Annotated in this window: 101 protein-coding genes, 4 tRNA genes, 3 rRNA genes and 2 pseudogenes (2 of these 110 only partly in view); 37 read left to right on the top strand and 73 right to left on the bottom strand. The window is 51.2% G+C overall.

Going from position 1 to position 115,343, the window contains the following annotated elements; genetic code table 11:
- Positions 1-378, top strand: the 3' portion of a protein-coding gene (locus NF683_RS16690) for an ABC-type transport auxiliary lipoprotein family protein (RefSeq protein WP_089038302.1). It extends 246 nt beyond the left edge of the window; the window shows 378 of its 624 coding nt (coding positions 247-624); its start codon lies beyond the left edge, outside the window; its stop codon occupies positions 376-378.
- Here the strand turns inward: NF683_RS16690 and NF683_RS16685 are convergent.
- From NF683_RS16685 to NF683_RS16640, 10 genes are all read right to left on the bottom strand, one after another.
- Positions 352-2,217: a serine/threonine protein kinase gene (locus tag NF683_RS16685; protein WP_253920470.1), complete on the bottom strand. Its 1,866-nt coding sequence runs from the start codon at positions 2,215-2,217 to the stop codon at positions 352-354. The two genes, NF683_RS16690 and NF683_RS16685, sit on opposite strands and share 27 nt — an antisense overlap.
- A gap of 63 nt (positions 2,218-2,280) precedes the next feature.
- The gene (locus NF683_RS16680; RefSeq protein WP_253920469.1) at positions 2,281-3,537 is read right to left on the bottom strand and encodes a 2-oxo acid dehydrogenase subunit E2; all 1,257 of its coding nucleotides are present in this window, start codon (positions 3,535-3,537) and stop codon (positions 2,281-2,283) included.
- Between the two features lie 17 nt (positions 3,538-3,554).
- Positions 3,555-4,532, bottom strand: a complete 978-nt coding sequence (locus NF683_RS16675) for an alpha-ketoacid dehydrogenase subunit beta (RefSeq protein WP_120386991.1) — start codon at positions 4,530-4,532, stop codon at positions 3,555-3,557.
- 1 nt (position 4,533) lies between these two features.
- Entirely contained in the window at positions 4,534-5,736 is a 1,203-nt protein-coding gene (locus NF683_RS16670) for a thiamine pyrophosphate-dependent dehydrogenase E1 component subunit alpha (RefSeq protein WP_089038306.1), read from the bottom strand.
- A 163-nt stretch (positions 5,737-5,899) separates the two neighbouring features.
- Positions 5,900-6,676: an ABC transporter permease gene (locus NF683_RS16665; RefSeq protein ID WP_232471479.1), complete on the bottom strand. Its 777-nt coding sequence runs from the start codon at positions 6,674-6,676 to the stop codon at positions 5,900-5,902.
- Positions 6,666-7,631, bottom strand: a complete 966-nt coding sequence (locus NF683_RS16660) for an ABC transporter ATP-binding protein (RefSeq protein ID WP_089038307.1) — start codon at positions 7,629-7,631, stop codon at positions 6,666-6,668. The genes NF683_RS16665 and NF683_RS16660 overlap by 11 nt, the downstream gene beginning before the upstream one ends.
- Positions 7,628-8,821: an ABC transporter permease gene (locus NF683_RS16655; protein ID WP_089038308.1), complete on the bottom strand. Its 1,194-nt coding sequence runs from the start codon at positions 8,819-8,821 to the stop codon at positions 7,628-7,630. The genes NF683_RS16660 and NF683_RS16655 overlap by 4 nt, the downstream gene beginning before the upstream one ends.
- A gap of 3 nt (positions 8,822-8,824) precedes the next feature.
- Entirely contained in the window at positions 8,825-9,733 is a 909-nt protein-coding gene (gene osmF / locus NF683_RS16650; protein WP_089038309.1) for a glycine betaine ABC transporter substrate-binding protein OsmF, read from the bottom strand.
- Between the two features lie 151 nt (positions 9,734-9,884).
- On the bottom strand, positions 9,885-11,276 hold the full coding sequence (gene cysS / locus NF683_RS16645; protein ID WP_253920468.1) for a cysteine--tRNA ligase: 1,392 nt from the start codon (positions 11,274-11,276) through the stop codon (positions 9,885-9,887).
- Between the two features lie 11 nt (positions 11,277-11,287).
- Complete coding sequence (locus NF683_RS16640) at positions 11,288-12,967, bottom strand: glutamine--tRNA ligase/YqeY domain fusion protein (RefSeq protein ID WP_089038311.1); 1,680 nt, start codon at positions 12,965-12,967, stop codon at positions 11,288-11,290.
- 156 nt (positions 12,968-13,123) lie between these two features.
- On the opposite strand from NF683_RS16640, the gene NF683_RS16635 reads away from it, so the two are divergent.
- Entirely contained in the window at positions 13,124-13,624 is a 501-nt protein-coding gene (locus NF683_RS16635) for a peptidylprolyl isomerase (RefSeq protein ID WP_038483952.1), read from the top strand.
- 13 nt (positions 13,625-13,637) lie between these two features.
- On the top strand, positions 13,638-14,408 hold the full coding sequence (locus tag NF683_RS16630; RefSeq protein ID WP_089038312.1) for a UDP-2,3-diacylglucosamine diphosphatase: 771 nt from the start codon (positions 13,638-13,640) through the stop codon (positions 14,406-14,408).
- 91 nt (positions 14,409-14,499) lie between these two features.
- On the opposite strand, the gene NF683_RS16625 is transcribed toward NF683_RS16630, so the two are convergent.
- The 8 genes from NF683_RS16625 to NF683_RS16590 form a co-directional block, all read right to left on the bottom strand.
- Positions 14,500-16,317 (bottom strand): SurA N-terminal domain-containing protein, encoded by a 1,818-nt coding sequence (locus NF683_RS16625; RefSeq protein ID WP_089038313.1) that lies wholly within the window; start codon positions 16,315-16,317, stop codon positions 14,500-14,502.
- Positions 16,318-16,428: 111 nt separating this feature from the next.
- Positions 16,429-16,701: an HU family DNA-binding protein gene (locus NF683_RS16620; protein ID WP_009724302.1), complete on the bottom strand. Its 273-nt coding sequence runs from the start codon at positions 16,699-16,701 to the stop codon at positions 16,429-16,431.
- Between the two features lie 194 nt (positions 16,702-16,895).
- Positions 16,896-19,325 (bottom strand): endopeptidase La, encoded by a 2,430-nt coding sequence (gene lon, locus NF683_RS16615; RefSeq protein ID WP_089038314.1) that lies wholly within the window; start codon positions 19,323-19,325, stop codon positions 16,896-16,898.
- 199 nt (positions 19,326-19,524) lie between these two features.
- Positions 19,525-20,805 (bottom strand): ATP-dependent Clp protease ATP-binding subunit ClpX, encoded by a 1,281-nt coding sequence (gene clpX, locus NF683_RS16610; protein ID WP_038483940.1) that lies wholly within the window; start codon positions 20,803-20,805, stop codon positions 19,525-19,527.
- 74 nt (positions 20,806-20,879) lie between these two features.
- Positions 20,880-21,497 (bottom strand): ATP-dependent Clp endopeptidase proteolytic subunit ClpP, encoded by a 618-nt coding sequence (gene clpP / locus NF683_RS16605; protein ID WP_089038315.1) that lies wholly within the window; start codon positions 21,495-21,497, stop codon positions 20,880-20,882.
- A 62-nt stretch (positions 21,498-21,559) separates the two neighbouring features.
- Positions 21,560-22,912 carry a trigger factor gene (tig, locus tag NF683_RS16600; protein ID WP_089038316.1) on the bottom strand — a complete coding sequence of 451 codons (1,353 nt, stop codon included), beginning with the start codon at positions 22,910-22,912 and terminating at the stop codon, positions 21,560-21,562.
- A 248-nt stretch (positions 22,913-23,160) separates the two neighbouring features.
- Entirely contained in the window at positions 23,161-23,529 is a 369-nt protein-coding gene (locus NF683_RS16595; protein WP_253920467.1) for a hypothetical protein, read from the bottom strand.
- A 2-nt stretch (positions 23,530-23,531) separates the two neighbouring features.
- A complete protein-coding gene (locus NF683_RS16590) occupies positions 23,532-23,993 on the bottom strand; it encodes a flavodoxin domain-containing protein (RefSeq protein ID WP_193059784.1) in 462 nt (153 codons plus the stop codon).
- A 142-nt stretch (positions 23,994-24,135) separates the two neighbouring features.
- Here NF683_RS16590 and NF683_RS16585 point away from each other — a divergent pair, with 142 nt between their 5' ends.
- Entirely contained in the window at positions 24,136-24,342 is a 207-nt protein-coding gene (locus NF683_RS16585) for a DUF2788 domain-containing protein (RefSeq protein WP_038483925.1), read from the top strand.
- A 129-nt stretch (positions 24,343-24,471) separates the two neighbouring features.
- Here the strand turns inward: NF683_RS16585 and NF683_RS16580 are convergent, their stop codons facing one another.
- The 12 genes and pseudogenes from NF683_RS16580 to NF683_RS16525 all read right to left on the bottom strand — a co-directional run bounded on the left by NF683_RS16580 (position 24,472) and on the right by NF683_RS16525 (position 36,022).
- Complete coding sequence (locus tag NF683_RS16580; protein WP_009724294.1) at positions 24,472-24,768, bottom strand: integration host factor subunit alpha; 297 nt, start codon at positions 24,766-24,768, stop codon at positions 24,472-24,474.
- 132 nt (positions 24,769-24,900) lie between these two features.
- Positions 24,901-27,282 carry a phenylalanine--tRNA ligase subunit beta gene (gene pheT, locus NF683_RS16575; RefSeq protein WP_253920466.1) on the bottom strand — a complete coding sequence of 794 codons (2,382 nt, stop codon included), beginning with the start codon at positions 27,280-27,282 and terminating at the stop codon, positions 24,901-24,903.
- Between the two features lie 26 nt (positions 27,283-27,308).
- A pseudogene (gene pheS / locus NF683_RS16570) lies at positions 27,309-28,327 on the bottom strand (phenylalanine--tRNA ligase subunit alpha).
- Positions 28,328-28,484: 157 nt separating this feature from the next.
- Positions 28,485-28,838 (bottom strand): 50S ribosomal protein L20, encoded by a 354-nt coding sequence (gene rplT, locus NF683_RS16565; RefSeq protein WP_009097607.1) that lies wholly within the window; start codon positions 28,836-28,838, stop codon positions 28,485-28,487.
- Between the two features lie 57 nt (positions 28,839-28,895).
- Positions 28,896-29,090: a 50S ribosomal protein L35 gene (gene rpmI / locus NF683_RS16560; RefSeq protein ID WP_009724291.1), complete on the bottom strand. Its 195-nt coding sequence runs from the start codon at positions 29,088-29,090 to the stop codon at positions 28,896-28,898.
- 81 nt (positions 29,091-29,171) lie between these two features.
- Positions 29,172-29,711, bottom strand: coding sequence for a translation initiation factor IF-3 (infC, locus tag NF683_RS16555; RefSeq protein ID WP_083003855.1), 540 nt, complete (start codon positions 29,709-29,711; stop codon positions 29,172-29,174).
- A 12-nt stretch (positions 29,712-29,723) separates the two neighbouring features.
- Positions 29,724-31,646 (bottom strand): threonine--tRNA ligase, encoded by a 1,923-nt coding sequence (thrS, locus tag NF683_RS16550; RefSeq protein ID WP_089038321.1) that lies wholly within the window; start codon positions 31,644-31,646, stop codon positions 29,724-29,726.
- A gap of 215 nt (positions 31,647-31,861) precedes the next feature.
- Positions 31,862-32,731 (bottom strand): OmpA family protein, encoded by an 870-nt coding sequence (locus tag NF683_RS16545; RefSeq protein WP_089038322.1) that lies wholly within the window; start codon positions 32,729-32,731, stop codon positions 31,862-31,864.
- 292 nt (positions 32,732-33,023) lie between these two features.
- Positions 33,024-33,491, bottom strand: coding sequence for a DUF2489 domain-containing protein (locus tag NF683_RS16540; RefSeq protein ID WP_089038323.1), 468 nt, complete (start codon positions 33,489-33,491; stop codon positions 33,024-33,026).
- A 156-nt stretch (positions 33,492-33,647) separates the two neighbouring features.
- The gene (locus tag NF683_RS16535) at positions 33,648-34,739 is read right to left on the bottom strand and encodes a COX15/CtaA family protein (RefSeq protein ID WP_089038324.1); all 1,092 of its coding nucleotides are present in this window, start codon (positions 34,737-34,739) and stop codon (positions 33,648-33,650) included.
- A gap of 55 nt (positions 34,740-34,794) precedes the next feature.
- On the bottom strand, positions 34,795-35,301 hold the full coding sequence (locus NF683_RS16530) for a hypothetical protein (RefSeq protein WP_253920465.1): 507 nt from the start codon (positions 35,299-35,301) through the stop codon (positions 34,795-34,797).
- Positions 35,302-35,311: 10 nt separating this feature from the next.
- Positions 35,312-36,022 carry an SURF1 family protein gene (locus NF683_RS16525; RefSeq protein WP_089038326.1) on the bottom strand — a complete coding sequence of 237 codons (711 nt, stop codon included), beginning with the start codon at positions 36,020-36,022 and terminating at the stop codon, positions 35,312-35,314.
- On the opposite strand from NF683_RS16525, the gene NF683_RS16520 reads away from it, so the two are divergent.
- Positions 36,021-36,212 (top strand): DUF2909 domain-containing protein, encoded by a 192-nt coding sequence (locus NF683_RS16520; protein WP_038483896.1) that lies wholly within the window; start codon positions 36,021-36,023, stop codon positions 36,210-36,212. The genes NF683_RS16525 and NF683_RS16520 overlap by 2 nt on opposite strands.
- A gap of 4 nt (positions 36,213-36,216) precedes the next feature.
- On the opposite strand, the gene NF683_RS16515 is transcribed toward NF683_RS16520, so the two are convergent.
- The 5 genes from NF683_RS16515 to NF683_RS16495 all read right to left on the bottom strand — a co-directional run bounded on the left by NF683_RS16515 (position 36,217) and on the right by NF683_RS16495 (position 40,791).
- Positions 36,217-37,074: a cytochrome c oxidase subunit 3 gene (locus tag NF683_RS16515; protein WP_089038327.1), complete on the bottom strand. Its 858-nt coding sequence runs from the start codon at positions 37,072-37,074 to the stop codon at positions 36,217-36,219.
- Complete coding sequence (locus tag NF683_RS16510) at positions 37,071-37,661, bottom strand: cytochrome c oxidase assembly protein (protein WP_089038328.1); 591 nt, start codon at positions 37,659-37,661, stop codon at positions 37,071-37,073. The genes NF683_RS16515 and NF683_RS16510 overlap by 4 nt, the downstream gene beginning before the upstream one ends.
- A gap of 35 nt (positions 37,662-37,696) precedes the next feature.
- Positions 37,697-39,340 (bottom strand): cytochrome c oxidase subunit I, encoded by a 1,644-nt coding sequence (gene ctaD, locus NF683_RS16505; protein ID WP_193059778.1) that lies wholly within the window; start codon positions 39,338-39,340, stop codon positions 37,697-37,699.
- Between the two features lie 36 nt (positions 39,341-39,376).
- The gene (gene coxB, locus NF683_RS16500; protein WP_089038330.1) at positions 39,377-40,492 is read right to left on the bottom strand and encodes a cytochrome c oxidase subunit II; all 1,116 of its coding nucleotides are present in this window, start codon (positions 40,490-40,492) and stop codon (positions 39,377-39,379) included.
- 125 nt (positions 40,493-40,617) lie between these two features.
- Positions 40,618-40,791, bottom strand: coding sequence for a DUF2970 domain-containing protein (locus NF683_RS16495; protein WP_089038331.1), 174 nt, complete (start codon positions 40,789-40,791; stop codon positions 40,618-40,620).
- Between the two features lie 132 nt (positions 40,792-40,923).
- On the opposite strand from NF683_RS16495, the gene NF683_RS16490 reads away from it, so the two are divergent.
- Both NF683_RS16490 and NF683_RS16485 read left to right on the top strand, forming a co-directional pair.
- Positions 40,924-41,283, top strand: a complete 360-nt coding sequence (locus NF683_RS16490; protein WP_089038332.1) for a hypothetical protein — start codon at positions 40,924-40,926, stop codon at positions 41,281-41,283.
- Positions 41,284-41,384: 101 nt separating this feature from the next.
- A complete protein-coding gene (locus tag NF683_RS16485; protein WP_089038333.1) occupies positions 41,385-41,600 on the top strand; it encodes a hypothetical protein in 216 nt (71 codons plus the stop codon).
- A 41-nt stretch (positions 41,601-41,641) separates the two neighbouring features.
- Here the strand turns inward: NF683_RS16485 and hrpB are convergent, their stop codons facing one another.
- Together hrpB and NF683_RS16475 are read right to left on the bottom strand one after the other, a co-directional pair.
- The gene (hrpB, locus tag NF683_RS16480; protein WP_253920464.1) at positions 41,642-44,077 is read right to left on the bottom strand and encodes an ATP-dependent helicase HrpB; all 2,436 of its coding nucleotides are present in this window, start codon (positions 44,075-44,077) and stop codon (positions 41,642-41,644) included.
- 20 nt (positions 44,078-44,097) lie between these two features.
- Positions 44,098-44,757, bottom strand: coding sequence for a TetR family transcriptional regulator C-terminal domain-containing protein (locus NF683_RS16475; protein WP_089038335.1), 660 nt, complete (start codon positions 44,755-44,757; stop codon positions 44,098-44,100).
- A 202-nt stretch (positions 44,758-44,959) separates the two neighbouring features.
- On the opposite strand from NF683_RS16475, the gene xdhA reads away from it, so the two are divergent.
- Genes xdhA through guaD form a run of 4 tightly spaced genes read left to right on the top strand, consistent with a single transcriptional unit; the run spans position 44,960 to position 51,008 of the window.
- Positions 44,960-46,417, top strand: a complete 1,458-nt coding sequence (gene xdhA / locus NF683_RS16470) for a xanthine dehydrogenase small subunit (protein ID WP_089038336.1) — start codon at positions 44,960-44,962, stop codon at positions 46,415-46,417.
- Entirely contained in the window at positions 46,401-48,824 is a 2,424-nt protein-coding gene (gene xdhB, locus NF683_RS16465) for a xanthine dehydrogenase molybdopterin binding subunit (protein WP_089038337.1), read from the top strand. Before xdhA ends, xdhB begins: the two co-directional genes overlap by 17 nt.
- On the top strand, positions 48,821-49,693 hold the full coding sequence (gene xdhC, locus NF683_RS16460) for a xanthine dehydrogenase accessory protein XdhC (RefSeq protein WP_253920463.1): 873 nt from the start codon (positions 48,821-48,823) through the stop codon (positions 49,691-49,693). The genes xdhB and xdhC overlap by 4 nt, the downstream gene beginning before the upstream one ends.
- A 1-nt stretch (position 49,694) precedes the next feature.
- On the top strand, positions 49,695-51,008 hold the full coding sequence (gene guaD, locus NF683_RS16455; protein ID WP_253920462.1) for a guanine deaminase: 1,314 nt from the start codon (positions 49,695-49,697) through the stop codon (positions 51,006-51,008).
- Positions 51,009-51,338: 330 nt separating this feature from the next.
- Here guaD and rrf read toward each other — a convergent pair.
- The 10 genes and pseudogenes from rrf to NF683_RS16405 form a co-directional block, all read right to left on the bottom strand.
- Positions 51,339-51,454: ribosomal RNA gene (gene rrf, locus NF683_RS16450) — 5S ribosomal RNA — on the bottom strand.
- A 118-nt stretch (positions 51,455-51,572) separates the two neighbouring features.
- Positions 51,573-54,466, bottom strand: a 23S ribosomal RNA gene (locus NF683_RS16445).
- 228 nt (positions 54,467-54,694) lie between these two features.
- Positions 54,695-54,770 (bottom strand) — tRNA-Ala (locus tag NF683_RS16440).
- A 111-nt stretch (positions 54,771-54,881) separates the two neighbouring features.
- A tRNA-Ile gene (locus NF683_RS16435) sits at positions 54,882-54,958 on the bottom strand.
- 87 nt (positions 54,959-55,045) lie between these two features.
- Positions 55,046-56,580: ribosomal RNA gene (locus NF683_RS16430) — 16S ribosomal RNA — on the bottom strand.
- Together the 16S, 23S and 5S rRNA genes with 2 tRNA genes alongside form the textbook arrangement of a ribosomal RNA operon.
- 454 nt (positions 56,581-57,034) lie before the next feature.
- Positions 57,035-58,027, bottom strand: coding sequence for an adenosine deaminase (locus tag NF683_RS16425; RefSeq protein ID WP_253920461.1), 993 nt, complete (start codon positions 58,025-58,027; stop codon positions 57,035-57,037).
- 15 nt (positions 58,028-58,042) lie between these two features.
- The gene (gene cydC / locus NF683_RS16420) at positions 58,043-59,770 is read right to left on the bottom strand and encodes a thiol reductant ABC exporter subunit CydC (protein WP_253920460.1); all 1,728 of its coding nucleotides are present in this window, start codon (positions 59,768-59,770) and stop codon (positions 58,043-58,045) included.
- Positions 59,767-61,446: a thiol reductant ABC exporter subunit CydD gene (gene cydD, locus NF683_RS16415; protein WP_089038220.1), complete on the bottom strand. Its 1,680-nt coding sequence runs from the start codon at positions 61,444-61,446 to the stop codon at positions 59,767-59,769. Before cydD ends, cydC begins: the two co-directional genes overlap by 4 nt.
- A gap of 49 nt (positions 61,447-61,495) precedes the next feature.
- Positions 61,496-61,699 (bottom strand): annotated as a pseudogene (locus NF683_RS16410) (cytochrome ubiquinol oxidase subunit I); the annotation flags it as partial.
- 205 nt (positions 61,700-61,904) lie between these two features.
- Positions 61,905-62,879: a calcium/sodium antiporter gene (locus tag NF683_RS16405; protein ID WP_089038219.1), complete on the bottom strand. Its 975-nt coding sequence runs from the start codon at positions 62,877-62,879 to the stop codon at positions 61,905-61,907.
- A 221-nt stretch (positions 62,880-63,100) separates the two neighbouring features.
- Between NF683_RS16405 and NF683_RS16400 the strand changes: the two genes are divergently transcribed.
- From NF683_RS16400 to NF683_RS16365, 8 genes are all read left to right on the top strand, one after another.
- On the top strand, positions 63,101-64,426 hold the full coding sequence (locus NF683_RS16400; RefSeq protein WP_253920459.1) for a paraquat-inducible protein A: 1,326 nt from the start codon (positions 63,101-63,103) through the stop codon (positions 64,424-64,426).
- The gene (gene pqiB, locus NF683_RS16395; protein ID WP_089038218.1) at positions 64,419-66,101 is read left to right on the top strand and encodes an intermembrane transport protein PqiB; all 1,683 of its coding nucleotides are present in this window, start codon (positions 64,419-64,421) and stop codon (positions 66,099-66,101) included. Before NF683_RS16400 ends, pqiB begins: the two co-directional genes overlap by 8 nt.
- A gap of 13 nt (positions 66,102-66,114) precedes the next feature.
- Positions 66,115-66,708: a PqiC family protein gene (locus NF683_RS16390; RefSeq protein WP_253920458.1), complete on the top strand. Its 594-nt coding sequence runs from the start codon at positions 66,115-66,117 to the stop codon at positions 66,706-66,708.
- Between the two features lie 272 nt (positions 66,709-66,980).
- Complete coding sequence (locus tag NF683_RS16385; protein WP_253920457.1) at positions 66,981-68,237, top strand: DEAD/DEAH box helicase; 1,257 nt, start codon at positions 66,981-66,983, stop codon at positions 68,235-68,237.
- 77 nt (positions 68,238-68,314) lie between these two features.
- Complete coding sequence (locus NF683_RS16380; RefSeq protein ID WP_038483828.1) at positions 68,315-68,818, top strand: hypothetical protein; 504 nt, start codon at positions 68,315-68,317, stop codon at positions 68,816-68,818.
- Positions 68,819-68,826: 8 nt separating this feature from the next.
- A complete protein-coding gene (locus NF683_RS16375; protein ID WP_193060604.1) occupies positions 68,827-70,026 on the top strand; it encodes an MFS transporter in 1,200 nt (399 codons plus the stop codon).
- Positions 70,027-70,193: 167 nt separating this feature from the next.
- Positions 70,194-71,264, top strand: coding sequence for an asparaginase (locus NF683_RS16370; RefSeq protein WP_253920456.1), 1,071 nt, complete (start codon positions 70,194-70,196; stop codon positions 71,262-71,264).
- Between the two features lie 88 nt (positions 71,265-71,352).
- Entirely contained in the window at positions 71,353-71,592 is a 240-nt protein-coding gene (locus NF683_RS16365; RefSeq protein ID WP_193060606.1) for a DUF2789 domain-containing protein, read from the top strand.
- Positions 71,593-71,645: 53 nt separating this feature from the next.
- Here NF683_RS16365 and NF683_RS16360 read toward each other — a convergent pair whose 3' ends face one another.
- Positions 71,646-72,062, bottom strand: a complete 417-nt coding sequence (locus tag NF683_RS16360; protein WP_125747528.1) for an SRPBCC family protein — start codon at positions 72,060-72,062, stop codon at positions 71,646-71,648.
- Positions 72,063-72,265: 203 nt separating this feature from the next.
- Between NF683_RS16360 and queC the strand changes: the two genes are divergently transcribed.
- From queC to NF683_RS16340, 4 genes are read left to right on the top strand one after another with little or no spacing between them, the layout of a single operon-like run.
- Entirely contained in the window at positions 72,266-72,976 is a 711-nt protein-coding gene (gene queC, locus NF683_RS16355) for a 7-cyano-7-deazaguanine synthase QueC (RefSeq protein ID WP_253920455.1), read from the top strand.
- Positions 72,976-73,620, top strand: coding sequence for a 7-carboxy-7-deazaguanine synthase (gene queE, locus NF683_RS16350; RefSeq protein WP_253920454.1), 645 nt, complete (start codon positions 72,976-72,978; stop codon positions 73,618-73,620). Before queC ends, queE begins: the two co-directional genes overlap by 1 nt.
- Positions 73,620-74,459, top strand: coding sequence for a 6-pyruvoyl trahydropterin synthase family protein (locus NF683_RS16345; RefSeq protein ID WP_253920453.1), 840 nt, complete (start codon positions 73,620-73,622; stop codon positions 74,457-74,459). The genes queE and NF683_RS16345 overlap by 1 nt, the downstream gene beginning before the upstream one ends.
- Positions 74,456-74,737, top strand: a complete 282-nt coding sequence (locus NF683_RS16340) for a YkgJ family cysteine cluster protein (protein ID WP_253920452.1) — start codon at positions 74,456-74,458, stop codon at positions 74,735-74,737. Before NF683_RS16345 ends, NF683_RS16340 begins: the two co-directional genes overlap by 4 nt.
- An 8-nt stretch (positions 74,738-74,745) precedes the next feature.
- Here the strand turns inward: NF683_RS16340 and NF683_RS16335 are convergent, their stop codons facing one another.
- Together NF683_RS16335 and miaE are read right to left on the bottom strand one after the other, a co-directional pair.
- The gene (locus NF683_RS16335) at positions 74,746-78,651 is read right to left on the bottom strand and encodes an AAA family ATPase (RefSeq protein WP_253920451.1); all 3,906 of its coding nucleotides are present in this window, start codon (positions 78,649-78,651) and stop codon (positions 74,746-74,748) included.
- Between the two features lie 30 nt (positions 78,652-78,681).
- Positions 78,682-79,338 (bottom strand): tRNA-(ms[2]io[6]A)-hydroxylase, encoded by a 657-nt coding sequence (gene miaE / locus NF683_RS16330; RefSeq protein ID WP_038483807.1) that lies wholly within the window; start codon positions 79,336-79,338, stop codon positions 78,682-78,684.
- 521 nt (positions 79,339-79,859) lie between these two features.
- On the opposite strand from miaE, the gene acnB reads away from it, so the two are divergent.
- The 3 genes from acnB to NF683_RS16315 all read left to right on the top strand — a co-directional run bounded on the left by acnB (position 79,860) and on the right by NF683_RS16315 (position 85,106).
- The gene (gene acnB / locus NF683_RS16325; protein ID WP_253920450.1) at positions 79,860-82,463 is read left to right on the top strand and encodes a bifunctional aconitate hydratase 2/2-methylisocitrate dehydratase; all 2,604 of its coding nucleotides are present in this window, start codon (positions 79,860-79,862) and stop codon (positions 82,461-82,463) included.
- A gap of 194 nt (positions 82,464-82,657) precedes the next feature.
- Positions 82,658-83,152 carry a ribonuclease E activity regulator RraA gene (gene rraA / locus NF683_RS16320; RefSeq protein ID WP_253920449.1) on the top strand — a complete coding sequence of 165 codons (495 nt, stop codon included), beginning with the start codon at positions 82,658-82,660 and terminating at the stop codon, positions 83,150-83,152.
- 67 nt (positions 83,153-83,219) lie between these two features.
- Positions 83,220-85,106 (top strand): glycerophosphodiester phosphodiesterase family protein, encoded by a 1,887-nt coding sequence (locus NF683_RS16315; protein ID WP_089038206.1) that lies wholly within the window; start codon positions 83,220-83,222, stop codon positions 85,104-85,106.
- Positions 85,107-85,216: 110 nt separating this feature from the next.
- Here NF683_RS16315 and ppsA read toward each other — a convergent pair whose 3' ends face one another.
- A complete protein-coding gene (gene ppsA, locus NF683_RS16310) occupies positions 85,217-87,601 on the bottom strand; it encodes a phosphoenolpyruvate synthase (protein ID WP_253920448.1) in 2,385 nt (794 codons plus the stop codon).
- A gap of 281 nt (positions 87,602-87,882) precedes the next feature.
- Here ppsA and ppsR point away from each other — a divergent pair, with 281 nt between their 5' ends.
- Entirely contained in the window at positions 87,883-88,716 is an 834-nt protein-coding gene (ppsR, locus tag NF683_RS16305) for a posphoenolpyruvate synthetase regulatory kinase/phosphorylase PpsR (protein WP_193060614.1), read from the top strand.
- Positions 88,717-88,725: 9 nt separating this feature from the next.
- Here the strand turns inward: ppsR and NF683_RS16300 are convergent, their stop codons facing one another.
- From NF683_RS16300 to NF683_RS16285, 4 genes are all read right to left on the bottom strand, one after another.
- Positions 88,726-89,304, bottom strand: coding sequence for a hypoxanthine-guanine phosphoribosyltransferase (locus NF683_RS16300; RefSeq protein WP_089038203.1), 579 nt, complete (start codon positions 89,302-89,304; stop codon positions 88,726-88,728).
- A 69-nt stretch (positions 89,305-89,373) separates the two neighbouring features.
- Positions 89,374-90,384 (bottom strand): beta-N-acetylhexosaminidase, encoded by a 1,011-nt coding sequence (gene nagZ / locus NF683_RS16295; RefSeq protein WP_089038202.1) that lies wholly within the window; start codon positions 90,382-90,384, stop codon positions 89,374-89,376.
- A gap of 81 nt (positions 90,385-90,465) precedes the next feature.
- On the bottom strand, positions 90,466-90,987 hold the full coding sequence (locus tag NF683_RS16290; RefSeq protein WP_089038201.1) for a L,D-transpeptidase: 522 nt from the start codon (positions 90,985-90,987) through the stop codon (positions 90,466-90,468).
- Positions 90,965-91,642, bottom strand: coding sequence for a TetR/AcrR family transcriptional regulator (locus NF683_RS16285; RefSeq protein ID WP_038483793.1), 678 nt, complete (start codon positions 91,640-91,642; stop codon positions 90,965-90,967). Before NF683_RS16285 ends, NF683_RS16290 begins: the two co-directional genes overlap by 23 nt.
- Positions 91,643-91,969: 327 nt before the next feature.
- On the opposite strand from NF683_RS16285, the gene lexA reads away from it, so the two are divergent.
- Positions 91,970-92,647, top strand: coding sequence for a transcriptional repressor LexA (gene lexA, locus NF683_RS16280; RefSeq protein WP_089038200.1), 678 nt, complete (start codon positions 91,970-91,972; stop codon positions 92,645-92,647).
- A 60-nt stretch (positions 92,648-92,707) separates the two neighbouring features.
- On the opposite strand, the gene NF683_RS16275 is transcribed toward lexA, so the two are convergent.
- Positions 92,708-93,379, bottom strand: a complete 672-nt coding sequence (locus NF683_RS16275) for an energy-coupling factor ABC transporter permease (protein WP_253920447.1) — start codon at positions 93,377-93,379, stop codon at positions 92,708-92,710.
- 85 nt (positions 93,380-93,464) lie between these two features.
- On the bottom strand, positions 93,465-94,319 hold the full coding sequence (purU, locus tag NF683_RS16270) for a formyltetrahydrofolate deformylase (RefSeq protein WP_089038198.1): 855 nt from the start codon (positions 94,317-94,319) through the stop codon (positions 93,465-93,467).
- 276 nt (positions 94,320-94,595) lie between these two features.
- Here purU and NF683_RS16265 point away from each other — a divergent pair, with 276 nt between their 5' ends.
- Positions 94,596-96,194, top strand: a complete 1,599-nt coding sequence (locus NF683_RS16265; RefSeq protein WP_253920446.1) for a ribonuclease J — start codon at positions 94,596-94,598, stop codon at positions 96,192-96,194.
- 36 nt (positions 96,195-96,230) lie between these two features.
- Here the strand turns inward: NF683_RS16265 and moaE are convergent, their stop codons facing one another.
- From moaE to NF683_RS16215, 10 genes are all read right to left on the bottom strand, one after another.
- Positions 96,231-96,707: a molybdopterin synthase catalytic subunit MoaE gene (gene moaE / locus NF683_RS16260; protein WP_253920445.1), complete on the bottom strand. Its 477-nt coding sequence runs from the start codon at positions 96,705-96,707 to the stop codon at positions 96,231-96,233.
- Between the two features lie 4 nt (positions 96,708-96,711).
- Positions 96,712-97,506 carry a cyclic pyranopterin monophosphate synthase MoaC gene (gene moaC, locus NF683_RS16255; RefSeq protein WP_089038195.1) on the bottom strand — a complete coding sequence of 265 codons (795 nt, stop codon included), beginning with the start codon at positions 97,504-97,506 and terminating at the stop codon, positions 96,712-96,714.
- 60 nt (positions 97,507-97,566) lie between these two features.
- Positions 97,567-98,118 (bottom strand): molybdopterin-guanine dinucleotide biosynthesis protein B, encoded by a 552-nt coding sequence (gene mobB / locus NF683_RS16250; protein WP_253920444.1) that lies wholly within the window; start codon positions 98,116-98,118, stop codon positions 97,567-97,569.
- A gap of 41 nt (positions 98,119-98,159) precedes the next feature.
- On the bottom strand, positions 98,160-99,389 hold the full coding sequence (locus tag NF683_RS16245; RefSeq protein ID WP_193060620.1) for a uracil-xanthine permease family protein: 1,230 nt from the start codon (positions 99,387-99,389) through the stop codon (positions 98,160-98,162).
- Positions 99,390-99,477: 88 nt separating this feature from the next.
- Complete coding sequence (gene upp / locus NF683_RS16240; RefSeq protein WP_038483772.1) at positions 99,478-100,107, bottom strand: uracil phosphoribosyltransferase; 630 nt, start codon at positions 100,105-100,107, stop codon at positions 99,478-99,480.
- Positions 100,108-100,204: 97 nt separating this feature from the next.
- Complete coding sequence (ung, locus tag NF683_RS16235) at positions 100,205-100,888, bottom strand: uracil-DNA glycosylase (protein WP_193067694.1); 684 nt, start codon at positions 100,886-100,888, stop codon at positions 100,205-100,207.
- Position 100,889: 1 nt separating this feature from the next.
- On the bottom strand, positions 100,890-101,369 hold the full coding sequence (gpt, locus tag NF683_RS16230; RefSeq protein WP_009723428.1) for a xanthine phosphoribosyltransferase: 480 nt from the start codon (positions 101,367-101,369) through the stop codon (positions 100,890-100,892).
- An 8-nt stretch (positions 101,370-101,377) separates the two neighbouring features.
- Complete coding sequence (locus NF683_RS16225; protein WP_089038192.1) at positions 101,378-101,923, bottom strand: adenine phosphoribosyltransferase; 546 nt, start codon at positions 101,921-101,923, stop codon at positions 101,378-101,380.
- A gap of 34 nt (positions 101,924-101,957) precedes the next feature.
- Positions 101,958-103,256, bottom strand: a complete 1,299-nt coding sequence (locus NF683_RS16220; RefSeq protein ID WP_089038191.1) for an NCS2 family permease — start codon at positions 103,254-103,256, stop codon at positions 101,958-101,960.
- Positions 103,257-103,455: 199 nt separating this feature from the next.
- The gene (locus NF683_RS16215) at positions 103,456-104,082 is read right to left on the bottom strand and encodes a riboflavin synthase subunit alpha (protein WP_089038190.1); all 627 of its coding nucleotides are present in this window, start codon (positions 104,080-104,082) and stop codon (positions 103,456-103,458) included.
- 460 nt (positions 104,083-104,542) lie between these two features.
- On the opposite strand from NF683_RS16215, the gene NF683_RS16210 reads away from it, so the two are divergent.
- The 4 genes from NF683_RS16210 to NF683_RS16195 all read left to right on the top strand — a co-directional run bounded on the left by NF683_RS16210 (position 104,543) and on the right by NF683_RS16195 (position 107,679).
- Complete coding sequence (locus NF683_RS16210; RefSeq protein WP_089038189.1) at positions 104,543-105,586, top strand: methionine ABC transporter ATP-binding protein; 1,044 nt, start codon at positions 104,543-104,545, stop codon at positions 105,584-105,586.
- Positions 105,567-106,220 carry a methionine ABC transporter permease gene (locus NF683_RS16205; protein ID WP_089038188.1) on the top strand — a complete coding sequence of 218 codons (654 nt, stop codon included), beginning with the start codon at positions 105,567-105,569 and terminating at the stop codon, positions 106,218-106,220. The genes NF683_RS16210 and NF683_RS16205 overlap by 20 nt, the downstream gene beginning before the upstream one ends.
- Before the next feature lie 114 nt (positions 106,221-106,334).
- Complete coding sequence (locus NF683_RS16200) at positions 106,335-107,126, top strand: MetQ/NlpA family ABC transporter substrate-binding protein (protein ID WP_089038187.1); 792 nt, start codon at positions 106,335-106,337, stop codon at positions 107,124-107,126.
- A gap of 79 nt (positions 107,127-107,205) precedes the next feature.
- Positions 107,206-107,679: a GAF domain-containing protein gene (locus tag NF683_RS16195; RefSeq protein ID WP_089038186.1), complete on the top strand. Its 474-nt coding sequence runs from the start codon at positions 107,206-107,208 to the stop codon at positions 107,677-107,679.
- 59 nt (positions 107,680-107,738) lie between these two features.
- On the opposite strand, the gene NF683_RS16190 is transcribed toward NF683_RS16195, so the two are convergent.
- Together NF683_RS16190 and NF683_RS16185 are read right to left on the bottom strand one after the other, a co-directional pair.
- A tRNA-Val gene (locus NF683_RS16190) sits at positions 107,739-107,815 on the bottom strand.
- Positions 107,816-107,846: 31 nt separating this feature from the next.
- Positions 107,847-107,923, bottom strand: a tRNA-Val gene (locus tag NF683_RS16185).
- 182 nt (positions 107,924-108,105) lie between these two features.
- On the opposite strand from NF683_RS16185, the gene NF683_RS16180 reads away from it, so the two are divergent.
- Positions 108,106-109,176 carry an endonuclease/exonuclease/phosphatase family protein gene (locus tag NF683_RS16180; protein ID WP_253920443.1) on the top strand — a complete coding sequence of 357 codons (1,071 nt, stop codon included), beginning with the start codon at positions 108,106-108,108 and terminating at the stop codon, positions 109,174-109,176.
- A 30-nt stretch (positions 109,177-109,206) separates the two neighbouring features.
- Here the strand turns inward: NF683_RS16180 and NF683_RS16175 are convergent, their stop codons facing one another.
- Positions 109,207-110,583: a class II fumarate hydratase gene (locus tag NF683_RS16175; protein ID WP_193060568.1), complete on the bottom strand. Its 1,377-nt coding sequence runs from the start codon at positions 110,581-110,583 to the stop codon at positions 109,207-109,209.
- A 350-nt stretch (positions 110,584-110,933) separates the two neighbouring features.
- On the opposite strand from NF683_RS16175, the gene NF683_RS16170 reads away from it, so the two are divergent.
- Positions 110,934-111,308, top strand: a complete 375-nt coding sequence (locus NF683_RS16170) for a phasin family protein (protein WP_089038183.1) — start codon at positions 110,934-110,936, stop codon at positions 111,306-111,308.
- A gap of 75 nt (positions 111,309-111,383) precedes the next feature.
- On the opposite strand, the gene hda is transcribed toward NF683_RS16170, so the two are convergent.
- Positions 111,384-112,088 (bottom strand): DnaA regulatory inactivator Hda, encoded by a 705-nt coding sequence (gene hda, locus NF683_RS16165; RefSeq protein WP_038483749.1) that lies wholly within the window; start codon positions 112,086-112,088, stop codon positions 111,384-111,386.
- The gene (locus tag NF683_RS16160) at positions 112,085-113,197 is read right to left on the bottom strand and encodes an AI-2E family transporter (RefSeq protein ID WP_089038182.1); all 1,113 of its coding nucleotides are present in this window, start codon (positions 113,195-113,197) and stop codon (positions 112,085-112,087) included. Before NF683_RS16160 ends, hda begins: the two co-directional genes overlap by 4 nt.
- Positions 113,198-113,397: 200 nt before the next feature.
- Here NF683_RS16160 and purM point away from each other — a divergent pair, with 200 nt between their 5' ends.
- Together purM and purN are read left to right on the top strand one after the other, a co-directional pair.
- Positions 113,398-114,465, top strand: a complete 1,068-nt coding sequence (purM, locus tag NF683_RS16155) for a phosphoribosylformylglycinamidine cyclo-ligase (protein WP_193084839.1) — start codon at positions 113,398-113,400, stop codon at positions 114,463-114,465.
- On the top strand, positions 114,462-115,220 hold the full coding sequence (gene purN, locus NF683_RS16150; RefSeq protein ID WP_089038180.1) for a phosphoribosylglycinamide formyltransferase: 759 nt from the start codon (positions 114,462-114,464) through the stop codon (positions 115,218-115,220). Before purM ends, purN begins: the two co-directional genes overlap by 4 nt.
- 75 nt (positions 115,221-115,295) lie before the next feature.
- Here the strand turns inward: purN and dcd are convergent, their stop codons facing one another.
- Positions 115,296-115,343 carry the final stretch of a dCTP deaminase gene (gene dcd / locus NF683_RS16145; RefSeq protein ID WP_038483741.1) on the bottom strand. The gene runs 519 nt beyond the window's last position, so 48 of the gene's 567 nt are visible here — the last part of the coding sequence; its start codon lies off the right edge, out of view — the gene reads right to left on this strand; its stop codon occupies positions 115,296-115,298.

Raw genomic sequence — 115,343 nt, 5'->3', positions numbered from 1 at the left:
GAGGGGGTACGCTGGCATGAAGACGCCCCAGAAATGCTTCAAGCGCGCTTAATTTCTGACCTGCAGCAGCGCCAACTATTCACTGGCGTAAGTAGCGACCGATTGCCTCACGATATACTGCTACTGAGCGAACTGCGCCATTTCCAAAGTGAGTACGACACTTCCCCACCCAGTATTCACCTTCAATTAGATGTCCAGCTTGTGAATACACAACACCGAAAACCACTAGCTACGACTAGTTTTGTTATCCGCACCCGCGCAGATAGTCCAGAGATTCCGGACGTCATCAATGCGTTTGGCGCGGCCAGCGATGCGCTAGCTGAGCAGCTTTCAACATGGATCGCGGTGCAATCAAGCAGTCTGAGGACCGCCGATTGACGGCGTCTTTCTTAAAAAATCACGCGGGTCTTTAGGATAAAAATGTTCAGGCTGGCACTCTAAATGGGTAAAAAATCGCGTGTCTTTATAAGGCATTTTCATAAAGCCGGACACGCCTAACCCCTCGATCTGGCTTACAGACGCCAACATCTGCGCCAGCAAAGCCCGAAACTCGGCCTCCCGGCTAGGGTCCAGTAGCCGATAATAGCTATGGATTTTAAGATGCTTTGGTAGTGACTCAAAGATAATCATGCCGGTGTGATGAATCTCATTCAGCCGTTGCAGTATGTGCATAATGGTGTCAGGCAGGACCAGTAGCTCTTCTGGATCAGGGCCGTCTTCAAAGTAGCTATGCTGGCGAGTGAGGTCTTCCATTTCTGGAACCGCGCTCAGCTCGTAGTCAATCGTGGTGTCAGGATCACAATGAAAAGGCTCTTCCGCACTCGCGCGCTCTAAATGCAGCGTTTGGCGAGCATTAAACAAGCAGCTTTTAAACACCCCTTGGCGATGGATGGCTCGCGCCAAGTGCACCATATTGTTGACGGCTTGAATAAACGCTGGCTTTAATGCGGGATCATGCAGGTTAAGTGAGGAGTCTATATAGACGCCCTCTCGCTCCCAGCGTACTGCTAAACCACCGACAACCGGGTATTTTCCTAAGCGACTCACCGAGGCCAAAAACGCCTTTTCGGTTTCCCCCATGCCCTGCATAAATTGCTTGTAATAGCGGTCTAACTGCACATCATTAACATCATTAAGTGTCTCTTCCGCGTTCGCTTCGCGCAGAAACGCCTTCCGGGAGCTGTAAACGACCGTATCAATCTCTTGGTGCGCCGCACGGCCCCAGACAGGCACTAGCGGTGTTTGTGTTGGCGTGGGCAAATCTAACATCACCACTTTGGCCATGCGGGACATCGCCTGTAAATAGTGATCCCCTGCTTTATGGCGTATGTGTGGGTCGGGATCCAGCATACCGTCTAAGGTGCGGGCAAACTCCAAGGGTAGCCCCAGCGAGCTAGCGGGAATGGCACGATGACCAAAGCGGCAAGATTGCGCAGAAGCTAATGCATATAGCGTGCCTGCGGCCCCTTGCTCATCGAAACGAGGCGATGATAGCGCTCCATTTAGCTGCTCTTCACCAATAAAGTAGACATCGCCCAGCCGGGCGTTGGTTTGCTGCAGATTGTCGGACATCAATTCCATCACGTTTGCCCCGACAAATTGGAGCTTTTCGTCTAACTGGGCAAATACGGACGATCCCCAGTCAATCAACGCAATGGACTCGGTATCTGGATCAAATACCAAATTTGACGGTTTGATGTCGCCATGCACAACGGGACGTGCATTAGGCCCCGTTTCGCGGCGCAGTGCAGAAAGAATATCGGCCAACTGGCTGGCAATATGGACCACTAACCGTGGAGAGAGACGGCCTTCTTTCAGTGACACCTGTTCCAGGTTCCAACCAGGCGCACGCTCCATCACCAGAATGGACTGGCCTCGGGAGCGTTGGTAAGCCACCAGCTTTGGTATGCGGGGATGGGAAACCTGATCAAGCATAAACGCCTCTTCTTCAAGGCGTTCTTGTAAATGGGTCGGTAGCGTAATACGTGAGAATTTAAACACATAGTGGGCAGGCACATCTTGGTGTTGCGCGCTGCCCGAAAATACAAAGCCATAGGCACCTTTACCCACCAACTCGATCCCCGTGTAGCCCAACTGGGCGAGCTGTGCCTGACACAGTGCTACCCAGTCTTTCAGCTTACGGGCATCATGGTGGCTAAGTAGATATACCGACTGCTCTTCCGGTATATAAAACTGCTGGAGCGGTGCCTGAGACATTTCTCATTCCTTGCCAACCAACTTCGGGCTATTTAACCTCTTGCCATGCAATGCCTAGCAACCTTAGCCCAAGTGCAGCAGCATGGTTTCAGGCGCTTCCAAGTAGCCTTTCCAGGCATTGCAGAACCTGGCGATAGTACCGCCATCAATAAAGCGATGATCACCTGCCCAGGTGATGGTCATAATGGCTCGCCGCTGAACTTCTCCTTGCTCGTCGAAGCGCGGTAACCATTGGGTTTTACCAATCGCTACTATCGCCGCTTCCGGCGCATTGATAATCGGCGCTGCATAGGTTCCGCCCAACGCACCAATGTTAGAAATACTAATGGTGCCACCTTTGAGATCAGCCTGATCGACACGCCCTTCGCGGGCCGCAACGGTTAAACGCCCCACTTCGCGAGCAATGTCTAGCAGCGTTAAACGCTCAACACCTTTCACATTGGGCACCAGCAGACCGGCTTTGCTATCCACCGCCATGCCGATATTGCACTGTTCGTAGTAGTGCAGTTCGTTGGCTTCCGCGTTTAGTTGGGCATTGATGATCGGCGCCTCAGTAACCGCCAGTGCCATAGCTTTCATGAAAAAGGGCATAAGTGTTAACCGCTCACCAAGCGCCTCCACCCGAGGCTTTAGACGCTCGCGCAGCGCCAGCAGATCAGTCACATCGATCTCTTCGCCATAGTGAAAATGCGGGATGGAGCTGGCGGCCTCAACCATTCTTTTCGCCATCACCGCGCGCACACCGCGAAGCGGTTCGACGCGAGGCAACTGTGTTCCTTGGGTGACTTGCGATGGTGCTTGGCTAGGGGCAGCAGAAGGTTGATTCAGGTGCGCCAGCACGTCTTCTTTTAATACCCGGCCATCTTTACCACTGCCAGCAATGGCAGTTAACTCAAGTTGATGTTCACGAACGAGACGTCGCACGGCTGGGCTAGCAGGTATTTTGCCGCTGCTCGTACTAAGGCTGCAGGTACTGGATGCCACAGCGGCTTGCTCAACTGCCTTGGCTGAGCCACTGTCAGCGTCAGCGACAGGTGATTGAGGCTCGTTAGCCTGTTCCGTCGCGCCGGCTTCTTGCGCGTCACTTTCTGCTTGGTAGGCATAAAGCGGTGCGTGTACTTTGGCAATTTTTCCTTGGGCAACATAAAGTTTGGTGACCACGCCTGCTTCGGGAGCGGTAATTTCCACGAGCGCTTTATCGGTCATCACCTCGACAATCGGCTGATCTTCCTCAATCCGATCACCCTCCGCAACGCGCCACTCCACCACTTCACATTCAACAATGCCTTCGCCGATATCCGGCAGCATGAAATCGCTCATTATTTTTCTCCCTGGCGCTAAAAGTTAACGCTTTCGCGAATCGCTTCAAAAATTTTCAGATGGTCGGGCAAGTACTCTTTTTCCAGCACTAGCGGGAAAGGTGTATCTAGCCCCGTTACCCGAGTAATCGGCGATTCAAGATAGAGAAAACAGCGCTCTTGGATCGTCGCGGCGATTTCACCCGCAAAGCCACCGGTTAACGGCGCTTCATGGCTGACGATCAAACGTCCTGTTTTTAGAACAGACTCAACGACAGTATCCGCATCCCATGGCAACAACGTGCGCAGATCAATCACTTCACAGGCAATGCCCTGCTCTTCAGCAAGTTCAACGGCTTTGCCGATGACTTCCATTTGCGCGCCCCAGCCCACCAGCGTTATATCAGTCCCCTCTTTAATGACCTCCGCTTCACCAATAGGAAGCTGATAATCTTCTTGGGGCACCTCACCCACCGAGGCACGATAGAGACGCTTGGGTTCTAAAAAAAGCACTGGATCTGGATCGCGAATGGAAGCGAGCAGTAGCCCTTTCGCTTGGTAGGGATTGCGCGGCACAACGACTTTTAAACCGGGCGTATGCGTAAAGTAAGCCTCTGGTGATTGCGAATGATAGAGCCCCCCCGCGATACCACCGCCATAGGGCGTGCGGATGGTTAATCCCCCCACATTGAATAAATCCCCCGAACGGTAGCGAAATTTCGCAGACTCATTAACGATTTGGTCAAAAGCGGGAAAGATGTAGTCGGCAAACTGTATTTCAGCAACGGGCACTGAGCCTTGAGCAGCCAGCCCATTAGCAAAACCTATGATGCCTTGTTCTACCAACGGCGTGTTAAAGCAGCGTGATTTACCATACTTTTCCTGTAAATGGCTGGTAGCACGGAATACGCCGCCAAAAACGCCAACATCTTCACCAAAACAGATAACTTTGTCATCTTCAGCCATGGCGATATCAAGCGCATTGTTGATCGCCTGGAGCATGTTCATTGTGGGCATGTTATGCCTCCCCCTGGGAATCTGTGGACGTATTCACCTCAAGGTCTAGCGACCGCGCTCCACGCGGGTAGGCCTCTGGATAGCGGCGAATATGGCGCTTAAGCTGATCAAATTGACGCTGTAACTCAGGGGTTATGTCGGCATAGACATCAGTAATCAGCGACTCCAGCGGTGGGGGTGAACGCTTTTCTGCCCGTTTCAAGGTATCCAGCACTTCGCGGCGCAACGTTTCCTGCTGACTAGTTTCCTCCTCCTCGCTCCACCAGCCTTTTTTCAGCAGCCATTTCTGCATGCGCAGTATGGGGTCTTTTAACCGCCATGCTTCTTCTTCACTTTTGGCACGATAGCCGGATGGGTCATCCGAAGAGGAGTGAGCAGCAAGACGGTAAGACATGGCTTCAATCAGCACCGGCTTGTTTTGTTCAACGGCAATCTGACGCGCTTGGCGTGTCGCTTCATAAACCGCCAGTGCATCGTTCCCGTCAACACGTATCACATGCATATGATAGCCAAACGCCCTCGGGGCAATGCCATCCGCTGCAAACTGCTCGCTTGATGGCGTCGAAATGGCATAGCCATTGTTGCGGCAGAAAAAAATCACCGGTACTTGATGGACTGATGCCATATTCAGCGCGGCGTGGAAATCACCTTCTGATGCAGCACCCTCACCGAAAAACGTTAAGGTACAATGCCCATCACCCGCTAATTTCTGACCGTATGCGTAGCCTGTCGCCTGAGGGATTTGCGTTGCAAGCGGAGAAGAGATGGTCATGTAGTGCAGCTTGCGTGATCCATAATGAATCGGCATTTGGCGGCCTTTACCGTAGTCGAGCTCGTTGCCAAATAGCTGATTCATAAACTCGTCAATGGAGAACCCGCGGTACATTAATGCGCCTTGCTCGCGGTATTGCGCCATGATCATATCGGCATCGTCTAGCGCAGCAGCGGCGCCAACAACGGCGGCTTCTTCACCCGTACTTTGCATATAGAAACTGAGCCGCCCCTGGCGTTGGGCAGCCATCATGCGCTCATCTAGGATACGGGTGGCCAGCATGGCTTGATAGAGCCGTCTGGCATGATCACGCGGTAGGTCTGGCTCTTTAGCACCTTCGTAAAGCTCGCCCTCTGGGTCGAGCAGGCTGAAGGTAGCCATTGAGAATTCGTCGCCGGTCATAAAGAGCGGCTGATGTACGTAGTTTGTCATGCTTATTATCCTTGTATTACCCCTTTTGAGGGCAGTGTTGTTGGTGTTGACCGTTTTTGCCAGTGGATTTATCTAGCATAGGTCAAGCTTGTCGAGGTTAGTGTCACCTCGATCAACGCAACACAAGGACAGTAACGCAGTCTGCTACTTTTAGGGATACAACTTAAGACGCAGATAGACGAGTGCGCAGCTGTTGTTGCAACGCATCAAATAGACTATCGACGGTCAACGCGAGTAACGCGATCAACAGCGCACCTTGTAAAACATACGCCATATTGCCATTCACGATACCTGCTATGATCGGGTCGCCTAAGTTACTGGCGCCTACCGTTGCCCCTATAGCCGCTGTGGCAATATTAATGGTTACCGATGTTCGGATACCGGCCAGAATTACTGGTGTGGCTAATGGAAGCTCAACGCGAGTTAATACCTGCCAAGGGGTCATCCCCATGGCAAACGCCGCCTGTTTAAGACTCGCATCTACATCCTGCAGCCCGGCAAGCGTGTTTCGCACAATCGGTAATAAGCCATAGAGCATTAGCGCCACGATAATCGGCAATGTTCCAAAACCCAATACAGGAACTGCCAGGGCAAGCACCGCCACAGGAGGAAAAGTCTGGCCCAGTGAAGCCAACTGCCCGACCAGAGGTAAGAAGTCTCGCCCCCATTGGCGAGTGACTGCGATGCCGGCCAATACGCCTAGACATATCGTAATGACAGCTGCGATTCCAACAACAAACACGTGCCTTGCCAGCAGAGAAGCAAAATCAGCGCGGGAATAAATCACCTGACGGGCGTCGGGCTCCAGCCAACGAAATACAGGCTCTAACGCCGAGATACCCAATACCCCTATCAGCAGCAAGAGTGCCCAACCAATAGGCCATAGCCAGCGCGGGCCTGCTGCTATCGATGATTCACCACGGTTACGATCACGCGTCACGGTGACTCACCTTGTCTAACTGGGCCTCTTTGACCACTTTGCGCAGCGATAACTCACCAATCGGCATATCATGCTGGTCGACAACCGTCAGCCTATCGCAGTGGTCACGCAGCATCATTGAAAGCGCTTGGCGCAGTGAAAAATCACCCGGAATACGCGACTGGGCAGGCAGTGTCTGCCCAAGCGATGACATGTGGTCTTTAACGCGTGTTAAGGCAGCCTGCTTTAAACCACGCTCCAACCCTCCCAATAGCGACTCAACAAACGGATCGGCGGGGGTTTGAAGCAGCGCTAGCGGTGACCCCTGCTGCACAATACGCCCTTCGCGCATAACGACTAAATGATCTGCCAGTTTGAGCGCTTCATCCATATCGTGAGTCACGAACACCACGGTTTTATGCAGCCGCGCCTGAAGCTTTGCCAGCTCGTCCTGAAGCTTTTCTCGAGTAATCGGGTCTAGCGCTCCAAAAGGCTCATCCATCAGCAAAATATCAGGATCTGCCGCCAATGCGCGCGCAACGCCTACCCGCTGCGCCTGGCCGCCAGAGAGCTGGTGAGGATACTTATGGGCAAACTCTTCCGTGGGAAGGCCTAATAGACGCATTAACTCTTCGACGCGTGCTTTAACATCAGCGGCAGGCCATTTTAGCAAACGCGGTACCAGCCCAATGTTGTGCGCTACCGTCCAATGGGGAAACAGGCCAGTACTCTGGATCGCATAGCCGATACGGCGGCGAAGCTTAACCGGGTCATAGTGGCCTATTGCCTGTCCGTCGATGATAATGTCGCCGCTACTATGCTCAATCAAACGATTTATCATACGTAGCGTCGTTGATTTTCCGCAGCCTGACGACCCTACCAGCGCACAGAACTTTCCTTTCGCGACGTGTAAGGATATGTCGTCTACCGCTGTGTCTTCGCCAAAGTGCTTCGACACATGGGAAAGCTCTATCATTTATGTCCTCCGGGGCGAAGCGCGTCGGCTAACGCCCCCAAACTAGCATCTACAATAAGTGCCAAGACTAAAATAGGCAGCGCGCCAAGCAACACCATGTCCATAGCCGCTTGGCCCAACCCCTGAAAAATGAACGTGCCAAGCCCACCCGCCCCAATCAACGCAGCAACGGCCGTTAATCCAATCGCTTGAACAGCGGTGATTCGCACGCCTTCTAATAGTATTGGCAGCGCCAAAGGAAATCTTACCTGCCAGAAGCGCTGATACGGACGCATACCCATCGCCTTAGCAGCATCTAAGGTTTCAGGGTCGACTTCATCAAGCGCAATATAAGTATTGCGCACCATGGGTAACAGGCTATAGGCAATGAGCGCCATCAATGCGGGGGTGGCGCCGATACCGCTAACCCCCAACTGGGCTAAAACAGGTACGTTAGCAGCTAGCCAAGCAAGCGGAGCCAGCAGTAGACCAAACAGAGCCAAGCTCGGAATCGTTTGCAGGAAGTTCAGCCATGCAAACGCTATTCGTTGTAGACGTTGGTAACGTCGCATTAGCATAGCGAGCACTAAACCAACTACGATACTAACGCTCACCGCTATGCCGACCAGTACCACATGTTGCAGCATGGCACGATAAAATTGCTGGTCGCGCGCTTGAAACTCCTGAACAAGGGCTAAATTTTCAAGCCATAAGGCGGCACAAAGCAGCCACGCTCCCCCCACGCTGCTGAGCAATAGGGTGGTCCATAAGCGCGACAACCCCAAACGTAAACGCACTTCCACTAGGCACAATAAAAGTAAAAAAAGCACGACCCAATAGGCAGCACCAATACCTAAACGCGCTTGCGGCAGAGTGGGATCAATCAGCCAGTGGCCTGCTACCATAAGCCCGAATGGCATCAATAAGAGTGTCAGGGTAATGATACAGAGCTGAGCATAGCTATGAAGACGGCTTGGCTTAATAGCCAAGCCGCCCATAGCGATAAATAGCAAGGAAACAAGCAGCGCACCGGGCCACCCAATCGCATGTACTAAGCCATAAGATGTACCCGCTACAATTCTATTAGGCGCGACGCTAACAAGACCCAGTAGCCAAGAGGCTCCTAACATAGCGGCACTTAAACATATCAGTACTGAGTTTAAATGCCCATATTGACTGGGTGGCGATGGCAAAGCGTCTATCTGCGACATTCATTAGTCATCCAGGCTATCAAGATAGTCGCTTGCGACTTGATCAGGCGAGAAACCATTCACCGCGACATCTGCGTTGAGCGTTTGCAACGTCACAAGGTCAAGGGTTGCAAATACGTCGTTGAGTAGCGTCTCAATTTCAGGGTAGGCATCCAGCACTTCGGCACGCACCACTGGCGACGGCTGATATACCGGCTGAACCCCCTTAATATCTTCTAAAACAACCAGCCCAAGCGCACTTAAGCCACCATCGGTGCCATAGGTCATGGCACCATTAACACCGCTTGTTTGTTGGGCAGCGGCTCGCATAGTAGCCGCCGTATTACCACCGGACAGCACAAGCAGTTGATCATCGCTCAGTTCGAACCCATAGGCATCCTGGAATGCCGGCAATGCCTGAGCGGACTCTACAAATTCTGCACTCGCTGCGAATTTAAACTCGCCGCCTTGGTTAACATAGTCGGCAAGATCATCAAGGGTCGTTAAGCCGTTGGCCGTCGCCACGTCTTCACGAATACTCATGGCCCAGGTGTTATTAGCGCTAGCAGGCTTCAGCCATATCAGCCCCTGCGCCGCATCGCGCTCTTTAACAGTCTGGTAAGCATCCTCTGCACTATTCCAGACAGGGCTGTCAGTCATATCAAAGAAAAAAGCGCCATTACCGGTATATTCGGGATAAAGGTCGATTTCTCCCGCTTCAAGCGCACTACGCACAACGCTGGTGCCACCTAGCTGTAGGCGATCTTCTGTAGTCACACCGCCCCGTTCTAGCGTTTGAATAATCAGCTCACCCAGCACGGACCCTTCTGTGTCGATTTTGGAGGACACGACAACAGGGTCGCTGGCGTAAGCAGTCGAAAAAGTAATGGCTGACAAGCAAGCGGCGATGGTCGGTTTTAGAGTAAAGCGCATAGTGGTCATCCTATTATTTAGCGTCTTGGAGGTATTATCTCAGTATAAGAGCCAACGACATTGACGTCAGACGCCATATCAACGGCGCCTGACATCTACAACGTTTCTATTCAATGCCCCCCACTGTCATCACGCTCAACATCGGTAACACTTAAGGCGCTTCAATCACCCAGGTTGTTCCCTCACGGGAATCCTTCAGGATAATACCCAAACTCGCTAGTTCATCTCGAATAGCATCTGCCTGAGCAAAATCTTTATTGGCTTTTGCGTCTTTACGCTGTGCTATTTTAGCCTCAATCTCAGTCTCACTCAGCGCTACCTGCTGCTGATTACCTTTCAAAAAGGTCTGAGGATCTTGCTGCAAAAGCCCTAGCACACCCGCTAGACGTGTTAATTCCGATGCTAAACGCTGCGCTTTTTCTGGCGACTCGCTCTTAGCGCGATTGAGATCCCGCGCCAGATCAAATAATACCGCTAACGCCTCAGGCGAATTAAAGTCGTCATCCATCGCCGTGGTGAAACGCTCAACATAGCCTGCCTCATCACCGTCACCGCTAGATGACACTTCCACACCTTCTAATGCTGTGTAAAAGCGCGTCAGCGATTTGCGGGCCTCATGGAGAGAATCTACCGAGTAGTTAATGGGGCTACGGTAGTGGCTAGCCACTAGCAAGAAACGCACGACTTCCGGATCATGCCCTGCCAACACATCACGGATGGTAAAAAAGTTACCCAGCGATTTTGACATCTTTTCCTGGTTAACCCGCACAGCCCCGGCATGCATCCAGGTGTTGACGTAGGTTTTACCAGTCGCTGCCTCTGATTGGGCAATTTCGTTTTCATGATGAGGAAACGTAAGGTCAGGACCACCACCATGAATATCGAAGGTATCGCCTAAGCAGCATGTCGACATTGCTGAGCACTCAATGTGCCATCCAGGACGGCCATTGCCCCAAGGAGAGTGCCAGTGTGCTTCGCCCGGTTTAGCGGCTTTCCAAAGCACAAAATCAAGCGGGTCTTCTTTATGAACATCAACCTCGACCCGGGCACCGGAACGCATGTCATCAAGTTGACGATTATTTAGCTTGCCGTAATCAGCGAACTTGCGTACCCGATAATACACATCACCATTGGCAGCAGCATAAGCAAAGTCTTTCTTAATCAGCGTCTCAATCATGGCAACAATGTCATCGATATGACCTGTCGCCCGAGGCTCATGGCTTGGGGGCAATACCCCAAGACGTGCTTCGTCTTCGTGCATTGCCTGAATCATGCGCTCAGTGAGTACGCTAATCGATTCGTTATTCTCTTCGGCACGCTTGAGAATTTTATCGTCAATGTCGGTGATGTTACGGACATAAGTAACATCATAACCGCGATAACGCAGATAGCGGGTTATCACATCGAAGGCCACCATGACCCGCGCGTGGCCAAGGTGGCAGTAGTCATACACCGTCATACCGCAGACATACATGCTGACTTTACCCGCCACTAGCGGGGTAAACGGTTCTTTACGGCGTGTCAGCGTATTATAAATGTGCATATGACGATTCCTTAGCCCTTCTGTTTGATTTTCGCCCAGCTATCTTTCAACCCAACGGTACGATTAAACACCAGCTGCCCTGGCTTGGAAGCATGACGGTCAGCGCAGAAATAGCCCACCCGCTCAAACTGGAAGCGATCTTCTGGAGCAGCATCCGCCAAACTGGGCTCGCCAATGGCGTGGCATACCGCCAAGGAGTCGGGGTTCAGGTGTTCGAGGAAGTCGACATCTTTGTCACGATCCGGCTGTTCAACCGTGAACAAATTGTCATACAAGCGCACTTCCATCGGTACACCATGGGCGGCACTCACCCAGTGAATCACGCCTTTCACCTTGCGGCCTTCAGGGTTTTTACCCAGCGTATCGAAATCCACCGAACAGTGCAGTTCCGTCACGTCACCGGCTTCGTTCTTAACAACGTCATCACAACGAATCACGTAGCTGTTACGCAGGCGGACTTCTTTGCCGGGCGCTAAACGGAAAAACTTTTTGGGCGCGTCTTCCATGAAGTCGTCTTGGTCAATATACAGCTCGCGACTAAACGGCACCTTACGCACCGCCATATCTTCTCGCGCAGGGTGCCCAGGCACGTCATACACTTCTTCATGGTCTTCAGGAACGTTGGTCAGTACCACCTTAAGGGGTTTCAATACGCACATTGCCCGCGGCGCATTGTCCTCAAGATCAGAGCGAATCGCATGCGTTAGCATGGCAATATCCACCAAACCGCCATCGGCGCGCGTAACACCAATCATCTCACAGAACTTGCGAATGGACGCTGGCGTATAGCCGCGACGACGCATACCTGAAATAGTTGGCATACGCGGGTCGTCCCAGCCATCAACAATCTGCTCGTCAACCAGCAGTTTCAGCTTGCGCTTCGAAGTGAGGGTGTAATCCAAATTAAGTCGAGCAAACTCGATTTGGCGCGGCTTGGCGGGAACCGGCAAGTTATTCAAAAACCACTCGTAAAGCGGGCGATGGTCTTCAAACTCTAGCGTACAGATTGAATGGGTAATGCCTTCGATGGCGTCAGACTGGCCATGGGTAAAATCGTACGACGGGTAGATTTTCCACTTGTCACCTGTTTGATGGTGGCTGGCATGGCGAATACGGTAAAGGATCGGGTCGCGAAGATTGATATTGGGCGACGCCATATCAATTTTTGCACGCAGTACTTTTTCGCCTTCGCCAAACTCGCCGTTACGCATGCGTTCCAGCAAATCTAGGTTTTCGTCAACGCTGCGCTCGCGGTAAGGACTTGGCTTACCCGGTGCCGTGAGTGTGCCACGGTATTCGCGAATTTCATCTGGAGAAAGATCATCAACGTAAGCTTTGCCCTCGCGAATAAGATGTTGTGCCCACGCATAAAGCTGGTCGAAATAATCAGAAGCAAAGCGAACTGGGCCTGCCCAGTTAAAGCCTAACCAGCTGACGTCCTCTTTGATAGCGTCGATATACGCCTGTTCTTCCTTCGCGGGGTTGGTGTCGTCAAAGCGCAGATGACACTCACCACCTAGCTGCTCTGCCAACCCGAAGTTTAAACAGATCGACTTTGCATGACCGATATGTAAAAAGCCATTAGGTTCGGGAGGAAAGCGCGTCACGATTTTGGTGACCTGGCCGCCCTCTATTTCGTCGCGTACTTGGTTGCGAATGAAGTTCGGCGCTGGGGTGGTCTCGTTGGTCATGGTGGTGTTGATAACCTCATGGTGGATGGCGGGCTAGGCAACCAATGCCTAAGCTATTAGGGTTTGCGCTTCGCGGTGCCAAGCAAAACCGCTATTATAACGTGACGCCGATGCACAGCGCCAAGGCGAACGCCTTTATTGAACAGGAATTTATCTATGATCGTATTACAGACCAACCACGGTGACATCACTATTGCGCTTAATCATGAAAAAGCGCCAAAAACTGCCGCTAATTTTGAGCAATATGTCCGCGATGGTTTTTATGATGGCACTTTGTTCCACCGTGTTATCGATGGCTTTATGGTTCAGGGCGGTGGCTTCGATCAAGATTTTAACCAAAAGCCAACGCGTGATCCGATCGAGAACGAAGCCGACAATGGTTTACAAAACACGGTCGGCACCCTGGCAATGGCACGCACCCAAGATCCTCACTCTGCCACAGCGCAGTTCTTTATCAACGTTGGTAACAATAGCTTCTTGAATCATAGTGGTAAAAGTCTTCAAGGCTGGGGCTACGCCGTGTTTGGCGAGGTTGTCGACGGCATGGACGTGGTAGACGCCATCCGCGGCGTCAGCACCACACGTCGTGGCATGCATGCTGACGTGCCCGCAGACGATGTCATCATTGAGCGCGCCTATGTAAAAGAAGCCGACTAATTACGGGAGTTCTATGCGCACTCTGCTGATAGCTGATATGCATCTAAGCAGTGATACCCCTGAGATTAATCAGGGGTTTTATCGTTACTTAGAGCACACCGCTACTGGGGCTGATGCCCTGTATATTCTAGGCGACCTGTTTGACGCCTGGATCGGAGATGATCTCCTTGACACACCACATCCTCTTAGCGACATTGCCTGGGAAGTGATCAGACGGTTACGCAAATTAAGCAGCAACGGAACTGCGATTTATTTCCTGCACGGCAATCGCGACTTTCTGATTGGCGAGCGCTTTATCAGTGAGTGCCAAGCCTCTCTGCTACCCGAAAGCCAAACGGTGGAACTCCAAGGAGTGCCTGTCGTTATTCTACATGGCGATAGTCTTTGCACTAAAGATGATGCTTACATGGCGTTCCGCCAACAGTCGAGAGATCCTCAGTGGCAAACGCAAATCCTATCCTTACCCCTTGATCAGCGGCTGGAGCTTGCCAAGAGTCTGCGTATGCAGTCGGGCGATGCCAACGCGAGTAAAACGGAAGCGATCATGGACGTGACACACGAAGAAGTGGTGGCGCTGATGGCGCACTCTGGTGTCACCACCATGATTCATGGCCACACCCATCGGCCAAAGGTACATGACCTGACGGTTGAGGAGGTACCTGCAAAACGTTTTGTTCTTGGTGATTGGGATGTTCACCATGGCTGGGACATCGTCATTGAACGCACGACAGAGCATGACGCCATGCCTATTCTGCGCCAATTTACCTTAGCCAACCCACCCTAATACTTAACGTTGCACATCAGCAAAAAAGCCATCAAAAAAGCCGGCCAAATCAATTTTGGCCGGCTTTTTTGGGTTGATAAAAACGCGTTAATTAACGCTCGATCTTCGCGTCACTACGCAGGTCGTCTACCAAGCCCTGAATGATAGACTGGGCGCGAAGTTGCTCAGCCATTTGCACTACAAAAGAAGTAAGCTGCTCATCAACTTCACCTACCGATACGCTATCCAGCGCAATGATGGCAACACCTTCCGGCAGCGATACAGAACGGTAAACGCTATCGCCCTCCTGCGGACGCGGCATACGAAATACCTGTTGCACTACCGCCTGCGGAAGCCCACTGTCAGACTGGCGCGAAATATTGCTAGCCTCAAGCCAATCAATGTCGCTGGCCTCGCCCGCTTCCACCGCCTCGATCATACGAGCCGCCTCTTGCTCAAGCGCTTCTTGGCGTTGTTGAGCAACAACAGCGTTAGCAACTTCGTCACGCACATCGTCTAGCGTGAGTTGGGTCGCTTCGCGATGCTCCGCAACACGCAGCACAAGGCGACGATCATCATCAAGCTCGATCACTTCGCTGTTATAGCCTTCTTCTAGCACATCAGCACTAAAGGCCTCATCTAGCACCCCAGGCTCTGAAAGTACGCCCTCACCTTCACCGCGTGCTAACCAGTCAGTCTGGTTTAGCGTTAGCCCGAGGTCATCCGCTACGCTTTGCAGATCATCGGCAGCAAAACTCTCATCAATTAAGCGCTGAACTTGCTGATTGAACTCATCATTGACTTCACGCAGAGCAACATCTTGCTGAAGTGCCTCACGCTGCTCTTCAAAAGCGGGTGCGACCAGCTCTGTTACCTGAAGGATATGAAATGCACCATCCATTTCTACCAGTTGAGATGTTTCACCTTCATCTAGAGCAAAAGCTGCTTCATCAAAGGCATCACCAAAGAAACCACGACTAATAACCCCCAAGTCGCCGCCTTCCTCAGCACTCGCCGTATCATCTGAATAACGCAGAGCTGTATCGGCGAAAGTTTCACCGCTGCTCAAGGCTTCTAGAGCCTCATTAGCGTGTGCTTGCGCTTCTTGGCGACTGCGCTCTTCGCCAAACGTCACCATAATATGCGAGACCCGCCGATCAGCATTGCGGTTCTGCTCACGCCACGCATCGCGCAAGCTCTGCTCGTTAACCTCAACGTTTTCCGCCATGGCTTGACGGTCAACTAGCACATACTCAACGCGCACCTGCTCAGGACGCTTGAAACGTGCCTGGTTTGCATCGAAATATTCCTGCATTTGCGCTTCAGTAACATCCGCCTCTACACTTACATCATCGGCATCTAATAAAACATAGCGAAAACTGCGCTGCTGGCGCTGCAGCTCAGCTAAGCGCTCCTGCTCGTTTTCCAAGCTAAAGTCGCTAAACGCAAGGCCTTGCTGCAAGTGCTGACGCTTAATATCAGCACGCAGCTCTTCACGAAACGCCACTGGCGTGTATCCTGCACCAGCAAGACGGTTGCGGAATATTTCAGCCGAGAACCGACCATCTTGATCATGAAACTCTGGCAAACCAACAATCATTTGATCTAGTTGGGCATCAGAAACAAACACACCACCGTCTTCCGCATACCCCGTTAGCAGTTGCTGAGTTATTAGCTGGTCAAGAACGTCATTACGCAGCGCTCGCTCTTGCTCTGGTGGCACCTGTCCAGAGCGAAGCGCACGTTGCACCTCAAGCTCAACCTGCTGACGCATGATAGGTTCGCCGTTAACGCTCGCCACTTCATTAGGGTCATCGCCAAAGACACTAAACAGCGACTCCACGCCAAACAGCGCCATGGCAGCCACCATGACACCGATAATTATTTTGGCACCCCAGCTTCTGGAGCCATCTCGAATACTTTGCAGCATGCTAGCCTCAGATCATCACAGCTATCTATCGCCCTAACTATCGGGCCAGAAAAAAACATGGGCGCATCGCGAATGCGATGCGCCCATTAGCTTACAGCAAACGCGAGCCAATTAGTTGACGGCGTCTTTCAGCGCTTTACCGGCTTTGAAGCTGGGGACTTTTGCAGCGCTAATTTCAATCGGCTGGCCGGTCTGCGGGTTACGACCAGTACGAGCAGCACGCTCTTTAATTGCGAAAGTACCAAAACCTACCAGTGAAACACTTTCGCCTTTTTTGAGGCTATCGGTGACAGACTCCACCATGGCATCCAATGCGCGGGTTGCCGCTGCTTTAGGAATATCAGCAGACGCGGCAATAGCTTCAATCAGCTCGGACTTATTCACACTTCACCCCTTAACTGTTTCAAAAAAATGGCTCTGAACGGCACTGCCACCGTTAGTTGCAACTTCAAAGCGTAGCTGTGTTTTATAGCAATGCCTTGAAACTCCTGTCAAGCGACAGTGCCGAGAAATGCCCGCAACTCAAGGTCTTGGGCAAAACTATTAAGTAATGTTAAAACTCAATGGAGTATTAACGCTTAATGGGTACTCGTTACGACGGTTGAATTAAAAGCCGGATCAGAACCTTTCAACGAGACGCTCTCGTCGATTGGATCGTTATGTAGCGCTACGGCCAGTACTTCATCTATCCACTGTACGGGGCGGATATCAAGTGCCCCTTTGATATTTTCTGGCACTTCCTTGAGGTCTCGACGATTTTCCTCAGGAATTAAGACCGTCTTTATACCACCGCGACGGGCTGCCAGCAATTTCTCCTTTAACCCCCCAATGGGCATCACTTCGCCACGTAGGTTCACTTCGCCTGTCATGGCCACATCACAACGCACAGGGCGTTGAGTATAGGCAGAGACAATCGCGGTTACCATGGCGATGCCTGCACTTGGGCCATCTTTAGGCGTAGCGCCTTCCGGAACGTGAATGTGTAAGTCTTCATTCTCAAACCGTTGCGGATCAATACCATACTCTTTTGCACGCGCCTTAACGACCGTTTGTGCCGCACTCACCGACTCTTTCATAACATCGCCCAGCGAGCCGGTTTTGTTAATACGCCCTTTGCCGGGTGTCACAACCGATTCGATATTCAGTAATTCGCCGCCAACCGATGTCCACGCTAGCCCCGTCACACGACCCACTTGGTCTTCCTGCTCAGCCAACCCGTAGCTATAACGGCGCACGCCTGCATAGGCTTCAATATCTTCAGCTGCCAGGACTTGTTGAGCCTGCAGATGGCTACCCTGCTTACCACTCGTTGCCTGCTCGGCTTCTAAACGCTCGCGCAACACCTTACGGCACACTTTGGCGATCTGACGCTCCAGCTCTCGCACCCCAGCTTCACGGGTGTAATAACGCACTAGTTCTAGCAGAGCATCATCATTGAGCGCCAGCTCTTCTGTTTTGAGGCCATTCGCTTCTTGCTGCTTCGGCAACAAATAGCGCCTAGCGATCGCTAGCTTTTCATCTTCGGTGTAACCCGGCAAACGAATGATTTCCATACGATCCAACAGCGGACCAGGAATATTCATTGAGTTAGCAGTACAGATAAATAGTGTTTCTGACAGATCGTAGTCCAACTCAAGGTAGTGATCACTAAAGCTATTGTTTTGCTCAGGATCAAGCACCTCTAGCAGCGCTGATGCAGGGTCACCACGGTGATCCATACCGAGTTTATCGACTTCATCCAATAAAAACAGTGGGTTCTTAACGCCAGCACGGCTCATCCGCTGCATCAACTTACCCGGCAACGAGCCAATGTAGGTGCGGCGATGACCGCGAATTTCAGACTCATCACGTACGCCACCTAACGCCAGGCGAACATATTTACGATTCGTGGCCCGTGCGATAGATTGACCAAGAGAGGTTTTACCCACACCTGGGGGTCCCACCAAGCATAATACAGGCCCTTTCATCTTGCGCACGCGCTTTTGTACTGCAAGATATTCAAGGATGCGTGCCTTGACTTCTTCCAAGCCGTAATGATCCTGATCCAGCACTTCCTGAGCTTTCACTAAGTCGTGCTTGACGCGGGTACGCTTCTTCCAGGGGACGGCTATTAGCCAGTCCAGGTAAGAGCGAACCACCGTAGCTTCGGCCGAGTTAGCAGCCATCATTTTTAGCTTACTAAGCTCTTGAGTCGCTTTTTCAGCCGCTTCTTTAGGCATTCCAGATGAAGCGATGGCTTGCTCGTATTTTTCGGCCTCGTTCGGCACATTATCCAGCTCACCCATCTCTTTCTGGATGGCCTTCATCTGCTCATTGAGGTAATACTCGCGCTGGGTCTTTTCCATCTGCTCTTTCACACGTGAGCGGATGCGCTTTTCAACCTGCAGCAAATCAATTTCGGACTCAATCAGCGCCATTAAGTGCTCAATGCGATCACGCACGCGATCCATTTCGAGCAACTCTTGCTTGTCGCCTATTTTTAATGACAAGTGTGCACAGATGGTGTCGACCAAGCGGCTTGGGTCCTCAATTCCAGAAAGCGAATTGAGCACCTCGTTAGGCACTTTTTTGGACAGTTTGACGTATTGCTCAAATTGGTTGAGCAGCACACGTACCAGTGCTTCTTGTTCACGACTGGTTAGCGGCTCGCTCTCGCGAGGCACCAAGTAAGCTTGGGTGTAGCCCGTTTCGTGCTCTTCAATATCAATAACATCAGCGCGAAAATTACCTTCAATCAGCACTTTTACAGTGCCATCAGGCAATTTTAGCAGCTGCATGATATCGGCCACGGTGCCCATGGCATAAAGATCAGCGTTATCGGGCTCATCCTGGGAGGCCTCACGCTGAGCCACCAGCAGCACACGTTTGTCGGCCTCCATCGCCGCTTCCAACGCTTGGATGGACTTCTCACGACCAACAAAAAGTGGAATAACCATTTGCGGGTACACAACCACATCCCGCAAAGGCAACAGGGGTAGACATTGTGTCTGATCGGCGTTCTGCTGCATCGCAGACGTTCCTCAAAATCGGATGAGTACTTGAAAGGGTACTTAGCCAAGTACCTCACAGTATGAAAAGCATGGCGCTAGGGCGCTGAGCAGCTAGGCAAACATTTCATGAATAACTTATGAATAACAAGGGGTCGCCTAGGCGACCCCTTGGTTTGGCGCAAGCGGTAAAAGCTAGGCCGTGGCGTGCACGTCGGGACTAGCCGTCGGTGCCATCAACACGAGCGTCTTCTTGCTGCGAATAGATCAGTAGTGGCTCACTTTCACCTGCAATCACTGAACTATCAATCACCACTTTGCTAACACCTTCAAGCGAAGGAATCTCGTACATGGTGTCTAGCAGCACAGACTCAAGGATAGATCTCAAACCTCGCGCGCCAGTCTTACGCTCCATTGCCTTGGTAGCAACAGCACGCAGCGCTTCGTCTCTAAACTCGAGCGTCACATCTTCCATTTCAAAGAGCTTGGCGTACTGCTTAACCAGCGAGTTTTTAGGCTCGGTTAAGATCTGTACCAACGCATCTTCGTTTAGCTCCGTGAGCGTCGCAATCACGGGCAGACGTCCAACAAACTCAGGAATTAAACCAAATTTCACTAAATCATCTGGTTCTACGTCGGCCAGTAACTCACCTACACCACGTGAAGACTCTTTGCTCTTCACGCTAGCATTGAAACCAATGCCGCCTTTCTCAGCACGGTCACGGATAACTTTATCAAGACCCGCAAAAGCGCCACCCACAATAAACAGCATGTTGGCCGTATTGACCTGAACAAACTCTTGCTGGGGATGTTTACGACCACCCTGCGGCGGCACGGATGCTGTTGTGCCTTCAATCAACTTGAGCAGTGCCTGCTGGACACCCTCGCCCGACACATCACGTGTGATGGAAGGGTTATCAGACTTGCGCGAAATCTTATCGATTTCATCGATATAAACAATGCCTCGCTCAGCCTTTTCGACGTCGTAATCACACTTCTGCAGAAGCTTTTGGATGATGTTTTCAACATCCTCACCCACATAACCCGCTTCTGTCAGTGTAGTGGCATCGGCAATGGTAAAAGGTACATTCAATAACCGCGCCATGGTTTCCGCCAACAGTGTTTTACCACTACCGGTAGGACCAATGAGCAGAATATTTGATTTACCTAGTTCTACATCGCCTTCGCGCACTTCCGTCTTAAGACGCTTGTAGTGGTTATAAACCGCTACAGATAGCACCATTTTGGCGCGATCTTGTCCGATGACATAGTCGTCTAACGTATGACGTATTTCGCGAGGCGTAGGTAAACGCTCTTCATCGCTCTCGGCATCGGCTTCGAGAACTTCTTCGCGAATGATGTCATTACATAAGTCGACACACTCATCGCAGATATATACGGACGGGCCTGCAATTAGCTTACGTACTTCGTTTTGATTCTTACCACAAAACGAGCAGTATAAAAGCTTGCCACCTTCGTCCTTGCCTTTGCCGTCGGCCATTCGCGTACCTCTATCACTGCGGCGGCTTACGCCGCCGGAAAAGCTCGTTAGAAAAGCAGAATCCTACCACGCTATCAGGATGTAGGCCGCTTATCCAGCACTGCGTCAATCAAGCCATATTCTTGGGCTTTAGTGGCGCTCATAAAGTTGTCACGGTCAGTATCCCGAGCAACAGTATCAAGTTCTTGACCAGTATGATGGGCTAAAATCTGGTTCAGTTTTTCACGAATACCTAAAATCTCACGGGTGTGGATCTCGATATCAGACGCTTGGCCTTGATAGCCACCCAGCGGCTGGTGAATCATCACACGGGAATTAGGCAAACAATAACGCTTACCTGCTGCGCCTGCTGTCAGCAACAGTGCACCCATGCTAGCCGCTTGACCAATACATACGGTCGACACATCAGGCTTAATAAACTGCATGGTGTCGTAGATAGACATACCTGCCGTAACAGACCCACCAGGCGAATTGATGTAAAGGTGAATATCTTTATCAGGGTTCTCTGACTCAAGAAACAGCAGCTGCGCCACCACTAAGTTCGCCATGTAATCTTCAACTGGTCCGACCAGGAAAATAACACGCTCTTTTAGCAGGCGTGAGTAGATGTCATAGGCTCTTTCCCCTTTGGCGCTCTGCTCAACCACCATGGGCACTAAACCGCCGGCGTTTTGAATATCAAACTCACTCATTCGTGATTCCTTGCGTCCGGTAAGGGAAAGCGCACCCACATAGGGTGCGCCACGCGATGAAGTTAAGCGCTAGCTTGTTCGCTTTCTTCAACACCTTCATCTTGCTCGGCCTGTTGCTGAGCCGCTGCCAATGCCTGCTGGTAAGACATTTCAACGTCTTTAACGTTCGTCTGCTCCAGCAGCTTATCAACAGCCTTCTCTTCCAGGATGGCAGACTTCACTTGGGTTTTGAGCTGCTCATTACCCATGTAGTACTCAACCACTTCGGAAGGATCCTGATACTGCTCTGCCAGCTCTTCAACCTTAGCCTTAATTGCATCATCATCAGCGTCTAACTCATTCGCCTTGATAACCTCGGCCAGCAGCAATCCTACCTGGACGCGGCCTTTCGCTTGCGCTTCGAAGAGTTCATTCGGCAGCTGGCTGACATCAAAGTCCTCGCCCAGACCGAACTGCTGTGCTGCCTGACGCTTCATGCCATCAGTTTCTTGCTGAACAAGCGCACTTGGCACAGGAATATCGTTCGCTTTTTTCAGCGCATCCAACACCTGCTGCTTAACACGGTTATCCACCGCTTGGGCCGCTTCGCGAGTCATGTTCTTTTTGATTTCAGCGCGGAATTTCTCTTCATCGCCATCGTCAACACCAAAGCGCGCAATAAACTCAGCGTCTACGGCCGGCAGCGTTTGGCTACTGACTTTATGAACGGTGACTTTAAAGGTGGCTTCCTGGCCTGCAAGATGCTCTGCTTGGTAATCTTCAGGGAAGGTAACAGTGATGGTTTTCTCATCACCCGCCTTCGCGCCGATCAACTGCTCTTCAAAGCCTGGGATGAAGCTGTTAGAGCCAATAACTAAAGCATGGCCCTCAGCACTTCCACCTTCAAACGGCTCATCACCCAGGAAGCCCTGGAAGTCGATGGTAACTTGATCGCCATCAGCAGCAGCGGCGTCTACTTCTTCCCACGCAGCATTTTGCTTACGCAGCGTATCGATCATTTCGTCGACATCAGCATCGCTAACCGTCACTACCGGACGCTCAACTTCAGTGCCTTCGATAGACGCAAGCTCAACCTGCGGGTAGATTTCCATAACTGCCACAAACTCTAGGTCTTTGCCAGTTTGGTTTACTTTTGGCTCAATCTGGGGAAAACCAGCAGGATTAAGGCCTTCTTCCGTGATGGCACGCACATAGCGCTCACGCATCACTTCACCTACCACCTCATTGCGCACGCTGTCGCCATAGCGCTGACGAACTACAGCCATCGGCACTCGGCCTTGGCGAAAACCATTCAGGCGAACGTTTTTCGCGGTGTCTACTAAGCGAGCGCTGACGGCCTCGTCGATTTCGGCGGCCGGCACCTGAATAGTGATACGGCGTTCGATCTGGGAGGTCGTCTCGACGGAAACTTGCATGAATTGTCCTCTAGCGGCTGGGCGTTATGTTGATTGCGTAAAATAAGTACAAGGGGGCAATTTTAAGAACCCTAGCGCATCGTGGCAAGCGCCATGCTCGCAAGATGGGGGCATAACCCGCAAATACAAGGGTAATCACTAGCAAAACGACCATTTTAGGTCGTTTTTTGACCACAATGCAGTCAAAATTATTTTTAAACGTTAGATGAAGCCTTGTAGCCTGGCGATCACAGCTAAAGTAGTGGCCTTTAATCGCGTTTTGCCCACCACAAAGAAACAGCATGAAATAGCAAACCACAGGTTGCTGCGTGGGAAATAAACACTTGCCAGCTAATCCAGTCAGTGAACAGACCATGCCATGCCCCCATTACCAGGGCACCCATTAGCAGCATAAACAGCAAGCGCTGACATAATTTCGGCAGCGCTTTTCGTGCGTCAACCGACAGCATTTTCCACTGAACAACGGCAGCACCCACCACAATGGCTAGCGCAATAAGTAACAATGCTTGGCGTGTTTCATGCCCTTCTACCATGTAACGAGGTATCGCGGCCAACATCACAATACAAAGTCCGAGGGCAACGCTGATACGCTCTGGAGAAAAAGGGACTCGCTGCATGGCTAAGCAACCTTCAGTTGCTGAGACTCAATCCACTCTTCTACCCACGGAATAGCGGCGTCATCTGCCATAAAGGTTTCCATAGCATCCACTTCCAGCCGCTCACCTAAACGCGTCGCACCATGATCCTCTAATAACGCATCGAGCGCTCTTCCCGCTCCACAGAACGTATCTCCGTATGAGCTATCGCCCAACGCAATCAACCCATAGCGCAACGAGGTAAGCGAGGGACTTTTTTCCTGCAGCCCGCGTACAAAAGAAACAAAATTCCCTGGGTAATCTCCACTACCCGTGGTTGATACACAAAACAGCGTAAGATCTTGGCTATTGGTCAAATCGTCAATCGTCGGCTGCTCAGAAATATCAACCTTGTAGCCAGCCTGCTCAAATAACGGCTTTACTTGCTCTGCGACATCTAGCGCGCCACCGTACATTGTACCGACTAGAATCGTTAGCGTTGGCATGGCCTACTCCTCTGCAATAGTGTCGCACTGTGCTTTGTTCAGTCGACAAATACCCGATGAATTTGGTCAAATATTAACACGACTCGCAAAAACGACACACGCCTTCTCATGGGGCACTATCAATCATTTAGTAGGAAATCTTATGCAGCAGCTCTTTGAAGCATGGATAACACCGATCATGGTCGGTGGCTTAATCGTGTTTATGTGCTTTATTATTTGGGACTTAGCTAAGAAATCCAACGCAGGGAAGTTCGGCACGATCATGCTTTTTGTCGTTCTGGGTGCTGGCATGCTGGGTTATGTCATTAAGGTAGTGATCACTTGGCTCATTGAAGGACGTGGACTTTAGTCCGAAAATTAAAAAGGAGCACCCGAAGGTACTCCTTTTCATTTGCTACCATTCTGGGCATCAGCTCAGCACAACTGCTCGACACACTCAGCCACCGATCAGTGCGTTTAAACTTCCGCCACCCGCAAGTTAGCTACTTGTATAACGCTCTACCTGCTGCTTTAGTTTTTGACCGGGACGAAAAGTAACAACGCGCCGTGCAGAAATGGGAATCTCTTCACCTGTCTTGGGGTTACGCCCCGGTCTTTCGCGCTTATCACGCAAATCGAAATTGCCGAAACCCGATAGCTTAACCTGCTCGTTTTCGCGCAAGCAGGCACGGATCTCTTCAAAAAAAGCCTCAACCATGGCTTTTGCTTCTCGCTTCGACAGCGCGAGCTCAGTGTGTAAATGTTCTGCTAGCTCTGCTTTGGTCAACGCACCCATAAGGCCCCCTCCATGTAGCAAACGCATTGCCAAGAACGTGATAAGCGTCGTGTCATGGCATTATTTAAGTATTCACGTAACTATCCACCAAACCTAGTCGCAAATCCTATCCACAAATCCTATCCACAAATCCTATCCACGTAGCTCAGCATCTAATTCTGTTCGCACTTGCGATACGATAGAATCTACCAACAGGTTGATTTCATCGTCATTTAGCGTGCGTGATCCGTGCTGCCACGTCAAGCCCAATGCAATACTCTTACAACCATCAGCTACGCCCTTACCAGCATAGACATCAAATAGCTTAATGTCTTTTAAGTAATCGCCAGCTTGTGCTTTTGCACAATCAAGTAGCGCTTGAACCGGTATCTCCGCCTTAACAGTGAAAGCCAAGTCACGGCGAACTTCCGGATAACGTGACAGCGGCTCAAAGGCCGGGATGAGACCTTCGCTCAGCGCATCTAAGCGAACCTCAAACATGACGGCATCAACTTTCAGCCCTAGCTTGGCTCGCACCTGAGGATGTAAGGTACCAATCCAACCGGCTGGCTGACCATTATGCAGCAGCCTTGCAGTTTGCCCAGGATGTAGCGAAGGATGCTCACCCGGCTCAAAACGCCAAGCATCCAGCGCGCCACCAAGCGCCAGTAAGCTTTCTAAATCGCCTTTTAGATCGTAAAAATCGACTTGGGCTTTAGCCCCGCACCAACCTTCAGCTTCACGACCTCCGCATACCAGCGCTCCCATCATCGGGACTTGCGAAAGGTTGCCCAAATGGCCATTAAATACCAAGCCGGTTTCAAACAGTCTGACACGGGTTTGCTGGCGGTTCAGGTTATGCTCAAGCGCACGCACTAAGCCAGGGAACAGACTGGCCCGCATCACCGACAGATCTGACGAAATCGGATTCGCCAACACTGGTGAAATAGCGTCCGGCAACATCACCGCCTGGAGATCAGGCGCAACAAAGCTGTAAGTTATCGCTTCCTGAAAGCCGCGAGCTACCATTTGGTTACGCAGTTGGGCTTGGGTTAGCACCGCCTCGTTAGCCGGACGTAGTGCCAAACGCGCCGCAGGGCGCCGAACAGGCAGGTTGTTGTAACCATGGACCCTAGCAATCTCTTCAATGAGATCTTCTTCGATCGACACGTCAAAACGCCAGCTTGGCGCTGTGACTGACCAGCCATCTGCCTGCTTATCAACTGCAAGCCCTAAACGCTGCAGAATGTCAGTTACATCTTCAACGGGCAGCCGCTTCGAAAGCGCGCTCTCTAAACGCGCCTCGCGCAATACAATGCTACGGGGTACTGGCAGGTGTTCGCCACTGGACGACTCAGTAACAGGGCCAGCCTGACCACCACATATCTCCATTAGAAGCTGAGTGGCACGCTCAATCGCCACACTGGCAAGCGCCGGATCAACGCCACGTTCAAATCGATGTGATGCATCCGTATGGAGACCGTAAGAACGCGCCTGCCCTGCGATAGCCAGCGGCGTAAAATAGGCAGCTTCCAAGAAAATCGTATCGGTCTTCTCACTTACCCCTGAGTTCTCGCCCCCCATAACGCCTGCCATTGCTAGAGGACCTTCATCATCAGCAATAACCAGCGTTTCAGGTCTTAGCGCTACTTCCTGACCGTCCAATAAGGTCAGGCGCTCTTCATTACGCGCCAAGCGAACGGTAATACCGCCGTGAAGGTTGTCGCGATCAAACGCATGCAACGGCTGGCCTAGCTCCAGCATCACGTAGTTAGTCACATCAACGGCAGGGTCAATGGAACGAACACCGCTACGCCGGAGACGCTCTACCATCCACAGCGGGGTTTCGACGCTAATATCGACACCTTTAATAATGCGGCCCAGGTAGCGTGGGCACTGCTCCGGCGCTTCAATACGCGCTGAAAAAGTATCGTCAATACTGGCTTCAATGGCCGCAATCTCAGGCCCACTCACCGGAAGACGATTGAGCACACCCACTTCTCGAGCCAGCCCCTTGATACTTAGGCAGTCACCACGATTCGGCGTGAGATCAACTTCAATGGTCATGTCATCGAGCTGCATATACTCTCGAAAACTTAGACCTACCGGCGCAGAGGCGGGCAGCACAAAAATCCCAGGAGACGTCTCTTCCTCAAGGCCTAGCTCTGAGGCCGAGCAAATCATTCCGCGTGACTCAACACCACGCAATTTGGCTTTTTTGATCTTAAAGTCGCCCGGCAGAATGCCACCCACCTGAGCAAACGGAATTTTTTGACCAACATCGACATTGGCAGCGCCACAAACAACCTGCACAGGCTCACCGGTACCATCATTAACAGTACATACGTTGAGCTTATCAGCATCTGGGTGCTTCTCTTTAGTCAGCACCTCTGCAACCACTACGCCACTAAACGCGGACGCAACGGCCTCGATAGCATCGACCTCAAGGCCTGCCATGGTAATTTGATCAGCAATTGCCTGCGTATCAAGCTGCGGAGCCACCCAGTCACGCAGCCACTGTTCTGAAAATTTCATATTGATTCCCGTCGTTGGCAGCGGTCTTAGGTAAATTGGCGAAGAAAACGCAGATCGTTCTCAAAGAACAAACGTAGATCATTGACACCGTAGCGCAGCATCGCAAGCCGCTCGGCGCCCATACCAAACGCAAACCCTGTGTAGCGCTCAGTATCAATGCCTGAATGCCTGAACACCTCGGGATGCACCATTCCACAGCCCATAACCTCCAACCAGCCGCTATGCGAGCAGACACGACAACCATCACCGCTACACATCACGCACTGAATATCGACCTCTGCGGAGGGCTCAGTGAATGGAAAGTAAGAGGGGCGGAAGCGCACTGAAAGATCATCGCGTTCAAAAACGCCTGGAGAAAATCTTCAATAGTTCCCTTAAGATCTGCAAAGCTCACACCTTCGTCAACCAACAGACCTTCCACTTGGTGGAACATTGGGGTATGGGTGAGATCTGAATCACTACGGTAGACACGACCAGGGCAAACAATGCGGATCGGCGGCTCACTACTTTTCATGGTACGTACTTGAACTGGCGATGTGTGAGTACGTAACAAGCGTGTAGCATCGAAATAGAAGGTATCCGCCATACCACGCGCAGGGTGATGAGCGGGTATATTTAGCGCTTCGAAATTATGGTAGTCATCTTCAATTTCTGGCCCCACCGCCACATCGTAGCCAATCCTGGTAAACAAGCCTTCAATACGCTCAAGCGTGCGAGTGACGGGATGCAGGCCGCCATTCTCTTGATCGCGGCCAGGCAGTGTCACGTCAATTTTTTCAGCTGCCAAGCGAGCATTAAGCGCTTCGCTTTCAAGCTGCTGACGCTTTGTATCAATTTCAGCTGCCAGGGTCTGTTTCGCCTGATTAATTTGCTCACCGGCGGCAGGACGCTCTTCTGCTGATAGCTTTCCTAAGCCTTTCAACAAGGCCGTCACTTCGCCTTTTTTACCCAAGTAACGTACGCGCAACTCATCTAGAGCAGGGACACTTTGCGCCGCATGAATAGCATCGCGAGCCTCTGACACCAGAGTAGGAAGATGGTCCATCCGATTCACTCCGAATTAAGCGATTTCCATCTCTAAAGATGGCTGGCATGTTGAAGGTGACAAAAAAACAGGGGAAGAGCGGCTGCTCTTCCCCTGCATGGGTCACACTGAAATGACCTCTGACACGTCACACTGATCTAACTCAGTGTAATGTGACTTATTGGGCAGCCTTGGCTTTTTCCACGATAGCCGCAAATGCAGCTTTCTCGTGTACTGCCAGGTCGGCCAATACTTTGCGGTCAATTTCAATACCGGCTTTCTTCAGACCGCCAACAAAGCGGCTGTAAGACATGCCATTGATGCGCGCACCAGCGTTAATACGCTGAATCCACAAAGCGCGGAATTGACGCTTGCGGTTGCGGCGGTCACGGTAAGCATACTGACCGGCTTTGATAACAGCCTGCTTGGCTACGCGGAAAACACGCGAACGGGCTCCGTAGTAACCTTTAGCCTGCTTCAATACTTTTTTATGGCGACGACGGGCAACTACGCCACGCTTAACACGAGTCATAACACACTCCTGACTTTATGACTGAGGCTAAATGCACTCAGATAAGAAAATTCGACCTTACAGATTCGGCAGCATGCGCTGAATCAGCGCTTTGTCAGAAGCATGGATCTGCTTCATACCACGCAGCTGACGCTTACGCTTGGTCGACTTCTTGGTCAAGATGTGGCTACGGAAAGACTGCTTGTGCTTGAAGCCATTAGCGGTCTTTTTAAAGCGCTTAGCAGCGCCGCTGTTGCTTTTGATTTTCGGCATGAGAAAACTCCGCTCGATATTTTTTAGAAAACCCAGGGCCGATCAGCGCTTTCACGCTGACCCGTTAGCTTCGCCGTTGGATCACTTCTTCTTCGGGGCAATAATCATGATCATCTGGCGTCCTTCCATTTTCGGGAAAGACTCTACCGCTCCGATCTCTTCCAGGTCTGCCGCGATCCGTTCCATTAGCTTACGACCAATGTCCTGGTGCGCCATTTCACGACCACGGAAGCGCAATGTGACTTTGCCCTTATCACCACCTTCAAGAAAGCGCGTCAGGTTTTTAAGCTTGACCTGATAATCGCCTTCGTCGGTGCCAGGACGGAATTTGACTTCCTTGACCTGAATTTGCTTCTGCTTTTTCTTTTGAGCCGCTTTCTGCTTCTTCGTCTCAAAAACAAATTTGCCATAATCCATAATCTTACAAACGATTGGATCGGCATTCGAAATTTGCACGAGGTCTAAACCGGCAGCTTCTGCACGCTCAAGCGCTTCGGTGGTGGGCACAACACCCAACTGTTCACCTTCAGCATCGATCAAACGTACTTCTTCTTCGGTAATTCTCTCGTTCATTGGTGGGCGCTTGTCTTGTGGACGCCCGCGCTGATTGCTTCGCTTGATTGCTCCGTCTCCTTAGGCAATTGACGATGTCGCCAGGGCTGCTCGCTCTGCACTGCAACGTTCGATGAATTCATCGACTGTCATTGTGCCGAGGTTTTCGCCGCTGCGAGTTCGCACGGCCACTGAGTCAGCTTCGACTTCCTTATCTCCCACCACAAGGAGATAGGGAACTTTCTGTAACGTATGCTCACGGATTTTAAAGCCGATCTTCTCGTTCCTCAAGTCCGCTTTAACTCGTAAGCCATTTTTTTGCAGCCGTTGCTCCAACTCAAGCGCATAATCACGCTGCGCATCAGTAATGGTCATCAACACAGCTTGCTGAGGTGCCAACCATAGCGGCATCGCACCAGCATAGTGCTCGATTAGGATTCCCAAGAACCGTTCAAAAGAACCTAAGATAGCACGATGAAGCATCACTGGGGTCTTTCGTGTCCCATCTTCATCAACGTATTGCGCGCCTAAGCGCCCTGGCAAATTGAAATCTAACTGTAGAGTACCACATTGCCAAACACGATTCAGGCAATCACGCAGAGCGAATTCAATTTTCGGGCCATAAAAAGCCCCCTCTCCTGGCTGAAGCTCCCAATCAAGCCCCGTCGCATTGAGTGCAGCTTCAAGCCCCTGCTCTGCCCGATCCCACATCTCTGCTTCGCCAAGAAAGTCCTCAGGTCGAGTTGACAGCTTGAGTTCAACATCCTCGAAACCAAGCGTTTTATAAACTTGCAGGGTAAGCGCAATGAATGCTTCTGCTTCTGCCTGAATTTGACCTTCGGTACAAAAAATATGCGCATCATCTTGAGTAAAGCCACGAACGCGCATCAGACCATGCAATGAGCCCGATGGCTCATTCCGGTGGCAGCTACCAAATTCTGCTAGACGTAACGGTAAATCGCGGTAGCTTTTCAATCCCTGATTAAATACCTGTACATGACAGGGACAGTTCATAGGCTTAACAGCATACTCACGCTTTTCTGACTCAGTGGTAAACATGAGCTCACTGTAGTGACCCCAGTGGCCCGATTTCTTCCACAACGAAAGATCCACTACTTGCGGCGTTTTAATCTCTTGATAACCATGCGCTCGCTGAATTTTGCGCATGTAATCTTCTAGCGCCTGGTACATCGTCCAGCCATTGGGGTGCCAAAAAACCATGCCTGGCGCTTCTTCTTGCAAATGGAAAAGATCCATCTTGCGTGCCAATTTGCGATGATCTCGCTTTTCGGCCTCTTCTAGGCGCTTCAAATAAGCTTTGAGCTGCTTCTTATCGCCCCATGCTGTACCGTAAATACGTGTCAGCATCGGGTTTGAGGCATCTCCACGCCAATAGGCGCCAGCTAGCTTGGTTAGCTTGAAAGCTTTCAGGTGGCGCGTATTCGGCACGTGCGGCCCGCGACACATGTCCGTGTACTCTTCATGATGATACAAACGTATTGTTGCACCCTCAGGTATATCACGGACAATTTCCTGCTTGAACGTTTCGCCACGCTCAATAAACGTTTTCATCGCCTTGTCGCGATCAACGTACTCACGCACCACGTCGTAATCACGCTCAATAAGTGATTGCATGCGTTTTTCGATGGCTTCCAAGTCGTCAGGCGTGACCGACTTGCCGAAATCAATGTCGTAATAAAAACCATCGTCAATGACTGGCCCAATGGCCATTTTGGCATCAGGGTACAGTTGCTTAACCGCATGTCCAATCAAGTGAGCACAGGAATGGCGGATAATCTCAAGCCCTTCGGGATCACGGGCGGTAATTATCGCCACTTCAGCATCTTGCTCGATCAAGTCAGCAGCATCGACCAATACACCATCAATCTTGCCAGCCACACAGGCCTTGGCCAAACCAGGGCCAATGGATTCTGCGAGCTGCATGATAGAAAGTGGTGCTTCGAACGTTCTTTGGCTGCCATCCGGCAATGTTACTATGGGCATTAAGATATTCCTTGAGCGCAGTGGTGATCCATACCAAGGATCACATTTCGCTATCAATGATCGAGAGTATTAGGTGCTTTTTGAGGGTTGCCCAGCCTACCAGAATTTAGCAGGCCGTAAAATAAAACGGGAGGCATAAGCCTCCCGTTTCGTGCTTAAAGGGCATTAATCACTGGCACAATGGCCTAACCCTTTAATGTAAAGCGATGCGTGGCTTAGTTCCACTCATCCATTTCTACACGACGGTTTTGTGCGCGACCCGCATCGGTATCATTGCTAGCAACCGGGCGCTCTTCGCCGTAGCCAACAGCACGCATACGGTTAGCACCTACGCCACGTTGGGCAAGGTAAGCAGCAACGGATTCCGCACGACGCTGCGACAGATTTTTATTGTACTGAGCAGCACCGCGAGAGTCAGTGTGACCTTCAATGCTCACACGCACATCAGGATTATTGACCAGGCGCTCTGCAACACCGTCCAGAACACCTCGTGCTTGGGCAGTTAGCTGTGCAGAATCAAACTCAAAGTTTACGTCCTGCAACACAACGCTGTCAGGGCAACCTAGTGAGTTAACTGCAACACCTGCAGGAGTATTGGGGCACTGATCGCGATAATCCGGCACGCCGTCGTTATCAGAATCGAGCGGGCAGCCATTTGCGTTAACAGCTACACCAGCAGGCGTTCCCGGGCACTGATCACGGTAATCTGGTACACCATCACCATCGGAGTCCAGCGGGCAGCCTTCAGCATCCACTGCAACGCCTGCGGGCACTTCACCATAGCTTGGGCACTGCGGTGCTACTGGCTCAGGCGTACGGTCTGCACATAGCAGGCCACCGATAGCTGCACCAGCAGTTGCGCCAATAGCGGTATTTTCATCTTCGTCAGAATTGCCGCTCGTTGCGTAAGCAATACTGCCGCCGATAACACTGCCTGCCAATCCGCAAACGAAGGGATGTTGATACCAATCGCGATCGCTACTTGCGCTGGTTTGGCCAGATGATTGTGATGCTGAGCTGGCACAGCCTGATAAACCCACTACCAGTGCAGAACCGATTAGCAAGCCAGTCGTTGATTTTTTCATGCAAGACTCCTTCTTGATCCAATGCTGACATGGTCAAAAGACCAAATCTATCCCAATGCTTCTAATTCGCGAGAGCATCCATTTTTCGCTGCTCAGTACCATGGCAATATTGTGCTTTCACCATATGCCTGAACGTTTGCCTATGATTAACGTTTAATCACCAGAAGGCAACAATGCCGAGATATCAACTTCTTGCCAATACCGACATTTTCAGCATAGCAAAATTGACGCCATAAGCGTCAAAAAAACATAGGTTATCGTACTTATAGCCCCCTATGCTCGTTAAACAGGGTTAATGAAGTCCCATAGATCCTTTGGACCTCCAGTCAATTACCTTTTTTGCTGCCTCAAGTACGGCTGGACGCATATCGTCCTCAACAGCAATACGCTCTTTATCTTCTTGCATTCGCTCTCGTGGCGTCAATTGCTTACGTGCGGAGTGAGTTTTTAAATGCCGAGTACGATTGTACACCTCTGCAAACGCTTGAAAGTCTGGACGCTCTGTTAGGCTAGAATCAATAATCTCAAGCAACACTTTGCATCGCCAAGCCCCTTCTGTAATGTCGACTTGCTCTTGCACCAGCGCGCTAACGACAAAATCAAGATTTTCCAGGCTGTTTTGATGGGCACGACGCTCTTCGTCCAGCCGAAACGCTTCTCGACGCTTAACCTCTTGGCGAAGTTTATAGGCATAAAAACCAAGGGCTGCAACGACAATAATTGCAACGATGAATAACAACAACGCTCCTGTGGAACTCATAACGCTCCTTTCACAACGGAGAGGTAGAAAGCTTGACGATAATTGTACACCCTATTTCCCCAACGATACCACTTTCACAATTTTTTCATCTTTGTTACAGCACAACAACAAATAGCCTCTATTGTTTTTGACGCAGCAAAACCTCTAGTTACCACCTTACGTCAAGAGAACCCGAGATGACTTTAGATCATTCACCTCATTAAGATACTGATTATAAGGATATTTCCAACACCAAACAGCCCACCCCATACACAAGGTCAAGGCAACCGCTCCAGCGGTATGTAACAGAGCCAGCCATAGTGGAAGCCACAACAACACATTAGCAATGCCAAGCGCGACTTGGGCAAAATAAGCAATTACCACCAAGGTGAGCGCTCGCCCGACAGACGCAGCCGTACGATATCGCCACCATAGCGCCAACAAGACAATACCGAGTGCAAGCGCTCCAATACGATGCATAACGTGAATTGCAGTACGTGCATCGGCATGTAGCTGGCCATGTAAATAATTAGGGCCGACCGTTTGTGTTAGGTGGAAGCCTTCACTTATATCCATTTCTGGCCACCACTGCGTATTGCAGGTCGGGAATCCTTGGCAGGCAATACCTGCATAATTGCTGGATACCCAGCCACCTAAAGCAAGCTGCACAACTAATATCAACACGCCGATTACCCAGAGCGCATTAGCACTCTTAAATGGAGAGGTATAACGTGTGGAAAAAGAAGCATGGTCGATAGAGGTAGGTACAGGCCTTGTCAAGCTGAGCCGAATTCGCAGATGCACCCAAAAAAACAGCATCAGCACACTTAGCCCACCCAACAAATGCAAAGTAACCACTTGTGGCCAAAGCTTTAGCGTCACTGTAAAAGCGCCAAACGCACCTTGAAGCAGAATAACAACGAGCAAGGCAATACTTACTTTCCATGGAAACCCTGGACGCTTGCGCAATGAAAAACCTAGCGCCACTACGCTTAGAACGATAAGCCCTAAAAAACTTGCTACATACCGATGAGCCATCTCTACCCATGCTTTAAAAGGCACAAGAGGTACATCAGGATGTTGTAGAGCAGCATGCTCGGCATCCGGGACTAACAGCCGCCCATAACAGCCTGGCCAGTCTGGGCACCCCAAACCAGCGTCAACTAAGCGCGTCCATGCGCCAACTAGAATCACTAACGCTGTAAGCACAGTGCCGACCAAGGTTAAACGTTTCAGCCATTGTAAGCGCCGCTCAGTAGAATATGGCACGTTGCTTCCTTACGACCTGCGAGGTCGAGCATGCAGAGTAACGGTATATTGTTCGCTATAGCGGATTAACCTTAAACAAATGACGTATATCATCGAGAATATCAGCTGCTGGCACTGCATTATTAAATGACAACGCTGGCCTGCCGAAAGGATCCATTATCCAGACGCTATTTTCTTCTCGCCATGCAGGTTCTGCCAGCCAACGACTAACCTTTTCACCTGGAAGCTCTTGTGCACTCCCGCCTATTCGTAGTCGCTCTAACCGAGGGGCTTCTCGACCCAACGCTCGATGCAAACGCCACAATTCATCCATGCGCTCATCACAGAGAGAAGTACAGTCAAACACGAGCGTCCATGCATCATTTTTTTCGGGTTGAGCGCTCAGAGGCCAATCATCTAGCACTGGTACGCTGACATGCACTTGACCATGGGCAGTATCTTCACTAGGTATGCCTATTTGCCATGTCAACATCATCCACGCAGTAACAATAGGCGCCGCGAATGCTGCAAATATCAGCAACAACTTAACTCGCGGATAACGAACTGGCTGGCGTTGCTCCATGCTTTTCCCCTCAGCAACCTGTAAGGCTATCTTTTGTAAGACTATCTTTGCGCAGGCGACGTCCCCCCAACACCATGACCACTGTCGCAGCAAGTGCCAACCCCCACCATTGGAAAGCATAGCCAAGATGGCGACTAGGAGGCATCACGCTAGCTTCCCACCAGGGCGTAAACACCCCCTCACCCTGGTCAGCATGTAGCCAGCCGGTGTAAGTGAAGGCCGGCAATGTTGATTCCCACGGGGTTAAACTGATCTGCTGCAGCCTTACCCCTTCCTTGTTTTTGCCATATAGCGGTCCACCGGATCGCGCAACCTGCCACTCACCTGAAACGGATACGCTGCCCTCTGGAGTATCCGCTTGCGGCGCCGCCCTACTTGGCCCTGTCTCAATAAATCCCCGCTGAATAAGCCACAACTGATCAAAACTGTCTCGGAAAGGGGTTAACACAGCCACGCCCAGACGCCCATCTACAATGCGGTTATCCAGATAAAGCGTGTGATTAGCGAGGTACTCTCCTTGCAAATGCAGCTCAGATCCATCTTCTGGCATAGCAGTAGGCGATTTGACCAAAGGCGCTGCCTGACGAGCGGCTAACAAAACTCGCTTGTCAGCGGCACGCTCCCACTGCCATAGTCCTAGGAAGATACCTAGCGAAACTAATACGCCCCAAAACACACACCAGACGTATAGACGTTGCGACCCAAAAGAGGTTTTCGTCATGTGGTTAAAGCTGCTCATTGGCCTAGTTTTTATTGGAATAGTCGCTAGTTTAGCGGCTGGCGCAGGTTTTTTATTAAAGGATGACAGCAGCTCGCGACGGCTACTAGCATCCCTTAAATGGCGCATTGGGTTAACATGTCTACTCATGGCCTTATTAGTGTTTGGCTTCTGGTCGGGAGATTTAGGCTAATTGATTAGAAAACGTATACAAAAATAAATAACCCAACCCATACAACATCTACAAAGTGCCAATACCAACAAGATGCTTCAAAACCAAAATGATGATCTTGGGCAAAGTGCCCTTTATGTATACGTATCAGCATACTGGTTAAAATTAACGTACCTATAATGACATGAACGCCGTGAAAGCCCGTTAGAATAAAGAAAGTAGCGCCGAAGATTCCTGCCTCAAGCGTAATACCATAATGGTTATACGCTTCATAATATTCGACGCCCTGAATCATAATAAAACAGCAGCCCAGCAATACAGTACCTGCCAGCCAGTTTCTGCACGTCTTACGCTCGCCTAATTTCAAAGCTTCATGTGCAACCGTCAAAGTAATGCTCGACGTTACCAAAATTAGTGTATTGACGAGCGGCAATTGCCATGGACTTAAGACACTATCCGGGCCAGCCACCGACGAATCAGGAGGGTTTAACAACGGCCACTGAGCGACAAAATCAGGCCAAAGTAACGCAGAAACACCTTTTGCTCCTTCACCACCTAACCAGGGTATAGCAAACGTTCTAACGTAAAATAAGGCGCCAAAAAATGCGGCAAAAAACATCACTTCCGAAAAAATAAACCAGCCCATCCCCCATCGAAACGAGCGATCCATTTGGGCATCGTACAATCCGCTCATTGACTCGTGAATAACATCTCTGAACCAAAAGCCCATGACGGTAATTACACAAGCCATACCGATTAGCATGAACGGGGTACCCGTGTCGTACACAAGCTTAATTCCTGTACCCACCATCATAGCCCCGAGCGCCAGCGAGCCTAGAATAGGCCATCGACTCTTTGCAGGAACATAGTAGCCGCCACTCATATCGAATCCCCTATCGTTTTGTTGTCATTCTTCGAGATGTCTTTTACTAAGTGATGAACCGGGTACAAGGTATACACCAGCGTTATCGTATTAATATCCTCAGGAAGGTCACGCGCTAGCTGGAATATCAGAGGAATCGTCAAGCGCTCATCCCCTTGAAGCTGCTGCTCTTGGAAACAGAAACAGCTTATTTTTCTTAAATGCGTCGTAGCACTTGAAGGAGAGACGCTAGGTACAGCTCGCCCCCAACTTTCGACATGACTGTTGTTGGTAAACGTAAAATCAACTTCAGCTGTTTGGCCTGGGTGGACACGCATTTGGCGGTTTTCGACGCTCATTCGCCATGGTAACCCCGCGCCACCTCGGGTAATGAACTGCACGGTGATATAGCGGGACTGATCAACTTCTTCATGAATAATGGCTTTAGCCGTTGTATCCACTTTGCCATTAAGGCCCGTCACACTACAAAACACGTCATAAAGAGGGACCAGTGCGAATGCAAAGGCAAACATCCCAATTAACGCCGCTACTGTACGAATGACTGTCCGTTTAACCCCAACTGATTGCACCGTATCATTGACTGCCATATATCCCCCTAGACCATTCACTGATGGACAGCTAATTAGTCATGATGATGGGTACGGTTAAATACTGGCGGTGTTTCAAAGGTGTGCAACGGTGCCGGACTGGGGACGCTCCACTCTAGGTCTTCTGCGCCTTCCCAAGCTTTTGCAGGTGCTTTTTTACCTCCTCTTACACACATCACCACAACCAATACAAACATCAGCTGTGACGCACCAAAAAAGAAGGCACCAATGCTGGAGAGTAAGTTGAAATCCGCAAATTGTAATGCATAGTCGGGAATACGCCTTGGCATGCCCGCCAAGCCTGCGAAATGCATAGGGAAAAACGTTAGATTAACGCCAACAATAGAGCACCAGAAATGGCATTGAGCAAGTCGCTCGTTAGGATAATAACCTGTCCATTTGGGTAGCCAATAATAGACGCCAGCCATAATGGCAAAAATAGCACCGGGTACTAGCACATAATGAAAATGCGCCACGACAAAGTAGGTATCGTGGTATTGAAAATCCGCAGGTGCGATTGCCAACATTAGTCCTGAGAAACCGCCTATGGTGAACAGAACCACGAAAGCCAAGGCAAACAGCATGGGCGGTTCAAAACTGATCGAGCCACGAAACAGCGTGGTCACCCAATTAAATACTTTCACGCCTGTCGGCACGGCGATCAGCATGGTCGAGTACATGAAAAACAGCTCCGCTGTTAGCGGAAGGCCGACGATAAACATATGGTGTGCCCACACTAAAAATGACAGCAGCGCGATAGCTGCCGTGGCATACACCATAGACGCGTATCCAAACAAAGGCTTACGCGCGAAAGTAGGTATAATGGCTGAGACAATACCGAAAGCCGGCAAAATCATGATGTAAACTTCAGGATGGCCAAAGAACCAAAATAAGTGCTGGAAAAGCACTGGATCACCGCCACCCGCGGCGTCAAAGAAACTGGTACCGAAGTTAATATCCATCAGCATCATGGTAATAACGCCCGCTAGCACAGGCATTACCGCAATCAATAGAAAAGCCGTAATTAACCATGTCCATACGAACAGCGGCATATCCATCATGCGCATTCCAGGTGCGCGCATATTCAGAATGGTCGCAATAATATTTATAGCCCCAAGAATCGAGCTAATGCCTGCAATGTGCAGGGCTAAAATAAAGAATGTTGTGGAGGCAGGTGCGTAAGTCGTCGATAATGGCGCATAAAATGTCCAGCCAAAATTGGGCCCACCGCCCGGCATGAATAGCGTAGAAAGTAGCAATGTAAACGCCACCGGAAGCAGCCAGAAACTAAAGTTATTAAGCCTGGGCAGCGCCATATCCGGCGCACCAATCTGAAGCGGAATCATCCAATTGGCTAGCCCAGTAAACGCTGGCATTACCGCAGCAAACACCATGATTAATCCATGCATGGTGGTCATTTGGTTGAAAAATTCTGGCTCTATAAGCTGCAAACCAGGTTGAAATAGCTCAGCTCTCACGACTAGGGCAAATATGCCTCCAACAAAAAACATGGTGAGAGAAAAAATCAGGTACAGAGAACCAATTTCTTTATGGTTGGTTGTCAGAACCCATCGCAGTATCCCTTTGGGCTGAGCCGCATGGTCGTGATGAGAATGACCGCCAGCCGCTGCAGTAGAGCTATGTTGCAGCGAGTGTTGAGGAGGTAGTTTGGGCGCCATGAGCATCTCCGCCTGATTTATTGTTAGTACCTTAAATTATTGTGCAATACGTTCGGCCACCGTAGCTGGCTGCACCACATCACCTGTCTCATTGCCCCAAGCATTGCGGGTATAAGTAACAACAGCGGCTATTTCGACAGGATTTAACGTACTGCGGAATGCCGGCATAGCAGCGCCAGAAACACCGTTAATAACCCGATTCAGGTGCCAATCTAAATCACTAATCAGTTGATTATTGTTGGCTAGTGCAGGAAATGCGGGTGGCGCCCCCTGACCTTCGCTTTGGTGACAGGCAGAACAGATAGTCTGATAAACGGTCTCTCCCCGCGCCATCAAATCCTCCATCTCCCACTCCCGGTCAACCCCCATAGCCTCTTGCTCTGCGGCTTCTTTACGTTCTGCCAACCATGCCTCGAACTCTTCTTCTTCCATCGCATGCACAACCACTGGCATAAACCCGTGGTTAACGCCGCAAAGCTCAGCACATTGGCCACGATAGATGCCCGGTTCATTAATTTTCACCCAATTCTCATTGATGAACCCAGGAATCGTATCCTGCTTAACGGCTAGTTCAGGCACCCACCAAGAGTGAATAACGTCATCCGACGTCATTAAAAAACGCACTTTACGATTGATCGGCAGTACCAATGGCTCATCTACGTCTAACAAATAGTGTTCATCTCTCGCTTTTTCTCCACGAATTTGTTCAGTTGGTGTACTCATATTGGAGGTAAACGCAACATCTTCACCAAGGTACTCGTAGCGCCAGCGCCATTGTTGGCCAGTAATCATCACATCTAGATCAGCTTCTGAAGCGTCGTACATACTCTTCAACGTCGCCGTTGCGGGCACGGCCATTCCAACCAAAATCAGAATAGGAATAGCGGTCCAAAGAATTTCTACGGAGGTGTGCTCATGAAAATTCGCCGCTTTTTCCCCTTTTGAGTGTCTGTATTTAAATAGTGAGTAAAACATCACCCCAAACACAATCACCCCAATGACCACGCATACCCAAAAAATCGCCATATGCAGACCAAAAATATCTTGGCTGATATCGGTGACCCCAACAGGCATATTCCAGCTATTAGCATGAGCTTGAGTGATACTGAAGGCACTGGTAATGGTTAGCAGCCATTGCCACGATAGATGCATAGGAACCTCCGTTATTATTGTTGTTCTCGCCAACCTTTTTATTAGGTCAGGATTAACTGATTAACGTCAGTATAGAAAACATGTGGCATTCGTCACGAACAACTATCGTGAGGTGTATCAACGCTTCATCGCGACGCAATCACTGCAATCCCGACCAAGATCAGAACAAATACGAGCGTGATTACAATTCCCGTCACAATAAAGGCCGCGGGGTTACCGCTAGAAAAATCCTGTTGCCGCTTGAGGTCATTTTGTACGCCTAGCAGTGCTGACAGTACTGATTTAACGACTGACCACATTGCGCCTCTCCTCGTTATCACGTATTGCGTCGCCTGAATGAACAACTCTTCTGCAGAGCTTTAGCTATAGTTGAAGATAGGAGAACCTGTGAAGAATGCCTCACAAATTGAAAAACTCGATAGGAACCTACTATGGACCATACAAACAAAAAGCAGCCCTCATCTATCAACGACACGAACCAAGATATCGCAGCTTGGTGGCAGCATTACTGCCTATTGAGCACCATGCCAATGGTGCGTTGTCAGATTGCGTGGCTTGAGAGCGTGACAGAAGCCATGCAGTTGGAAGCTGAGCTTTTCCAAGCTATCGCTAAAAGTAGCGAAAAACTGACGCTATGCCTGACTGATGGCAAAGAAAACTGCAGCGCTAAGGAACTCACTGAACATTACCAAGAAATGGTCAAAACGCTTACCGATGCTAATCTTGAGCGTTTTGCTAAGGTATCTCAGCTTTCCCATGAGTTTCGACGTAGCCTTTGGGAAGAAATCTAACAAATCTAACAATTTGGGATTAAGCTTGCGACTTACTGTCGTGCCATTCACACTACGCACGCTTTGCTAAGAGCAGCTTTTGACTGGTGATGGAGCCTAATATGCCCAAATGTCGTGGATTTATTTCGTTGTTCTCGTTAATAACCGTGGTCTTAGTATCGTTGACTGGCTGCACAACTTACACTTGGCCGGATGGCTCGCAAGAGACTGTGCTTGGCGTGCCCCCAGAAGAAGAAAACCGGCGTTATGAAGAGCAGCGTGCCGACGGAGTACGCTATCGCGTGCCAGGTAAAATACCTGAAGAGCAAACGCAATGACCTTCTTCGATCTGGCTTCTCTTTAAACGGTGTTATTAACGTTACCTTCGTTTTGTAGATGCCGTTGCTTGAGCGGTAATTGGATCTTCTGGCCAGGGGTGTTTAGGGTAGCGGCCACGCATCTCTTTACGCACCTCTGGGTAGCCATTCAACCAAAAACTGCGTAAATCCTGAGTAACTTGAAGCGGCCTTTTTGCCGGTGAAAGCAGATGAATGACAACCGGCACATGACCGTCCGCAACGGCGGGAGTATCCTGCCAGCCAAACGCTTCCTGTAACTTCAAAGCAAGCACTGGCGGCCTTCCTGTTAGGCAGGGCTCATAATCAATGGCTGCTCGATTACCGCTAGGAGCCGTTATTGTCGATGGTGTTAAACGCTCAAAATGGGTTTGCTCATCCCAACTGAGCGTTGCCATTAAGTAGGTATGGAATGGCATTTTTTCTAGCTGACTGAAGCGTGTTATACCCGTCATGTAAGGTGCCAGCCATACATCCAAACTGTCTAATAGCGCGCTTTCTGACCAGTCAGGCCATACGTTAGAATAAATACTCGCCACTAGCGCCATTCGTCCCTGTAATTGCTTAACCTTGCCATTAAAAAGCGCCGCAGGGCGTTGCTTTAATGCGCGCAGCAACGCCTGTTGGACAGCCTCTCCAGATAACTCCGCTAAGGGCCGACTTGCCAACATAAGTTCACCATGGCGCTGAACAGCTTCACCAAGAAGCTTTCCTTGGGCATCTGACCAAGTAACACGCTCCTCCCACTGTTGAGTTGCCGGATAAAGGTCAATAAGCGCTGCTTGCGTAATCGGTTCTGCCAGGTAAATTGCCGCCTCACTACTGGCACTCTCTACGCTAACGGCGACGATAAATGCTTCATTCGCTAGGGGGTGACTAACGGAGAGCGTGGCGGTTTTGCCATTGGCCAGCTTGAACCGACCTGGACTGATGAATTGACCAACGCGATCCGGGTAAGCCATTGCCAGCAGATAGCTAAGCGGCTCAAGCGGTAGCTTATGTGGCATCTGAAGGCTAGCCATGTCCATAAGGCGCTTGGTTTCTCGTTGCCATTGGGGAAATCGCCTGGGTTGGCTGAGCCGCTGAGCCAGCGCATCTCTTAGCGAGCCGCTGACACGCTCTCTACCCTCTAGCAGAGCTGCTAAAGCACAGGCGAGCGGTAATGCATTCAATGACTTTGCTTTTGACAGCATGACCGCTAAACGAGGTTCAAGCGGCCAACGCGCACTTTGCTTACCTAATGGTGTTAATAAACCCGCTGCATCAAGAACACCAAGCTGACGAAGCAAAGCCTGGCTACTTTGCCATGCACCGTTAGGCGGTGGTGTCATCCAAATTAACTCTTCAGGCGAACGCGCTCCCCATACGGCAACCTCAAGCGCAAGTTTTGATAAATCAGCTTGGGCAATCTCAGGTTCACCGTAAGCAACCAGTGGCTGCTCTTGAGACCACAAGCGATAACATACACCCGGCTGTTGCCGCCCTGCACGACCACGACGTTGATCAGCGCTGGCACGATTGACACGCCGAGTAGTTAGTCGAGTGAGCCCAGTTCGCGGCTGAAACAACGGCACACGCTCCAAGCCAGCGTCAATGACCACATTAACACCATCAACTGTCACGCTGGATTCCGCAATGGCCGTCGATACAATCACCCGCTGGCGAGTTTCGTGTAACTTCAATGCCGCTTGCTGCGCCTCGATAGGCATGCCGCCATGTAATGCGCGCACCTCAATATCAAAGGTGCTATTTTCCAGCATTTGCACTAGCCGAGTTATCTCTGCCACCCCAGGTAAAATAACCAGCACGTCGCGGCTATCGGCATTCGCCAAGGCTTCGGTTACCACTCGGTAAGCGGCTGTGTCTAACGCTTCATCGCTGTTAAAAGGGCGATAATACGTTTCAATTGGGAATTCACGCCCCGTACTTTCAATCACGGATGTATCGCTGCCCAATACGCTTTTTAACGCAGCAACATCTAACGTCGCAGACATCACCATCAGTCGTAAGTCATCGCGAATGCTTTGCTGAATATCCAGCGATAGCGCCAGCCCAAGATCTGCTTCTATGCTGCGCTCATGAAACTCATCGAAGATGATACCGGCGACGCCTTCGAGCAACGGATCATCTTGCAACATACGCGTCAGGACGCCCTGGGTGACCACCTCCAAGCGTGTGTGCGGCCCCACTTTGCTGTCCCCTCGCATACGATAGCCAACTGTCTTACCGACAGGCTCATCAAGCTGCGCGGCCATAAAGCTTGCCGCCAAACGAGCTGCTACCCGCCGAGGCTCTAACAACACTATCTTCTGGCCCTGCGCCCATTGGCTGTTAAGCAAGGTCAGCGGAACGCGGGTTGTCTTACCCGCCCCTGGCTGGGCGATTAAGATTAGGCGGTTATGTTCAGAGAGAGCCGCCTGAATCTGCTTGAGGTGCTGTTCAATGGGAAGCGTAGACATCGCCAATATGGGCATAGCAGCTAAACTGATGAGTCGTTTGATAAATGCGACGCTGAAATACCGCATCCTTTCAAAATAACATGCTCAAGAAAACGGCAAATAGACTCGAAATCCGTTTCGCTGAGCACTTCAGTCCCTAATATCCCCGTTACCTGCGCACTGTATTCCGTGTAATGCTGGGTAGCCGACCAAATCAAGAATATAAGCCAGCGTGGATCGACATCATCCATTTTCCCTAGCTGAGACCACTGGTGAATAATTTCTGCACGGGAAGCTACCCACTCTTTCAACTCACCAGAGAGGTAATTACTCAAAAAAGGCGCACCCGCCAAAATCTCGGCGGCAAATAGCTTTGAACCTTCGGGGTAACGCTGGCCCAGCATCATCTTAGTGCGAATAAAATCGCTTAATACCTTAGCTGGATCACTTTCAGGTGTTATGTCTTCAAGTACCGCATTCCAACGGTTCATCATTCGATTAAGCAGTCGTACATAAAGCAGCTGCTTACTGCCCATGTAATAGAGAATATTCGCCTTAGGAAGACCTGCTATATCGGCGATGGCCTGAAGGCTGGCACCACGATAACCATGTTGAGAAAACACCTGCTCCGCAGCGCTCAGTATGGTCTGTTCAATGCGATCTCTGCTGGCATTTTCATGGTTAGCGGTATCCGCTGTCATTGATTAAGCTCCTTTAATAAGCGCTTTTGATAAGCACCAATGGTCAGCCCATGGGACTTATTACATATAGTTGGTTTATCGACGCCGGCCGTGTAAGTGCACAGACAGCCGCATTAGCAACAAATTCTTGCAAGGTGCGCTCTTTTGTCTCAAGCTAAACAATATTGACCGATCGGTCAGAACAATCATAACGGAGTTTGGCATGGCTACGATTGAGTTCCTGCTCAACGGCACCCCCAAGCAGTGTCATGTACCCCCTGACACCAGCATTCTAACGCTGTTGCGTGATCATTTGGGCATCACTGGCACAAAAGAGGGCTGCGCATCGGGTGATTGTGGCGCTTGTACAGTCGCAATCAACAATCCAAGCGACACGCAAAGCCGCTTTTTAAGCGTCAACGCGTGTATTACCCCGGCTCATCAACTTCACGGTCAGCACGTTATTACCGTTGAAGGGCTTGCGACTGAAGGCAACTTGCACCCAGCTCAACGCGCAATGATCGAGTGCCATGGCAGCCAGTGCGGATTTTGCACACCAGGAATTGTCATGTCCTTGTTCACCTTGCATGCCAACCAACAGCAGCGCCCCTCACCTCTTACACCAGAAACACTGGAAGCCACATTAGGTGGAAATTTATGCCGCTGCACGGGATACCGACCGATTCGTGACGCCGCATTGAGTATGCAAGATTACTCTTGGGAAGCACCGCAGTGGTTCGATGCGTCTCAGCCAGCCAGTTACCCGCTTCATGTGCCGGAGTCAACCGCAAAGAGTGAGCCACTGTTCGTACAGCCAACCACCTTGGCTGAGTTGGCCGACGCAAGATATCGCTATCCTGATGCACGCCTTGTGGCTGGCGCAACAGATCTATGGCTGGAAAGCACTCAGCGCCTTACCGCACTGAACCAGCTTATTGATACCACTCGCGTGGCTGAATTGCGCCAAATTGAAGAGGCGACATTCCAAGCTCAACCAGGTTGGTGGGTAGGCGCCGGGGTTACGTACTCGCAACTTGAGCCCTTATTAAGCAGTCACTTTCCTGCGTTTGCACACCTCCTTCACAGGCTCGGCTCCCAACAAGTTCGTAACCGGGGAACGCTCGGTGGAAACATCGCCAACGCTTCGCCAATAGGAGATACGCCACCTGTACTACTGGCGCTCAATGCGTGGGTAGAACTTACCAGCCATGTCGGTACTCGCCAGCTGTTGCTAAGTGATTTTTTTATCGACTATAAAAAAACAGCGCTGGCTGCTGATGAAGTCATCAGTCGAATTTTTATTCCTCAACTGGCCGAATCAGCCACACTAAGGGTCTGGAAGCTTTCTAAACGACGCGAGGATGATATAACGGCGGTATTAGGTGCGTTTTGCTACCGTGTTAATCAGGGTGTGATGGAGGATGTTCGCATTGCCTTTGGCGGTATGGCTGCAACTCCCAAGCGAGCGAGTCAAACAGAAGCTGCGTTAGAGGGCCAGCCCGTTTCCAAAGCTAGCTTTCAAGCAGCCCAGCAAGCCCTTGCTGAAGAGTTTCAGCCAATGAGCGATGTACGGGGTAGCCAATACTACCGAGAACAAGCCGCTCTCAACCTATTAGAACGCCTCTACTTATCGCTTTCGTCACCCAACCAGGAGGTGATGCTCCATGCGTACGCTCACTAAACTTGATGGCGACAGCAGCCGAGCTCGTCGAGAGTTACATGACCACATCCAAGGGTCAGGCCCACTTGCCCGCCATACTGTCGATAGCCACGGTCAGCGCCAAGCAGGCACCGCTAGCTTCCATGAAAGCGCTGAAAAACACGTTACCGGCAAGGCCGCCTACATTGATGACCTCAAAGCACCGGCAGATGCCCTGCATGTAGCTCTGGGGCTATCTCCTGTCGCACACGGCACATTGACCGCGCTTGATCTCGAAGCAGTTAAACAAGCGCCTGGCGTTGTCGATGTCATCACTTTTCACGACGTGCCCGGCCATACGGATATCGGCCCTGTCTTTCCAGGCGACCCCATTTTTGTTGATCAAGAAATTAGCTACGCAGGCCAGTGTATTTTCGCCGTTGCGGCTACCTCGCTTCAGGCTGCTCGCCGAGCGGTAACGCTGGCCCAGTTAAGTATTGATGAACAACCAGCGAGCCTCGACCCTGTTGCTGCAGCCGAACGCAATGATGTGGTTCGCCCTACACATGTTCAAGAGCGAGGCGATTGGCAAGCGGAACTGCGCCAAGCCGAGCAAACGGTTGAGGGCGAGCTTTTCATCGGCGGACAGGAACATTTTTACCTGGAGGGACAAGCGTGCTTGGTTCTGCCTACCGAAGATGAAGGGGTCATTGTCCATACCTCTAACCAGCACCCTAGTGAGACCCAAAAACTTGTCGCTGAAGTACTGGGCATTCCCTTTCATGCAGTTACCGTTGAAGTACGCCGCATGGGCGGCGGTTTTGGAGGCAAAGAAACTCAAGCATCTCCTTGGGCTTGTATGGCAGCCATTATTGCCCGCAGAACCGGAAAAGCTACACGTATACGTCTACCACGAAGTGATGATATGCGCGCGACCGGTAAGCGACACCCCTTTCATAATCGCTACCGACTAGCCATTAATCGGCAAGGCATCATCCAGGGGGGAGACATAACAGTTATTGGTGACTGCGGATACTCGCCTGACCTTTCGGACGCCATTGTTGACCGTGCAATGTTCCATGCCGACAACGCTTACTCATTAGGCAATGCTCGCGTCACCGGTCATCGAGCTAAGACCCATACCGCTTCTAACACGGCTTTTCGGGGTTTTGGCGGCCCTCAGGGCATGATGATTATCGAAGCTGCAATGGATGATATCGCGCGCAAGGTCGGTGAAGACCCTCTCACCATACGCAAACGAAACCTCTATCGCGACGGGCGAGACGTCACCCACTACGGACAGCCAGTGGACCAAAAGCAGTTACTTCATACGCTGATTGATACATTGGAAAGCAGTAGTGATTACTGGGCGCGCCGTGCGGCTATTAAGGCATTTAATAGCAACAGCCCCATTATTAAAAAAGGGCTCGCGCTGACGCCAGTAAAGTTTGGCATCTCATTTACCGCCCAGCACCTCAATCAGGCCGGTGCGCTGCTGCATGTTTATACCGATGGCAGCATTATGATCAATCATGGCGGCACTGAAATGGGCCAAGGACTGCACACCAAGATTTGCCAAGTAGTGGCTCGCGAGCTTGGCTTGGATTTAGATAGCGTGCGGATTAGTGCAACTCGCACGGATAAAGTACCCAATACATCCCCGACGGCGGCTTCAAGCGGCGCCGACCTCAATGGCATGGCCGCGCGAGATGCCGCCAGTAAATTGCGCGAAAGGTTGTTCGACTTTGCCGCGATGCATTTTGAAGGCGGCTTAGACCGAGAAGGCATGCGCCTGGAAGATGGCATGCTGATTGCTGGGATTAATGAAAGCGAGCGTCGCATCCCCTGGGGAGAGCTTGTTCAAACGGCCTACCTCAATCGCATCTCGCTGTCAGAAAAAGGCTTTTATGCGACACCATTGATTCATTACAACCGTGCAACGGGCCAAGGCCGCCCTTTTTATTATTACGCGTTTGGAGCAGCCGTTGCCGAAGTGAGTGTTGACACATTGAGCGGCGAATATTTAGTTAACCGTGTTGACGTGCTGCATGACGTTGGCAATTCGCTAAACCCTGCCATTGATATTGGCCAAGTAGAAGGTGGCTTTATCCAGGGAATGGGCTGGCTAACCAGTGAAGAACTTAAGTGGAGCGATAAAGGTATGCTGGTTAGCGACGGGCCTGCGACCTACAAAATACCCACGTTTGGTGATCTTCCCGCTATTTTTAACGTTGAACTATTGGAAGGCCACCCAAATTCCATGGCAAGCCTATATCGTTCTAAAGCCGTTGGTGAGCCACCGTTTATGCTTGGTATCTGTGTTTGGTCTGCACTACGTGATGCGCTTTCAAGCTTAACCGATTACCAACAGTCTCCCCATCTCGACACTCCCGCAACCCCTGAGCGAGTGATGTTGGCTGCAAACGCAATTAGAGAAAAAGCGCTATGACACAGCCCCCGGCAGAAACTTGGCACGCTGCACTCGATCGATTGCAGCGTAGCGGCGTTCCCCACGTGTTGGCCACTCAGGTAACCAGCGCGGGCTCAACCCCGCGTGAGCCCGGCGCGCGCATGGTGATTACCCAAGAGGCGATCTATGACACGCTAGGTGGAGGCACTTTCGAGTGGCAAACTATCCACGCTGCTCGAGACTTTTTACAGCAAGGCCGCGCGGGCTTTCACTTAGAGGCATTCTCGCTAGGTGGGCGCAGCGGCCAGTGCTGTGGCGGTTATGTCAATGTGCTGCTGGAAATGTTTCCTGGTGCCGCTACCAATATCGCTTTATTTGGTGCCGGCCATGTCGGACGAGAGATCGTAAAGCTTAGCGAACCGCTCCCCTGGCAAGTACACTGGTTTGATAGCCGAGCAGATGTATTTAACGAACGCGATCAGCAGCAATCCCGACTCAGTTGCCATACGCTGAGCAGTGCACAAGAGGGAACTTCAGCCCTGCCGCCCTACTGTCATGCATTGGTATTAACCCACAACCATGATGAAGATTACGCCCTTATCACCGCTTTACTACAGCGCAATGACATCGCCTCGATAGGATTAATCGGCTCTGATAGCAAATGGGCAAGCTTCCGAGGACGACTGCAGCGCGAAGGCTACACCGCTGAAGAAATAGAGCGTGTACGCAGTCCCATTGGCTGTATTCATAACACTAAACTTAGCAACAAAACCCCCTATGCGATTGCTTTGACGGTGGTAACCGAACTGCTTTGGCTAACGGACAAGCCAGCCTCACTAGACATGCGCGGCCTTGAGCCGAACGCAATACGTGCACTTGTTGACGATACGAAAACGACTCAGAGTTAATATGAATTCCTCAATCGATACGCTCATCCGCGCTGAAATTGTCAGCTTTGCACGCGACCCAGGTAATGATGACCTACCTCAGCCAGGTAGCCTAGAGCATTATGGCGACGGGCTACTGTGGCTAAAAGGCAGTCATATTCAGGCTGTCGGCCACTATGGTGATCTCGCTGATCAACTGCCAAGTGACGCCCATGTTATTGATTATCGCGGCAAGTTGATTATGCCCGGCTTTATCGATACTCACGTTCACTATGTTCAGCTAGACATCATGGCTTCCTACGGCCGACAGCTACTTGATTGGCTAAATGACTATACGTTTCCTGAAGAGTGCCGTTTTGCCAATCATGCGCATGCAGAAGCGCTATCGAACGCTTTTCTAGATGAAATGCTTCGCGCGGGAACGACAACAGCCCAAGTATTTGGCTCAAGCCATCCTGGCTCAGTGGATGCGTTCTTCACCGCCTGCCAAAAACGTCAGCTACGCATGCTGGTCGGTAAAGTATTAATGGATCGCAACGCGCCTGACGCCCTAATGGATGGCGTGTCTGGAATTGCAGACAGTGAGCGACTTATTCAAGACTGGCATGGCAATGGCCGACTAGGTTATAGCGTCACGCCACGCTTTGCGCCCACCTCTACCAAAATGCAAATGGATGCTGCCGGCGCCCTCTTGCGTAACGACTCTAGCCTTTGGCTGCAAACTCATTTGGCTGAAAACAGTGGGGAATTAGATTGGGTAGCTGAATTATTTCCTGGTAGCCGCGACTACTTAGCCGTTTACGAAGAAGCGGGGTTAGTGGGCCCTCGCAGTACCTTCGCGCACGGCATTCATCTGGATAACGATATGCGTCAACGCTTGGCGGATCGAGGCGCCAATATTGCCTTTTGTCCAAGCTCCAATCTTTTCCTAGGCAGCGGATTATTTGACCGAGAAGCAGCTAAACAGACCGGCATGGCATTTACCTATGCTAGCGATATCGGCGCAGGCACCGATTTATCAGGGTTTGGAACGCTTAAGGCAGCCTACCAAGTGGGCCAATTAGGGGGACAGCCTCTCACCGCATGGCAAGGTTTTTACGGTTTAACCCATGGCAATGCAAAAGCGCTTTCCCTAGATACCCATATCGGCCAACTTGCCCCTTCCTACGAGGCTGATTTTGTAGTCATTGATCCTCATGCGACATCACTGTTGAAGCGCCGTATCCAACACAGCAAAACACTCGGCGAGCGTTTATTTGCGCTGATGATGCTCGCTGATGATCGCGCTATCTATGAAACTTGGGCCGCTGGCGAATGCCAGCACCAACGGGATTAATTTTCAAAGTTAAAATCCCCCAAACGGATACCTTGAGGGGTTTCCAGATAGTCCACAACTATAAGCCCCGAACACTCTGTGCTCGGGGCTTCTCTTAATAAGTAACTGACGATGACGCCACCCAGCCCTCCGAGCCGCCCTCGTCATTCCCGCAGGCCCTTAGCGGGAATCCATGTTGGGCTGGGGGTTTCGAGCTGCTGCAGGTCAAGGTGGATTCCCGATAACCTCACTCGGGAATGACGGTGCGGTGACTTGGGAGCGTCCCTAATTGATTTTCTTCCGCGCAAACAAAGAACCCAGCCGATGGGCTGGGTTCTTTGTTGAATAAGTGCCTGACGATGACCTACTCTCGCATGGGGAGACCCCACACTACCATCGGCGCTAAGCGGTTTCACTTCTGAGTTCGGCATGGGATCAGGTGGTTCACGCGTGCTATGGTCGTCAGGCGTAACTTGTAATGCATATCATGCTGACGTGTTTTGTGGCGTCTCTCGTTTCCTGTCGCTGACAGGAAGCGCGTATCCGGTTTTCATTATCACTACGACCAGACCCCTTGGGTGTTATAGGGTCAAGCCTCACGGGCCATTAGTACACGTTAGCTCAACGCCTTGCAGCGCTTCCACACCGTGCCTATCAACCAGCTGGTCTCGCTGGGCCCTTCAGGAGGCTCTAGGCCTCAGGGATGTCTCATCTTGAAGGGGGCTTCCCGCTTAGATGCTTTCAGCGGTTATCCCGTCCGCACATAGCTACCCGGCAATGCCACTGGCGTGACAACCGGAACACCAGAGGTGCGTCCACTCCGGTCCTCTCGTACTAGGAGCAGCCCTTCTCAAACATCCAACGCCCACGGCAGATAGGGACCGAACTGTCTCACGACGTTCTAAACCCAGCTCGCGTACCACTTTAAATGGCGAACAGCCATACCCTTGGGACCGACTTCAGCCCCAGGATGTGATGAGCCGACATCGAGGTGCCAAACACCGCCGTCGATGTGAACTCTTGGGCGGTATCAGCCTGTTATCCCCGGAGTACCTTTTATCCGTTGAGCGATGGCCCTTCCATACAGAACCACCGGATCACTAGAACCTGCTTTCGCACCTGCTCGACGTGTCTGTCTCGCAGTCAAGCACCCTTATGCTCTTGCACTCACTGCACGATGTCCGACCGTGCTGAGGGTACCTTCGTGCTCCTCCGTTACTCTTTGGGAGGAGACCGCCCCAGTCAAACTACCCACCACACACTGTCCTCGATCCGGATAACGGACCTGAGTGAGAACGCCAATGATGCCAGGCTGGTATTTCAAGGTTGGCTCCCCTCGAACTGGCGTCCGAGATTCAAAGCCTCCCAGCTATCCTACACAGGCAACATCAGCGTCCAGTGTGAAGCTATAGTAAAGGTTCACGGGGTCTTTCCGTCTAGCCGCGGGTACACCGCATCTTCACGGCGATTTCAATTTCACTGAGTCTCGGGTGGAGACAGCGTGGCCATCATTACGCCATTCGTGCAGGTCGGAACTTACCCGACAAGGAATTTCGCTACCTTAGGACCGTTATAGTTACGGCCGCCGTTTACCGGGGCTTCAATCAAGAGCTTCGGACGAATCCTAACACCATCATTTAACCTTCCGGCACCGGGCAGGCGTCACACCCTATACGTCCGCTTGCGCGTTAGCAGAGTGCTGTGTTTTTACTAAACAGTTGCAGCCACCTGGTATCTTCGACCGGTTCGGGCTTAGAGAGCAAGTCTCGTCACCCTACGCCGGCGTGCCTTCTCCCGAAGTTACGGCACCATTTTGCCTAGTTCCTTCACCCGAGTTCTCTCAAGCGCCTTGGGATTCTCACCCTGACCACCTGTGTCGGTTTGGGGTACGGTCGCACATGATCTGAAGCTTAGAGGCTTTTCCTGGAAGCGTGGCATCAATGACTTCCTGACCGTAGTCAGTTCGTTTCGTGTCTCGGCCTTAAAGGGTCCCGGATTTACCTAAGACCCAAGCCTACTCACTTTCACCAGGACAACCAACGCCTGGCTCACCTAGCCTTCTCCGTCCCCCCATCGCAATCATGTCCGGTACAGGAATATTGACCTGTTTCCCATCGACTACGCCTTTCGGCCTCGCCTTAGGGGCCGACTCACTCTGCTCCGATTAGCGTCGAACAGAAACCCTTGGTCTTCCGGCGAGGGAGTTTTTCACTCCCTTTATCGTTACTCATGTCAGCATTCGCACTCGTGATACCTCCAGCGAACTTCTCAATTCACCTTCATCGGCTTACACGACGCTCCTCTACCGCTCACACCTAAGTGTGAACCCGTAGCTTCGGTACCTGGTTTAGCCCCGTTACATCTTCCGCGCAGGCCGACTCGACTAGTGAGCTATTACGCTTTCTTTAAAGGATGGCTGCTTCTAAGCCAACCTCCTAGCTGTCTGAGCCTTCCCACATCGTTTCCCACTTAACCAGGATTTCGGGACCTTAGCTGACGGTCTGGGTTGTTTCCCTTTTCACGACGGACGTTAGCACCCGCCGTGTGTCTCCCACGCTTGCACTCACCGGTATTCGGAGTTTGCCTCGGGTTGGTAAGTCGGGATGACCCCCTAGCCGAAACAGTGCTCTACCCCCGGCGGTGATACGTGAGGCGCTACCTAAATAGCTTTCGAGGAGAACCAGCTATCTCCGAGCTTGATTAGCCTTTCACTCCGATCCACAAGTCATCCAAATCTTTTTCAACAGATCCTGGTTCGGGCCTCCAGTTGATGTTACTCAACCTTCACCCTGCTCATGGATAGATCGCTCGGTTTCGGGTCTATATCCAGCGACTGTGTCGCCCAGTTAAGACTCGGTTTCCCTACGGCTCCCCTAAACGGTTAACCTCGCCACTGAATATAAGTCGCTGACCCATTATACAAAAGGTACGCAGTCACAGAACAAGTCTGCTCCTACTGCTTGTACGCACACGGTTTCAGGATCTATTTCACTCCCCTCTCCGGGGTTCTTTTCGCCTTTCCCTCACGGTACTGGTTCACTATCGGTCAGCCAGGAGTATTTAGCCTTGGAGGATGGTCCCCCCGTCTTCAGTCAAGGTTTCTCGTGCCCCGACCTACTCGATTTCACATGATCAGATTTTCGACTACGGGGCTATCACCCACTATGGCCGCGCTTCCCAGCGCATTCGCCTAATCAGTCACATGCTTAAGGGCTGGTCCCCGTTCGCTCGCCGCTACTAGGGGAATCTCGGTTGATTTCTTTTCCTCAGGGTACTTAGATGTTTCAGTTCCCCTGGTTCGCCTCTTACGCCTATATATTCAGCGCAAGATACTCATCTTATGATGAGTGGGTTTCCCCATTCAGAAATGCCCGGGTCACAGGTTGTTTGCCACCTCGCCGAGCCTTATCGCAGGCTTCCACGTCTTTCATCGCCTCTGGCTGCCTAGGCATCCACCGTGTGCGCTTCATTGCTTGACCCTATAACCCGAAGGAGTCTGGTATCTCGCAATGATAACGATTGCCGGATACGCTTGAGACGTATCACAAAACAATTACGTATAAACGTTTTAAAAACGTTTATGTCAGCATGATATACATTGTTAAAGAGCGACTGTTCGATGAACAGTGATAAGGCAACGCAGTCTCAGCGTTTGACTTATCAATGGTCACAAAACATCAACAAACGGTTGGTAAAATACAACATAATGGTGGAGCCAAGCGGGATCGAACCGCTGACCTCCTGCGTGCAAGGCAGGCGCTCTCCCAGCTGAGCTATGGCCCCATTTTTTTTGCCGACCTAACCTCTTGCCATTAATTTCTGTGAGACAAGGCAAAATGCAACGACGTATAGCCTGCTATACGAGGAGCATTTTAACGCAGTATCACAGGAATTTGGTGGGTCTGGGCAGACTTGAACTGCCGACCTCACCCTTATCAGGGGTGCGCTCTAACCAACTGAGCTACAGACCCAAGAGGGGATCGTGCTTAAACCGTTTGCTCTATTATCTGATCAGGTAATTCATTGTGAGCGCTTACCGCGAGGGATGATGCATCGTTTAAGGAGGTGATCCAGCCGCAGGTTCCCCTACGGCTACCTTGTTACGACTTCACCCCAGTCATGAACCACACCGTGGTGATCGCTTTCCCGAAGGTTAAGCTAACCACTTCTGGTGCAGTCCACTCCCATGGTGTGACGGGCGGTGTGTACAAGGCCCGGGAACGTATTCACCGTGACATTCTGATTCACGATTACTAGCGATTCCGACTTCACGGAGTCGAGTTGCAGACTCCGATCCGGACTGAGACCGGCTTTTCGGGATTAGCTGACTCTCGCGAGCTCGCAACCCTTTGTACCGGCCATTGTAGCACGTGTGTAGCCCTACTCGTAAGGGCCATGATGACTTGACGTCGTCCCCACCTTCCTCCGGTTTGTCACCGGCAGTCTCCTTAGAGTTCCCGACATTACTCGCTGGCAAATAAGGACAAGGGTTGCGCTCGTTACGGGACTTAACCCAACATTTCACAACACGAGCTGACGACAGCCATGCAGCACCTGTCTCTGCGTTCCCGAAGGCACCAAGTGATCTCTCACAAGTTCGCAGGATGTCAAGAGTAGGTAAGGTTCTTCGCGTTGCATCGAATTAAACCACATGCTCCACCGCTTGTGCGGGCCCCCGTCAATTCATTTGAGTTTTAACCTTGCGGCCGTACTCCCCAGGCGGTCGACTTATCGCGTTAACTTCGCCACAAAGTGCGCTAGGCACCCAACGGCTGGTCGACATCGTTTACGGCGTGGACTACCAGGGTATCTAATCCTGTTTGCTACCCACGCTTTCGCACCTCAGTGTCAGTGTCAGTCCAGAAGGCCGCCTTCGCCACTGGTATTCCTCCCGATCTCTACGCATTTCACCGCTACACCGGGAATTCTACCTTCCTCTCCTGCACTCTAGCTTGACAGTTCCGGATGCCGTTCCCAGGTTGAGCCCGGGGCTTTCACAACCGGCTTATCAAGCCACCTACGCGCGCTTTACGCCCAGTAATTCCGATTAACGCTTGCACCCTCCGTATTACCGCGGCTGCTGGCACGGAGTTAGCCGGTGCTTCTTCTGCGAGTGATGTCTTTCCTAATGGGTATTAACCACTAGGCGTTCTTCCTCGCTGAAAGTGCTTTACAACCCGAGGGCCTTCTTCACACACGCGGCATGGCTGGATCAGGCTTTCGCCCATTGTCCAATATTCCCCACTGCTGCCTCCCGTAGGAGTTCGGGCCGTGTCTCAGTCCCGATGTGGCTGATCATCCTCTCAGACCAGCTACGGATCGTTGCCTTGGTGAGCCATTACCTCACCAACTAGCTAATCCGACATAGGCTCATCCAATAGCGAGAGCCGAAGCCCCCTTTCTCCCGTAGGACGTATGCGGTATTAGCCTGGGTTTCCCCAGGTTATCCCCCACTATCGGGCAGATTCCTATGCATTACTCACCCGTCCGCCGCTCGTCAGCGGGTAGCAAGCTACCCCTGTTACCGCTCGACTTGCATGTGTTAGGCCTGCCGCCAGCGTTCAATCTGAGCCATGATCAAACTCTTCAGTTTAAAATCATTGTGATGCTTACTCGTCACCCGAAAACGTAATGTTTACGAACAACAAAAGCGCATCAAACTTGGCTCAAGGTTCAAACGAATTCATTCAACTATTGTTTAAAAACTTACGTTTAAAAACTGTCGTTCTCATGACCGCTTGCCTTGATATTTGGTGATTTATCACCCTCATCGGCAAGCGCCCACATGAATTACCTGATCAAATTGTTAAAGAGCTACCGAAGGGCGTTGCCGTTCGATGTGGGGCGTATTCTACCCATTTCTATTTATTCGTCAACACTTTTTTATCTTGTTTGATAGCCACCTAGAAAGAAGATAGGCGACTACTTAAGAAGATAGTTTGTCTAGTAGGGACGTCATTACGGGTAGCAACCAACCCTATGCTGGCCGACGGTGAAATGGGAAGCGATTTACATAAGCCACCATCAACACGAGGTCGGCGGTTCTTTCATACCAACTCAAGACGTTGCAAAAGCTCTTGGCGACGTGGCTCATCAACAAAAGCTTCTTCAATTGCATTACGGTTCAGCATGCGGAACACCTCCGCATCCCAGCCAAATGCTTCAGCACAGGCAACATGATTTGTCAGCAACCCACCGCCAAAATAAGCCGGGTCGTCTGAGCTAATTGTCACCTTGAGGTTTTCTTTCAACAACTGGGGAAGAGGGTGATCTCGAAGATCATCAACCACTTTCAAACTGACATTAGACAGCGGGCAAACCGTTAGTACGATTTGACGCTCTCTGAGTCGCTTAACCACCGTGTCACTTTCGAGGCAGCGAACCCCATGGTCAATTCGCTGAACATCGAGAAGATCCAGTGCTTCAGCAATATATTCAGCAGGACCTTCTTCTCCTGCGTGGGCAACACGCACCAAACCAAGCTGTTTTGCTCGCGCAAAGAGCGCCTGGAATTTTGCCGGAGGGTTACCACGCTCTGCGCTATCTAAACCAATCGCATCCAGAAACTTCCAGTACGGAGCAGCATTTTCAAGCACGCTGAGCGCTTCTTCAGCCGGACGATCGCGCAAAAAGGCCATAATCATGCCAACAGACAGATCAAGCGTAGCCTCTGCCTCTTCTTTCGCACGAAGTAATCCCGCCATCACAACGTCAAGAGGAATGCCACGCTGGAGATGGGCCTGAGGGTCAAAATGCATATCAATGTGCACGACCCCTTCCCCACGAGCACGCTTGAAATAATCCATCGCCAAGTCATAAAAATCCTGCTCTGTGCGCAGCACGTTCATGCCTTGATAATAAAGATTTAGGAACCCCTGTAGGTCATCGAACTCGTAAGCCGCTTTTGCCTCTTTAACCGTAGCGTAAGGAAGCTCAATACCATTTCGCTTGGCAAGTTCAAACATTAACTCAGGCTCTAGCGAGCCTTCGATATGCAAATGAAGCTCTACCTTAGGGAGCTGAAGAAGAAATTCATGCATACGAAACTCCTGTCATTAGGATAAATTATTTCCAACATTATCAAGAGTATCCGTATTTAACTTCCCCCCAGCAAGTCGCCAGTGGTAGTTAACACCAGGCAGCAACGACGGGCATTCTACTTGGTGAATAAAATAGATCGCTGTTCGTCCAGTGAGCCAATGGTCAAGAGATTTAGCAATATGCATAGCGGTGAAGGCATCCACACCGGCAAAGGGTTCGTCTAAAAGCACGACTGCTGGATCCCGCAAAAAAACACGAGCCAATGCCACTCTTCGCGCTTGCCCACCTGAGAGCTGCTGCCCCATTTCGCCGACTTGGGTCATAAGCTGATTGGGTTGCTGCTTTACCCAATCCTTTAGGGCAACTTGAGAGAGAGCTTCCCACAGTTGATCATCGCTTGCCTCAGGGTTCGCGATACGCAGATTCGCCGCTAACGATCCATCAAAAAGATCAACCTGCTGCGTAAGCAAAGCAAAGTGCTTGGCACGGCTTTCCATAGTAACGTTAGAAGGCGCACAGCTGGCAACGTAAACCTGCCCCTCTGAAGGCGAAACTCTACCCATAATAAGGTTAGCCAACGTTGACTTACCCGCCCCTGAAATACCCGTCACTACTGCTCGCTCTCCGGCAGGCAAGGTAAATGTAGTATCAGACAGCACCGAATAGGCTGTATCGGGATAACGAAAAAAAACATTGTTGAACGCCACTGGATGCCCGCGAGAAGCATCAGGCAAGGCCAACGACGGCGCCTCAGTCATTATGCTGCTCAGTGCATTTAATCGCCGAGCAGCGCCATAGCTAGCACCGACTTTTAGAAAGGCGTTAGGCAACGTAGTGAATACTTCATTTATACCCAGCACAGCGATAACCGCCATAACAATGATAGGCCCCGCCACGTGGCCGGCCTCTACAATGAAGCTGCCCAGCCATAATACGCCCACCAACAATACGCCGGTCACCGCTAATACTAGCGCGTTGCCAATGGCCGACTTATAAGCAAGCTGACGCTGATTACTTAGCGCTTGGTCTTCGTGCTGATTAATCCGCGTACGGTACCAAGGATTAGTTTGGTAACTCATTAGCTCAGCCGACGCTTGTACTTGATCAAGCACTAGACGGCGTAACTCTTCTTGGTCGCTAACTTGCTGGTGGCTATTACCAAACCCCAACCACGCATAGCCAAGCGTCACTACAAGCCATAGCACGCTCAACACAGCGGCTATCAAACCACCCAACACTGGCACCCAAATAGCGATAAAGCCAGATACCACCAGGATGCTTAACAGCCCAACTAACGGAGGGATAAGCAAGCGCAGATACAGGTTGTCAAGCGTATCAATATCCGACGTTAAGCGACTTAGCCATTCACTCGCGCGGCGGCGCTTAAGCGTTGCCTCATCCAACCTGGTTAAATCGCCAAATACGCGGTAGCGCAAATCAGCTAATAATGTCAGTACGGTATTGTGGTTATAAAGACGCTCCGCGTAACGTGCCACCGTTCGCAGCAGTGCAAAAAAACGAATACCGCCACCGGGAACATAAATATCCAAAGTAACGGGCAATCCAGCTGCCAACGCGATGCCAGCCAACGCACACGCGGCAATAAACCAACCCGAAAGCCCTAACAGTGCAAGACCTGCCAGGAGCGTCACCAACGCTAATAATGCCCCCATAAAGAAACGCTGACGACGACGCAGCATTATGAGCAGCCATGGTTTCATATCGCGATAAAACTGCGTCATACCGTCGCCTCAATAAGCTGACCGGCTTCACAGGTAAAATGACGATTAGCAACGGCTACCAGCGCAGGGTGGTGCGTTGCAATAACTAGCGTACGGCCTTCCTTTGCCCAATCTAGTAGTGCCTGAATGACAGCCTTCTCAGTGATAGCGTCTAGGCTTGCCGTCGGTTCGTCTAATAAAACCAGTTGCGCCTCGCTAAGGTAGACACGCGCCAGCGTAAGACGTTGTGCTTGTCCCCCGGAGAGCCCGACACCACGCTCGCCTACCAGGCTTTCCAGACCATTTGGTAGCTGGGATAACAACTCACCCAGCCCTGCCCGTTGCAGTGCTCGTACCATTGACACCTGATCAGCCTCAGGAGCCGCTAAGCGCAGGTTATCGGCAAGAGTTCCCTGAATAATGCAAGGCGTTTGATCCAGCCACGCGACCTGACCACTGTGACGATAGCGGCACTCACCGCTGCTAGGCATCATAAAACCAGCCATTAAGGCTAGGATGGATGATTTACCGCTACCTGATTCACCGGTGATAACAACCACGTCACCACGTCGGATGGTAGCGTTCAGGTCGGACAAGACCGTGGCACGCCCCTCATATCCGACACCCGCCCCGCGCAGCTCAATAACGGTATTTTCCGAACGAGGCACTGATGTGGCTGAAGGAACCAGATCTGGTTCGTTCAGTATTGCCACGATACTTTCAGCCGCCCCTAATGCTGCTGCGCGGTCATGATAGTGCTGGGATAGTGTTCGTAGAGGCTGAAAAAACTCGGGTGCCAGCAATAAAACGGCTAGCCCAGTGAAGAGGGTTAGAGAGGAGGAAGGCCCATAGTCGATATAACCAAGTAGACCAAAACCGACGTACATGGCCACAACCGCAATCGCCACAGATGCAAAAAACTCAAGCACCGCGGATGATAGGAACGCTAGACGCAGCGTGCGCATACTTAGTCGTCGATAGTCATCGGTGGCATACCAAACATCTTTTTGTGCTGACTTGGTATGGCCAAACAGCTGGAGCGTCGTCATCCCTCTGACTCGATCTACAAAGTGGGCCGACAAACGCGACACGGCCATGAATTGATCACGATTCAAACGCTCAGCGCCCATACCTACCAACGCCATAAAAAGCGGGATAAGTGGCGCAGAAAGCAACAAAAAGATGGCCACAAGGTAGTCCAGCCATCCAACAATGCAAAGGATAAGTAACGGTAAGGCGACGACAATCCTCATCTGAGGATAAAAACGCGCGAAATAACCGTCTAACGCGTCAATATGCTCTACCGCCTGAGTCGCTATCGCCCCACTCTGTTGGCGAGTAAGCCAAACGGGCCCAAGCGTCGCCACCTTATTTAGCAACGCCTCTCGCGCATGCTGGCGAATACGAAGACTTGCCTCTGCACTACTGGCTTCTTGCAATGCTTGAAGTAGTGAGCGACACAGCACCACTGCCACCAACCCCAAGAAAACAACTGTCAGTGATGCCGGTGAGCGACCATGAATGACAAGCTGATCAATGCACCATGCAAGCCCCACCACTAGTAAAACCGTAAGCCCCCCTGCAAGCACGCCACCTATTGCGGCTAGTGTGAGCTTTTTGTGTTCACGCCGAGCAAGAGATTTCAACCATGAGCGTGAAGTTAAGGGTATTACCTGACCTGATTGAGAGGTAGCCATAAGGTTAGTGGCACTCCTCATTTGATGGTCGCGCCTTGCCAGCAATGGGTACATCCAAGCTAAAGACAACCGCAAACACTTTTGTCCAAAATAGCGAAAGACGGTCCCAAGCTGGGTTTTGGGTTTTAAAGAAAAGCCCATGGAGTAATGCTATATAGGAGACCAGCCCGATAGTAGAAACTGGAAAAATTGCATGGAAATATTCCACAAAGGCGAACTGAATTCGCGATAGCACGCAGAGGGCAAGCTCCATCACACTCTCCTAAGACCTGGATAAGCTGGGCCACACAAGCTTAGTTAAGCCTTACTGGTGCTGCACTTTAGCAATGAGCATAGGCTCTAGGCACGATGCAGCGACACAGCAACTAAGCCTGAGATTCGAATGTGTTGTCATTTGATGCTGTGACAAACGTTATACACTACTAGCGCTTCTTCAAAACTGTGTCGCATTGACGCAGTTAGGACATCACTACGATGCTAACCATGTAGCCAGTGTAAGCAATGAACATAGAGAACAGTACGCCACCCTCGATACGGTTTATACGCCGCGGGCGCCCCCGCCAAGAGAAAGCAAAGAACACCATCATGAGGGTCATAAAGGTCATGACGCTCCAATCACGAATTAGCACTTCGCGCCCCACTTCAATCGGTGTAATAACGCCAGCAAGACCTACCACAGCCAAACTGTTAAATAAATTAGAACCTACGACATTACCCAGCACCATATCATGCTCTTTGCGCCGCAAAGCGCTGATAGAAGAAGCAAGCTCTGGCAAGGATGTTCCTATTGCTACAACGGTTAAGCCAATAATTAAGTCGCTAACTCCAAAAGCTACCGCTATTTCGACCGCCCCCCACACCAGTATGCGCGAACTAGCGATCAACAAGACTAGTCCAACTAGCGTCCACATAAACGCCTTGCCACGAGACATGGGCTTACTATCCAGCGCTTCTGCTACTTCACCCACTAGCGGATCATCTTGCTGTCCTCGTGAACGGACAATACTAACCCCAATAAAGAGCGCCAACGCACCTAGCAGTAAGACGGCTTCTCCGCGAGAAATCCAACCGTCATAAAGCATATAACCCGTCAAAAGCATGACACCTATCAACAGTGGCATCTCCTTACGGATCACACCAGAATGCACCGCTAAAGGAGCGATCAACGCGACAAAACCTAAAACAAGGCCAATATTAGCGATATTGGAACCATAGGCGTTACCTACCGCTAAACCAGGGTTTCCTTGCATGGCCGCCAACACTGACACCATCATTTCTGGTGCAGAGGTGCCAAAACCAATAACCAGCATGCCAATTAATAGTGGCGATAGCCCTAACCACCTAGAGGTAGCTGCAGCACCATCGATAAATTTCTCAGCGCTCCATACAAGAAGCACCAAGCCCAAAACTACAGCCAAAAAAGGGAGCAACATTATTTCATTTCCTTAATAACGTAATGTTAGGCACTATCATTAGGCACCATTGCCGAGGCATCCTTGTCTAACTAGTTGGTTAGGTCAAGTGCTGTTTTACGGGGCGAAGATTAATCTCGATTTGACAGTAGTACCTGCCCACCGTACTAATTTGGATTCCTCAACGTATTGAGAATTAGCAGTTGCCTCATTTTCAGTTTATCAAACGACCTTCTTTGCGGGTGAACTCACCACAGGTCGACTGCCGCCCTCCTGAATCTCGCGCCCAGCGTAGACGCTTACGCGCCTGTCATGAGTGTGACTGGGTGTCTGCACTTCCTCCGCTTGGCTCTGGAGAGAAAGCATCTTGTCCACGCTGTTCACATGTGCTGGTAAAGCGGCATCGCTATCCTGCTCAGAGAAGCATGGCGCTAGCGCTTTCATCCTTAATAGCGCTACTTGCAGCAGTATCATTTCCGTTTGTTAGCTTTAGCATCAGTGGCATTGGTAATCGTATAGAACTTTCACAGACTGCCACTACGCTCATCGCTTTTCATCAGCCTGTTGTCGCTATCGCTGTCATTATGACCATTGTTGTGCTGCCCGCTATTTATCTAATTAGCGTGATCTGGCTTCAGTTTGGCTTACTTCGCGGCCATCCAATGCCGTTTAGTCGGGACATCGCTCGTTCACTAGCGAGGCTTACCCCATGGATGATGGCGGATGTCTTCATCGTTGGGGCGCTGGTGAGTTTGATAAAAATAGCTGGCATGGCACACATTGAAATAGGCATCTCTTTCTGGGCGTTCAGCGCGTTTGCCATCCTTTTACTGTTAACGACACAATCCATTGATTCAGATTGGATGTGGTTCTCTTTAGAGAAAGAACCCCTCGCGCCAGAAGGCACTCTCACAGGAACGACAGCGGCAAGCCAAGGGGTAACCGGCTGCCCAACTTGCGGCCTAATTAATCGGCTTAATGAGCATGCCAAGGGGCACTGTCTGCGCTGCCAAGAAAAGCTCCACCCACGATTACCACACAGCTTGCAACGCACCTGGGCACTGCTTTTTGCAGCAGCGGTGATGTATATCCCTGCTAATGTATACCCTATTATGACCACGACTAGCTTAGGGCACTCATCACCCTCAACGATCATCGGTGGGGTTGTGCAGCTGATCCAAATGGGCTCCTGGCCCGTGGCCGTGGTTATCTTTGTGGCGAGTGTTATTGTTCCCGTTGGTAAGCTGGTCGCACTGGTTTGGCTCTGTATGGTCATAAAGCATAGCAACGAGCTCAACGCACAAAGCCGAACTCGACTTTATCGGCTGACTGAATTTATAGGCCGATGGTCAATGGTTGACGTATTTGTGGTTTCAATATTAGTCGCTCTGATTCGCGCAGGGTCGTTAATGTCAATTACACCAGGGCCGGCGGCGCTCGCGTTTGCTGCCGTCGTTGTGCTCACAATGTTAGCAGCCATGACGTTTGACCCGCGCTTAATTTGGGACACTCCGCCTCCTCGCTCTACACGCCGTAACACGGCCACCAAGGAAACTGTTGATGGCTAATGATTCAACACCAAAGAAAGCCGATACCAACGACAACAACGATTTACATCGTGCGAAGTCATCACCGCAAACACGGCTCTCTCCGATTTGGATCGTGCCAATCGTAGCGGTGGTGATTGGGCTTTGGCTTGCCTACGACAACTACGCCAGCCGAGGCACGCTCGTCACACTAACAATGGACAGTGCGGAAGGTATCGAAGCGGGCAGCACGCTTATTCGCAGCCGCAATGTTGAAATAGGCAGAGTCCAAAACGTTCGCTTATCTGATGACCTTTCCCACGCCGTTATGACCGCCCGCATCCAACCAGAAGCGGAAGCGATGCTTAGGGAAGATAGCCGATTCTGGGTGGTAAAGCCGCGCATCGGCCGCGAGGGCATTAGCGGGCTGGGCACGGTATTGTCGGGTGCCTATATTCAGCTAGAGGCAGGTCAGTCGGATGAACCTGAGCGCGAGTTTACGGTAAGTGATACACCACCGGTTGCCCCAGCTGGGCAGGCTGGTTTGCAAATCAGCTTAGTCAGTCAACTGGGTAACTCACTGCGTATAGGCGACCCTGTTTCTTACCAGGGCTATACCGTAGGACGAGTTGAAGATACTCGGTTTGACGCGGAATCTCGCACCATGCACCACCAAGTATTTATTGAAGAACCCTACGGCCAGTTGGTAACGGATAGCACTCGATTTTGGACATCAAGCGGTGTTGATTTCCAACTAGATGCCGATGGCGTACGTGTCAACGTGGAGTCTCTTGAAGCATTACTGGGAGGCGGCGTTACGTTTGGCGTGCCAGAAGACTTGCCGATGGGGCAACCCGTAGAGCCCAATGCACGCTTTAATCTCTATGCGGATGAAAATACTGCCCGGGAAGGAACCTTCAATCAGTATTTAGAGTACGTGCTATTGGTTGATGATACCGTTCGCGGATTATCGAAAGGTGCGCCCGTCGAATTTCGCGGGGTAAGAATCGGTACGGTTGCGTCGGTACCCTGGAACTTTACCGCTCCACAGCCCGACTCGCGTTCTCAGTTTGCCATCCCAGTGCTGATTCGAATCGAGCCTCAGCGGTTGGGCATTGAGAATGCCGACATCGACATAGAACAATGGGACTCACGCTTTAAGCGCCTTTTCGGCTTAGGGCTACGTGCATCACTCAAAAATGGCAGCCTATTAACGGGTGCACTTTTCGTTGATCTTAATTTTCAACGCGATTTAGCTGATGAATATGTCGCCGAAACGTTCTCCGAGAGGACAGTATTCCCTACTGTTGCTGGCGGCTTTGCACAGATCCAAGCGCAGATAACCAGCCTGCTTGAGAAATTAAACGCGCTTGAAGTTGAGCCATTACTTGCAGGTTTAGACCGAAACTTACAAGCATCTGAAAGTGTGCTCAACGAGATACGCCAAGTAAGCACCTCCATCAACCAGTTGCTGAATGATCCCGATACTCAGGCAGTGGGCGGAAACGTAAATGCGACTCTTGAGGAGCTGCGTAACACCTTGCAAGGTGTATCACCGTCATCTCCAGCCTATCAGGATTTAACAACGGCTATTCAACGGCTGGATCGCTTAATGCGCGACTTACAACCACTTACTCGCACATTAAATGAAAACCCAAGAGCGCTCTTATTCGACAACCTGGATACTCAAGATCCCGTGCCTCGCGCACCACGCTAAGAAGGAGCTTACTATGCACTATAAGGCAATCCGCTATTTATCACTACTTGGCCTTTGCATACAGCTAAGTGCTTGCGCTAGCAGTGTCACACCACCCTCTCGCTACATGCTACCAAGCGAAAATGCAGTGAGTTCGCCAAACCAGCCGATCGGCACACTGCAGGTGCGAGCACCACGTTTAGCACATTATCTGGATGTGGACGGCATCGTCATGCAGCTTGATGACATCACCCTAAATGAAGCCCGCGAACACCAATGGGCTGAAAGTATTGGACGCCAATTAGAACGTGCATTACGTGCTCAACTATCCCAAGAACTCACGTCCATTCAGGTCGTTCATGCTGATGGCAATGCACCTGAAGCGCTCACATTACTACTTGAAGTTGATCAATTTCAGGGGCGGCACGACGGGCGAGCGGTCACCAGTGGCCAATGGCAGTTACGCGGCGCAGATAACAACCTACTTGCGCTAAAAAGTTTTTCTGCAGAGACCGAGCTCCAGCAGGACGGCTACCCTGCTCTCGTTCGCTCACTTGGCGAAAGCTGGGATAAGGTGGCCCTGCAAATCGCCAACGAGATCCGCGAAGGAAATTATTTTCAGATGTGACATCAGTAAGGCATCCAGCCTCTAGGTTAAACGCTGAAATGAAGTATCCATGATATACTAAAGGAGTCATCTTTCAGCATCACCACGTCACCCCCGATTCAAGCCAATGTCTATTTCACCGTCTTGATCGGCAAAAAAATGACCATCGCGGCAGCGCGCTTTATCTGGCAAACTTCGCTGCCGCGAAGGTGTACCATCCTCGCTTTTTGAACATTACGCTCAGTAACGACGACGCCAAGCGGCGTCACTTACTAAGCGATTGCGGAGAACGCATGAGCTTTTCTGAACTTGGTCTGCACGACGATTTACTACGCGCGGTTACCGCGCAGGGCTATACGCAGCCTACCCCTATTCAACAAAAAGCTATACCCGTTGTACTTGAAGGTCGCGACATGCTCGCCAGTGCACAAACTGGCACAGGCAAAACCGCTGGCTTTACGTTGCCCATGTTACAGCGGTTAGCGAATGGCAAGCGCCCCGGCAAACGCCAAGTACGCGCGTTAGTGCTCACGCCTACGCGCGAGCTTGCTGCCCAGGTAGGCGAAAGCGTAACCGCTTACGGCAAGCACCTCTCTTTACGCTCGCATATTATTTTCGGCGGTGTTGGCCAACAGCCACAAGTGGATGCACTCAAAGCGGGGCTTGATGTGTTGGTCGCCACGCCAGGTCGGCTACTAGACTTGCATCAGCAGGGCCACGTGGATCTATCGGCCGTAGAAATCCTGGTGCTCGACGAAGCTGATCGCATGCTCGACATGGGATTCATCCATGATATCAAGCGTCTATTGCGCTTAGTACCGAAACAGCGTCAAAACCTGCTGTTCTCTGCAACATTCTCCAACGACATACAGTTATTGGCGCAACAGCTGCTCAACAACCCAGCGTTAATAGAAGTCGCACCTCGCAACACGACCGCTGAAAAAATTGAGCAAACCATTTACCGAGTAGATCGTGATAAAAAACGCGAGCTGCTGGCCCATTTAATTCAGCAGCATGGTTGGTTTCAGGTACTCGTTTTCACACGCACCAAACATGGCGCGAACCGCTTAGCAGAGCAGCTCTCTAAGCAAGACATACCCGCCATGGCCATCCATGGCAATAAGAGCCAAGGGGCTAGAACACGTGCACTAGGTGCTTTCAAAAGCGGTGATTTGCAGGTACTTGTCGCCACTGACATTGCCGCTCGCGGGCTAGATATCAACGAACTTCCCCATGTCGTTAATTTCGACTTACCCAATGTGGCAGAGGATTATGTTCACCGTATTGGACGCACCGGCCGAGCGGGCAGCGATGGCGAAGCAGTTTCGCTCGTATGTGTCGACGAACACGGCTTGCTGAGTGGGATTGAGCGTCTTATCAAGCAAAACCTGCCTAAACGTATCGAACCCGGTTTTGAACCTGATCCAAACGCCAAGCCCGAGCCGATTGAAAATGGCTGCCGTGGTCAGAAGCAGCCCCGCGCCAAACGTAAACCGGAAGGGCAAGCAGCTAATACAGGCGGTGAACGTCGTCGTCGCGCCCGTCGCTAGCCCTTAGCTTAGGAATATGCGAAGGTTGTCGCTTCGCGTATTCCGCTGGCACAACTTAACTTATTCATGGAGTGATTATGGCGTCGTCTCAACTTATTAACGATTACCGCCAGTGGCTTACCTTTCAACGCCAGGAGCAACTAAGCCGTGAGCACCAAGGTATTTCACAGCGGCTAGAAGATGCCCGGGCATCGGCTGGACAAGTGCTGCAGGCGTATCGCAGCATGGCTGAAAAAGCCTCTACAGAGGGCGCTTGTTATCGCACACTTTTCTTACGTGAACGTAATGATAACGAATCGCTACCCTGTGAAGGATGGTTATTTGTACGACGGGTACTTAGCGAAGAGAGCAGCACGCGAGTACGGGTAACGTTACTGGAAACCTTTACGCTGGAAGACGGCATTATTACACCTGGGGATAAACCTGCACGTAAATTAACCCTCGAAATCTACGACAAGCTGAATATTGATAAGGGGATGCGTACCGAGGTGCGCGTAGACTGCTTAGACACGCAGCAAGATTATCATTTCATTACCCTGCTTGATGCGGTACGCGGCGACTTACGCCCCCACCTCAAGTAAATGTCAGCATGGCTTCTCGTCGCACATACACCTTTATTGTTCTGATGTTCGTAGTAGGGCTTAATTTACGCCCTGCTATGTCATCAGTTGCGCCGCTGCTTTCCCGACTGCAAGAAACTGCGGGGTTAAGTCCTGCATCAGCGGGCATTTTAACCACGTTACCCGTGCTTTTTTTAGGCTTGTCAGCCCCACTTGCTCCCCTATTGGCTAAACAGTTGGGCAGCGAACGGGCCCTGAGTAGTGCACTGCTTTTATTAACTTGCGGTTTAATCTTAAGAGGCATGCCAGTGCCTGGCGCGCTTTTTATTGGCTCAGCAATGGCAGGCAGCGCGATCGGCCTTAGCGGCACCCTTCTACCAGCGCTTGTTAAACGCGAGCTTCCCCACAGCGCCGATCTTCTGACTGGTTTATACACCATGGCGTTATGTTTCGGCGGTGCTTTAGGCGCTGGTCTTAGTGTTCCGCTGATGCAATGGCTAGGCAGCTGGCAGTTGAGTCTAATGAGCTGGTCACTGTTAGCATTAGTAGCCCTGGCACTATGGGTGATCAACATGCCAACGGCCCAACACACCCCACTCAAGCCAAGAAGCTCTTCTTCGCTCGCCCAATTAATGCGTAAGCCACTTACGTGGCATGTCATGCTGTTCATGGGCATTCAGTCTTCCATGGCTTACATTGTGTTTGGTTGGCTGCCCACCTTATTAGTCTACAGAGGCTATGATGAAGCTGCGGCCGGCTGGACAATGGCCATCTCAATCATGTGTCAGTTAGTTTCAGCACTGGGCGCACCTTGGCTAGCCCGCTTAACCCACGATCAACGCCCTGCCTTACTACTAGTTCTTTTTAGCACTGCACTAGGGCTTTGGATGTTGCTTATTGCGCCACTAGCCTGGAAGTGGCCCGGCGCGGTACTTCTTGGTATTGGTCAAGGCGGCAGCTTCAGCTTAGCACTCAGCCTGTTGGTGTTACGAACGGCTAACTCGCGTCTCGCGGGGCAGCTTTCTGGCTTAGTACAGGGTGGCGGCTATACGTTGGCAGCGCTAGGCCCTTTTGGGGTTGGTCTGATGCTGCAAGCCGGAGCAGAGTTAGCCCACATAGCATGGCTGCTTATTCTGCTAATTGTTATTTGTTGCGGATTTGCCTTATTGGCTGGGCGTAACCGCCAATTAGACGATCATAGCGGTGAGTTGTTAGTACATCGCGGTTAGCCGTCGTGCAAGGCAATACCTGCCTCAGTTTGCAGAGCCTGTTTCAATAGCATACAGAGGCACGGACACTTAGGCACAGGTACTTAGACACAAGCACTTAGACACACGTACTTAGACGCTACGATTGAGAAAGACCCTTTTAGATTCGCCCAATTCAGGAAACGGCTATGAGCATCACTTCTCCCCTGGCAAACGCCGCCCCCACTCAAGAACGTGTGCTGGTCATCTATACTGGCGGCACCATTGGCATGCAGCCAAATGTAAAGGGACTAGCCCCAGGGGGGAACTTTCAAGATCGCATGGCAGACGCACTAAGCCAGCTTCCTATACTGCACCAACATGCCCTTCCCGCTTATGACGTGCTTAGTTATGCGTCATTGATCGACTCAAGTGCAGCGACGCCGCTGACTTGGCAACAGATTGCCAACGATATTGCAGCCCACTTAGCCGACTACCGTGGATTTGTCGTTATCCACGGCACGGATACCCTAAGCTGGACCGCGTCGAGTCTTGCCTATCAGCTACAGGGGATTGACCGCCCGGTTGTGTTAACAGGCTCTATGCATCCTCTTGAAATGATTGATAGCGATGCGATCGGCAACCTTTACGGAGCATTAAGGTTTGCTGCAAACGTTGAGTTACAAGAGGTGGCGATCTATTTTTCAAATCGCCTTCTGAGGGGGTCACGAGCGATTAAACAGCATACAGAATCCTTAGATGCGTTTATCTCACCAAGCTATCCCTGTATCGGTGAACGCGTTGGCGATGACTTCATTTATTACCCAAGTAGAGGTTTAGGGTTTCAACAACGCGGCGCGCCCCGCTTTGAGCTTTCAGACTATCAAGCCGTCTCCGATGGCGCCGTTATTAGACTAGCATTGTGGCCAGGTATATCGCCTTGGCAATTGGAAGCTCTGCTCGGTGATTCGCGCGTTAAGGGGGCTCTACTGCAGCTTTGGGGAGCAGGTAATATACCCAACGACCCTGCACTCATTGATGTCATTGCTAACGCCAGTGGCGAAGGAAAGCTGCTGGCCGCGGTTAGCCAGTGCCCCCAGGGCAGCATTCATATGGGCGAGTACGCAGCGGGCCACGGTCTAGCAGAAGCGGGCCTACTGTCTGGAGATAACATGACACCGGAAGCCGCTTTCACCAAACTCGTTCACCTATTGGCTCAACCCCTTTCCATGGACATTCGACGCCAGCGATTTTTAACGCCACTTGTCGGCGAGCGCTAAACACCGCACGTCGATCAATTCGCACTGGCGTAGTCACTTATACACGCTATGTTTAAACATACGCTAACAACCAAAAGGAAAGCAGCGTATGGAACGGCCTGTACACTATTTTAGCGAGCTATTTGAACAACTCGGGCTACGCTCGGATGCAGAGTCCATAGAGCACTTTATTCAGCGCCACTCCCCCCTTCCCAAAGAAATGCCGCTCGCGGAGGCACCCTGCTGGAACGAAGGCCAAGCTGATTTTCTTCGTGAGGCCGTGGAAGATGATGCCGACTGGGCCGAAGTTGTCGACCACCTTGATGCCTCGATGCACAAACGAGCTTGATTGCTGCTAAACACCTCTTTGCGCGCCGCTCACTAACGGCGCCAATATAGCCATTAACTGTTGAGGCGAGCTTCAACGCGCTCAAGAATTTGCCTGCTCACTTTTCCTACTAATGGCTTTGCAGCACGGTTCACCGCTTTTTCCATCAATCGGTTACGGATTTCATAACTCAGCGTAAGCGATACCTCTGTCCCCTCCGGCACTTCACGCAATTGATAACGACCTTGGTTTTTAACGCCTTCCAATGATTCCCATGCCAGCACATAAGGTGGCTTGATCTCGGTTACTGCCACATCAAATGACCAATCCATACCCACCGCGTGGACATGCCAGCGATAACGGTTATCGCCTAAGGTATCAATTGATCTAATGAGATCAGAATAGTCAGCAAAATCTTCAACTCGACTCAGCAGTTCAAACACTCTTTCAGGCTGAGCATTAATAATTTCGCTATGTTCTATGGTGGCCATGGATTCATCCCTTACGACTAGAAGGATTAGCTTAGCATGTTGGCCCATGCGCATACCGAACAGAAAATGGTACCAATTGCGGCTACCACTGGCCAGGCAAGCCCGCATTGCGTAAACTGCCGTCCTTCCGGACCGGACCCCGGAATCTCATTTAGCGCGACGCTAAAGCACTCAATAAATTCTCCGGCCAATGAGTAATTATTATGTCGTTACCCCCTACCTCTGGCGCAGACGCGTCATCTACCGTTGTGATTTATTCCGGCGGCATGGACTCCTATACCGTTCTTCACCGCGCAATTAAAGAAGGGCTCGAGGTTCATGCGCTCTCCTTTGATTATGGCCAACGCCACGCCAAAGAACTGGACATAGCGAAAGCAGTTTGTAAGCAGCACGATATTCCCCATCAAGTCGTTGATATACGTGCTATTCACGGTTTAATTGATAACTCAGCGCTGACCAACCCAGATATATCAATGCCTGAAGGTGACTACGCCGCTGATAACCTCCCTACCACCGTTGTCCCTAACCGCAATATGATTCTGCTTTCGTTAGCCATTGCTAAGGCAGTTAATATCGGTGCGGGGCGTGTCGATTACGGCGCCCACGGCGGTGATCATATTCTCTACCCTGACTGCCGCCCTGAATTTGTTCACGCAATGAACCAGGTCGCTGGCATCGCTAATTTTGAACCGATAACGCTGCATGCACCTTATCTAGCATCGAGCAAAGCCGATATCTTGCGCGATGGCTTAGCAATGGGCCTGAACTACCGTGATACCTGGACCTGCTATGAAGGGCGCCCACTGGCTTGCGGCAAGTGCGGCAGTTGCCGTGAACGGCTGGCGGCGTTCGCAGCCAACAATACTTCAGACCCACTGGCGTATGAATCTACCCCTGCACAGGTTACCGGCTGATGTATCACGTCAAAGAAGCCTTTTATACCTTGCAGGGCGAAGGTGCACAGGCAGGCCGTGCCAGCGTATTTTGCCGCTTTAGCGGCTGCAATTTGTGGTCTGGGCGTGAAATCGATCGCGCCAGCGCAAAATGCTCCTTTTGCGACACCGATTTTATCGGTACGGATGGCATTAACGGTGGGCGCTTTAACACTCCACGTGAACTCGCTGATCACATTAAAGCCCTTTGGCCAGTTCATGCGGGGAGAGCAACGCCCTACGTAGTATTCACGGGCGGCGAGCCATTACTCCAGCTTGATACCCCGCTGATCGCACTACTACACAGCGATGGGTTTGAAGTGGCCGTTGAAACGAATGGAACGGTCATGCCACCGCCAGGAATTGACTGGCTATGTGTTAGCCCGAAGGGCACAAACTCATTGGTGGTCACCCGTGGCGATGAGTTAAAGCTGGTTTTCCCACAATATGCAGCGCCACCCACTCAATTCGCCAATTTGGACTTCAACCACTTTTTTTTGCAGCCGATGGACCACGGCATAGCGCAGAGAAATCACGCGACGGTTCAGGCAACCACCGAGTATTGCATGGCTAACCCCCAGTGGCGGCTATCGCTTCAAACGCACAAGATTGCAGGATTTGAGTAATGGCGTTATTTGTAAATCGTCTCAGCCATATTGATGTTTCACTGTGGTGCCCTACAAAAGGGTTGGTAGGCTGTAGCTGGCAAGTAGATGCTCAACTGGATGGGGAGCTAGGCGAAGATGGTATGCTTTTTGACTTCGGGGAAGTTAAGCCTTGGATCAAACGCACACTCGATAGTGGCCTAGACCATACGCTGCTCGTACCTGTCAACGCGCCCGGCATTAAGGTTACTGACTGCGCTGAAGGTATCTGCATTAGAACAGCGACTCCTTACGAAATGGAAGTTCGCGGGCCAGCCCAAGCATTTACCTTGCTCCCCTGGGATACCATCACTGTTGAGCGTGTCACCCACTATTTAAGCTCACAGCTGACGAAGCAAGAGCAACGGCCAGCTAATGTCCACAGTGTCACGCTAACGCTGAGTGACGAGCCTATAGACGGCGCTGCCTATGGCTACACTCACGGACTGAAACGGCATCTCGGCAACTGTCAGCGGATTGCCCATGGCCACCGCTCGCGCCTGTTTATCTGGCAGCATCAGGCACGTCAGCCAGCGCTTGAGCAGCGCTGGGCAGCATGGCTGGATAATCGATATCTGCTTGAACAGGCCGATATTGAAAGCCAGATTGATGAAAAGCTGACCTGCCGTTACCAGTCTGCACAAGGCACATTTTCGATCACACTGCCTCAAGAACGCTGCTGTGTACTGCCCAAGCCGACAACCGTCGAGAATATTGCGTTATGGCTTGCCAAGAGTATTGCAGAACACAGCGGCCATAAAACACTGGTTCAGGCATTTGAAGGAATTGATAAAGGCGCAACGGCAGAAGCCTCGCCATGAGTAGTCACGTTTTCGCAACAGACACCGCCGCCTGCCGAGCAGGCTGCGGTGCTTGCTGTATTGCACCGTCGATTACCTCTTATATACCCGGCATGCCAAATGGCAAACCGGCGGGCGTTCGATGCGTACAGTTAAGTGATGACAATCTATGCAGGTTATTTGGCGATCCTAGCCGTCCTGCCGTGTGTGCGCGGTTCGACTATGATGCTGATGTGTGTGGCGAACACCGAGAAGAGGCGCTCGCCACACTTCACTGGCTGGAAACAACAACGCGTTAGTCACCCGTTCAGGTTTCGTTTTCAACACTTACCGCGTGGGGCAACCGTCTATCAAGCAGACTAACCCAGCGAACAAGCACTGGCGCATCGCTATGGCTCACTTCACTTAACAAGCGTCTAAATGCTTCTTTGGCCTGCAGGTCGTTTGGTGCAATACGCGTTAACCAAAGTTCGAGTGCGGCAAGCTCCTGATGGCGATTGCCATGCTCACGAGCCTGGTTAATGGCCATTTCAGCCAGCGCTTTCACTTCATTAGCAGGGTGCCCGAGCAAATCGCGCACTTTAGCTAACTGCGTTGCCAACTCAGGTAAAAAGAGCGTTGTGCGCTCTTTGGCAATGACCAGACACTGATCCAGATAATCTTCAGCCGCTTTTAACTCGCCAAGCTCAATACACGCATCTGAGTACCACAGGACCGGACGCTGATAGCGATCACGTCCATTCAGCTCTGCCATCTGGTCCAGACTGTCCCGCACCTGCACTAAGCCCCCCTGGTCACCCGCAAGAGCTCGCTGCCAGCCAAGAATTCCCTGGGCAGAAATCTGCCACAGCTGCAAATCGGGCGTACCCGTCATTGCAGCAGCACGCTCGGCGTGTCGTGCTGCTAGATGTACATGGCCAAGCTGCCGATAAAGCGCGGCGGAAAACATCAACGCCATGGCAAGCGTACCTGGATGGCCAATTTTTTCAGCTAATCGGATCGCGGAAGAGATATGCCGCTCTGCGCGCTGATAGTCACCACGCAAGCAGAGCGTCCAGCCTTGGAAAGAAGCCGCGGTTACTTGCGGGTGATCAGAGAATGGCAGCCATTCAATCATCATTTGCGCATTGAGCGGGTCAATTTCGTCCAGGTGGTCATGCGCTTGCTGAATGCGTCCAGCCCAGTATTCGCAATGTGCCCGTGCATAATCTGCCAGCCTTTGGTAGCGCGGATCTTCTAAACGCCCAGCAATGTCTGCCAGCGTCGAAGCGAGCGCAAATGCATCGGCGTGGGCATAGCGCTGACTTCGGCCAACCCATAAGCCCCACTTAACCAAAAATATTTGCTCAAGGTCTTCGGGATCTTCCGTAGCGGCGCCATCCGACTGGCGAAGCAACTCCCTCGCACGCACAAAGCTCTCATGCGCAGTGGGCGAACCATGCCCCTCTAAGGCGAAGGCCGCTTGGCCACGCACGGTCAGCAGGCTCACTTCGCGCTCAACTTCATGATCCACATGACGCAAGCTAGCAAGTCCGAAGTCTGCCATGCGCAGTGCCGTACGGTTAGCACTCACCTTGAGGGCTTCCCGTGCGGCCAGTTCAAAGTAACGAGCTCCCCTGGCGTAGTGGCCGCTGCGGCGTAGGTGGGTTGCAAAATCACCTGGGTGGCGGCTGATCCATACAGGGAAGCGCTCTTCAATCAGCGTGACTACCTGCTGATGAAGCTTAACCCGCACATCCCTCGGGCACGAAAGATAAGCGGCTTCTTGCAGCAGTTGGTGGCTAAACTGATGCTCCGGCTCTCCCCCTTCTTTATCCACAGACTCGATAATTTCCAGCTGCCGCATGTGCTCAATTGCTTGGCACAGCCGCGGCTTTTCCCAACCACTGCACTCTTGCAGAAAATCAAGACGGAAACGCTTGCCTAATACCGCCGCTACGTGGGCAATTTCCCGATCACCCTCCAACTGGTCAATTCGGCTAGCCAGCAGTCCTAACAACCCTTTGGGCAGCTCATCAAACTGTACACTGCGACCTTCGCGGCGATCCATATCTAAACGCCGGCAAATCTCTTGCATATACAGCGGCACCCCGTCGCAACGCTCAATGATTTGATTGCGTAGCCGCGGGCTTAAATGAATGCGATACCGGCGGGATAACTGAGAAAGCAAGCGAGACGACTGCTGCGCATCCAGCCTTCCAAGGGTAATTTGCTGATCCCAGTGCAATTTGACCGGCAGTGGCTCTCGGCCATGGTGACTGGCGACCAGCATGAAGGCTGTATTGATCGGCAACCGAGCTTGTAGCCCTGCCAACACCTTGAATGAAGGTTCATCAAGCCATTGCAGATCATCAATCATTAGTACCAATGTCCGTGAACTGGCCAGATGATCGATTAAGCGGTGTAACAGCTTTACAACTAGCTCAATAGCCTCACCATTCTGAGTTAACTGGGCCACTTCTTGAACATCACGCACACCGAGCGCTTCTTCAAGCAGTTGCTGACGTTCATCCTCCAGAGGCTCTAAGGAGAGCGTTTCTTGCAATTGACGAACAGCTTCACAAGTTGGCGTTGCTTCAACATACCAAGCGAGCAGAGTACGTGCGACACCGTAGGGCTCTAGCACCGATAGCCGCGTCGTTGGCTGCCAACAAATGGCAGCATCACGACTCAGTTCTAACTGGCGAAAACCCACCATTAGCGCAGATTTACCCATCCCGGATGCACCACGTACTAGCACACTCTGGCGCAAGCCAATGCCTGCCCTCGCCAACGCGTCTCTTAGCGTGCGTAGTGATGTTTCTCGACCCACTAAACTGGGAGGTAGTGCATCCCTACCGCCCTCATTCACTCCCAGCACTAACGCTCTCAAGCGGACGCGGCCATCGCTAGCCACTAAGCGAGATACCAACCGCGGTTGCAAATCAAGTGCAGGCGGCATGTGCTGGCTGGCTTCTTGAGAGATCACCAACTCGCTACCCTCTGCAGCGCTCATTAACTCCAGTGATACTTGGGTTACTTGGCCAAGCGGGTCAGCTAGCTGACGTTCAGGTAGATAAACCACTCTTCCGCTATTAAGACCTGCGGCGAGCTCAAATTTTGGAGGATCACCGTCACCGATCCAGTGACGCTGGGACTCTAAAGGCAACGCCAGACGGCAGTGCTCATAAAGCGCAACCAGCTCTGCCAACTGATGAGCCGGACCATGGGTACCAAAGCAGGCCAAGCCAAGCCCACCTGTTGCGCCCGGCAACCAGAAGCCACCTAAGTGATGACACTGCTGCTCTAACCAGCGCAGTAGCTCTAATTGAAGCGCCAAACAGTTCCGGGTAGCCGCGCGATCTTGCCAATCACCTTGTAACTTAAGCCGGATAGCCATCACAGATAACTGGCGCAGCTCAATTTCATCTTCGCGAAGAGGCTTACTATCCGCTGCCAACACGCGCGAAAAAGCGCCTTGCGGGCTCAATACACGCGGATCATGGTGACCATCTGACCAATAATTAGCTAACTGTAGAAAGCTCGGTTCGGGCTGCTGTCCAGAAAGCGCTAACAACTGTAGATAGCTGTTGTACTGTTCATGGGCAGCCGCCATCTGATTTTTCTCGGCCAACTGACGTACCAGACGTTCATGAAATGGACCGTAGCCAGAAAAGCGACTGACTAAACCTTCCAATAGATTGTCAGGTACATCGGAGTGGGCATCTAACACCTGCTCAGCGAAACGGATAACACGCTGACGCCACTCGTTTCGCACCTGAACTAACCAGCGTTGAAATTCGCTGCAGTTGGCAAGCTGGAGTTCTTCTATCAAATCCCCCTGATAACACGACATCACCTCTTCGAGGTTCGCCAAATCTCGAGGGCCTTCCAACAATTGCTGTAATTCGTGCAAGTCAACCCGCCAGTGGGCAGGCAACTGAAAAGCGATGGTCTGGCGAGATACGTTCAACACTTGCTCGGCATTGTCCCCCATCGACTGACGCAGACAGTGAAGCGCATGACGTAGGTTGGTTCTGCCCGATGACAGCCCCTGGTCTGGCCAAAGCAACTCTGCGAGGGAAGCTCGGTTGACCGGCTGTCGGTGCAGCAACAAATAAACGAGCAGCGCTTTTACCTTGTCATAACTGAAGTGCGTCAGCACATCTTCTCCTTGTGCTAAAGAGAAATGGCCAAACAGGGTCAGTTGGTCTGTCTCACGAGCATCGCGCATGATACATATCCTACCTAGACTAGCGGTGGCTTAAGCAGGCACACCGCTATGAAAACGAAAAGCCGTATCTGGCGAAGTAATCAACTCCGCTTCACGCGCCACAAAAAAGGCGATTCTGTCATCTATTGATGCCGATGTTTGCTGTCTTGCAAGCAGCAAATAGTCTTCAAAGTGACGACCTTCTGACTTCACTAACGTGCGATAGAACTTGGCAAGCTCTTCATCTAAATAAGGAATTAAGCGCGCAAAGCGCTCGCAGCTACGTGCTTCAATGAGCGCACCTATAATTAACACATCAATTAAACGCTCAGGGTCATTGCTACGTACATGCTTGCGCAAGCCTTCGGCATAGCGTGACGCAGTAAGATGACGGTACGCCACGCCTCGCTTCTCCATTAAGCCAACTACCTGCTCGAAATGCAGGAGTTCTTCTCGAGCCAGTTGCGACATCTTGCTTAATAGTAACGGCTGATCAACGTAACGATAGAGCAAGCTCATTGCCGTTGAGGCGGCTTTTTTCTCACACTGAGCATGGTCAATAAGAAGTATCTCTGGGTTATCCAACGCCCATTGCAGCCATGCATCAGGCGTTGAGCACGCAAGAAACTGATGGAGACATTCTGGCAGTAAATCATCCGCTTGAAGCGCATGACCTACAGGTTGCAACATATTTAATTGTATCGACATAACACCATTACCAAGCGCTTATCTCACTATTGTACAACATATAAACGCCCTGGGCGTTTGTTCCCTGCCATTACGCTCGCTGTTGAAAGAGCCGTAACAGCACTTTTTATATAGCACATATCTAATATAAAATTACGCTTATATTGAAGCTCCACACCACAATACCCGCGATTCAGCTGTCGTAGTGATAATAATACGACGAAATAATCAAACAGTATGGTAACGCGGCATCACAATAATCACACGCGCCCTCACCCTCAATTACGCCTGTTCGGTAAAAAACTTCCACCCGCTGGATTAATTAAGAAAAAAACGCGCTATTAAGAAACCCTACACCATCTCCTCAACATAAAGTACAAGGCCCTCAGGAGCTTGCCGCCTTAACATTGTCGACAGTTTCCCGTAGAATCCACCTCATCCACCAGACGCTGTTTGTCAAGCGTATGTCACGTGTCCGGGCACATACTCAATACCGTGTGGGTATGCGCTCGTCACCATTAAGAAGATGAGAGGGCCCCAACGTGCTTGAAGCTTACCGCCAACATGTCGAGGAACGCGCTGCAGAGGGCGTACCGCCCAAGCCCCTGAACGCCGAACAAGTCGCTGCCTTAATTGAGCTACTTAAAAATCCGCCGGCAGGTGAAGAAGAGTTTATTCTTGACCTAATCACCAACCGAGTCCCCCCAGGTGTTGATGAAGCTGCTTATGTAAAAGCAGGTTTCTTAACCGCGATTGCTAAAGGTGAAGCCACCTCTCCGCTGATCGATAAGATCCATGCCGTCAAACTTCTCGGCACCATGCAAGGCGGTTATAACATCGTCTCCATGGTCGAACTATTAGACAATGAAGAACTTGCTCGTGAAGCTGGCGAACAGCTCAAGCATACCCTTCTCATGTTTGATTCGTTCCATGACGTTGAAGAGCGCGCCAAAAATGGCAATGCGGTTGCTAAAGACGTTATTCAGTCTTGGGCTGCTGCAGAGTGGTTCCTCTCCAAGCCTGCACTGGAAGAGAAAATCACCTTAACCGTCTTTAAGGTTCCTGGCGAAACCAATACTGACGACCTCTCTCCTGCGCCTGACGCATGGTCGCGCCCAGACATCCCGCTGCATGCCAATGCCATGCTCAAAAACGAGCGCGAAGGTATTGAACCCGAAGTGCAAGGCACGACAGGCCCGCTGAAAAAAATTGAAGAAGTTAAAGCGAAAGGCTTCCCCGTTGCCTATGTGGGCGACGTCGTTGGTACTGGCTCTTCACGCAAGTCCGCCACTAACTCTGTACTCTGGTTCTTCGGCGACGACATTCCTTACGTGCCCAACAAGCGCGCTGGCGGCTTCTGTTTTGGTGCCAAGATCGCCCCGATCTTCTTCAATACTATGGAAGATTCTGGTGCACTGCCGGTTGAAATGGATGTTGCCAAACTGGAAATGGGCGACATCATTGATGTCTATCCATACGAAGGTAAAGTGTGCAAGCACGGTACCGACGAAGTACTGACAACCTTCGAACTTAAAACCCAGCTGATTCTTGACGAAGTGCGCGCAGGTGGACGCATTCCGCTGATTATCGGTCGCGGTTTAACCGGTAAAGCGCGTGAATCGCTAGGCCTTGAGCCTTCTGATGTTTTCCGCCTGCCAGACCAGCCGGTTGATACTGGCAAGGGCTTTACCCTTGCTCAAAAAATGGTCGGTAAAGCGTGTGGCCTGGACGGCGTACGCCCCGGCATGTACTGCGAGCCGAAGATGACCACCGTTGGCTCTCAGGACACAACCGGGCCGATGACCCGTGACGAGCTGAAAGACTTAGCGTGCCTTGGTTTCCAGGCCGACTTGGTCATGCAGTCATTCTGTCACACTGCGGCCTATCCAAAGCCTGTCGATGTGGATACTCACCACACACTGCCTGACTTCATCATGAACCGTGGCGGCGTCTCTCTTCGCCCCGGCGACGGCATCATCCACAGCTGGCTGAACCGTATGCTGCTGCCCGACACAGTGGGTACCGGCGGTGACTCTCACACCCGTTTCCCGCTGGGCATTTCGTTCCCAGCAGGTTCTGGTCTGGTAGCGTTTGCTGCTGCGACTGGCGTTATGCCGCTGGACATGCCGGAATCCGTACTGGTGCGCTTTAAAGGTGAGCGCCAGCCGGGCGTGACACTGCGCGACCTGGTTCACGCTATTCCCCTCTACGCCATCAAGCAGGGACTGCTAACCGTTGAGAAATCCGGCAAGAAGAACGCTTTCTCTGGCCGTGTATTGGAAATTGAAGGTCTTGAAGACCTGACCGTCGAGCAAGCTTTCGAGCTTTCCGACGCTTCAGCAGAGCGCAGTGCAGCAGGTTGTACAATCACCCTGTCTGAAGAAAGTGTCACCCAGTACCTTAAATCCAACATCACACTGCTGAAGTGGATGATTGCGAATGGCTACGGTGACGAACGCACTATCAGCCGTCGTATCGAAGGTATGGAAGCATGGCTTGATAACCCAAGCTTGATGCGTGCTGACAAAGATGCTGACTACGCCGAAGTCATCGAAATTGATTTGAGCGAAATTAAAGAACCCGTTCTTTGTGCGCCTAATGATCCTGATGATGCTCGTCTGCTATCAGACGTGGCCGGCGAAAAAATTGATGAAGTATTTATCGGTTCTTGCATGACCAACATTGGTCACTTCCGTGCAGCCGGTAAACTACTTGAAAAACAGCCTGCGGGCAGCCTGAAAACGCGCCTTTGGCTGGCGCCGCCGACCAAAATGGATCAGCACCAGCTTACCGAAGAAGGCTATTACGGCATTTATGGCCGTGCTGGCGCCCGTATGGAAATGCCGGGATGTTCACTGTGTATGGGTAACCAGGCACGCGTTGCAGCGAAAAGCACTGTTGTGTCTACGTCTACACGTAACTTCCCGAACCGCTTAGGTGATGGTGCCAATGTATACCTCGCCTCAGCGGAACTCGCAGCCGTCGCTGCCGTGGAAGGCCGCCTTCCAACCGTGGAAGAGTACCAGCGCTACATGAGTGAATTTGACGCACTCGCTGGAGAAATATATCGTTACATGAACTTCCACGAAATCGAGGAGTATCAAAAAATCGCCTCGAACGTGATTCCGGTTGCCCAAGAAGCTTAATGCTCTTTGCAGTACCGAGAACTTATCGCCGATGCTCGCAACATCGCAAGAAGGATGACAATGTCTCCTTTTTGAGCCGATGACCGAACGCCCCAACCTGCTTGCAGGCTGGGGCGTTTTTTTATGGCCGCCTGACTTTCAACAATGGATCTTCATGGGCTAATTTTGAAGATAATGCTTCATAGGAGCGTGTAATGACATATGCAACCCCTGTTGTCACACCAGATTTATGTGATGCGAATCCTGACGCAATAGTACTTGAACCGATGTTTGCTAATTATGGTGGCGTCGACAGTTTTTACGGCCCTATTCGTACCGTTAAGTGTTTTGAAGACAACTCAATGGTTAAGCAAGCTGTTGCCGAACCAGGTGATGGTGCAGTGCTAGTTGTGGATGCTGGCGGGTCACACCGCTGTGCCATGCTTGGTGATATGCTCGCCGAGCAAGCCGCTAAAAATGGCTGGGCTGGTGTGGTGATGTATGGCTGTGTACGAGACGTCGATATTCTTGTCACACTGCCACTTGGCGTTCAAGCGTTAGGCAACCATCCGCGCAAGAGCGAAAAGCGCGGCGAAGGACAACGCGATATACCTATTACCTTTGCAGGCGCCACGTTACACACTGGACAATGGCTTTACGCAGATAACAACGGCATTATTATCGCCGAAAAACCGCTTGAGCTCTCCTAAGGCAAGGGCTTGCCAGGTGTGGTACTTAGTGCCACCCTGGTAATTCAACTCTGACAAAATTGTGACCATGCAGCCGCTTAACCAATTGGGCTACACCCTACTCCACACTCTACGCGACCATCTTCGTCCTCTCATTGCCTATCACCTGCTCTTCACCCTATTAGCCTCTGCTCTTGTAGTGCCATTGATTGCGTGGATCTCTCGGGCCTTACTAGCGCAACTCAACCGAACAGTCGTCACCAATGATGCGCTGATTACACTGCTATTTAGTCCACTGGGCTTAGTTGCGTTGCTCGTGGGTCTTGGTTTTGCATTCTTACTGATTTATTGGCAACAAGCAGGCATGCTGCTGGTTGCCGTCAGACCTAAAGACAACCACTATCGACTCGCCTTTGAAGCACTGTGGTTAAGCACACGCCGCTTACCAGCACTGGCGGGCCTGGTCATTCTTCAGGTAGGAGCCCACTTGTTGCTTCTAGCCCCTTTTATGATGGGCTTAGCGTGGCTTTATGATGTGTGGTTAAGCGGTATAGATCCCTACTATTTACAACAAACCCGCCCAGCCTCGCTGTGGTATTTTATTGCTTGCGCACTGCCGTTACTGATTATCTGGCTTGGGCTTGCTGCGTGGCTCTACCTGCGTTGGTTACTAGCGCTACCGTTAGTAGCGTTGGACAACTGCTCCCCTTTCCAAGCACTTAAGCGTAGCGTGCGCTTAACTCGCGGCTGGCACCGTTCGATTGGTGTGGCGGTCTTGACAGTCCTGATCGTCATTATCAGTCTGCCGATTATCTCTACATGGCTATTTGATAGTGTCGTGACGCCTCTGTTATGGGGGCTACCCGAACATAATGCCGTGCTGATTCCAGCGATGTTGGCTTATTTAACCAGCTACGTACTGGTTACGTTAACCATTACATTTTTAGGTATTGCCACCAATGCCCTCCTATCAGCGTGCTTATACTTGCAACTGGCTTTTCGAGAGACACGCCCTTCGCCTCGGTCGGAACACGCCCATCCTGGTCGCCTTGCGTGGGCGATTGAACTAAGCGTACTGCTACTAGCGGGGCTACAAGCATGGTGGATACTCAACAGCTTTGAAATACGCGATAACGTAGCGATCATCGCCCACCGAGGAAGCTCGATGGTAGCGCCGGAGAATACCTTATCCGCGATAAAACAAGCGCTTGAAGACGGTGCCGATGCGGTAGAACTGGATGTTCGCCTGAGTGCTGACAACCAGGTGCTTCTTTACCATGATCGCAGCTTGGCCCGGCTAACAGGCGATCGGCGAGAATTTGATTCACTCACTAGAGCAGAGTTGAGCAAAGTTGATGTCGGCAGCTGGTTTGGCGATGCCTTTCAAGACGAAAGGATTGCTGGTTTGGATGATGCTTTGGCGCTAGTGCGAGGACGCGCAGGCTTAATGATTGACATGAAGCCCTCGCCTGGCGACGAAGAGAGACTCGCTCGCGCCGTATTAGCAACCCTTGAGGCAGAAAGTGACATTCGTTATCGCTGCTGGGCAACCCAGGATAACGCGCTCAATGCGAACGCGAACTGCGGGTTTCCAAATGTATTCCTGGAAATGCGCATGGCAACCATGTCGCCCAGTATGGTGACTTATTTAAAACAGCAAGCCCCCGAATTACGCATTACCTTACTCGCCCAACTGATCTTGGCTGGCACACTGGATCGACGCCAATTCGATGCTTTAGGCCTGCGTCATAACCGTATCACACCACAAGAAATTCGATTGGCGGCGCTTTATAACTACGAAATACATGCCTGGACAGTGAATGACCAAACGCGCATGTCGGCACTGATTGATCTTGGGGTTGATGCGATAATCACTGACTATCCAGACCGTTTGAGCGAGCTAATAGAAGACCGCCGTGCGCTGAGCGACGGCGGCCTAATGCTGGTAAAACTGCGCAATTGGCTACGCCAATAGCAAAGATCTCTTTATGATTCTTCGCCCGGCCAATGGCCGGGCGAAGATAAGCAACTCAACCCACTATGTCACTCACTGGTGTTGCGAGCCAGTCCTGCGAGCTGACAGTATTATTCGATGGTTTCACCCGCCAGCATAAACCAGGTTTCAAGCACCGCATCTGGGTTTAAGGAGACAGAATCAATTCCCTGTTCCATTAACCACTTGGCCAAATCAGGATGATCAGAAGGGCCTTGGCCACAAATGCCAACATACTTGCCTTGTGCTTTGCAGGCTTTGATGGCCATTGCTAATAGCTTTTTCACCGCTGGATTTCGTTCATCAAACAGATGCGCAACGATACCCGAGTCACGATCAAGACCAAGCGTCAGCTGGGTCAAATCGTTGGAACCAATCGAGAAACCATCAAAGTACTCGAGGAACTCATCAGCCAGTAGTGCGTTAGCCGGTAACTCACACATCATGATAACTTTTAAGCCATCAGGATTAGACTCACCGCCCCGCGGCAAGCCATTAGCCGCTAACAACTCTACGACCTCGCGTGCTTCATCGGTTGTGCGAACAAAGGGCACCATGATTTCAACGTTATCAAAGCCCATTTCTTCACGAACCCGCTTCAGCGCTCGGCATTCCAGCTCAAAACAGGGCCTAAAGGCATCCGAGATATAACGCGAGGCCCCTCTGAAGCCAAGCATTGGGTTCTCTTCACCGGGCTCATAAAGCTTGCCACCAATGAGGTTTTCGTACTCATTTGATTTAAAATCAGAGAGCCTTACGATCACTCGCTGAGGATGGAAAGCAGCGGCCAGGGTTGAGATGCCTTCAACCAGCTTATCAACATAGAAACTAACAGGATCATCGTAACCGGCAGTACGCAAATCGATGACCTGCTGAAGATCAGCAGGCAGCGTGTCGTAATCCAACAGCGCTTTGGGGTGAACACCGATCATACGGTTAATGATGAATTCCAGCCTAGCAAGACCAACCCCAGCGTGGGGTAAGCCAGCAAAGCCAAATGCACGGTCCGGGTTACCCACATTCATCATAATCTTGAAGGGAATCTCAGGCATCGCATCGACACTTGAGACCTTGCAGTCAAATGCCAGAAGCCCTTCATATACGTGGCCAGTGTCACCTTCGGCACAGGACACCGTGACATCAATGCCCTCTTTAAGCTGAGTGGTCGCATCTCCGCAACCGACCACGGCTGGTATACCCAGTTCCCGGGCAATGATGGCCGCGTGACAGGTTCGTCCACCGCGATTAGTAACAATCGCTGATGCACGCTTCATGATCGGCTCCCAATCTGGGTCGGTCATGTCTGTCACAAGGATGTCACCCTCTTGGACCTTGTCCATTTCTTCTGGGCTAAGCACTGTTTTTACCGTGCCACGCCCAATCCGCTGACCAATCGCCCGCCCGGTAATCAGCGTGCGTCCTTTTTCACGCAGGTGGAAGCGTTCTAACTTTCCTCCTTCCTGTTGTGAAACAACGGTTTCAGGACGCGCTTGAACGATGTAAAGCTGACCATCATCACCATCCAGTGCCCACTCGATATCCATCGGACGCTGGTAATGTTTTTCAATGGTCATGGCTTGCCGTGCAAGATCCATGATCTGCTCATCGTTAATACAGAACCGACCACGATCGTTCAGAGACACATCAACAGTTTCAACCGATTTACCAGCGCTGGCATCTTGCCCATAGATCATTTTGATCAGTTTAGAGCCTAGCGTCCGGCGTAGCACTGCGGGACGGCCAGCCTCAAGCGTGGGCTTGTGCACATAAAATTCATCAGGATTGACAGCCCCCTGGACGACGGTTTCGCCAAGCCCCCAGGAAGCAGTAACAAACACTGCGTCGCGGTAACCAGACTCGGTATCCAGCGTAAACATAACCCCGGAAGCACCTGTCTCAGAACGCACCATCTTCTGCACACCCGCAGACAGCGCCACATTCTCATGGGCGTAGCCGCGGTGTACGCGGTAAGAGATCGCGCGGTCATTAAATAGCGATGCAAACACTTCGTGCACCGCCTGTTTAATATTGTCAAAACCTTCAATATTAAGGAACGTTTCCTGCTGACCAGCAAAAGACGCATCAGGCAGATCTTCTGCCGTGGCGGAGCTGCGTACGGCAACTTTCAAACTGGGATGCTTAGCCTGAAGCTGCTCATAGGCGCCGCGTAAAGCATGTTCAAATGCAGGGGGAAGTGGCGTATCAATAATCCACTGGCGGATAGTCTTGCCAGCCTCTGCCAACGCTTTAACGTCATCGACATCAAGGCGAGCAAGGGTGGCGTTGATGCGGTCATTTAGTCCTTCGTGAGAGAGAAACTCACGATAGGCATGGGCCGTCGTGGCAAATCCACCCGGCACTGTCACGCCCACACCTGATAAGTTCGAGATCATTTCGCCAAGCGAAGCGTTTTTACCACCCACACGTTCGACGTCTGCCATACCTAGCTGATCGAACCATAGAATGTACTCTTCCACGCAACCCCCTCGCTTTTAGACTGCTTTGCGACCTGACAGGCCGACTCTAATTGACCATGTCACACTAGCATCGCCCCGCCGCATTCGCCATTGGTCTAATAGCGAACGGAGTGGAGGATTTTTACAACAAAGTGCAATAAAGGGCTTTTTATGTAGTCTTAATGAGGTAATTTTTATTAAATAAGCGTTAAAACGAACTGCAAAGTGAATGGCTTGGCAACGATTGTGCTAACCCACGCCTCACCCCACAATAGCAACTTTATTTATTGACGGATTTAGTGATGAAGCGAACAGCCTTTTTTATTTCTGATGGTACTGGCATTACGGCAGAAAGCCTTGGGCGTAGCCTGTTAGCTCAATTTAGTGATGTTGAAATTAATATGCTGACAAAGCCCTACATTGATACGCTGGAAAAGGCTCGAGCTTTAGCGGAAATAATCGACTCTACCGCCGTCCGTGACGGCCATCGGCCGATTATCATTGATACCATTGTGGATCAGGATATCCGTAACGTCATTCGACAGGCCTCAGGCTTCAAGGTGGATATCTTCTCTACCTTTTTAGAACCCCTAGAGCAAGAGTTAGAAACGCACTCCTCTTACAGCGTCGGCAGAACGCACTCGATTGGTAGCGATGATGTCTACATGGATCGCATCCATTCCGTCCATTTTGCGCTAGATAATGATGATGGCGCACGAACGCACCAATACGATAAAGCCGACATTATTCTGGTTGGCGTTTCACGTTGCGGCAAAACACCCACCTCTCTTTATCTAGCGCTTCAATTTGGTATTCGAGCAGCTAACTACCCATTAACTGAAGATGACTTGGATGAAGATGGCAGTTTAAAACTACCCAAGGCACTCGCCCCCCATAGACACAAGCTGTTTGGTCTGACAATTGATGCTCGCAGACTAGCAGCAATACGCAACGAGCGCCGCCCCAACAGCCGCTACAGTTCAATGGATCAGTGTTTGCAAGAAGTTGAACAGGCTGAGTCGCTATATCGCTCGATGCACATCCCGTTTATCGATACGACACGCTTTTCAGTAGAAGAGATATCAACCCGAATGATTGCAGAGACAGGCCTAGCTAGGCGCTTCTCGCCCCGCTAGGCCAGAGCATTACATGCCCTTGGGAGCAAATATTCCAGGGGCATTACGCCAGTAGCCTTTGTAATCCATGCCAAAGCCGAACACGTAACGATCTGCAACCTCTAGGCTACAGTAATCGGCTTTTAAGCCAGGTACCGCTTTACGATCATGCTGCTTATCCACTAGTACGGCCGTTGTAACGCTCGCCGCTTGGGCTTCCTCGCAGTAGGCAAGAATAGCGGCTAACGTAGAGCCCTCATCAAGAATGTCATCGACGATGACGACGTGGCGCCCTGCCATGGGAATTTCTGGAGAAACACGCCAAAAAAGTTCGCCACCACGCAACTCATTGCGATAGCGGGTGGCATGCAGATAATCGACTTCTAGAGGGAAACCTAATCGGGTTAGCAGGTGCCCTGTTGTGATCAAGCCGCCATTCATAACGCAGTAAAAAACCGGTAACTTATCCCCTAGATCTTTACTAATTTCCTCAGCCATTCGATCCAGTGCACGCTCAACTTGTTGTTGAGAAATCAAGCAGTCAGCGTTATCCATCAACTCACGCATTGAGTCAAGCGACTCAAGCGCCTCTTTATCCAGTTTGGACATCGGGTTACTCCAAGAGGGGGTTAACTAGTCAGTGACTTAAAAACGAAAATAACTTAAGAAAAGATGGGGTTAATTCGCCAACGCTTCTAATTTGGCATGGGTACGACGCCAGCGGCCAAGTGCCGTTAGCGCATCCACGTCTGGACGGGCTCGTCCATAGCGTAGCTTGATTGGTCGTTTACTGTGTAATCCTTGGCATGCTTCAACAACGTCTAACGCTGCAGAGCGGTCATTACAGACCAATAGCATATCGCATCCTGCGGCAAGGGCAGCCCTGGCGCGCTCCTTCGGGTCACCCGCTTCATGAGCACCCGCCATGCTTAAATCATCTGAAAAGATACAACCTTTAAACCCCAGGGACTCTCTTAACATTCCCAACCAACTAGGTGAGAAGCCAGCAGGACGTGAGTCAAACGCACTATAAATAACATGGGCAGGCATAACACCATCAAGCTGAGTAGCAAGCTGGCTAAACGGAACAAGATCGCGCTGTTTAATAAGCGCCAGCGGACGGTCATCCACAGGTAACGCCACATGGGAGTCAGCGGCAACGCCACCATGGCCAGGAAAATGCTTACCTACCGCCGCCATACCCGCTTCATGCAAACCGTTGATAAAACACTGACCCAGCGCAGCGACGTGTGCAGGGTCGGTGCTGAAGCTGCGATCACCGATAACACTAGAGATGCCACTTTCGACATCTAAAACAGGCGCAAAGCTGATATCCAGACCGCAAGCAGCCATTTCCATGCCCAGCAACCAACCCGCGTCTTTTGCTAGTGCAAGACCGGATGCCGAATCCTCAGCGAATTGATCACCAATGCGTGCCATGGCTGGCATGCGAGTAACGCCTTCTTTAATTCGCTGAACGCGACCGCCTTCTTGATCAATACCAAGTAACAGCTCGCCGCGAACACGACGAATATCACTGCAAAGCTTTCTAACCTGGTAAGCATTCTCGACATTTCTAGCGAATAAAATGACACCGCCCACAGCAGGGTCCATCAAAAGATGTTTTTCAGCTTTGGTTAATCGCGGCCCTTCAAGGTCAAGCATGACCGGGCCTAAAGATTGAGTCATTGTGATGGATCCAACAAAAGGGCCGTCAATTTTAGTTGATCAATCTCTCGTGTCAAAAAATCAATAATAAGCTGCCTACGCTTAGCCATTATGAAGCCAAACGGGTGTGCCCGGCGGCGCATGTTCAAAAAGATAAAGCAGATCATCATTGCGCAGCCGAATACACCCATGTGAAGCGGCCACGCCCATCGGTTGATCAGGTGGCGTGCCATGAAGATAGATAAAACGACGCTGAGTGTCGACATCCCCGCCTCGATTCACTCCTCTCTCTAAACCACAGAGCCACATAATGCGCGTTAAGATCCAATCACGATGAGGGAATTCCGCCGCAAGCGCCGACGTAAACACTTCCCCAGTCCACCGCCGCCCCCGAAAAACAGCATTATCAGCTAAACCGCCCCCTATCGATGCGCGGATATAATGCCATCCCAGGGGGGTTTGACCACTGCCTTCCTGCTGCCCTACGCCTTTTTCACCGGTGGACACAGCGCACGTGTACTGCAGCGTGCGCCCTTGCCACCAGCATAGCTGCTGGTGTTTGATATTGATGTCTATCCAACCACCATTCTGCGGGGGTAGTTCAGCTAGCGTGGGCGTTCGCATAATGTCCTTCATCAGCAGCAGGCGGTAGCGGAGCATTCATGGCAGCAACCACGACAGGGCGTAAACGTCTTACCAAATCCCTGACGGTTACTTGCTCATTATAGTCTTTCGCGGCAATGTCACGCAGCGCATCTAAACCCGACAGCGTAAAAATCACGGTGCCCAGCATGAAATGCAGTCGCCAAAAACGCTCAGCATCAGGTAAATCTGGCGTTGCCTGGCGCACCAACTCAGTAAAGCGGGTAAACACGTCTCCGTACTGCTGTTGGATATAACGGCGTAAATGCCCTTGTGCCTGGCTATACGCCAACCCTAGCAGACGCATAAACACCTTCAGGCTATTGCGCTCAGCTGGCACTGCCAGCACCGTGCTTGCCATTGTTTCCAACAGCACTTCAAGCGGAATCACATCACCGTTGTACTGCGCTTCCAGCTCATCAAGCGCCGTGTGAAAACGTTGTGAGAAGGGATCTAAATAGCGCGCAAATACCGCCTGGATAAGCGCCTTTTTAGAACCAAAGTGGTAATTGACGGCAGCCAAATTAACCCGTGCTTTACTGGTGATATTGCGTAGCGATGTTTCGGCAAAACCACGCTCGGCAAACAGCACCTCAGCGGTATCGAGGATACGTGTTACCGTATCAGATTGCGCCATAGCGCCCTCCAGAAAACGAGTGTTTAAAACATCGTTAAATACTATGCCATAACGCTATTTGGCTCAATCACTTATCTTTAGCTTTTTACCCAACGCTCAAATGCACCCTAGGCCCCTATTCAAACACCTGCCATCAGACGCTCCGTCGACAGAGCCCCTCACACTCGTCGTTCCTATCTCCATTCCTGACACCATTCGCATAATGACTGCCATGCCATAGCGAAACGCTCTAGCATGTACTGGACAGAGCAACATACTGTATACTTAACCACATACTGTTTAAGCCGACATGTAGCCACTGTCTTGTTCAATTTTTTGGAGTTTGTTATGTCGCGTCCTCTTACTGCTCGTCAACAGCATGTTTTTGATTTTATTGTTAAAACGATGTCTGAATTCGGCTATCCGCCGACCCGCGCAGAAATTGCCAAAGCGCTAGGCTTTCGTTCTCCTAACGCTGCTGAAGAGCATTTACGAGCGCTTGAGCGCAAAGGTGCCATCCGCATTATCCGTAACACCTCGCGGGGGATTCGACTGCCTAATCAGGAACCACAGGATATCGGTGATGTCTCGGCAACAGCGCCTGCCGCCAACGTAGAACCACTACCGAATGGCTTACCAGTCATTGGCGAAGTGGCCGCAGGAAGCCCGATTCTAGCAGCGGAACACATTGATCGTTATTGCCCACTCCCCGCTGAATACTTTACCCCCAAAGCGGATTACCTTCTTCGGGTGCGAGGCTTGTCAATGAAGGATGTTGGCATACTGGAAGGCGACCTTCTTGCCGTGCATCGCACCGACCGGGTTCGTGATGGCCAAATCGTGGTGGCAAGGTTAGAAGATGAAGTCACTGTAAAACGCTTTAAACGACAGGGCCATACGGTGACGCTGATTGCTGAAAACAGCGACTTTGCGCCCATAGAAATTGACCTGCGTACGCAGCAGTTGGATATCGAAGGGGTGGGAGTTGGTGTCATACGTGGCGGTAACGGCCAAGCACTGGGATAAGCGAGTAAGTGTAAATGCCGGTGAGGCACTCGATAGAGATACTCACCGGCTATCGCAATGTTACTGAGAGTCTATATAGCGACGATCATTAAACGTAGCTACCCAACTCGGGTGATACACCAATAAAATACTGAGTAACATCCCTGTGATAAAAGCCTCGGAGGGCATTAACAGGGGTAAGAAGCGCGCATACTCTTGGGCTAAGTACACAGCTTCAGAGTCAGTACCCGCCACCATGATTAGCAAGACCGCCGACAACCCTCCTGCCAGTGTTGACAGCGCTGCGCCAAAAAAGCCGCATACGAATAAAAAGATCATCAAGTTATCCGGCAGGCGCCGGTCTACCCATCGCCATACCAGACCGGTAATGACCGCAGGTACAATGCCGGTTACCAACACATTAGCGCCTAGTAACGCCCATTCGTTACGGCCAATGGCTGACATCGCAACATTAATCAGCACATTGCTGATTAATGCGAGAGGCATTTTGAATACCAACGTCATTAAGACGGTGAAGACTAAGTGCAGGGTTAACCAATCGACTGCCTGAGCACGCAGTTGCCACATCAACACCACAGCGAGCGTCGCGGCTAACCACCGATGCTGAAGAGCCACATCGCCTATCAGCACTCGCCAAGGGCGCAGCCATATCATCCACGCAAGTACGCTCAACGATACCAACCACGTCAGCAACAATGCCCAGGGAGCTAAAACACTTTGCGCGAAAGACATGGATGCCCCTATCTACCCGTCAGCTAACGACAAGCCAGCTGTAAACTCGAATTGACTAAAAACGCTGCGTATCTAAACAACATGATCAGCTGAACACCACGGTCTTATTGCCATGGATTAATACCCGGTCTTCTAAATGCCATCGTAAACCACGCGCCAATACCGCTTTTTCGACATCGCGCCCAAAGCGCACGAGATCCGTTGGCGTATGGCAATGACTTACCCGATGAATATCTTGTTCAATAATCGGCCCAGCATCCAGTTCTTCAGTGACATAGTGACAGGTAGCTCCGATTAGCTTAACGCCACGCTGGTAAGCTTGATGGTAGGGCTTAGCACCGGCAAAAGAGGGTAAGAAACTGTGGTGGATGTTAATCACCCGTCCCGCGTAACGCGAGCAGAGCGAAGGTGGCAAAATTTGCATGTAACGTGCCAGCACAACGCAGTCAGCCCTTGCGCTATCAATCTGCGCTTGCACCTGCTCGAAAGCAGCCTGCTTGTTATCAGGATCTACGGGCACATGATGGTAAGGAATGCCATACCACTCAGTGAGTGATCGCATATCCTCATGATTTGAAATAACCCCGACAATATCGCAATCAAGCTCCCCAGCCTGCCAACGATAAAGCAGATCAACCAGACAGTGAGACTCCCGCGACACCATCAACACCACACGCCTACGCTTTTGAGTATCGACGAGCGACCACTGCATATTGAAGGCTTTAGCCACCGGCTCAAACGCACTACGTAACGCCTCCGCCGACATACCCAACGAATCTGCCAAAATTTCGTATCGCATGAAGAATCGGCCGGTCTCAAGATCAGAGTGCTGACTTGCTTCAGTGATAGAACCACCTTGTTGAGCAATAAAGCTTGAGACACGCGCCACAATGCCCACTTGATCAGGGCAAGAAACCACCAAACGGTAATAATGAGACATAAATAAACACTCTTGACATATTTTAACGGCACGTTCGACAAGCACCTACCAGCGGTAGGGAAGCAGTATATAGGCGAAATAGTGTACCTTATGCTTATCAAGGAAGCACCGCAGCCAAATGCCACGATGATTGTTACCCGCCCCTGCCTTCCCGTATAGTTAAGGTCTTACTTTTTAGGCTTTTCATTACTGATGCACCCACCACGCGTTCAACTTCGTCCCCGCCGTCGCCCTCCCCTGCGCCTACTGCCGCTAGGCGGGTGTGGTGAAATTGGAATGAACCTTACGTTGTATGGATACGATGATGAGTGGATCGCCGTCGACTGCGGCATGATGATTCGCCAAGATCTACCCAATTCCCCGCTGCAGGTGCCCAATACAGATACATTAGCAGCACTCAACATTACCCCAAAGGCACTCTACATTACCCATGGCCACGAAGATCATATTGGCGCCGTGGCGTGGCTCTGGCCTAAGTGGAATTGCCCTATTTTTGCAACGCCGTTAGCGGCGGGATTGCTGCGCCATAAGTTTGCAGAACACCAGCTTAGTAGCGCCGCTATAAACGTTGTGGAACCGGGTGATGCAATGGAGCTCGGCCCCTTCACGCTGCGTTACCTTCACGTTACCCATTCGATTCCTGAAAGCTGCTCAATCCTAATGCAGGCAGGCGACTATCGCGTGCTACACACCGGGGACTGGAAACTAGACCCTAATCCGTTAATTGGTTCGCCCATTAACGCTGCTCAATTTCGTGCGCTCGCGCCTATCGATCTCGTCGTAGGCGACTCCACTAACGCCCCGATGCCCGGCCATTCGGGCAGTGAAGGAGATGTTGCTAAAGCACTCGCTCACACCTTAAAACAGTGCACAGGACGCGTGGTGGTATCTTGCTTTGCCAGCAACCTTGCCCGCGTATTAGCGATTGGAATTGCCGCCCAACAGTGCGGCCGACGCGTCAGCTTGATGGGCCGTTCAATGGAACGCATGGTGAGTGTCGCGAAGGGCCTAGGGTATCTAGACGACTTTCCACCGCTAGTACCACCCCATGATTTAGGCTACCTGCCGCCAGAAGAGGTGGTGATTATTGCGACGGGCAGCCAAGGTGAACCACGTGCAGCACTGCAACGCTTAGCACAGCGGAGGCACCCGTTTGTGGATCTTGAGCCAGGCGATAGCATCATTTTTTCTGCCAAAGCCATACCAGGCAACGAGCGCCCTATTGAACAACTGAAAAAACGCCTAGCGCAGCTTGGGGTGTCAATTTTCGATGAGATGAACCACCCAGAATTACACGCGACTGGGCATCCTGCCGAAGATGAGCTGAGAAAACTGTATCAATGGGTTCGGCCAAAAACATTGCTGCCGGTGCATGGGGAGGCGCGCCATCAGGCTGCCCATCAAGAAATTGCCACCAGCCTCGGCATTAATGCCCCGCTCGCACCGGTAAACGGCGACATGTTGATGTTCGACAATCTAGGCTTACGCTGCGAAGCACGCTATCCCCAGCCGCCCTGCATCGTTAATCAGAACAGCGTCGTGCCTCATCCAGGGCTCGATACCGGCTCTCACTCATCGCGGCGCGGCAGTTTGTTCTTAGCGCTTCCCGTTACGGCTACCGACACTGGCTGGTGCCGCATTGGTCGTTTGATGCTGGATGCCAGCGGTACCAGCCCACTCGATGAAGATAGTTTCAGCGAATGGCTAGATGATCAGTTATTAGAAATAGCAGCAGAGACATTGGCCGATTTGCGTCAAGCACTGCAACCGAGGCTAATTCATTGGCTCGCTAATCACCTTCAGCATATGCCAGACGTACATTTACAAATAATGGCAACCGAAACGCCCTCTTCAGAAGCCATTAGCGATAGTTAAAGCCATTGGCGATATTGATGCTGTTGGCAATATCGTCTACCAGCGTTCTGCAGCTTGCTGATCAGTATGCCGCTCTTTTACCCAGTAAGCCCCCTGGCGGGAGTGCTCTTTCTTCCAAAACGGCGCCTGGGTTTTTAAAAAGTCCATAATAAAGTCGCAGGCTTGGAAAGCATCGCGGCGATGAGCACTGGCCACCAGAACGCGCACAATAGGGTCTCCCGGCGTCAAATCACCAATGCGGTGGATAATCCGTACGGCCTGTAGCGCCCAGCGTTGACCTGCCTGCTCACCAATCTGCGTTAATGTGCGCTCGGTCATCCCTGGGTAGTGCTCAAGAGTCAGCCCAATAACATCAGGGGATTCATTAAAGTCACGCACAAATCCCGTGAAGGTGACAATAGCGCCGATATCGGTGCGCTTGCGCAGCGCACTTTCATAGCCATCATCCATTTTAAACGCTTCTTCTTGAACCCTGACAGCAATATCCAATTCAGTCTCTGTAATATCAGCCATCTGATTACCCACCCGTCACTGGAGGAAAGAAGGCCACTTCATCCTCATCGGTAAGGCGCGCACTATCGTTGGCCATCACTTGATTGATAGCACACAACGTGCGCTGCTCTGACAACACATTAAAGCGTGCATCCATAGTGCTTAACGCCGCTTTCAACCCCGCCACATCTCGGCTTGGCAGTTGATCAAGCCCAATGGCAAGGTCACTCTCTTCCACCCGCTCACGCAGCTCAGCAAGAAACTTAACCCGAACGCAAGGGGATGCACATCGCTCGCCTAAGCGAACCTCTCCCGCAACGCCACCGCCAGTCACAATTGGTTCTGGCACACCTCGTTGATAGTCGCCACGAATACCGCCCCGCTTACTTTCCAATTGAATGGCGTCAATGCGCATCTCTTTATCCACCGCTTTACACATATCGTAAAGCGTCAGACAAGCCACTGACACGGCTGTCAGAGCTTCCATTTCTACCCCGGTCTGTCCGTTAAGGCGGCAAAGCGCGGAGACTTCAACACAGCCGTTAGCGTGATCAATATCGAAATCTACAGAGACTTTTGAAAGCGCTAATGAATGGCACAACGGGATCAACTCATGCGTGCGCTTTGCTGCCTGAATACCCGCAATGCGCGCGGTCGCCAGCACATCGCCTTTGGGCAACTCGCCATCACTCAACAGCTGCAACGTTTTAGGCTGCATAACGATACGCCCAGACGCTACCGCCTCGCGGCGAGTCTCTCGCTTATCTCCGACATCGACCATGTTGGCTTCGCCGTGTTTATTGAGGTGAGTTAGCTGCATATCGTTACCTTTTTAATCAAGCCACGGTGTTATAAAAATACTGTTTTGGAAGCTGCTAATTTAGTTAGCCACAGCATTGGGTTGAGCATCCATCCACTCGATTACCCACTCAGTGATCGCTTCAATATTATTCAAGTCCAGCCGCTTAGCTGTTGGGATAATTGATGGAGGCAGCGAGCCACTTGACGCTACCGCCTGTACCCAGTCGCTACTGACAATAGAAACATCGCCAATCCCTGCACGGTACAGGACTAACTTAGGAATTGGCCACGCCTTAAAGCCCTCCACAATGACCAAATCTGGCGCCTGGGTAATCATCAGTGACAAGAGGTAGCCAAGATCCGGTTCTTCTTGGCCAGGTGTCTCTTGCATCATGGCAAAACGCTCTCGGGATGCAATCAACATAGGCGCAGCGCCAGCCTGACGAAGTTTATAGCTATCTTTTCCTGGCTGATCGACATCAAAGCTATGGTGGGCATGCTTTATCACCCCCACCCTAAGCCCCTTTTCGCGCAGGCGAGGCAAAAGCTGCGCTAACAGAGTCGTCTTACCAGTCCCACTCCACGCGGCAATGCCGAGTACAGGAAATGGACTATCAATTGCCTCTTCCATTAACAACTCCCAATGACCAACCGGTGGGTATGATTGAGTGGCTATTCACCCTCTTTTTCAGCGGGTAACAGCCAGTTTAGCGCAATGCCAACTAACGCGGCTAAGCTCACGCCCTGGAGAGTGAACTGACCACCTCCAAACTGCATTCCACCTATCCCAAATACTAAAATTAACGAAACCACCACGAGATTACGCGCCGCAGTTAATGACTGGCCTGCACGCACCAGGGTATTCATACCAACCACTGCGATCGAACCAAACAGCAGCGTCATAATACCGCCCATTACAGGGCCTGGAATAGTTTGCAGTAACGCACCCAACTTGCCTACAAAGGCCAGTACAATCGCAATCACCGCGGCGATGATCATGTACATGGGGTTGAATGCCTTAGTCAGCGTCACTGCCCCCGTTACTTCTGAGTAGGTTGTATTGGGAGGACCACCAAACAGCGCAGCCGCCATTGTCGCCAGCCCATCGCCTAACAAGGTGCGATGAAGACCAGGCTTCTCTAAATAGTTTTTGCGTGTCACTGAGCCTATCGCCACCATATCGCCGATATGTTCCACCGCAGGAGCAATCGCGACAGGAATCATGAACAAAATAGCCGCCCAGTGAAAACTCGGCGCGGTAAAGCTGGGCAATGATAGCCAAGCAGCATCACGCACCGCAGTGAAATCGACAACGCCCATAACAAGCGCCAAACCATACCCCACTGCAATACCACCCATTATCGGCACCAAGCGAAGAATTCCACGCCCGAAAACAGCTAATATCAGCGTTACCAGCAAACTGGCCATGGAAAGGAAAATCGCTTGACCATAGCCAATGTTATCGCTTGTCTCTCCTGTAGCCATACTGACAGCGACTGGCGCCAATGCTAAACCAATCACCATAATAACTGGTCCGACCACGACAGGCGGTAACAGCCTGTGCAGCCAAGCAGTGCCTTTAACACGTACTACTTGAGAAATGGCAACGTACACCACCCCTGCTGCCATTAAGCCACCCAGCGTGGCTGACACGCCAAAGCTTGCTATCGAGCCTTGAATGGGAGCAATGAACGCAAATGATGACGCCAAGAATACCGGCACCGTCTGCTTAGTAATTCCGTGAAACACCAGCGTACCAATACCCGCGGTAAATAGTGCGACACTGGGATCTAGACCAGTCAACAGCGGAACCAATACCAGTGCACCAAAGGCTACGAATAGCATTTGCGCACCTGTCAGCAGCATTTTGGGCCAAGACTCATGACTTGCTGAATGTTTCATCTAAATGTTTCCAATGTTTTCATTGTCGGTGGTTAGCCAAAAAAATGCCCCCAACGCGAAGCGTAAGGGGCATTGTTAGTCGGGGTGCTTAGCGCGTTCCGAAGATCTTATCGCCTGCATCTCCCAAACCAGGCACGATGTAACCGTGCTCATCTAGCCGGTCATCAACGGATGCGGTGTAGATCTCAACATCTGGGTACGCATCCTGAACACGCTTAATACCCTCAGGGGCAGCTACTAGCACGATAACTTTCATATGCTCACAACCACGCTCACGCAACATATCTAACGTCGCCACCATTGAGCCACCGGTCGCAAGCATCGGGTCGATGACAAGTGCCATGCGCTCTTCAATATCATTGGCGAACTTGGCGAAATAAGGCACCGGTTGAAGAGTTTCTTCATCCCGATAAAGACCCACTACGCTGACGCGTGCGCTAGGAATTAAGTCAGTTACGCCCTCCAGCATACCTAAACCGGCTCGCAGAATTGGCACAACCGTTACTTTTTTCCCTTTTAAACGACGCGTCGCAATAGGCTCGTTGTTCCAGCCTTGAATCTCATGATCCTCGAGCTCTAGCCCCTTTGTTGCTTCATAGGTCAGCAGCTTAGCCACTTCGCCTGCTAGCTCCCGGAAGCTTTTGGTGCTCAAATCGGCTTCGCGCAGCAGTCCCAGCTTATGTTGAACAAGCGGATGATTAATGGCGTAAACACTCATGGGACTTCCTCACTGCATGGGATTCAGGATGGCGACCTAGGTCGCATCGACAAGCTTACAAAATTGCGCGCCATTCTACCCGCAACTGACCACTAGGTTAAGGGGTTTCCGGCAATTGCCACTCAATCGGTGAACGCCCATGCTCTGCTAAAAACTGATTGGCACGGGAAAAGTGGTGATTGCCAAAAAAGCCTCGATGCGCTGAGAGTGGCGAAGGATGCGGGGATTCCAACACCAAGTGGCGCGACTGATCAATCAGGACTTTCTTCTGGCGCGCATGGCTGCCCCACAACAAGAAAACGCACGGTTCAGCATACCGACTGACGGTTTCAATCGCGCAGTCGGTGAAGTGTTCCCACCCCTTGCCACGATGAGAAGCGGCATTACCCTGCTCAACCGTTAATGCAGTGTTAAGCAGCAGCACACCCTGGGTTGCCCAAGACTCCAAAAAGCCGTGTCGCACGGGCGTAAACCCCACATCAGCAGCTAATTCTTTATAAATATTGACTAAAGAGGGAGGCACTTGGATACCCGGCTGCACCGAAAAGCACAATCCATGAGCTTGGTTGGGGCCGTGATAAGGGTCTTGCCCTAGAATAACGACTTTCACAGAGGCTAAAGGTGTCAGCTCAAAAGCGCGAAACCAATGCGATGAGTGCGGGTAGATAACTTTTTTGGCTGATTTTTCTTGGGCCAAAAATGCTTTCAGGGCTGACATATAGTCAGCCTGAAATTCTTGCCCAAGCCATTGATTCCAATCGTCGGGTAGCGGGTTAGCCATATTACTTCTTCAGTTGATCCGCCAGCGGCTCAACATAAGCAATGCCCATATCCCAAGGGAACTGGATCCAACACTGCTGAGCCACTTCGGTAAGGTATTGGTCAACCAGAGGGCGCCCTTCTGGTTTGGCATACATTGTCACGAAATGCGCCTTAGGCAGCATTTCACGAACGGCACGGGCGGTTTTACCGGTATCTACCAGATCATCAACCAACAGCCAACCATCACCATCATGGTCAACGCCCTTCATGATGTCTAAACCGCCTTGATCCATATGATCATAGCTTTTGATACAAACGGTATCGATCAAGCGAATATTAAGTTCACGGGCGATAAGCGCCGCAGGTATTAATCCACCACGGGTAATCGCGACGATACCTTTGAAATCTCGTTCAATTAGCTGATGACAAAGTTGACGCACGTCGCGGTGCAGTTGATCCCAGGAAATGGTGAAGTGCTGATGATAGCGTTCGCTGCTCATAAGAGGCGTTACTCGTCTTCGGTGAATGAACATACCGCGAATACGCTATAGCCAGCGTCGCGAATTTTCTGGGAACCGCCCAGCTCAGGCAGATCAATAATAGTTGCGGTTTCCACCACGTGCCCACCAGAGCGTTGAATTAGATTCGCTGCTGCAAGCATAGTACCGCCAGTGGCAATCAAATCATCCATCAGCAGGATACGGTCATTTTTCTGGAAAGCATCGGCATGAAGCTCAACTTCAGAGTGGCCGTACTCAAGCGTGTAAGTCTCACTGATCGTCTTGAAAGGCAGCTTGCCCTTCTTGCGAACGGGCACAAAGCTGCAGCCTAACTCGTAGGCCAAGGGCGCACCAATGATGAAGCCACGGGCATCAATCGCCGCGATGGCATCTAAGTTCATTTCCTGGTAGCGATGCACAAAGCTATCAATCAGCTTGCGAAAGGCAGCACTATTTTGCAGGAGCGGTGTGATATCACGAAAATTTACGCCCTGCTCTGGCCAGTCAGGAACCGTGCGAATAACGGACTTAATGTAGTCGCCGTAGATGCTCATCGCGTCTCTCATTGATTAAAGATAAAGCGGGTAATTAACCCAGGAAAAGAAATTTTGCTGCAAACAGTAGCGCCAGCGTTATGACGGCGGGGTTCAAATCGCTGAACCGTCCCGAAAGCGCTTTAATCGCAACATAGCTAATAAAGCCAAGCGCAATTCCCTCAGCAATTGAGAACGTCAGCGGCATAGCCAGGGCAGCGATCAGTACCGGCGCAGCGTCGGTTGGGTCTTCCCAGTTTGCGTGGGCTAAACTACCCGCCATCAAAACGGCCACGTAAAGCAGCGCCCCTGCTGTCGCATAGGCCGGAATAGAACCTGCTAACGGCGCAAAGAAAAGGCTAATTAAAAACAGCACACCAACCACAACCGCCGTTAACCCCGTACGACCACCGGAAGCGATACCCGCAGTTGATTCAATATAGCTAGTCGTTGTCGAAGTACCCAATGCAGCACCCGCCATAGACGCGGTACTGTCGGCCATCATAGCGCGACCAATGCGCGGCAGCTTGCCATTTTCATCCAGCAGTTTGCCGCGGTGAGCCACCCCTACCAACGTGCCTGACGTATCAAACAGATCCACAAACAAGAAGGCAAAAATGACGCTTAGCATCGCCACATCCAGTGCGCCCATTAGATCCATTGCCATAAAGGTAGGCGCAATCGAAGGCGGCATCGACATAATACCGCCATACTGGTTATGTCCGAACAGCGTCGCAAGGATCGTGATGCCCAAAATACCGATCATTACCGCACCGGTCACGCGCAGGTAGGAAAGCGCCGTAATAACGAAAAAGCCCAACAAGGCATAAAGTGCGGGTGGCTGGGACAAATCACCCAGTGCCACATAGGTGGCTGGATTAGCGACCACAATACCGGCATTTTTGAGTGCGATCATCGCAAGGAATAAGCCAATACCCGCGGCAATCCCCAAACGCAATGAGAGTGGAATAGAATTAATGATCCACTCGCGGATTTTAAAAATACTTAGCAGGAAGAACGTCAGGCCGGAGAAGAAGACAGCCCCTAATGCCGCCTCCCAGGTATAGCCCATTCCCAGCACCACACCGTAGGTGAAAAAAGCATTCAGCCCCATACCAGGTGCTTGCGCGATCGGATAGTTTGCCCAAAGCCCCATAACAAAACAGCCGATGGCAGCAGCGACACAGGTAGCCACAAATACCGCGCCGTAATCCATCCCCGCTTCCGAGAGAATGCTCGGGTTGACGAAAATGATATAAGCCATCGTGAGGAACGTGGTGAACCCTGCGATCAACTCGGTCTTTACATTGGTCTTCTGCTCGGTGAGCTTGAAGTAATTGTCCAGAAGTTTCATGTCGTTTTTATCCTTCGCGCTTACGCTAAATGCGTCCCTTGATGCGAGAAAAGCCGCACATACTACCTAAAGGCTCTACGCGTTGCGAGCGCCTCGTGTGCCGCTAGTGTTGGTGGGAACTCCCCCACCTATCTATTATGAATAGCAAACTTCAGGCCATGAGCTAACCGATTGGTCAACGGTAAGACAAAAAACACGACTAAAGACGACTCGCCAACACCCTTTCGACTGTTTCAACAATCACCTGGGTTTGCGGATCAATCTCGATATTGACCTTGTCGCCTAGCAAGCGATCTTTTAAAACTGTACGCGCCAGCGTCTCCGGTATCAGGTTGACACTGAACTCAACCCCAGCACCATCGGCTGCGGGGCGCACGTCACCAACCGTCAAGCTGATACCATCAACACCAATGTATCCCTTCTCGAATACAAATTTAGCGACTCTCTCAGGCAGTGAAAACCAAAGCCGACGATTGTTGGGCGCCTCTTCTATTGCCACCACATTGGCCACACAAATAATGTGGCCTGACATGGAGTGGCCACCAATTTCATCACCAAAACGCGCCGCGCGCTCTATGTTGACGCACTGACCTGGTGCAATTGCACCAAGATTTGTCAAACGCAACGTTTCACGCATCAGATCAAAACTGACATTCCCATCTTCTATCGCGGTTACCGTCAGGCAAACACCATTATGGGCTACCGACGCACCAAGAGTGAGCCCTTCACGCAACGCCTCCGGCAATGCGACTACGTGGGTGCGAAACTCTTCCAGCTCTTTAACAGCGACGACCTCAGCCACGCCTTGCACAATGCCAGTAAACATATTGCTACGCCCTCTTTCTCAACGTATTAAAGTCAAAACAGGTACTAAAATTCTGTGCAAGCTTACTACTAATACCCAACCCGTGTGCAGCCAGAAGCTTTGATACAAACGTTGAAACGGCTTTTTTTCTGATAACAAGCGCCGCATTAGCACTCATCAGAATCAATCACTAACAAAAATCATTGACTCAGAAAATAAACCTGAATTATTGCATTAAAACATGAAATAGAACGGCACTAATTGACAAGACACCCACCACTCTTTAGACTTTCGCCGCAAATGTAATGACGCCGATTTGTACCCAGATTGCGGGCGTCCACCAAGCTAATGGCTTGGTGAAGTGCAGCTAAAAGGGTGTGTCCAGCGTTGATGGCCACCCGCAAGGGTGGCCTTTTTTTATTTCCCGCCCTACGCTTGCTCCCTCGCACTCCGTCTTCGGCCTACCGTTAAGGCAGACGCTATGATTGAAATTAGCAACGTTAGTAAAACCTATGGCACTGGCAATAGTGCCGTTCATGCCCTAAAAGATGTCAATTTAACGATTCCCAAAGGCACCATTCACGGCGTTATTGGCCTTTCGGGCGCAGGTAAGTCGACCCTTATTCGCTGTGTCAACCTACTTGAACGCCCAAGCACTGGCAGCGTATCAGTCGATGGCCAGGAAATGACCCGCCTTAGTCGCGGCGAGTTAAACCGTGCCCGACACCGTATTGGAATGATTTTCCAGCATTTCAATCTGCTAACAACGCGTACGGTATTTGATAATGTGGCACTTCCCCTTGAGTTAATGGGCGAAAGCCGCAGTGCTATAAAAGAGCGCGTTTTGCCGCTGCTGGAGCTGGTGGGCCTGGCTGATAAAGCCAAACAATACCCAGCCCAGCTGTCTGGTGGTCAAAAGCAGCGTGTTGCCATCGCCCGCGCACTGGCCAGCAAACCCAACGTCTTACTGTGCGATGAAGCCACTTCCGCACTAGACCCCCAGACCACCAGCTCTATTCTTGAGCTGTTGAGAGAAATTAATCAGCAGCTCGGCATTACCATTTTGTTGATCACTCACGAAATGGAAGTTGTGAAATCTATTTGCCACCGAGTAAGCCTCATTTCCGACGGTGAGCTAGTGGAAGACGCTGAGGTCGGTGATTTCTTTACTGCGCCTATCACACAGTTGGGTAGGGAATTCCTGAACGACTTTTTGCAGCTAAGCCCACCTAAAGAACTGATCGAGCGTTTAAGCGATACACCGAGCGAACATACTCATCCCGTCGTGCGGCTAACGTTTTCGGGTGATGCTGTTTCGACGCCGCTTATTTCACGCTTAGCGCGGGAGTGCAGCGTTGATGTCAGCATCCTCCAGGCAAAGGTCGAGTCCATTCAAGACCGCACCTTAGGGCTGATGATTGCAGAGCTGCTCGGCAGCCCCGCTCAAACTCAGGAAGCAATGGCTTATTTAGAAGCACATCAACTACAGGTAGAGGTACTTGGTCATGTCCAGCGCAATGTTTGATCTTATTTTACAAGCCACGCTGGATACGCTCTACATGGTGGCTATTTCAGGCGTGATCGCCACCCTGCTCGGCTTGCCGCTTGGCGTCATGCTCTACGTGACTCGCCCTCGCCAGATATTAGCGATGCCAGCACTCAATCAAGTGCTAGGCATTGTTACCAATGTTGGCCGCTCAATTCCGTTCATCATTTTGATGGTGGCGATCATCCCGTTCACCCGCATGCTGGTCGGCACCTCTATTGGTATTAATGCGGCCTCAGTGCCGTTAACTATTGCGGCTATTCCATTTGTAGCTCGGCTAATCGAAGGGGCGCTTAACGAGATATCGCCGGGGCTTATTGAATCTGCTCAATCAATGGGCGCAACGCCTTGGCAGATCATTACCAAGGTACTGATCCCTGAGGCAAGGGGCGGCATTATCACGGGGCTAACGATTACGTTAGTGACACTGGTCAGTTACTCTGCCATGGCGGGCGCCGTAGGTGGCGGTGGCCTGGGCGACTTAGGCATTCGCTATGGCTACAACCGCTTCAACCCCACCATTATGTTAATTACCGTCGTTATACTGGTGGTGATGGTTCAAGGCTTCCAAAGCCTGGGCGACTATTTGGTGCGCAAAAGCGATCGCAAGTGACGATAGTCTGCATCTTTTATCGGCACAGTCGAATATAACCAAAACGCATTAGAATTTTATTTCTTATTGCCGCATAATCACATCCAACCTTTACTGAGCCACAGGAGTGACACCATGCAAAAACTACTTATCGGCAGCCTGACCGCCTTAGCCCTTGCAGTTAACGTTGCCAACGCGGAAACACGCACCATCAAAATGGGCACTGTGGCAGGCCCAGAAACCGAAGTCATGGAAGTGGCGGCTCGAATTGCCAAAGAAGAGTATGACCTAAACGTCGAGATCATTGAATTCACCGACTACGTCACGCCGAATGCCGCCCTCGCCGATGGCAGTTTAGACGCGAACGCTTATCAGCACGAACCGTACCTACAGGCTATGGTCAATGACCGTGGATATGATCTTGCCATTGCGGGCTACACCTTCGTTTACCCGATCGGCGCATACTCTGAGAAATACGACAGCATCGAAGCGCTGCCCGATGGCGCTCAAATCGCGCTGCCCAACGACCCATCTAATGAAGGGCGTGCACTCATTCTGATGCACAACCAGGGCCTGATCACACTTAATGATCCGAGCAACCTGGAAGCTACCCCCATCGACATCGCTGAAAATCCACGCAACTTCCGTTTCCGCGAAATTGAAGCGGCACAACTCCCCCGTGTACTACCAGACGTCGACATGGCGTTCATTAACAATACGTTCGCCCAACCGGCTGGCTTGAGCCTGAGTGACGCGATAATCAAGGAAGGTCCTGAATCTCCCTACGTTAACTTGATTGCGGTACGGGGCGGAGACGAAGATCGTGAAGAAATCCGTCAACTTGTTGACGCTTATCAGCGCGACGAGGTCATCGAAAAAGCAGAAGAACTGTTTAAGGGCGCAGCTGTACCCGGCTGGATCGAATAAACAGCACGGTTTTCTCTATCGATGTAATCAGGCCAGCCTTAGGGCTGGCCTGATGTGTTTAAACCTATAAGGAATTCGTATGCATAGTGTTGATTATGCGTTGCTTAATCGGCAGCTTGAAGCCCTGCTAGACACACGTGATTGGCTAACCAACAGCGCACAAACCTGTGCCTTTATTCAACACACACTGAGCGACATCAATTGGGTGGGGTTCTATTTGCAGCGCCAGCCCAACCAACTCAGCCTTGGCCCATTTCAGGGCAAACCCGCCTGCCATCCGATCCCCTTCAGCAAAGGCGTTTGCGGGGCTGCTGCCCGCCAACAAGCTACCCAACGGGTTGATGACGTTCACGCTATTGCTGATCACATCGCCTGCGATGCTGACTCTCGCTCAGAGCTCGTTGTTCCCATCGTGATCGACGGCTATCTCTGGGGAGTGCTCGACCTAGACAGCCCCCAGCACGCACGCTTTAGTCAAGAAGATCAGACGGGTATTGAGGCACTGGTGGCGACGTTTATTCGCCAGACTGACCTCCCCCTCTTTATCGACTAGCTTTATCGATTAGCCATAAAAAAAGCCCCATGCTAAGAAGCATGGGGCTTTTAAGTATTTGGTAGGACCAGGCGGATTTGAACCGCCGACCTCCACGATGTCAACGTGGCGCTCTAACCAACTGAGCTATGGTCCTATAAGTAACGAGCTGCACGTAACACGCAATATGGTAGGACCAGGCGGATTTGAACCGCCGACCTCCACGATGTCAACGTGGCGCTCTAACCAACTGAGCTATGGTCCTGCTGTGCAACGGATGCGTATTCTACGGCTTCATAGCTGAATTGCAAGTAGTTTTTAGCACTTTGAAATGACGTAAATGAATTAACTCCCCTCAATTTTCATGTCTTATCGACACTTATCTACGGTTACCGCTAAGCTAAACGTAGATTAACCACTATTCACGGTTAAACCAGGAGGAAAATCTTGCTTGGGCCTTTGCTAGGATGCATCGCCATCTCATTGTTACTCGCCACACTGATTGCCCGCGTGCCTATGCGCTGGTGGTGGGTGCGCAGTTTTGAATTTCCTCGACTGCAAATTGCCGTACTGGCTTTAGCGTGTGGCTTAGCTAGCCTGTGGTTATTAGACCCAGGGCCCTGGCGGGTTACCGCGACACTGGCCTCACTCGCCACGCTAGCGCTTCAGCTGCGCTACATTTTGCCATGGACAACACTCTGGCCTGTGCAGGTAAAAGCCGCCCATAATGCCCCTAAAGACCAGATGATTACGCTGCTAATCGCCAATGTACTGACACCAAACCGCCAGTCAAAAGAGTTACTGGCGATGATAACCCACCACCAGCCCGACATGATTCTGACGTTAGAATCTGACCAATGGTGGCAAGAACAACTTGACCCAGCATTAGATGCGCTGTGGCCTTATAGCGTTAAGATCCCCCTAGATAACCTTTATGGTATGCACCTCTACTCTCGCCTAGCACTGAAAGATACTGAGATTAAGTGGCTTATCCAGGATGACATACCTTCGATTCACACCCAGGTAGAGCTTAAAAGCGGCCAGCATATTCGCTTATTTGCCGTTCACCCAAGACCACCAGCACCCAATGAAAGCGAAAAATCTTTATGGCGTGATGCAGAGCTGTTGTGGATTGGCAAAGAGATACATCGACACCCAAAGGCCACTATCGTTGCCGGCGACCTGAATGATGTTGCCTGGTCACGTACAACACGCCGTTTTTGTCGCATAGGGGGTATGTTGGACCCACGCCGTGGTCGCGGCTTGTACAGCACCTTTCACGCTAATTACCCCCTATTGCGCTGGCCTCTCGACCACGCGTTTGTCAGCGAGCATTTCACCCTCGTCAACATGCAACGACTTGGGGCGTTCGGGTCTGATCACTTCCCTATATTGGCCACTTTTTGCTATCGGCCTTCGCGTCAAGATGAACACGAAACGCCCGATGCCAGTGCAGAGGAGCGTCAAGAGGCGAACGAAACCATTCAAAAGGGCAAAACGGAAAAGCAAGCAACCTAACCGTCTGCCCTCTGAATATCTCAATAGAGGCTACTCAGGTATGCCTCCTTGCGTTAGTACCGCAGGGTCTAGCAAACGTTCGAGCGTTGAGCGATCTAGATCGGTCTCTTCCTCCGCAACGTCGATGATTGGGCGCCCAGCTTGATAGGCTTTTTTAGCCACTGCGGCGGCGGCGTTATAGCCAATCACGCTATTAAGGGCCGTGACTAAAATAGGATTCCGTGCGAGCGGCCCCTGTAAATTATCGTCACGCACTTTGAATGTGGCGATAGCACGCTCACCCAACAAGGTGGCGGTGTTACTCATCAATGTAATCGATGTGAGAAGATTCGAAGCCACTAGCGGCAGCATCACGTTGAGCTGGAAATTTCCACTCTGACCCGCCACCGTTACCGCGGCATCCAAGCCGATGACTTGCGCTGCCGCTTGGGCGGCCGACTCAGGAATCACAGGGTTTACCTTACCCGGCATAATGGAACTACCAGGCTGTAGTGCCTCAAGCTCAATCTCGCCCAACCCCGCCAACGGCCCCGAATTCATCCAGCGCAAATCGTTAGCGATCTTCATAACCACACAGGCCAACCCTTTCAACTGCCCCGATAACTCTACGGCAGCATCCTGGGATGCCAAACTGGCAAAAAAGCTATCATTAGGCACAAAAGGTAGGCCTGTTTGCTGACTTAAATCGCTAGCCATTAGCTCGGCAAACCCCTCAGGCGCGTTAATACCGGTGCCCACCGCCGTGCCGCCTTGCGCTAATCGACATAGCCTTGTCATGGCGCTATCAAAACGCTCGATGGCCTGCCCCACTTGGCTCGACCACGCTCCTAGCTCTTGATCCATACGCAGCGGCATGGCATCCATCAAATGGGTACGACCTGTTTTAACAATATGGGCCAGCTCACTCGCCCTACGATCAATCGTGGCCTGCAGCGTCACCAATGCGGGACGAAGCGCTTCATTAACGGCTATCGCTGCCGAGAGGTGAATGGCCGTTGGGATAACGTCGTTACTCGACTGCCCCATATTAACGTGATCATTTGGCGTTACTTCGACCCCTTCACGACTGGCAAGCGTCGCTAGCACTTCATTAACGTTCATATTGGTCGACGTACCAGAGCCTGTCTGGAAAACATCGATAGGAAAATGCGCATCATGCTGGCCACTAATCACTGCCCGAGCCGCACTCTCAATCGCCTCTGCGCGGGGTTTATCTAACAACCCCAACTGACAGTTACTTCGCGCAGCAGCGAGCTTTATTCGCGCAACAGCGTGAATAAATGCCGTGGGCATGGGTGTATGCGAGACAGGGAAGTTGTTGATAGCCCGTTGGGTTTGAGCGCCATAAAGCGCATTTGCAGGTACATCGAGCTCACCCATGCTATCCCGTTCAATACGTGTATCCATCCTGGCACTCCTTTTAAAAAACGCCTTAACCAACGCCGCTCACATCACTAACATCACGTTTCCCAACGATTATTTTAGTGGTAACGGTTATCTATACGCTTAAGCCTAGTCCTACCGGCGCGTTAGGTAAATCCGTGCGTATCACCGACTCACACAGCGACACTCACACGATCCTTAAATTCACTTCACCATAATGTTGCACCGCACAAAAAGCCCTGTTATGCTGCAACGCAAGATAACTAGATATCAGCCGCGGTGGACGCTTAACAAAACCGTTGCTGATCAACCAACACTAACGGCACCGCCAATCAATGGGCCGATTAGTGAGCAATGGAACAGGAGTGTTTACCATGCAAACATTTAACACCAACGAAATGACTCAGCAGTTCGACAACATGTTCATGGCACCTGTGCGTGCATACATGACGCTAAGCATCGATTACTCTGAAAAAATGCTTAACGCACAGTTTGATGCCAACAAATCTTACGTAGATACTGGCATCACCCAAATGCGTCAGCTGATGAGCGTGAAAGACGCCAACGGCCTGCGTAGCTACATGGAAGGCCAGCAGAAAGTGGCTAAAGAACTCGCTGAGCGTGTAAAAGGCGATGCAGATAAAGTTGTTGCTCTTCAGCAAGACTTCTTGCAGAAAGGCCAAAAACTGACAGAAGATAATGTTAAGCAAGCGCAAGCTGCTGCTAGCAAAATGAGCAAAACTGCTTAATCTGTTAGTTATTGACTTGCTGTCATTAAAACGCCCCTGCCAGTGATCTGGCAGGGGCGTTTTAGCAATTGCGCTTTACCAATTAAGGGCAGACTTGACGAAAGGAATAGTCAGTTTCCGTTTAGCGGATAACGATGCTTGATCAAGCGTTTCCAGTGCATGGCACAAATCCCCCAACTCCCTCGGCCCGCGGTGCATAATGTAGCGCCCTACGTCATCAGGCAACTGCATTCCACGTACGTTGGCGCGAAGCTTTAACGCTGCTAGGCGTTCGTTATCATCCAGCGGATGCAGATGAAACGTAACTCCCCAGGTTAACCGTGATGCCAAGTCCGGCAATGCAACGTCTAATTGGCGTGGGGACGTATTGGCGGCAATCACTAGGGCTTTTCCCGCATCACGCAGCCGATTAAAGGCGTGAAACAGAGCCTCTTCCCAACGCTTACGCCCGATCACATATTCAAGATCATCAATGGCGACGAGATCCAGACGCTCGATATCCTCCAGCATCAGCGGTGGGAAATGACCAAGGTCTGCCAATGGAAGATAAAGTGCCCGCTTATCTGCATCCGAGGCGGCATGACACGCCGCCTGCAAAAGATGGCTACGGCCACTGCCCGGCGCGCCCCATAAATATAAGAACGGCTCAGCATCAGACTTAAGCTGCCGGCTCAGGTACTCCATTAATGAAGCGTTTGCTTGTGAGGCATAGTAATTATTAAATGTCGCGTCGTCTCGCAACCCTACCCCAAGCGGTAGCTGTGCCGGTAATCGGCTCATGGTGACTCCCTTTCGTCGTGACGACCCAGTCCATCATTGTAATGTTGCTGTTCTAGGGGACGTTGCTCGGCATCATAGAGAGCACTGCCTTTATAGCGATCTTTAATTTCCCTTAAAAGCACCATAATGACCGCTGCGGCAGGCAATGCTAAGAGTACGCCCGTCAGACCGAAAAGATGACCACCCGCCAGTACCGCAAAGATAACCGCAACAGGATGCAAACCTATCTTATCGCCTAACAGCTTAGGCTGAAGTATGACACTTTCTGCCGCCTGACCGATACCGAATACCGCGATCACGCCCAGCACAGCCCACCATGTATCAAATTGGAAAAGCGCCACGATAAGCGCCACCACTAATCCCACAATAAAACCAAGGAACGGCACAATACTGACAAGCCCGGACACAGCACCAATCAGCAGTCCGAAGTTCAGCCCCATCAACGTTAGTCCCGCCGCATATATAATGCCCAAACACAGCATGACCAGTAACTGCCCACGTAGAAACGCTGATAGAACTTCATCGCAGCGCTGAGCCAAGCGGGAAACATCGCTTGTCCATTGACGAGGAACCAAATCAGCAAGACTAGAAATCAGCCGGCTCCAATCAAGTAGTAAATAGAACGTTACGACAGGAATCAGGGCAACGTAGGTAACCCAGGAAACGAAAGCCATCCCAGAACGACCTATTTGACTTAACGCCTGAGCTGCATAGCTACCTGCATCACGCCAGTTTTTGATCAAAGTTTCTCTAACGTTCGTTAGCTCTGCGCCCAAATCGTAACCCGTCCACTCCTGAACTTGCGGCGCTAATATGTTCTCAATCCAGTTGAAGACACTCGGCAACGCCTCTCCCAGCTGTTTTGTTTGCTGCACAACCAACGGGATCAAAATAAGCAGGCTTAAAATAAGGATCAGTAACAGGACAAAAAAGACGCTACTAACTGCCCAGGGCCGCTTCATGCCTAACCGCTGGAAATAATTAGCAAGCGGGTCAGCCAAATAGGCCAAAATTAAACCCGCAATAAATGGCATCAGTACCGCATCTAATAAGTAGAGGCAGCCCACCAATACCACCAAAAAAACAACGCCCCACCATGAATGTCGCATGCTCTTTATATCCCTCCTGGAAAGATGGTTAGCGCCCTTAGCGTACTGAATAGTAACAAAAGTAGCGTATTGAACATCGGTTAACGCCGCACATCGATGCGACTTACGTCTCTGGGTGTTACAATCCGTTCCGTTATCGCCCCAGCACTGGCCATTTCGCCAGCACTACCCGTATTGCTATAGGCTTCACAGGATCTGTCATGACCGATACCTCCACTTCTCAGGCCACTCCCTCACTCAGCTATAAAGACGCAGGTGTCGATATTGATGCCGGCAACGCGCTAGTTGATCGCATCAAACACGTTGCCAAACGCACGACACGCCCTGAAGTCCTGGGTGGCCTTGGCGGGTTTGGCGCACTGTGTGAGCTTCCCGCTGGTTATAAACAGCCAGTCCTGGTCTCCGGCACGGATGGTGTCGGCACTAAGCTGCGTCTTGCCATGGACCTTGGTAAGCATGACACCATTGGCATTGACTTGGTCGCTATGTGTGTCAACGATTTGATCGTTGCCGGTGCTGAACCGCTGCTATTCCTTGACTACTATGCCACGGGTAAGCTGGATGTGGATATCGCTGCAGATGTCGTGACCGGCATTGGCGCTGGTTGCGAACTAGCTGGTTGCGCACTAGTAGGCGGCGAAACTGCCGAAATGCCCGGTATGTACGAGGGCAATGACTACGATTTGGCAGGCTTCTGCGTTGGCGTTGTTGAAAAGGCCGATATTTTAGACGGCAGCAAGGTAGCCGAAGGCGATGTACTGCTGGGATTGGCCTCTTCTGGCCCGCACTCCAATGGCTATTCATTGATTCGCAAAATTCTGGAAGTTAGCAACGCTTCACTCAATGATACTGTGGATGGGCAGCCGCTTGGCGACGCGTTAATGGCGCCGACGCGTATTTATGTGAAGTCGTTGCTGTCGATGATGCGCGGCACAGATATTCCCGTTCACGCGCTTTCCCATATTACGGGTGGTGGTTTACTGGAAAACATTCCCCGTGTTCTGCCCGATACCCTCGCAGCCCACGTTGATCTTTCTACTTGGCAGCGTCCAGAAGTATTTAACTGGTTACAAGCTCAAGGCAATGTCAGTGAAACGGAAATGCACCGCGTACTGAACTGCGGCATCGGCATGGTGGTTGTAGTGCCCCAGGCCCAAGCTGAAGACGCTATGGCGCATCTGCAAGCTCAAGGCGAGACCGTATATCGCATTGGTCAGATTATTCAGCGCCAGGAGGAAGCCGTCGTTTTGGAGAACCTTCGCGCATGAGCAGTACCGACTTTAATAGTGGCACGTTCAACGACACCATAAACGACATGGCGCCAGAACCAACAGCGGCGCGACGTATTGTGGTGCTAATTTCTGGCAGTGGCAGTAATTTACAGGCGCTGATTGACGCGCAAAGCCATGATCGGCTTGGCGGGGAAATCGTCGCTGTTATTTCCAATGAGCCGGATGCCCATGGCTTGAAGCGCGCCCTAGAAGCGGGTATTGAAGCCGTTGCGCTACCTCATCGCGAGTATGACAGCCGCGATGCTTACGACGGAGCGCTAATCAAAGTCATCGAACGTCATGAGCCTGACTTGATTGTTTTAGCAGGCTTTATGCGCATTCTGACGCCCCGCTTTGTGCAGCGTTTTTTAGGCAAAATGCTCAACATCCACCCTTCACTACTGCCCGCCTATCAAGGGTTAAATACCCATGCTCGAGCGCTGGCAGACGGTGTCAAACAGCATGGCTGTAGCGTGCATTTTGTCACTGAAGAGCTAGATGGTGGGCCTGTTGTGCTACAAGCAGAACTGAACGTTACAAATGAAGATACCGTTGAGACGCTTAAGGAGAAGGTGCACGCTCGTGAACACCTAATCTTCCCAATTGCCGTTCAGTGGTTTCTGCAAGGCCGCCTGCAATATAGCGCTGAAAACGCCACCATGGATGGCCACCCCCTGCCCCCCCATGGTATGCGGCTCTCCCACACAGATGCTGCAGAAGAGCTAGACGAAGAGTTTGACGAAAACACGTAAATGTCACTGCTCTGACCATAAAAAACGCCTTACCGCTATTAGCGCGTAAGGCGTTTTTTGTTTAGCTTGCGGATATTAAGTGCGAGGCAGCGTAACGCCTCGTTGTCCCATATATTTACCACC

It is taken from the genome of Halomonas sp. MS1, assembly GCF_024182575.1.
In the GTDB taxonomy this organism is placed as follows: Bacteria; Pseudomonadota; Gammaproteobacteria; order Pseudomonadales; family Halomonadaceae; genus Vreelandella.
This window is presented reverse-complemented; position numbering and strand designations above follow the sequence as displayed.

Excerpts from the sequence above, each read along its gene's own strand:
- NF683_RS16685 (WP_253920470.1), bottom strand. The coding sequence starts at position 2,217 with ATGTCTCAGGCACCGCTCCAGCAGTTTTATATACCGGAAGAGCAGTCG.
- NF683_RS16680 (WP_253920469.1), bottom strand. The coding sequence starts at position 3,537 with ATGAGCGATTTCATGCTGCCGGATATCGGCGAAGGCATTGTTGAATGT.
- NF683_RS16675 (WP_120386991.1), bottom strand. The coding sequence starts at position 4,532 with ATGCCCACAATGAACATGCTCCAGGCGATCAACAATGCGCTTGATATC.
- NF683_RS16670 (WP_089038306.1), bottom strand. The coding sequence starts at position 5,736 with ATGACAAACTACGTACATCAGCCGCTCTTTATGACCGGCGACGAATTC.
- NF683_RS16660 (WP_089038307.1), bottom strand. The coding sequence starts at position 7,631 with ATGATAGAGCTTTCCCATGTGTCGAAGCACTTTGGCGAAGACACAGCG.
- NF683_RS16655 (WP_089038308.1), bottom strand. The coding sequence starts at position 8,821 with ATGTCGCAGATAGACGCTTTGCCATCGCCACCCAGTCAATATGGGCAT.
- osmF (WP_089038309.1), bottom strand. The coding sequence starts at position 9,733 with ATGCGCTTTACTCTAAAACCGACCATCGCCGCTTGCTTGTCAGCCATT.
- cysS (WP_253920468.1), bottom strand. The coding sequence starts at position 11,276 with ATGCACATTTATAATACGCTGACACGCCGTAAAGAACCGTTTACCCCG.
- NF683_RS16640 (WP_089038311.1), bottom strand. The coding sequence starts at position 12,967 with ATGACCAACGAGACCACCCCAGCGCCGAACTTCATTCGCAACCAAGTA.
- NF683_RS16635 (WP_038483952.1), top strand. The coding sequence starts at position 13,124 with ATGATCGTATTACAGACCAACCACGGTGACATCACTATTGCGCTTAAT.
- NF683_RS16630 (WP_089038312.1), top strand. The coding sequence starts at position 13,638 with ATGCGCACTCTGCTGATAGCTGATATGCATCTAAGCAGTGATACCCCT.
- NF683_RS16625 (WP_089038313.1), bottom strand. The coding sequence starts at position 16,317 with ATGCTGCAAAGTATTCGAGATGGCTCCAGAAGCTGGGGTGCCAAAATA.
- lon (WP_089038314.1), bottom strand. The coding sequence starts at position 19,325 with ATGCAGCAGAACGCCGATCAGACACAATGTCTACCCCTGTTGCCTTTG.
- clpX (WP_038483940.1), bottom strand. The coding sequence starts at position 20,805 with ATGGCCGACGGCAAAGGCAAGGACGAAGGTGGCAAGCTTTTATACTGC.
- clpP (WP_089038315.1), bottom strand. The coding sequence starts at position 21,497 with ATGAGTGAGTTTGATATTCAAAACGCCGGCGGTTTAGTGCCCATGGTG.
- tig (WP_089038316.1), bottom strand. The coding sequence starts at position 22,912 with ATGCAAGTTTCCGTCGAGACGACCTCCCAGATCGAACGCCGTATCACT.
- NF683_RS16595 (WP_253920467.1), bottom strand. The coding sequence starts at position 23,529 with ATGCAGCGAGTCCCTTTTTCTCCAGAGCGTATCAGCGTTGCCCTCGGA.
- NF683_RS16590 (WP_193059784.1), bottom strand. The coding sequence starts at position 23,993 with ATGCCAACGCTAACGATTCTAGTCGGTACAATGTACGGTGGCGCGCTA.
- NF683_RS16585 (WP_038483925.1), top strand. The coding sequence starts at position 24,136 with ATGCAGCAGCTCTTTGAAGCATGGATAACACCGATCATGGTCGGTGGC.
- NF683_RS16580 (WP_009724294.1), bottom strand. The coding sequence starts at position 24,768 with ATGGGTGCGTTGACCAAAGCAGAGCTAGCAGAACATTTACACACTGAG.
- pheT (WP_253920466.1), bottom strand. The coding sequence starts at position 27,282 with ATGAAATTTTCAGAACAGTGGCTGCGTGACTGGGTGGCTCCGCAGCTT.
- rplT (WP_009097607.1), bottom strand. The coding sequence starts at position 28,838 with ATGACTCGTGTTAAGCGTGGCGTAGTTGCCCGTCGTCGCCATAAAAAA.
- rpmI (WP_009724291.1), bottom strand. The coding sequence starts at position 29,090 with ATGCCGAAAATCAAAAGCAACAGCGGCGCTGCTAAGCGCTTTAAAAAG.
- thrS (WP_089038321.1), bottom strand. The coding sequence starts at position 31,646 with ATGCCCATAGTAACATTGCCGGATGGCAGCCAAAGAACGTTCGAAGCA.
- NF683_RS16545 (WP_089038322.1), bottom strand. The coding sequence starts at position 32,731 with ATGAAAAAATCAACGACTGGCTTGCTAATCGGTTCTGCACTGGTAGTG.
- NF683_RS16540 (WP_089038323.1), bottom strand. The coding sequence starts at position 33,491 with ATGAGTTCCACAGGAGCGTTGTTGTTATTCATCGTTGCAATTATTGTC.
- NF683_RS16530 (WP_253920465.1), bottom strand. The coding sequence starts at position 35,301 with ATGGAGCAACGCCAGCCAGTTCGTTATCCGCGAGTTAAGTTGTTGCTG.
- NF683_RS16520 (WP_038483896.1), top strand. The coding sequence starts at position 36,021 with ATGTGGTTAAAGCTGCTCATTGGCCTAGTTTTTATTGGAATAGTCGCT.
- NF683_RS16525 (WP_089038326.1), bottom strand. The coding sequence starts at position 36,022 with ATGACGAAAACCTCTTTTGGGTCGCAACGTCTATACGTCTGGTGTGTG.
- NF683_RS16515 (WP_089038327.1), bottom strand. The coding sequence starts at position 37,074 with ATGAGTGGCGGCTACTATGTTCCTGCAAAGAGTCGATGGCCTATTCTA.
- NF683_RS16510 (WP_089038328.1), bottom strand. The coding sequence starts at position 37,661 with ATGGCAGTCAATGATACGGTGCAATCAGTTGGGGTTAAACGGACAGTC.
- ctaD (WP_193059778.1), bottom strand. The coding sequence starts at position 39,340 with ATGGCGCCCAAACTACCTCCTCAACACTCGCTGCAACATAGCTCTACT.
- coxB (WP_089038330.1), bottom strand. The coding sequence starts at position 40,492 with ATGCATCTATCGTGGCAATGGCTGCTAACCATTACCAGTGCCTTCAGT.
- NF683_RS16495 (WP_089038331.1), bottom strand. The coding sequence starts at position 40,791 with ATGTGGTCAGTCGTTAAATCAGTACTGTCAGCACTGCTAGGCGTACAA.
- NF683_RS16490 (WP_089038332.1), top strand. The coding sequence starts at position 40,924 with ATGGACCATACAAACAAAAAGCAGCCCTCATCTATCAACGACACGAAC.
- NF683_RS16485 (WP_089038333.1), top strand. The coding sequence starts at position 41,385 with ATGCCCAAATGTCGTGGATTTATTTCGTTGTTCTCGTTAATAACCGTG.
- hrpB (WP_253920464.1), bottom strand. The coding sequence starts at position 44,077 with ATGTCTACGCTTCCCATTGAACAGCACCTCAAGCAGATTCAGGCGGCT.
- NF683_RS16475 (WP_089038335.1), bottom strand. The coding sequence starts at position 44,757 with ATGACAGCGGATACCGCTAACCATGAAAATGCCAGCAGAGATCGCATT.
- xdhA (WP_089038336.1), top strand. The coding sequence starts at position 44,960 with ATGGCTACGATTGAGTTCCTGCTCAACGGCACCCCCAAGCAGTGTCAT.
- xdhB (WP_089038337.1), top strand. The coding sequence starts at position 46,401 with ATGCGTACGCTCACTAAACTTGATGGCGACAGCAGCCGAGCTCGTCGA.
- xdhC (WP_253920463.1), top strand. The coding sequence starts at position 48,821 with ATGACACAGCCCCCGGCAGAAACTTGGCACGCTGCACTCGATCGATTG.
- guaD (WP_253920462.1), top strand. The coding sequence starts at position 49,695 with ATGAATTCCTCAATCGATACGCTCATCCGCGCTGAAATTGTCAGCTTT.
- NF683_RS16425 (WP_253920461.1), bottom strand. The coding sequence starts at position 58,027 with ATGCATGAATTTCTTCTTCAGCTCCCTAAGGTAGAGCTTCATTTGCAT.
- cydC (WP_253920460.1), bottom strand. The coding sequence starts at position 59,770 with ATGACGCAGTTTTATCGCGATATGAAACCATGGCTGCTCATAATGCTG.
- cydD (WP_089038220.1), bottom strand. The coding sequence starts at position 61,446 with ATGGCTACCTCTCAATCAGGTCAGGTAATACCCTTAACTTCACGCTCA.
- NF683_RS16405 (WP_089038219.1), bottom strand. The coding sequence starts at position 62,879 with ATGTTGCTCCCTTTTTTGGCTGTAGTTTTGGGCTTGGTGCTTCTTGTA.
- pqiB (WP_089038218.1), top strand. The coding sequence starts at position 64,419 with ATGGCTAATGATTCAACACCAAAGAAAGCCGATACCAACGACAACAAC.
- NF683_RS16390 (WP_253920458.1), top strand. The coding sequence starts at position 66,115 with ATGCACTATAAGGCAATCCGCTATTTATCACTACTTGGCCTTTGCATA.
- NF683_RS16385 (WP_253920457.1), top strand. The coding sequence starts at position 66,981 with ATGAGCTTTTCTGAACTTGGTCTGCACGACGATTTACTACGCGCGGTT.
- NF683_RS16380 (WP_038483828.1), top strand. The coding sequence starts at position 68,315 with ATGGCGTCGTCTCAACTTATTAACGATTACCGCCAGTGGCTTACCTTT.
- NF683_RS16375 (WP_193060604.1), top strand. The coding sequence starts at position 68,827 with ATGGCTTCTCGTCGCACATACACCTTTATTGTTCTGATGTTCGTAGTA.
- NF683_RS16370 (WP_253920456.1), top strand. The coding sequence starts at position 70,194 with ATGAGCATCACTTCTCCCCTGGCAAACGCCGCCCCCACTCAAGAACGT.
- NF683_RS16365 (WP_193060606.1), top strand. The coding sequence starts at position 71,353 with ATGGAACGGCCTGTACACTATTTTAGCGAGCTATTTGAACAACTCGGG.
- NF683_RS16360 (WP_125747528.1), bottom strand. The coding sequence starts at position 72,062 with ATGGCCACCATAGAACATAGCGAAATTATTAATGCTCAGCCTGAAAGA.
- queC (WP_253920455.1), top strand. The coding sequence starts at position 72,266 with ATGTCGTTACCCCCTACCTCTGGCGCAGACGCGTCATCTACCGTTGTG.
- queE (WP_253920454.1), top strand. The coding sequence starts at position 72,976 with ATGTATCACGTCAAAGAAGCCTTTTATACCTTGCAGGGCGAAGGTGCA.
- NF683_RS16345 (WP_253920453.1), top strand. The coding sequence starts at position 73,620 with ATGGCGTTATTTGTAAATCGTCTCAGCCATATTGATGTTTCACTGTGG.
- NF683_RS16340 (WP_253920452.1), top strand. The coding sequence starts at position 74,456 with ATGAGTAGTCACGTTTTCGCAACAGACACCGCCGCCTGCCGAGCAGGC.
- NF683_RS16335 (WP_253920451.1), bottom strand. The coding sequence starts at position 78,651 with ATGCGCGATGCTCGTGAGACAGACCAACTGACCCTGTTTGGCCATTTC.
- miaE (WP_038483807.1), bottom strand. The coding sequence starts at position 79,338 with ATGTCGATACAATTAAATATGTTGCAACCTGTAGGTCATGCGCTTCAA.
- rraA (WP_253920449.1), top strand. The coding sequence starts at position 82,658 with ATGACATATGCAACCCCTGTTGTCACACCAGATTTATGTGATGCGAAT.
- NF683_RS16315 (WP_089038206.1), top strand. The coding sequence starts at position 83,220 with ATGCAGCCGCTTAACCAATTGGGCTACACCCTACTCCACACTCTACGC.
- ppsR (WP_193060614.1), top strand. The coding sequence starts at position 87,883 with ATGAAGCGAACAGCCTTTTTTATTTCTGATGGTACTGGCATTACGGCA.
- NF683_RS16300 (WP_089038203.1), bottom strand. The coding sequence starts at position 89,304 with ATGTCCAAACTGGATAAAGAGGCGCTTGAGTCGCTTGACTCAATGCGT.
- nagZ (WP_089038202.1), bottom strand. The coding sequence starts at position 90,384 with ATGACTCAATCTTTAGGCCCGGTCATGCTTGACCTTGAAGGGCCGCGA.
- NF683_RS16290 (WP_089038201.1), bottom strand. The coding sequence starts at position 90,987 with ATGCGAACGCCCACGCTAGCTGAACTACCCCCGCAGAATGGTGGTTGG.
- NF683_RS16285 (WP_038483793.1), bottom strand. The coding sequence starts at position 91,642 with ATGGCGCAATCTGATACGGTAACACGTATCCTCGATACCGCTGAGGTG.
- lexA (WP_089038200.1), top strand. The coding sequence starts at position 91,970 with ATGTCGCGTCCTCTTACTGCTCGTCAACAGCATGTTTTTGATTTTATT.
- NF683_RS16275 (WP_253920447.1), bottom strand. The coding sequence starts at position 93,379 with ATGTCTTTCGCGCAAAGTGTTTTAGCTCCCTGGGCATTGTTGCTGACG.
- purU (WP_089038198.1), bottom strand. The coding sequence starts at position 94,319 with ATGTCTCATTATTACCGTTTGGTGGTTTCTTGCCCTGATCAAGTGGGC.
- NF683_RS16265 (WP_253920446.1), top strand. The coding sequence starts at position 94,596 with ATGAACCTTACGTTGTATGGATACGATGATGAGTGGATCGCCGTCGAC.
- moaE (WP_253920445.1), bottom strand. The coding sequence starts at position 96,707 with ATGGCTGATATTACAGAGACTGAATTGGATATTGCTGTCAGGGTTCAA.
- moaC (WP_089038195.1), bottom strand. The coding sequence starts at position 97,506 with ATGCAGCTAACTCACCTCAATAAACACGGCGAAGCCAACATGGTCGAT.
- mobB (WP_253920444.1), bottom strand. The coding sequence starts at position 98,118 with ATGGAAGAGGCAATTGATAGTCCATTTCCTGTACTCGGCATTGCCGCG.
- NF683_RS16245 (WP_193060620.1), bottom strand. The coding sequence starts at position 99,389 with ATGAAACATTCAGCAAGTCATGAGTCTTGGCCCAAAATGCTGCTGACA.
- upp (WP_038483772.1), bottom strand. The coding sequence starts at position 100,107 with ATGAGTGTTTACGCCATTAATCATCCGCTTGTTCAACATAAGCTGGGA.
- ung (WP_193067694.1), bottom strand. The coding sequence starts at position 100,888 with ATGGCTAACCCGCTACCCGACGATTGGAATCAATGGCTTGGGCAAGAA.
- gpt (WP_009723428.1), bottom strand. The coding sequence starts at position 101,369 with ATGAGCAGCGAACGCTATCATCAGCACTTCACCATTTCCTGGGATCAA.
- NF683_RS16225 (WP_089038192.1), bottom strand. The coding sequence starts at position 101,923 with ATGAGCATCTACGGCGACTACATTAAGTCCGTTATTCGCACGGTTCCT.
- NF683_RS16220 (WP_089038191.1), bottom strand. The coding sequence starts at position 103,256 with ATGAAACTTCTGGACAATTACTTCAAGCTCACCGAGCAGAAGACCAAT.
- NF683_RS16215 (WP_089038190.1), bottom strand. The coding sequence starts at position 104,082 with ATGTTTACTGGCATTGTGCAAGGCGTGGCTGAGGTCGTCGCTGTTAAA.
- NF683_RS16210 (WP_089038189.1), top strand. The coding sequence starts at position 104,543 with ATGATTGAAATTAGCAACGTTAGTAAAACCTATGGCACTGGCAATAGT.
- NF683_RS16205 (WP_089038188.1), top strand. The coding sequence starts at position 105,567 with ATGTCCAGCGCAATGTTTGATCTTATTTTACAAGCCACGCTGGATACG.
- NF683_RS16200 (WP_089038187.1), top strand. The coding sequence starts at position 106,335 with ATGCAAAAACTACTTATCGGCAGCCTGACCGCCTTAGCCCTTGCAGTT.
- NF683_RS16195 (WP_089038186.1), top strand. The coding sequence starts at position 107,206 with ATGCATAGTGTTGATTATGCGTTGCTTAATCGGCAGCTTGAAGCCCTG.
- NF683_RS16175 (WP_193060568.1), bottom strand. The coding sequence starts at position 110,583 with ATGGATACACGTATTGAACGGGATAGCATGGGTGAGCTCGATGTACCT.
- NF683_RS16170 (WP_089038183.1), top strand. The coding sequence starts at position 110,934 with ATGCAAACATTTAACACCAACGAAATGACTCAGCAGTTCGACAACATG.
- hda (WP_038483749.1), bottom strand. The coding sequence starts at position 112,088 with ATGAGCCGATTACCGGCACAGCTACCGCTTGGGGTAGGGTTGCGAGAC.
- NF683_RS16160 (WP_089038182.1), bottom strand. The coding sequence starts at position 113,197 with ATGCGACATTCATGGTGGGGCGTTGTTTTTTTGGTGGTATTGGTGGGC.
- purM (WP_193084839.1), top strand. The coding sequence starts at position 113,398 with ATGACCGATACCTCCACTTCTCAGGCCACTCCCTCACTCAGCTATAAA.
- purN (WP_089038180.1), top strand. The coding sequence starts at position 114,462 with ATGAGCAGTACCGACTTTAATAGTGGCACGTTCAACGACACCATAAAC.